We start from the raw sequence: 115,060 nt of genomic DNA, 5'->3' as shown, positions 1-115,060 counted from the left end.
ACCAGACCGGACGTTGGTTTCAAAGGTAAAGCAGTTGTAGACGCGCCATTGCACCTTGAAGACGTCCGAGTCCGGGGCTTTGGCCTTGATGTAGTGGCGCTCGCGGATGTCATCAATGGTGCCGTCGAATTCGCAGCGATCGAGCTCGGCGACGTAGTCCTCGATCGACAGGCTGTGAAAATCCGTGCCGCTGCTGCCGAAGCCGTTGTAGTGCAGCAGGCACCCCTCCTGGTAATCAACGATCTCCGGGGGCGCCATGTGGAGCTCACTGTCCCTTCCTTCACGCAATGCTCGCAATGCCGTGAATAGCTTGCGATCAAGGGCGTTCAGGGTGGCCCTATCCCGGACAACCTGCATGTTGTCGATCCACGGGAAGCGCTGCTTGTACGTGTTGGTGCGGTAGGCGCGCAGAATCTGCTCGCACTTGGTCAGCAAGTCGTCCGACGCGAGCTTGCAGGTGATGGAAAGGCTGTCTCGACCCGCAACGAATTTCGCAAAATTTGCTTCGTTAGGGGTGCCGCCGGCAACGCGCGCAAGATCCCTCAGCACGTCAACGCCGAAGTCTTGGAAATCACTGTCTTTGCTGGCCTGCACGCGCTTCTGGAACGTCACGGCGTCAGGGGTCGCCAGATCCAGCGTGCGCAACCCATCACGTGGCACCGAGTTCAGCGTGACTTTCAGGCCGAACTGGCGCTCGAACGCCTCTTCTTCCAACGCCATGTGGATGTGCCCAAAGCAGATCGCGAAAATCCGATCATCGACGGGCAGGAACAGCACGGCACCGGCGCCGCTGGCGATCAGGTTGTCAGGCTGTGCGCCCACCTGCTCCTCGACAAAGGAAATCCAGCCGGGCCTGCTGGTGAAGATCTGGCCGACCAACAAATGCGCACCTTCGACCCCTGGCCAGTCCGATCGCGTAAGTCGATTGCGACGCGCCCCCGATATGTACTCTTCCTTGAGGGCCTCGTCGGCCTCGTAGTCACTACGCAGTAACCGTACGGAAAGCGTCCTGACTTTCTCCGGATTGGGCAAGGCAGCACTCCCTAAACATGCTGATGATCTGGGCTCGGTTTTTGGCCCTGGGTGTTTGTTCGTTTGGCTTGGTTTTTTTTGGCCTGGGTTTGTTCATGGCCTGGATGGTTCTTGGCCTGGGTTGCTTACCTGGCACCGACGCGGAGACCGGTACGGCTAGCATTGGGCCAGCATGACTATGGGCTAGAAAACGTGTTTTTTCCAGGTAAGGAATTGGCTCGCGCGGACGTCGATGAGGGGGCGTTTGCAGGTACCGGCGTCAGAGCGAATGAGGGAGCGGTAGCGATAAGAGCAACAGGCTTCTGCTGGATGAGGAAGCTCGTTTGATGGCAAGAAGATCAGGGCATCCGAGCACAGGGATGTGCTTGAGTTCCACACCCGAGGCAGTGCGGCCCATGGACGTGTTCCAAGCAATGACCGAGCTCAAGCCAACCATCGTCCACTTCAGTGGTCATGGCACGAGTGCCGACACGCTGGTGCTTCAGGACGATCAGGGAAACCCGAAACATGTTCCTTTGGAAGGCATCGTAAGCGCTATGGCTATTGGCTCTGAAAACCTGAAGCTGGTCTTCTTCAATACGTGCCACTCGTTCAACCAGGCCGAAGCATGCATACGCCACATACCGGCAGCGATTGGCATGAACCGCGACGTGGGAGATCTCCCCGCTCGATTCTTTGCCGCACAGTTCTACTCAGCGATCGGTTTCGGCCATTCCGTCCAGAGAGCCTTTCACCAAGCCAAAGCCTTGGTCGCGATGGAGTTTCCAGGCGAAGAAGCCATACCTGAGGTGTATGAGCAGGATGAGGGGTCGCTGGTTTTGGTGAGGCCTTCAGAGTTTTGATTGCACTCTTGCCCTGATTTGCTTTGTTCGGGAAAGTTTCCAAGCAAATGCTGCGCTTTCCACTAGCAGGGTGGAGAACATTCCATGAAGAGCTTACTGAAAAAGTGGTTGACACTAACACTGTATGCACATACAGCTAGCTCGTCAACCCACGGTTCCCTCTTCAACTAGCGAGCAACACAGCTTTGCAATGTGCCTGGGTAGAGTTGCGCTACAAACAGGATGTTTGTGACGTATTGAGATAGCCCCTAGCGGGGCTTTTTTCGTTTTTGTGCCCGGTCGGCTGCCCAGAACTGTTCGGCTTTCACGTAACCCTCTCTGAGCTCTGCATAATCGACCGCGCAGCGAAAATCCCCTGATCAAACCTTGCGGGGGTCTCCCTCTTTTCCAACGGTTTCGACGGGACGTGTTCTTTCTGCTCCGGGTTCGGTTGTGGCTTTATCTCAGGCCGAGTCGTAGCTGGGTCGTCGACAGACGGATGCGGGGTTGCTGGAGCTTGAGGCGATGGAACGGCGAGCGTAGCCGCTGAGGGTGCAGGGGCGCTATAGGTAAAGGCGTAAATAGAAATACCCAGCGCCGCGAGCCCAAGCATCGCAGTACCACGGCAACTGACCCTGTAGAAGAGCCCCTCAGCTTGCTCAATGGGCTCCCCAACCATTTTCTTGAATTCAGCTTCAGACAGAAAGCGATACAGCTTTGGCTGCCAGTCCTTACGCAGCTTTCGCTGGATGCTGATGAACTTTCGGCCCGACATCACGTTCAGTACCGTGTAGCCAAATGCGACCGCCATTACGATCGAGATCAGGTACGGGTTGATCTGCAACGTGAGCCTCGCGGCAATCAGGCCCAGGCCAACAGTCAGCGCCGTGGAGATCGCGGCAATTGATTGGCGAGTCGCGTCTGTGGCCTTCGACGTTTCCTCCGTCACGGCCTTACGAAGATCTGTAAGGGATTTCAGTGTGTCTTTGGTGATTTCCGAGACCGCCATCTGATAAGCGATTCTCGCGCAATCCAAGGCAGCGGCCAGGTTCTCCCTGAAGTACTCCTGTACCTCCCCGTCCGCCCGACCGGAGCGCGCGATTTCGGCGGACAACAGGATGTGCTTCACCTCTGCTTCCCGCGCGTTATCGAACACCCATGCCGCTGCCTCCTGGACAACCTCGAAGTCTTTAAGCGAGATGGATGGAGTCCCCTCGACCGCCTCTGGGATTGTCAGGTTGAGCTTGGGCGGCCCTTTGAAGGTGAGCTTGCTACCACTGGTGTCGATTTCATTCGCAAAGCAACAGCTGAGGGCACCGAACGCCTGCGCTGCCCAGAGCATGTGTAAAGGATCAGCCTCATCGAGATGGTGTCCTTCTGCGAGCAACCAATGGCGCACATCCTCCGGTACTTTGCGGAGGGTCGCTGATTCTTTCACCAGGAGTCGAGGTGACTTGGTCGCCTGTGATTCGGTGTAGTCGCCCCCTTCACCCCAACCACAATATGCCCTCGCTCTGGTATTGAAAGGCTGAGTGAGGCCAAGCAGGTGCCAACGTGCAGCAGCGTGTCCATTGACCAGGAACGCCTTGAAGCCTACTTCCGTCGCCACATAGAGGGCCTGCTCCTGGACATGGTCTTCCGGAAGTGGCTTCTCCAGCTCAACGCGGAACGGCCCGAAATCTTCATCCTCGTCATCGACGTCAGTTTCGCTGCTCGCGCAGTCGTAGATCGTGAATGACCAGGCAGCAGCGACAGCGGCTTTCTTGATCGACCGAGCAGTTTCCGCTGATAGGTCGGAAACGATGAGGGTAAGGTTGCCCTCTGTGATTAGCGCCTGACGCTTGCGCGATAGCTCGTTAAGCAGGCTGGCCAGGCTTTGGTGTGACAACGCTGTCCTCCTTGACTCGATCTGTATCGACGATGATTTGTTTCTTATCTCCGTCGAGCTGTATCACCTGGACGTTGGGGTTTTCCTTCCGATCGGGGAAGAGAATGGTGACGCCCTCAGCCGTGACGATCTTGCGCATGTAGGGCTGACGGAGGATCCGGCGATCGGGCTTGAAGCTCAGCTCGTGCAGCTTGCTCTTCCTGACACGACTCCGAGTCTCACGCTCCAGGCGGTTGGCTATTTTCTCATCCTCAGGATGACCCGCTGCCAGCATCACTGCCTCAACGATCGCCTCTTCATCAATGCGCCGGCGAGTGCCTAGGTTGGCCTGGGCTCTCTGGAGCGCCTTAGCAATATCCTGGCCGGGCAGGTGCTCAATGCAGGTCTGCAGCGCAGCCTTTAGGACTTTGCGGGTTATCTCGCTCAGCTCAGTGTCCGAGACTGCTCTACTCACAGCCAAGAAATCGGCGAAGTAGTCGGCAAGATCCACCCCTTGCTTGGTGCGATCGGTAGCCGAAATGTTCTGGTCGGCAACCCCGCTGATCACCCGAATCAGTGCCGTTTTCTGAATGGCCTTCTTCTCGTCTACCAAAGCATTCACGATACGCCGCAGCTTCTTTCCTGGAGCACCGTCATTCTGCTCCAACGCAAGCTTGTAGTCGTACTTGATCAGGCTGTAGATCTTCACATCCGGGTCTGCGACAGACAGCTCGAACATCAACAGAACGCCATCAGCACTGCCGCCCACGTGCGCACGGTTGAAACTGGCGGCTAGGGCCTGAGCGCCGGCCACGAAGGACGTGTCCGCACTTGCGATCGCCTCGACCTCGTTACGGGTCACCGATACCGCTTTGAACATGAAGACCGGCGCGGTGGCCATGTCCACGATCTTGCCGATGAAGAACGCTTCCTCCTCCAGAGCCCGCTCTGGCATGGCCGCGAAGTCCTTGGTACCCACGACATGCAAGATCATCCGTGTGATCTTGAGTGAATCAATCTCTTCGTCCGAAAAAAAGCTCATGCCATCTCCATGGAATCTGCCCCCCTCCTGAGCAGGAAGAGGAACCACCCGCCTCGGCATGCGCCCAGGCGACAATTAAGCATCAATTGCAGCCTGCAGGGCCGATGGCCACTTTCGCGGAGGGCTAGGATGTAATGCTGTGGCCGGAGCATATCCGGAAAGAATGGCCAGCAGCCAGTACAACAGCGCTGTGGGTGCATTAGCCAACTTAAGCAGCGTAAGGCCATCCCACAGTCGCCACGCCGATCAGCTTTTGCTGCCAGAAATCCTCACAACCGCCTGGCTCCTCCATAAAGAGTACATTTGTACCCAAACGCTACAAGTTTCTGCGTTGGGTTTCTCAATGGACGAAACTCTGCTAATTCACATGATCCGGAATGGATGAACGAGTGAGCTATTAGAGAATGTTGCATCTCAACAGAAATTAGTTAGAGAAAGTATTAATAAATATCATTGACACCAATGACATCTAGCAAGCGAGCCAAGGCTTGGGAAAATCGACGGATAGCATGAAGAATTAGATAGTGAGTGAAGTGATCATGCTTTAACCAAGGACTAACCTCGAACGCCTAATTCGCTCTAACAATGCGCTATTTATGAATGACTATGTAGCTCAGTAGAACCACCGGCAAGGCGACCATCCAGCGGAGCGACGTTATTAAGTCAAACACTCCACCTACGCAGCCCCGTCACCCACGCCATCTAAATCTTCTGAAAACCACTTGATATCTAATAGCACAAAATATAAAGCAACGGAAACTGACTTTGACTCCATTGATTTATTGCGGACACACTAAAACCCGGAAAATTCCGAACAAAATCAAAAAAGGGAAAAATTTGGATGCTCTTTAACTCAATCGCTTCCTAATTCTATCTAGCTCTCTAAGCTCATCCAATGTCGATATTTTAGCCCAAGGCCCATAAAATCCTGGCTCTGGGAAGTTTTCGGACTCCTCCCCTTCTAGAACTGTTTTATATATATCTGCCGCTTGTTCTACCATGCCATCAATCATCTTTAAGAATGTAACCAACGCACGCCTTAAAGTCTCAGACTCATCCACCACAGCTTGATCTATCTTTCCCTGCGTTGGCAAAGCCACTAAATCAATGCTTCTAATCTTTTCTTTAAGCAATAAATTCTGCGACTCAAGGCTCGCATTGCGTATCCTCAAAGCTTCTATATCGGTTATGACACTACCTGAAACTGCCTCCACGGAAGCCTCCGCCCCCAGGAAGTCTTCAAGTAGCTTACGGTAACTTGTATTCCTGAGCAGCGTAACGTGGCTCACAGGCTTACAAAGCTCCTCACGCTCTGAACCCGTCTGAGCGAAGAACGCTTTTAACTCAAACTCCGTTACCAGCTTAGCCACATCCTTGGCTAACCTGGTAACATTATTATACTTAGCATTAGAAAGAACAATCAGTGCCTTTCTAATAAACTCTATACGCTGTTGTCTATGATTTTCCCTATACTCATCGAACGTGTCCTTTTTCGGGTTCAGCATCGTGTTTCTCCACTTGGCTGTGCCCGATCCTATTGGTTATTAGCAAATCGGGTTTCACGGGCACTGGCGGTTTGGCTGCCGCCTGACTGATCTTGAAGACGTCCATAACGTCTAGTGCCTGTGAATTTACCATACTGCCAATTTGCGAAGCTAACGCCACGCCTGGTGGATGCTCACTGATATTGAGGACGCTATCTAGATCCCCCTGCTTCATCAGCAACATTGCTCGAAGATAGGCGAATTTAGTGTCCAGATCGGCGCTAGATGCGTCCGGAAAATTCTGGACGTCGATGAGCCGCTTAACCAAATGCTCCCCCTCGGTGAGCTCCACCCGCTTGAAGTGGATCAACAGATCATCCTTCTTGGGCACGAACAGCTTATCCGCCTGCCCATTGAGTGCCATTTGGTACAGCTGCTGCTCGATAGCCTCGTACGCAAAGACCTCACGAGCATATCTATCGTGATCCTCACTCAGCGTCTCGATCACCTGCCGATCAGCTGCGGTGCGTTTCAGATTCCGATAATGTTTCAGCTTGCGAAGCACCTCTACCATTAACTCCTTGCATTTGTCCTTTTCGGCACTGATCGTCGGTAGGTGACAAACTCCGCGAATGGCGTAATGACACATATCACAGGGCCTGCCAGCCCCCAGCAGCTCCAGAATCTCTTTGGGGCACCGATTGTTGAATGGACAGATGTGGGTTGGGTTGAAGGCAAATACCGTATCCTTACGAGCCCTTAGAATCTCAATTCCGCTTTGATCTTCCTTCACTCCAATCAAGCTGATCAGCCCATGCATTTTAATAGCTTGAGCCGGATCAGTTTTGATGTCAGCAGCTAATCGTGCATTGAGCTTGATGACCGCAGCAGCCAGCTCCGGAGCCTCTGCATCGTTGAGTTTCTCTGTGTTTTTCAGCAAATAATTCGCTAGTAGTTTCTGATGATTCGGAAGGTCATCCTCTTCAAATACAGAGTAATACCACACATGCGGTTCGGACTGACCTGTCATATATTGACCGACAACCCATGCAGGGAGGAACCTGACTGCTTCCGAGACGAAGCCAGCGCGCAGCCCGTGAGGCGTATAATCACTGACCATAGAATCAACAGTGATCCCCGCAAAGAACTCGTCGGTGTAAACAATAGGGATCTCACCCCCACCATTTCTCCTTCTTACGAAGACCAGGTCAGGGACTTTCAGATCTTTGAGTTGATTATGGATAAAGCACTGCAAAATCGACAGCATCACAGGATAATATCTATAGCTCGCCCAACTATTTTGCCCTTCCAGTGGCATTCTGAACAATGGCTTGAATTTGCCAAATTTAGAGCTCTCCTTATTTCCGTACCATAAAGGCTCGCTGTAGTTTTGCGCACTGCACTGTCCGTACCATTTCCTTTGCCTATCAAGGATGGCCATCACCGGACGAGCAACAATCGCAGTCCATTCGCCATGCGACTTATCACTACTAACAAACAGCGGCGACAGCTGGCTACCACTACTGCGATCCAGCATGCAATCGTATCGATCTTTATCAAGCCAGATGAGATGCTTCTGACGAAGGCCAGTCTCACACATAAGCTGCGTCAGGCGAACGTGATTAGGCACGATCCTAGGCACAACTTCGCCCCCAATCTCATAATCGATCGTACGATAGAAACGGGGAAGAAATTCAAACTTATGGATTTTTCCATCGCAGTAGAAGATAGGACAATAGTTCAATTTACTCTGATCAATAACCGTGACCCGAGCCTCCCCCCTACCCCACATCGACTCCCATTCAGAAGATTCTTGCAGTTCGGCTAGGCTAGGTTGATACAACGCCCCCTGAATGACCCCTGGCATTTGACCGTCAGCCATCATATTCAGATGCATAACCAAGTATTCCATGGAATAAAGCATACTCACAAAGGCACCAAAGTACGCTCGGGGAATTGGCCGTTTGACTGTACCGCTCCGCCGCCTCACCGGTGGATAGCAGGCTGACGAAAAATTGTTCGTAAAACGATCAGCATTTGGGATGGTGAACCGGTGCTCTTGCACCCAATCACAAAACTCGTCTGCACAAAGGACGCGCGAATACCACGACTCATTCCCCCAATCGTTAAACCTAGCGTAGCACTCAAGAAATTTCAGAAATGTCATGGGAGGTTCTTTCTCATACACAAGAACCCCATCTACAAAGTTAGCCTCACGAGTAAAATACAACACGCAATCGTAATCATTGAAAGAAGCCGGGTAATCTCGCAGATCTCCATCGCGAGCCAGGAAGAAATTAGGCAGATAAGTCGACAAGTATGCCAACTGCAAATTCAGCAGAAAAATCTGAGTTTTTTCGCTTTGCAACCGCTTCGATTTTACAAATGATCGGAAGGTGGCATCCACTCCAGCACAGAAGACCCTGACCTTCTCAGGCAACCTAGCATAAAACTTCGCACCACCCTCTTGCATATCAAATACAGGTTTAAGCATGTACGACTTGACGCAACGAGTGAAAAGAGCATCAAGATCTACGGGCTTAACGCCATTCCCATACTCGACGCCCTCGTCAAACGCGATGTCTGCAGCCGTCTTTTTTGCAGGTTTCTTTCTATTTTCCCGAGCAATTCTATTGACGTCGTCGATTTCCCTCCTGACTTCCGCGACTACCTCTTCTACCATTCCCCGAGCTGCAACGTTATCCCCGGCCAAAAAATACAGGAACTGCAACACACGGTATTGTCCAAGAGGCTTTTTTCGCCCAATACTATCTTTATAAACCGCAACACAGTACTCCCGAGTCAAATCATCCGAACAGTAAACCTGACCACTTAGCAACAGCTTAGTCCAACGTGTATAAGCGCTCTTGTCAAAATGACGATCGTGCTTGCTGGCGTATAACTTGTCATGATTCATATTCTTTCGTATCTGTTGGAGCGCAGGCGCTCCACCCAATGCGATCACTTTTTCAAGGACGCTATCCAGATGGCTTACGGCCCTCATCGAAAGAGGCAGGATGACCTGCCTCCTCGACCACATGAGAATAAAGACTAGCTTGAAGAAATTTGCGAGGGCCTGTTCTTGCCGTGGAGTGCACGAAGTCAGCTGGGGATGAACATCCGCGAATTTCGCATCAGGATCATCAGTGCAGCAATTCACCAGCGCACGATAATGACTTTTCTCCCACAACGAGAAGTTAATCATCGCCCCCTGAAAATAACTATCAACCTGATAAGTTGCATCGGGAGTTACCCCTGAAGAGTGCTCCTGATAGAAAGCTCTGACCTCTTTGCAAGCGCCTTGAATCGCAGAGGCGATCTCCGAACCAGGAATCAACCACATCATGGAGTTTTTGTATAAAATCTTCATACCATCTTTACTCTTTAAGCAGAACGAAATAGCGAATTTTGGACAAGAGAAGCCCACAGGACGCACTTTCTAATTAAGTGCGCCCGGATACTCCGCGCGTTTTTTGACTAGACGTTATTTACAGGGGCCAAATAGCACCAAAAGGTAGATCAGGCTTCGCTGGTTACAAATTTTTCAAGATGAGCAATTTGCTGCCTCAAATGCTCAATCTGTACCTTAGCTACATTGAAGGTACCATCTCGCATTCTCATAAGGTTCATCGCAGCCATGGACGCTCGAAGCATGTGGCTATCTTTGCGCGCATATCGCTGGACTGCAGTAGCGGAGGAGTGCCCAAGTAATTTCTGGACAACGCCAAGCTCGAAGCCAAAGGCACCAGGTTTGAAAGGATTTGGGCAGTGATTGTGCAAGTAGTACGCATACATATGGCGAAGAGCATGAAACCCATAGCTCTCGCCCGTCAACGCTTTAGCGGCTGCGTTGAAGCGCTCCCATACGGCTTGATAGGAGGATGGCATGCCCTCTCCGTTGATGAGGTTCCTAAACAGAAAATGATGCGACACAGGCCTGTGGCGCTTCATTTCCAGAGCACGCTGCTCGGCGATGTAAAGATCCAGATTCACCCAAAAATGAGAAGCGAACGGCTCTATCAAGAAGGTTTCGGGGTGCAAACGCCCTTTGTGGCTCAGCTTGCTGATAGCCACATCTGTCATGAAGCGGGACAGCTCTTTGATTCGAGTGTTCGGATCGATGATCTGAACGTAGTTGTCAAATGGCTTCCCAGGATAGATACATACATCAGACGTAAACATCGTCAGCGCTTCTGAGATACGGCAACCGCAGGCCGCTAGCAGTGACCATAGCGTCTTGTCCCTGAGGCACGTCGCGCTCTCGATAAGCTTCACACACAGGTCAATCGGAAAGACTTTTTCATCGCCACCATAGCTATCAGTATGTGCCATGGTTGACGGCTTGGAGGTGGCGACCAGCCCCACCTGTCGTATCCGTTTTGCCCCACCCGCTATGCATCCTGCCAACCAGCTACTGTTGCCAATTGCAATGCTGATCTTCGTAGGTGCAGCTACGTACTGAGAGGTGATTGCCGGCAGCGCTGAAACGAGATCTTTGCCTACGTAGCCGGTCTCCTGGAGCTGAAGGATTGCCTTTCTGAAAGTCTCACTCGCATCGATGAAGTTATTGACGGCAGTAAGGTGCTTCCGGATCGAGCTACCCCCCATTTTCCGGTCACCCAAAATCCTCGCGACGGATCGGCTCAGCTCGACACTGCTGCCCGAGCCATAAGCCAGGAAATTCTCGTACCCCTCGATTGCTTCAGTCAGAAGCAAAGGCGTGAGGCCCCCATTCAGATCGGCAACCACCTGGATGTATTGGATGAACAGCAGCACTGCTGGGCCATAGGCTTTCACTGTGTTCCAGGCCTGACGCTTCGAGAGCTCGAAGATCCAGGTGTCAAAGAACTCGCTGGTCACCACGTCAGCAGAAAGCATGCGGTACGTTGGCCTTCCGGCGCGAAACGTTTCCATGATGCTGATCGACACATCTACCACTGCAGCCATTAAGCCCCCGTCTCGGATGTAGGTTTGCTGGAATGGGCAAACCCCTAAGGCGCAACTACCAGTTGCAACGGGTGGCGATACTGCAACAAGACGCAACAACACGCAACCAAAACGTTGCACGTTTTAGTTTTCTTGTCGGCCTGGTGAGGTTGGGGTTAAGAAAATCGAGACGAAAAAAAAGGGCCTAGATTGCTCTAGGCCCTTAATTCATTGATGTTTGGCGGGAAACCAGGGATTCGAACCCTGGGAACGCTCTCACGTTCGCCGGTTTTCAAGACCGGTGCATTCAACCACTCTGCCAATTTCCCGGGGTGTTCGTAGCGCCACTGGACAACAGCACTATAAGATGCAACTAGAAGGGGCTTTAGATAAGAACTCTAGGATAGTTGCCCATCGACGGTTTTCAAGACCGTTGCCTTAAACCACTCGGCCACGCTTCCTCGTATTGCGGGCGCCATAATACCGAAATGAAACAAGCTGTCAAACTCTCTAGGTGGCTGGTCTGCGCGCCTCTGTTATGATCTTTGCATCTGAACGTTTCAAACCCACAGGAGTGTCGCCATGCGCGAACAGGATTACGCCGTCAACCACGGCCTGCAGGTCGAACAGCAAGAGGTCAGCCGCGTCCTGCGCAACACCTATGGCCTGCTGGCCATCACCCTCGCTTTCAGTGGTGTCATGGCCTATGTGGCCCAACAGATGCGCGTCGGCTACCCGAACATTTTCGTGGTGCTGATCGGCTTCTACGGCCTGTTCTTCCTCACCAACAAGCTGCGTGATTCGGTATGGGGCCTGGTGTCCACCTTCGCGCTGACCGGTTTCATGGGCTTCCTGCTCGGCCCTATCCTCAACCGCTACCTGGGCATGGCCGGCGGCGCTGAAGTGGTCAGCTCGGCATTCGCCATGACCGCACTGGTGTTCGGTGGTCTGTCGGCCTACGTGCTGATCACCCGCAAGGACATGAGCTTCCTGGGCGGCTTCATCACCGCAGGCTTCTTCGTGCTGCTGGGCGCTGTGCTGGCAAGCTTCTTCTTCCAGATCAGCGGCCTGCAACTGGCGATCAGCGCAGGTTTCGTGCTGTTCTCGTCGGTGTGCATCCTGTTCCAGACCAGCGCCATCATCCACGGTGGTGAGCGTAACTACATCATGGCGACCATCAGCCTGTATGTATCGATCTACAACCTGTTCGTCAGCCTGCTGCAACTGTTCGGGCTGATGGGTCGGGACGACTGATCCGAGCTTGGTTGGTTGAGTGTTGAAAAAGCCCGCTTCGGCGGGCTTTTTTGTGGGTGGCGTTTGAGAGGCGCTGTCTTCGCGCTCGTTCGCTGGCAAGGCCGACCCCTACGCCCCGCGGGCTGTAGCGCCAGATAATGCTGGCAAACTGGGCTACCCCAATCCCCGCGCGCGCCGTAGAATGCGCTCCTTTTTTCTGCCCGGGGCAGCAACACCCATGAGCTCACTCGAACAAGCGCCCGAACAGGCCAATGAACTGGTTCTAGGCCTGGAAGACCGGCCCCGGCCGCTGATCGCCCTGCTCGCTGCCCTGCAGCACCTGCTAGCGATCATCGTGCCTATCGTTACCCCCGGCCTGCTGATCTGCCAGGCACTCGGCGTATCGGCCCGCGATACCAACCTGATCGTGTCGATGTCGCTGGTGATCTCCGGGATCGCCACCTTCGTGCAATGCCGACGCTTCGGGCCCTTCGGCGCCGGGCTGTTGATCGTGCAAGGCACCAGCTTCAACTTCGTTGGCCCGCTGATCGCCGGCGGCGCGCTGATGGTCAAGCAAGGTACGCCCGTAGAAGGCGTAATGGCGGCGATCTTTGGTGTGGTGATTGCCGGCTCGTTCGTTGAGATGGGCATTTCGCGCATTCTGCCGTTCGTGAAACGCCTGATCACCCCCCTGGTCACCGGCATAGTAGTGCTGATGATCGGCCTCACGCTGATCAAGGTGGGCCTGATCAGCATGGGCGGCGGTTTCGGCGCCATGGCCAACGGCACCTTCGCCAACGGCGAAAACCTGCTGCTGTCCGGCGTGGTGCTGGCCATCATCGTGGTACTCAACCGCATCCCGGTGGTGTGGATGCGCAGTTGCGCGATCGTGATCGCGCTGGCCGTCGGCTACGCACTGGCCGGCTACCTGGGCCGCCTGGACTTTACCGGCATGCATGAAGCCGCCGTGTTCCAGGTGCCGGTGCCATTGCACTTCGGCCTGAGTTTCTCCTGGGCGCTGTTCATTCCGATGCTGGTGATCTACCTGGTGACTTCGCTGGAAGCCATCGGCGACGTTACCGCCACCAGCAAGGTATCGCGCCAGCCGGTCGAAGGCCCGCTGTGGATGCAACGCATCAAGGGCGGCGTGCTGGTCAACGGCGCCAACTCGCTGCTGGCCGGTGTATTCAACACCTTCCCCAGCTCGGTGTTCGCGCAGAACAACGGCGTGATCCAGCTGACCGGTATTGCCAGCCGCCATATCGGTATCTGGATTGCCGCAATGCTGGTGATTCTGGGGCTGTTCCCAAGCGTGGCCGGGGTGATCCAGGCGGTGCCGGAGCCGGTGCTGGGTGGCGCTGCGATGGTGATGTTCGGTGCCGTAGCGGCCTCGGGTATCAATATTCTGGCCAGCATCAGCCTGGACCGTCGCGCCCTGCTGATCATCGCGGTGTCCCTGGCGTTGGGCCTGGGCGTGGCGCAGGTGCCGGAATTCCTGGCGCACATGCCATCGGCACTGCGCAATGTGCTGGAGTCTGGCGTGGCAACCGGTGGCATCTGTGCGCTGGTGCTGAACTGGTTCCTGCCCGAGTCCAAAGCCCAGAACTGAGGCCGCTTGCCAAGCTGCCCCAACCAGGCCCGCGCCCACAAGGCGCGGGCTTTTTGCTTTATCATGGGCGCAGTTTTGCTGACAGAGCCTGCCATGAAGTTCGCCCTCGCGGTATTTTCCCCCGGCCATGCGCCCTCCTCGCGCCGTGCACTGCTGTTCGCCCAGGCTGCCCTGGCCAGCGGGCACGAGATCGTGCGGCTGTTTTTCTATCAGGATGGCGTGCACAGCGCCTCGGCCAACGTGGTCGCGCCGCAGGATGAGCTGGACGTGCCGGCGCAATGGCGTGCCTTCGTCACCGAGCACCAGCTCGATGCAGTGGTGTGCATCGCCGCCGCCCTGCGCCGTGGCGTGTTGAACGCCGAAGAGGCCCAGCGTTATCAGCGCCCCGCGGTGAACCTGCCCGCGCCGTGGGAGCTGTCGGGCCTGGGTCAGTTGCACGAGGCTGCACAAACCGCCGACCGCCTGGTCTGCTTTGGAGGCGACTGAAATGGCCAAGTCATTGCTGATCATCAGCCGCCAGGCCCCCTGGGCCGGCCCGTCGGCCCGCGAGGCACTGGACATCGCCCTGGCCGGCGGCGCCTTCGACTTGCCGCTGGGCATGCTGTTTCTGGATGACGGCGTGTTTCAGCTGGCACCTGCACAGCAACCGGCACAGCTGCAACAGAAGAACCTGGCGGCCAATCTCCAGGCGCTGCCGATGTTCGGCGTGGAGGCCCTGTTCGCCGACGCCCGCAGCCTGCTCGAGCGCGGCCTGGACGCTGAACACCTGACACTGGACGTCGAGGTACTCGACGACGCTGCACTGGCAGCCCTGATCGACCGTTTTGACCAGGTGGTAACCCTCTGATGAGCACCCTGCACGTCATTTCCCACTCGCCGTTCGGCGATAACCGCCTGAGCAGTTGCCTGCGCCTGCTGGGCAGCAACGACGGCCTGCTGCTGTGCGGCGACGCGGTGTACGCGCTGCAGCCCGGCAGCGAGCCGCTGAAGGCGCTGGAGCACGCCAACCTGGGCGCAAGGCTGTTTGCGCTGGAAGAAGACCTGCAAGCCCGCGGCATCTCCAGCGACGCGGCCCGGGCCATCGACTACCCGGCGTTCGTGCAGCTGTCGCTGGACCACGACAAGGTCAACAGCTGGCTATGAGCACCCTGAGCCTCGACAACCGCGACATTGCCCTGGACAAGGACGGCTTCCTGGTCGACCTGAAGGACTGGTCAAAGCCCGTGGCACAAGCCCTGGCCGAGCGCGAAGGCCTGGAACTGACTCCCGAACACTGGGAGGTACTGGAGCTGCTGCGCCAGTTCTACCAGGAGTTCGAGCTGTCGCCGGCCACGCGCCCGCTGATCAAGTACACCGCCTTGAAGCTGGGCCCGGACAAAGGCAACAGCCTGCACCTGAACCGCCTGTTCAACGGCACCCCCGCCAAACTTGCCGCGAAGCTCGCGGGCCTGCCAAAGCCGACCAACTGCATATGACTGCCCCTACCCCGCTCACCCTCGAAACGCCCGCCGAACACCCCTTCGCCCAGTTCGTGCGCATTTTGGGCAAAGGCAAACGCGGCGCCCGCGGCCTGACCCGGGAAGAAGCCCGCGAGGCCATGGGCATGCTGCTGGACGGCAAGGTCGAGCAGACGCAGCTGGGCGCCTTCCTGATGCTGCTGCGTCACAAGGAGGAGAGCCCCGAGGAGCTGGCTGGCTTCACCGAAGCCGTGCGCCAGCGTGTACAGGCACCGCCCATCGCGGTCGACCTGGACTGGCCGAGCTATGCGGGCAAGAAGCGCCACCTGCCGTGGTTTCTGCTGGCGGCCAAGTGCCTTGCGAAAAACGGCGTGCGCATCCTGCTGCACGGCGGCGGCGCTCACACCGCCGGGCGCCTGTATACCGAGCAGGTGCTGGAACAGGTGCAGATCCCGCTGTGCCGCGACTGGGCCAGCGTCGCCAGTGCCCTGGACGAGCACTGCATCGCGTTCATCCCCCTGCAGGACTGGGCGCCGCGCCTGCAGCACATGATCGACCTGCGCAACACCCTGGGGCTGCGCTCGCCCATTCACTCCCTGGCACGGGTGCTCAACCCGCTGGGGGCGCGGTGCGGCCTGCAGAGTATCTTCCACCCCGGCTACCAGGCCGTACACCGCGAAGCCAGTCGGCTGCTGGGCGATACGGCGATTGTGGTCAAGGGTGACGGCGGTGAAATCGAGATCAATCCGGATGCCACCAGCCACCTGTACGGCACTGCCCATGGCCAAGACTGGGATGAAGAATGGCCGCAGCTGTCGGCCCAGCGCCATGTGAAGCCGGCCAGCCTCGACCTGCAGCACCTGCTGGCAGTATGGCGCGGCGAGGCCCGCAACAGCTACGGTGAACTGGCTCTTGTATCGAGCATGGCGCTGGCGCTACGCGGCTTGGGGCAAACCCGAGAGGACGCCTTCACGCAGGCGCAGCACTGGTGGGATCAACGCCTGAGCTAGGCGACTGATCGGGGTTTTCGATCAAACAGGCCGATGCTTTGCGCCATTGGTTCGAACTTGAACCCGTACACTGGTCTCCAAGTTGAACGAATCGCCAAGGAGACCACCATGGGCCTGTTGATCGATGGCCGCTGGCATGACCAGTGGTATGAAAGCAGCAAAGACGGCACCTTCCAGCGCGAGAACGCGCAGCGGCGCAATCAGCTGCCCGCAGCCGACGCCGGGCGCTATCACCTGTATGTGTCGCTGGCCTGCCCCTGGGCGCACCGCACGCTGATCTTTCGCACGCTCAAGGGCCTGGACAAGCTGATCGACGTGTCGGTGGTCAGCTGGCTGATGGGCGAGAACGGCTGGACCTTCGACACAGCTCTCGGTTCGACAGGCGACAAGCTCGACCAGCTTGAATTCCTGCATCAGCGCTACACCCGCGACGACCCGCATTACACCGGCCGGGTCACGGTGCCGGTGCTGTGGGACAAGCAGGAACAACGCATCGTCAACAACGAGTCTGCAGAGATCATCCGTATCTTCAACACCGCCTTCGACGGGCTGACCAGCAATCGCCTGGACCTTTACCCCGAGCCGCTGCGCGCGAGCATCGATGCACTGAACGAGCGGATCTACCCTGCCGTGAACAACGGCGTGTACCGCGCAGGCTTTGCGACTACGCAAAAAGCCTACGAGCAGGCGTTCGACGAGCTGTTTGCCGAGCTGGATGCACTGGAAAAGCTACTGAACGACCAGCGCTACCTGGCCGGCGAGTACCTGACCGAAGCTGACTGGCGGCTGTTCACCACGCTGGTTCGGTTCGATGCGGTGTATCACGGGCACTTCAAGTGCAACCTGCGGCGCATCGCCGATTATCCGAACCTGTCGAACTGGCTGAGGGAGCTGTATCAGTGGCCGGGGGTGGCCGAGACGGTGAACATGGAGCATATCCAGCATCACTATTACATGAGCCACAAGACCATCAACCCGAACGGGATCGTGCCCAAGGGGCCATTGCAGGACTTTGCGGCGCGACATGATCGGGAGCGGCTGGTGGGCCGGGGGATTTGGGACAAGACCAGTTTTTGATCAGGGGTTGAAGGGCCCCTTCGCCAGCAAGGCTGGCTCCTGCAGTGGGTCGCGTGTACCTGCAGGAGCCAGCCTTGCTGGCGAAGCTGTTGTTACTGAGCCCCTTCGAACCACGCCAGCTTCTCGCGAAGCTGCACCACCTCGCCCACGATCACCAGCGTCGGCGCATGCACTTCATGCTCCGCCACCAGTTGCGGCAGGTCGGCCAGGGTGCCGGTAAACACCCGCTGGTTGGTGGTAGTGCCCTGCTGCACCAGCGCCGCCGGCGTACTAGCCGCACGACCGTGACGAATCAGCTCGGCACAGATGGTCGGCAAGCCCACCAGCCCCATGTAGAACACCAGGGTCTGCGCAGGCGCCACCAGGTCATTCCACGGCAGGTTGCTGGTACCGTCCTTGAGGTGGCCGGTCACGAAGCGCACCGACTGGGCATAATCGCGATGGGTCAGCGGGATGCCGGCATACGCCGAGCAGCCGCTGGCCGCAGTGATGCCCGGCACCACCTGGAAGGGTATGCCATGCTCGGCCAGCTCTTCGATCTCCTCGCCACCCCGGCCGAAGATGAACGGATCGCCGCCCTTGAGGCGCAGCACGCGCTTGCCTTGCTTGGCCAGGGTCACCAGCAGCTGGTTGATCTGGTCCTGCGGCACACTGTGATCGGCGCGGCGCTTGCCCACGTAGATGCGCTCGGCGTCGCGCCGGCACAACTCGATGATGGCGGGCGCCACCAGGCGGTCGTACAGCACCACATCGGCCTGCTGCATCAGGCGCAGCGCACGGAAGGTCAGCAAGTCCGGATCACCCGGCCCCGCCCCCACCAGGTACACCTCACCCGAGGTCTGCGGCAGCGCGCCGTCCACCTTGGCCTGCAGCAGGCGTTCGGCTTCGGCGCCCTGCCCGGCCAGCTGGCGCTCGGCAATCGGGCCCTGGAACACGTCTTCCCAGAACCCACGACGCTGGTTCACGTCGGGGTACAGCTCCTTGACCCGATGGCGAAAGCGCGCGGCCAGGCCGGCCAGTTCGCCATAGGCGGCAGGAATCCAGGTTTCCAGCTTGGCGCGGATCAGGCGTGCCAGCACCGGCGCATCGCCGCCGCTGGACACCGCTACCACCAGTGGCGAACGGTCGACGATCGCCGGGAAGATCACCGTGCACAAGGCCGGCGCATCCACCACGTTGACCGGCACACAGCGCTGGCGCGCATCGGCCGATACCTGGGCGTTGAGCGCCTGGTCGTCGGTGGCGGCGATGATCAGTTGGCAACCGTCGAGGTCGCTTTCGTGATAGCCGCGGGCCAGGGTCTGGCCGCCACTGGAGCGTGCCAGTTCGGCCAGCTGCCCCTCGATTTCAGGGGCAACCACCCGCAGCACGGCACCTGCATCGGCCAGCAGGCGAGACTTGCGCAAGGCAATCTCGCCTCCACCCACGACCAGCACCTGGCTGCCCCGCAGGTTGTGGAACAGCGGCAGGAACTCCATTTAACCGATGATCTCCAGGCCACCCATGTAAGGCTTGAGCACTTCCGGTACACGGATGCTGCCATCAGCCTGCTGGTAGTTCTCCAACACTGCCACCAGGGTACGGCCTACAGCCAGGCCCGAGCCGTTGAGGGTATGCACCAGCTCCGGCTTGCCGGTTTCCGGGTTGCGCCAGCGGGCCTGCATGCGGCGCGCCTGGAAGTCGCCGCAGTTGGAGCACGAGGAAATTTCGCGGTACTTGTCCTGGCTCGGCACCCACACTTCCAGGTCGTAGGTCTTCACGGCACTGAAGCCCATGTCGCCGGTGCACAGCGACAGTACGCGGTAAGGCAGCTCCAGCAGTTGCAGCACGCGCTCGGCGTTGGCAGTCAGGCCTTCGAGGGCTTCCATCGACTTGCCCGGCTCGACCACCTGGACCATCTCGACCTTGTCGAACTGGTGCTGGCGGATCATGCCGCGGGTATCGCGACCCGACGCACCGGCTTCGCTACGAAAGCACGGGGTGTGGGCGACGAACTTGATCGGCAGTTGCTTGGCATCGACGATTTCGCCGGCCACGATGTTGGTCAGCGACACTTCGGCCGTCGGGATCAGGTAGAAGTCGGCCTCGCCTTCGCGGCTGATCTTGAACAGGTCTTCCTCGAACTTGGGCAGCTGGCCGGTACCTTGCAGCGCCGGGGCCTGTACCAGGTACGGGGTGTAGGCTTCCTCGTAGCCATGCTCGGCGGTGTGCAGGTTGATCATGAACTGCGCCAGGGCACGGTGCAGACGGGCGATCGGGCCGCGCAGCAGGGCAAACCGCGCGCCCGACAGCTTGGCTGCGGTCTCGAAGTCGAGGTAGCCGTTGCGCTCGCCCAGGGCGACGTGGTCCTGGATCGCAAAATCGAAGCTGCGCGGGGTGCCCCAGCGGCGCACTTCGACGTTGTCGTCTTCATCGGCGCCCACCGGTACGCTGGCGTCCGGCAGGTTGGGGATGGTCAGCAGGATAGCGTCCAGCTCTTCGCGGATACCTTCCAGCTCCACCTTGCCGGCAGCCAGTTCGTTGGCCATGCGCTCGACGTCGGCCATCAGCGGGGCAATGTCCTCACCCTTGGCCTTGGCCTGGCCGATGGATTTGGAACGGGCGTTACGCTCGGCCTGCAGCTGTTCGGTGCGGGTCTGCACAGACTTGCGGCGCTCTTCAAGTGCTTCGATGCGCGCGACATCCAGGCTGAAGCCACGGGAAGCCAGGCGATCCGCCACTTCCTGAAGTTGGCCGCGTAACAGTTGGGAATCGAGCATATCGTTTTCTCGCTGGTTCAGAATTTGGTCAAGGACAAACCGGCCCAGGTGGCGAGCAGGCCACCCACTACACTGAGGCTGGCATAGCCGAACGCCAGGGGCGCTTGCCCGCTTTCGAGCAGGCGTACGGTGTCCATGGAAAAGGATGAAAAGGTCGTCAGGCCGCCAAGGAAGCCGACGATCAGGCCTGCGCGCAGCTCGACCGGCACCAGCGGGCGATGCAGAAACAGCCCGTAGAGCAAGCCGATCAGCAGGCAGCCAATCAGGTTGACCGCCAGCGTACCGAGATAGAAGTGGCGTGGCCAGTGGGCATTGACCCAATTTCCCGCGGCAAAGCGCAGCAGCGTGCCGGCAATGCCCCCGGCGCTGACTGCGGCCACCAGGGCAATCATGGCTTTCTCCGCTGGCGCGGGCTCAGGCGATCGAGTTCGGCCAGGTGGCGCAGCTTCTCGCCGATCTTCAGTTCCAGGCCGCGAGGCACCGGCTGGTAGTACTGGCGCGGCGCGAGGTCATCGGGAAAGTAGTCTTCGCCCGCCGCATAGGCATCGGGCTCGTCGTGGGCATAACGGTACTCGTCGCCGTAGCCCAGTTGCTTCATCAGCTTGGTGGGTGCGTTGCGCAGGTGCAGCGGCACTTCCAGCGAACCATGCTCGGCGGCTTCGCGCAGGGCGGTCTTGAAGCCCATGTACACCGCGTTGCTCTTGGGCGCACAGGCCAGGTACGTAATGGCCTGGGCCACCGCCAGCTCGCCCTCGGGGCTGCCCAGGCGCTCCTGCACGTCCCACGCAGCCAGACACAGGCTCAGCGCACGCGGGTCGGCGTTGCCGATGTCTTCGCTGGCCATGCGCACCACGCGCCGCGCCAGGTACAACGGGTCGCAGCCGCCATCGAGCATGCGTGCGAACCAGTACAGCGCCCCATCGGGGTTGGAGCCACGCACCGACTTGTGCAATGCGGAAATCTGGTCGTAGAAGGCCTCGCCGCCCTTGTCGAAACGTCGACGGGTATCGCCAAGCAGGCTTTGCAGCAGTTCCACCCCGATCTCGCTGCCGTCTTCGGCCAGGTCCGAGGCATTCTCCAGCAGGTTGAGCAGGCGCCGGCCATCGCCATCGGCGGCAGCCAGCAGCATCTTGAAGGCTTCGTCGCCCAGGCTCAGGTTGCGCTTGCCCAGGCCCCGCTCCTCGGTCAGTGCGCGCTCCACCAGGCGGTGCAACGCGGCTTCGTCCAGGCTCTTGAGCACATATACGCGCGCCCGCGACAGCAGGGCGTTGTTGAGTTCGAACGAGGGGTTTTCGGTGGTGGCGCCGATGAAGATCAGCGTGCCGTCTTCCACATACGGCAGAAAGGCGTCCTGCTGCGACTTGTTGAAGCGGTGCACCTCGTCGACGAACAGGATGGTGCGCCGCCCGTACTGGGCGGCCTGCTGCTTGGCGATCTCCACCGCCTGGCGGATCTCCTTGACCCCGGCCAGTACGGCCGAGACGGTCTCGAAGTGCGCCTCGCAGAACTGTGCCAGCAAACGCGCCAGGGTGGTCTTGCCCACCCCGGGCGGGCCCCAGAAGATCATCGAGTGCAGCGCGCCCTGCTCCAGTGCCTCGCGCAGCGGCTTGCCGCGCGCCAGCAGGTGCTGCTGGCCGACGTATTCGTCCAGGTTGGCCGGGCGCAGGCGCGCGGCCAAGGGCTGGGCAACAGGGTCACTTCGAAACAGGTCCATGGACGCGAGCTTGACCTCTTTACTCTTGAATCACGTCGGCGCCTTCAGGCACGACGAACTTGAATTTGCTCGCCGGGATCGGCTCATTGGCCTTGACCCCGCTGAACAGGATGTTGGTGCGCTGGCCGACGCTGTCGATCAGTTGCATATCGTTCACCAGCCCCTTGCGGAAGGACAGGCGCAGCGAGTCGAACAGGGTGTCCTTGGTTTTGGGCTTGAGCGTGAAATCGATCACGTCACCCTGTTGCTTGGAGGTGATATCGAAGCTCTGGCTGATTTTCGAGATATCACCCGACAACAGCAAGGCCGGCGTTTCGGTCAGACGCTCGTCGAGCTTCTTGATGGTCGCCTGTTCCAGGTCCGGGTCCCACAGGGTCACCTTCTTGCCGTCCGACACCACCACCTGCTCGGCAGGCGCATCGGTGTGCCAGTAGAACAGACCAGGGCGCTGTACCGCCATCTGACCGGTGGTTTCCTGCAACTGGGTGCCGCTGCCATCGAGGGTCAGTTGCGAGAAACCGGCAGAAATGGTCTTGGACGTCTCCAGCAATTGGGTCAGGCTTTTGACGTCCGCCTCTGCGGCGAAAACCGAAGCGCTGGACAGGGCCATGGCGGAAACCAACAGCATGCGAATCAGGCGCATGGAAATCCTCGTTGCAGTAGGGGTGGGCCGGCGGCCGTCAATGGCCGCCGGCAGATAAGGAATCATCAGTCGCGCATCGGTCCGGGCGCAATCACTTCACGCGAACCGTTGGTGTTCATGGCAGTGACCACACCGGCCATTTCCATCGCCTCGATCATGCGGGCGGCACGGTTGTAGCCGATCTTGAGCTTGCGCTGTACCGCGGAAATGGAGGCACGACGGCTTTCGAGCACGAACTGCACGGCCTCGTCGTACAGCGCGTCGGTTTCGGCGTCATCGTCACCGCCACCACCACCGCCCCCATCGAAGCCGCTGCCGGCCTCTTCGACACCGCTGAGGATGTCGTCGTTGTAGTCCGGGGCGCCGCGCAGCTTCCAGGCCTCGACCACGCGGTGAACCTCTTCGTCGGACACGAAGGCGCCGTGCACGCGAATCGGCAGGCTGGTGCCCGGCGGCATGTACAGCATGTCACCATGGCCCAGCAGTTGTTCGGCGCCGCCCTGGTCGATGATGGTACGCGAGTCGATCTTGCTCGATACCTGGAACGCCATGCGGGTCGGGATGTTGGCCTTGATCAGGCCGGTGATCACGTCCACCGACGGACGCTGGGTGGCCAGGATCAGGTGGATACCGGCAGCCCGCGCCTTCTGCGCGATACGGGCGATCAGTTCTTCGACCTTCTTGCCGACGATCATCATCATGTCGGCGAATTCGTCCACCACCACCACGATGGTCGGCAGGGTCTTGAGCAGCGGCGGCACGTCATCCATGCTTTCGCGCTTGAACATCGGGTCGTAGATCGGCTCGCCCGCCTCTTCGGCGTCCTTGATCTTGCGGTTGAAGCCGGCCAGGTTGCGCACGCCCATGGCCGCCATCAGCTTGTAGCGGCGCTCCATCTCGGCCACGCTCCAGCGCAGGGCATTGGCGGCGTCCTTCATGTCGGTGACCACCGGGCACAGCAGGTGCGGGATGCCTTCGTAGATCGACAGTTCGAGCATCTTCGGGTCGATCATGATCAATTTGGCGTCTTCGGGGCCGGACTTGAACAGGATCGACAGGATCATCGCGTTCACGCCCACCGATTTACCGGAACCTGTGGTACCGGCCACCAGCAGGTGCGGCATCTTGGCCAGGTCGGTGATCACCGGCTTGCCGCCGATATCGTGACCCAGGGCCATGGTCACAGGCGACTTGGCCTCGTCATACTGCGGCGACGACAGCACCTCGGAGAAGCGCACGATCTGGCGGTCTTCGTTGGGGATCTCGATACCCACCGTGGTCTTGCCCGGGATCACTTCGACCACGCGCACGCTGGTTACCGCCAGCGAGCGCGCCAGGTCCTTGGCCAGGTTGGCGATGCGGCTGACCTTGACCCCGGCGGCCGGCTGGATTTCGTAGCGGGTGATCACAGGGCCGGGGTGGATCGAGTCCACCGACACTTCAACCCCGAACTCCTTGAGCTTGATTTCCAGCAGATGGCCCACGCCCGCCAGGGACTCTGGCGAATAGTTGACCTTCTTCTTCTCGGCCGGGTCGAGAATCGAAATCGGTGGCAGCGTGCCTTCGATGGCGCTGTCCACGAACAACGGCGCCTGCTTTTCCTTCTGCACGCGCTTGCTCGGCTCTGGCGCCTTGGCCGGCGCCGGCATGATCACCGGTGGCACATGCTGCTCGCGTTCGGCCACATGCTTGCTCAACGCGGTATCGCGCTCGATGATGCGTTCCTTGGCCTTGAGCTGCTCGCGGCGGTCGGGCACCACAGGCGCCACCACGTCGTGCACCTGCTCGTCGACTTCACGCAGTTGGGCAACCAGGCGCTTGCGCTCGTTGCGCCCGGTCCACCAGCGGTTGGCCGCACCCTGGAACAGTTCGAACAGGTCGAGGGTGATCTTGCCGGTGATGTCCATCACCTTGAACCACGACAGGTCGGTGAACACGGTCAGGCCGAACAGGAACAGCGCGATGAACATCAGGGTGCTGCCCTGCACGTTCAGCGCGTTCTTGGCCAGGTCACCCAGGCTTTCGCCCAGCGCGCCGCCCGCCGAGGCCGGCAGGCTCGGGGCCGAATGGAAATGGATATGCGCCAGCGCGGCGCCCGACAGCACCAGGAACACCAGGCCGATCAAACGCCAGGAGAACAGCCAGCCGCTCCACTGCCAGGGCTGATGACGTTCGCGGAAGATCTGCCAGGTCTTGATCGCCAGCAGCAACGGGAAGATATAGGCGAAATAGCCCAGCACCATGAACAACACGTCGGCAAAGAACGCCCCGGCGCGACCGGCGGCGTTCTGCACCTGCTCGACATTGCTGGTATGGCTGAAGCCCGGGTCGGCCTGGTCGTAGGTGAGCAGGGCCATCCACAGGTACAGGCACAGCGCGCCCATGGCGATCAGCGCACCTTCCTTGAGCCGGTAGTGCAGCTGCTGGCGCCAGATCGGCTCGGGGTTGGGTGTTGCGGTGGATTTCTTCAAAACGCGTCTATTCCTGCGCTCAATGCGCGTCCAACAGGGGTCGACCGGGCGACCGGGTCAACAAACCACTACTTTTAACATTACTGCCCGCCTGCCGCCATGACGGCACGCCGGAACGAGGCGTAAACGGGGGCCAATTTCCTATACGGCAATTTGAGCACGCATTCTCTTTTGTGACAAAGGCTTATGCGGGGTTTTTGCGTAGTTGGGACAGCATAGTGCAGGTTAAGTTGCGCCGCCCGCCAACGCCGGCGGCGCAACGGCAGGCGCCGGCCTTGCCGACGAAGCCTTTTGCGGCGATCCTTCCCCTCCCCTCCTCCACCGCACGGCGACCCACCTCCATGCTGACCTGGCTGAGCCGCAACAACCTGGACTTCCCGCCCCTGGAAAAGGCCCTGCACGAACCCAACGGCCTGCTCGCCGCCGGCGGCGACCTGAGTGCCGAGCGCCTGGTGCAGGCCTATCGCCATGGCTGCTTCCCCTGGTACCAGGACGGCCAGCCGATCCTGTGGTGGTCGCCCGACCCGCGCACCGTGTTGTTCCCGGACGAGCTGCACGTGTCGCGCTCGCTGCGCAAGGTCATTCGCCAGGGCCGCTATCAGGTCAGCTTCGACCAGGACTTTGCCAGCGTGATCAGTGCCTGTGCGGCGCCTCGCGACTATGCCGACGGCACCTGGATCACCGACCCCATGCAGGCTGCCTACCTCACGCTGCACCAGCAGGGCTTCGCCCACTCGGTGGAAGTGCGCGAAAACGGCGAGCTGGTGGGCGGGCTCTACGGCCTGGCCATGGGCCGCCTGTTCTTTGGCGAATCGATGTTCAGCCGCGCCGACAACGCTTCCAAGGTGGGCTTCGTGCACCTGGTCGAACACCTCAAGGCGGCCGGCTTCGTGCTCATCGACTGCCAGATGCCCACCAACCACCTGCACAGCCTCGGCGCCCGCTCCATCGCTCGCAGCGCCTTTGCCGAGTACCTGCGCAACTACCTCGACCAGCCGGCCAACGTCAGCTGGGCCTGACGTCCTGGCGTTTGCTAGGCGAGTTTTCACAGCTGGCTTACACTTAATCCAAACGCACCTCCCGAGGGGTTGATCATGACAGAGCTGGCGCGGTTGAAGTTTTATGCCACTCAACCCCATGCCTGCAGCTACCTGCCAGACGAGCAAGCCACCACGCTGTTTCTCGACCCGAGCCAGCCAATGGACGCCAACGTCTACGCAGACCTGTCGGAAATGGGCTTTCGTCGCAGCGGCGACCACCTGTACCGCCCGCATTGCCAGAACTGCAATGCGTGCGTACCTGCGCGCATCCCGGCGGCTCGCTTTACGCCCAATCGCCAGCAGAAGCGCATCATCAAGCGCAACGCCGACCTGGTGGTGACCCCCGCACGCCCTCGGTTCAACGAAGAATACTTCGAGCTGTACCGCCGCTACATCGAGCAGCGCCATGCCGACGGCGACATGTACCCGCCCAGCCGCGACCAGTTCTCCACCTTCCTGGTCCGCGACCTGCCGTTTTCACGCTTCTACGAGTTTCGCCTGGACGGCAAGCTGCTGGCGGTGGCGGTCACCGACCTGCTGCCCAACGGCGTATCGGCGGTGTACACCTTCTACGAACCCCAGGAAGAACGGCGCAGCCTGGGACGTTTCGCGATCCTCTGGCAGATCAGCGAAACCCTGCGCCTGGGGCTTGAAGCGGTCTATCTCGGGTACTGGATCAAGAACTGCAAAAAGATGAATTACAAGACCCAGTACCGCCCCATCGAGCTGCTGATCAATCAACGATGGGTCACGCTTAACTGAAACCCTTGGCTTGAACCCCATTTTTCGGGCACAATGCACGCCACTTTTTAGCCTGGCGCAGTTGCACCGGGCCGGCAACTGGACACCGAGGGCTTTACTGCATGTCGAAAGAAGACAGCTTCGAAATGGAAGGCACTGTCGTCGACACCCTGCCCAACACCATGTTCCGCGTGGAGTTGGAAAATGGGCACGTCGTTACCGCGCATATCTCCGGCAAGATGCGCAAGAACTACATCCGTATTCTCACCGGCGACAAGGTCCGCGTCGAACTGACGCCTTATGACCTGAGCAAAGGGCGCATCACCTACCGCGCCCGCTAAACGCTACACACAAGAACGCCCGGCCAGTGCCGGGCGTTTTTGCGTGCCTGCCTGAAAAGCCTCGCCGGCCAGGCCGACCCCTACCAGGGCTGCATCACCCCGCAGGAGCCGGCCGTGCCGGCGAACGCGATCAGGCCATCTCGGCCGTGGTCTCGAAGTCGAACACCAGCTCGCCATCGCGCAGGTCGATGTGCACCACGCCGCCATGCTCGGCCAGCTCGCCAAACAGGATCTCTTCGGCCAGCGGCCGCTTGATCTTGTCCTGGATAAGCCGCGCCATGGGCCGCGCACCCATCTGCGCATCGTAGCCACCGGCTGCCAGGTAGCTGCGAGCAGCATCCGACACCTCCAGCAGTACGCGCTTGTCTTCCAGCTGGGCCTGCAGTTCGGTGAGGAACTTGTCGACCACGCTCTTGATCACTTCGTGGCTCAGGCGACCAAACTGGATGATGGTGTCCAAGCGGTTGCGGAACTCCGGCGTGAAGCTCTTCTTGATCACTTCCATCGCGTCGGACGAGTGGTCCTGATGGGTAAACCCGATCGAGGCCCGTGCCGCAGTCTCGGCGCCGGCGTTGGTGGTCATGATCACGATGACGTTGCGAAAGTCCGCCTTGCGCCCGTTGTTGTCGGTCAGGGTACCGTGGTCCATCACCTGCAGCAGCAGGTTGAAGACTTCCGGGTGAGCCTTCTCGATTTCATCGAGCAGCAGCACGCAATGCGGCTGCTTGGTGATGGCTTCGGTCAACAGGCCGCCCTGGTCGAACCCGACATAGCCCGGAGGCGCACCGATCAGGCGCGACACGGTGTGACGCTCCATGTACTCGGACATGTCGAAACGCACCAGCTCGACCCCCAGCGCCTTGGCCAGCTGACGCGCCGCCTCGGTCTTGCCGACCCCGGTAGGGCCTGCAAACAGGAACGAGCCCACCGGCTTGTCCGGCGCCTTCAGGCCGGCACGCGACAGCTTGATGGCGGTGGCCAGCGAATCGATCGCGGCATCCTGGCCAAACACGGTCAGCTTCAGGTCGCGCTCCAGGTTGCGCAGCAGCTCCTTGTCGGAACTGGTGACGTGCTTTGGCGGAATGCGCGCAATCTTGGCGACGATGTCTTCCACCTGCTGCACATCGATGCGCTTGACGCGCTTCTCTACCGGCTGCAGGCGCTGGTACGCCCCCGCCTCGTCGATCACGTCGATGGCCTTGTCCGGCATGTGACGGTCATTGATGTAGCGCGCTGCAAGCTCCGCTGCGGCACGCAGCGACTCATCGCTGTACTCGATGCTGTGATGGGACTCGAAACGCCCCTTGAGGCCGCGCAGGATGCCGATGGTGTCTTCCACCGACGGCTCGCTGACATCCACCTTCTGGAAGCGCCGCGCCAGGGCCCGGTCCTTCTCGAAGATGCCGCGGAACTCCTGGAACGTAGTCGAGCCGATGCAACGGATATCACCCGAAGACAGCAGCGGCTTGAGCAGGTTGGACGCATCCATCACCCCGCCCGATGCCGCACCGGCGCCGATGATGGTGTGGATTTCGTCGATGAACAGGATCGCCTGCGGACGCTTGCGCAGTTCGCCGAGCAGCGCCTTGAAGCGCTTCTCGAAGTCGCCACGGTACTTGGTACCGGCCAGCAAGGCGCCCAGGTCCAGCGAATAGACCACGCTCTGGGCCAGCAGGTCAGGCACCTGACCGTCGACGATACGCTTGGCCAGGCCTTCGGCGATGGCGGTCTTGCCCACCCCGGCCTCGCCCACCAGCAGCGGGTTGTTCTTGCGCCGACGCGCAAGGATCTGCGCCACGCGCTCGACCTCGGTCTCGCGCCCCACCAGCGGGTCGATACGCCCCTGGCGTGCCAGTTCATTGAGGTTGCTGGCATAGGCATCCAGCGGATTGCTCGAGGACGAGGCTTCGCCGCCGTCTTCGTCCTGCATGTCCTGCTCGCCGTCCTGGTGTTCGCCATGGCCCGGCACCTTGGAGATGCCGTGGGCGATGTAGTTGACCACGTCGATTCGCGCGACACTTTGCTGTTTGAGCAGGAACACCGCCTGGCTTTCCTGCTCGCTGAAGATCGCCACCAGCACATTGGCGCCGGTGACTTCACGTTTACCCGAGCTCTGTACATGGAACACGGCACGCTGAAGCACCCGCTGGAAGCCCAGGGTTGGCTGGGTCTCGCGGTCTTCATCATGCACGGGGATCAGTGGCGTGGTGGAGTCGATGAACTCCTGCAGGTCGTGCTTGAGCTTGTCGAGGTTGGCTCCACAGGCACGCAAAACGGTTGCGGCGGCCTCATTATCCAAAAGCGCCAGCAGAAGGTGTTCGACGGTCATGAACTCATGACGCTTCGAACGGGCCTCCTTGAAGGCCAGATTGAGGGTGACTTCGAGCTCGCGGTTTAACATAGCTTCACCTCATACCCAAGTGGTCGGCGATTAACCGTCCTTCTCGATTTCACAGAGTAGCGGATGCTGGCTTTCCCGGGCGTATTGGTTGACCTGCATGGCCTTGGTCTCGGCGATGTCGCGGGTAAACAATCCGCACACTGCCCGCCCTTCTGTATGGACGGCCAGCATGACCTTGGTCGCCAGCTCGCGATTCAGGTTAAAAAACACCTCGAGCACTTCGACGACGAAATCCATCGGTGTGTAGTCATCGTTGAACAAAACCACCTTGTACATCGGTGGTGCCTGCAGCGCGGGCTTGGCTTCCTGTACCGCCAGACCAGAGCCATCGTCCTCATCCTGCTGCGGGCGATCCTGATTGAATGTTAGTCGAATCTGGCTATGTGCATGCATGGAAAGAAATTCATCATTTCGACAGGTTAAGGTTGAATGTGGACCGCCTGGCCACACGCCGGAACGGCCGTCGCCTGACCTTGACTATCGGCAAATCGGTGTTACAACCAATAAGAGCCCACCGTGGTCGATAAAGATCCGCGCAGTCAACCAGAATTTTCGCAGGTTCATAGGCGGATGGAGTGGATGATACTCCAGTGATGGAGTCCTTTGCAGAGGGATATGAGGATGGCAACCGGCAAAGTCAAGTGGTTCAACAATGCCAAGGGATTCGGATTCATCAACGAGGATGGCAAGGATGAGGACCTGTTTGCCCACTTCTCTGCCATTAACATGGAAGGTTACAAGACCCTGAAGGCCGGACAAGTCGTCACATTCGATATCATTCAGGCACCCAAGGGGTTTCATGCGCAGAACATAAGACCCGTCGTCACCAGCGCCCAGAGCGAGCCCGCCGGCAGCGCGACCACGATCGACGCCTGAACACCCCAGGAACACCAGGGCCGGCCTGCCCTCACGGACAGGCCGGCCTTTTGCTGCCCGCTTACATGTGCTTGATCAGCGCCTCACCGAAGCCCGAGCTCGACACCAGCGTCGCGCCTTCCATCAGGCGTTCGAAGTCGTAGGTCACGGTCTTGGCCTTGATAGCCCCGTTGGTGCCCTTGATGATCAGGTCCGCCGCCTCGGTCCAGCCCAGGTGACGCAGCATCATCTCGGCCGACAGGATCACCGAACCAGGGTTGACCTGATCCTTGCCGGCGTACTTGGGCGCCGTGCCGTGGGTGGCCTCGAACATGGCCACGGTGTCCGACAGGTTGGCACCCGGCGCGATACCGATACCGCCCACCTCCGCCGCCAGGGCGTCGGACAGGTAGTCACCGTTCAGGTTGAGGGTGGCGATCACGTCGTACTCGGCCGGACGCAGCAGGATCTGCTGGAGCATGGCGTCGGCAATGGCGTCCTTGACGATCACTTCACGCCCGGTCTTGGGGTTCTTGAATTTCATCCACGGGCCGCCATCGAGCAGCTCGGCGCCGAATTCGTTCTTGGCCACCTCGTAGCCCCAGTCCTTGAAGGCCCCCTCGGTGAACTTCATGATGTTGCCCTTGTGCACGATGGTCAGCGACTCGCGGTCGTTATCCACCACATACTGCAGGGCCTTGCGCACCAGGCGCTGGGTGCCTTCCTTGGAAACCGGCTTGATGCCGATGCCGCAATCCTGGTCGAAGCGGATCTTGGTGACACCCATTTCCTCCTTGAGGAACTTGATGACCTTGTTCGCCTCGGGCGAGCCGGCCTTCCACTCGATGCCGGCATAGATGTCCTCGGAGTTCTCGCGAAAGATCACCATGTCGACGTCGCCAGGTTTTTTCACCGGGCTGGGCACACCCTCGAACCACACCACCGGACGCAGGCACACGTACAGGTCCAGTTGCTGGCGCAGGGCGACGTTCAGCGAACGGATGCCACCGCCGACCGGGGTGGTCAGCGGGCCCTTGATCGATACCACGTAGTCTTTCACCGCATCCAGGGTTTCCTGGGGCAGCCAGGTGTCCTGGTCGTAGACCTGGGTGGCCTTCTCGCCGGCGTACACTTCCATCCAGGAGATCTTGCGCTTGCCGCCATAAGCCTTTTCGACTGCAGCATCGACCACCTTGATCATCACCGGGCTGACATCGACGCCAATACCGTCACCTTCAATGAAGGGGATGATCGGATTGTCGGGAACATTGAGAGAATGGTCTGCGTTGACGGTGATTTTGTCACCGACTGCCGGAACCTTGATTTTCTGGTATCCCATGCTGCACTCCGCTTTTTTCTGGTTGATAGGACTTCATGCAATCCCCAGAGCCTAACCCAGTTGAACGCAGACGCAAACCTCGCCGAAAAAACCGTCATACCAGCGTAAAACGCTCTACGTCTTTGGTCTAAAAGTGGCCATCCGACATGTTGACCTTGATGATTACGACCAAGGGTTTGATATACTCCGCCGGTGACCAAAGGGTCACTGGGGGCGACCGGTCCGAATAGAGACGTCCGGCCCCGACAAGACTGGGCTGTTACCGCAGTTCAGCCGTTTGACACTCGACTGATGCAACCCACCATCACAGCCCGGAATCCTCGACTTTCTGCTCATGGATCCGCTTGAGCGAAGCGCCTATCCTGCGCACCCCTCGAGATTCCGCGCACGCTCAGCAAAACAGAGAGTTAACCCGAATATGCCCACCCGATCCAAGATCATCTACACCTTCACCGACGAAGCCCCCGCCCTCGCCACCTACTCACTGCTGCCCATCGTCGAAGCGTTCACCGCCACTGCCGACATCGCCGTCGAAACCCGTGACATCTCGCTCGCTGGCCGTATCCTCTCTGCCTTCCCTGAACAGCTCGGCGCCGACAAGCAAGTGGCCGACCACCTGGCAGAACTGGGCCAACTGGCAACCACACCTGAAGCCAACATCATCAAGCTGCCGAACATCAGCGCCTCGGTACCGCAGCTGAAGGCCGCGATCAAGGAACTGCAAGCCAAGGGCTTCAACATCCCGGACTACCCGGACACCGTCAGCACCGACGCGGAAAAAGAAGCCCGCGCCCGCTACGACCGCATCAAGGGCAGCGCCGTGAACCCGGTACTGCGCGAAGGCAACTCCGACCGCCGCGCACCGCTGTCGGTCAAGAACTACGCCCGCAAGCACCCGCACAAGATGGGCGCCTGGGCAGCCGACTCCAAGTCGCACGTCGCGCACATGGACAACGGCGACTTCTACGGCAGCGAAAAAGCCGCGCTGATCGAAGCCGATGACAGCCTGCGCATCGAGCTGCTGGCCAAGGACGGTTCGACCACCGTCCTGAAAGAAAAGACCGCGGTCAAGGCCGGCGAAATCGTCGACTGCGCCGTGCTCAGCACCAAGGCCCTGCGCAGCTTCATCGCTGCCCAGATCGAAGAAGCCAAGGCCCAGGGCGTACTGCTGTCGGTTCACCTGAAGGCCACCATGATGAAGGTCTCCGACCCGATCATGTTCGGCCAGATCGTCGCCGAGTACTACAAGGACGCGCTGACCAAGCACGCCGCCGTACTGGAGCAGGTCGGCTTCAACCTGAACAACGGCATCGGCGACCTGTACGCCCGCATCAAGGACCTGCCAGCCGAGCAGCAGGCCCAGATCGAAGCCGACGTGCAGGCCGTGTATGCCGTGCGCCCGGCGCTGGCCATGGTCAACTCCGACAAGGGCATCACCAACCTGCACGTGCCGAGCGACGTCATCGTCGACGCCTCGATGCCGGCGATGATCCGCGACTCGGGCAAGATGTGGAACACCGAAGGCCAACTGCAGGACACCAAGGCAGTGATCCCGGATCGCTGCTACGCCACCATCTACCAGGCGGTGATCGAAGACTGCAAGCAACACGGCGCCTTCGACCCTACCACCATGGGCAGCGTGCCGAACGTCGGCCTGATGGCACAGAAGGCCGAAGAGTACGGCTCCCACGACAAGACCTTCCAGGCCAAGGCTGATGGCGTGATCCGCGTCGTCGACGGCAAGGGCAACCTGCTGCTGTCCCAGGACGTCGAGGCCGGCGACATCTTCCGCATGTGCCAGACCAAGGACGCGCCGATTCAGGACTGGGTCAAGCTGGCCGTCAACCGTGCCCGCGCCAGCGCCACCCCGGCGATCTTCTGGCTCGACCCGCAACGCGCCCACGACGGCGTGCTGATCGAGAAGGTCCAGAAGTACCTGAAAGACCACGACACCACCGGCCTGGACATCCGTGTCCTGTCGCCTGTCGAGGCCATGAAGGTTTCGCTGCAGCGCATCCGTGCCGGCGAAGACACCATCTCGGTCACCGGCAACGTGCTGCGTGACTACCTGACCGACCTGTTCCCGATCATGGAGCTGGGCACCAGCGCCAAGATGCTGTCGATCGTGCCGCTGATGAACAACGGCGGCCTGTTCGAAACCGGCGCCGGCGGTTCGGCACCCAAGCACGTGCAACAGCTGGTGGAAGAAAACTTCCTGCGCTGGGATTCGCTGGGCGAGTTCCTGGCCCTGGCAGCTTCGCTCGAGCACCTGAGCACCGCCTACGCCAACCCCAAGGCCAAGGTACTGGCTGCGACCCTGGACCAGGCCACCGGCCAGTTCCTGGACAACAACAAGTCCCCTGCGCGCAAGGTTGGCAGCATCGACAACCGTGGCAGCCACTTCTACCTGACCCTGTACTGGGCCCAGGCACTGGCTGCACAGACCGATGACGCGGCGCTGCAAGCACGCTTCGCACCGCTGGCCAAGGCACTGACCGAGAACGAAGCGACCATCGTCGCCGAGCTCAACGCAGTCCAGGGCAAGCCGGTTGAAATCGGTGGTTACTACTACCCCGATGCCGAGCTGACCGCCAAGGCAATGCGCCCGAGCCAGACCTTCAACAACGCGGTTGCCGCGCTGTAAGGTTGGCTTGAGCTGACACACAGACCCCGGCCACGCACCGGGGTTTGTGCTTTCTGGACATCGGCGGCGCCCTCTTCGCCGGCAAGGCCGGCTCCTACAGCCCTTTGTAGGAGCCGGCCTTGCCGGCGAAGAGGCACGCCACCCCACTACGAAGGCACCCGCATGACCTGGCAACCCCACATCACCGTCGCCACCATCGTCGAAGACAACGGCCGCTTCCTGCTGGTCGAGGAATTCAAGGCCGGCCGGCACGTCTTCAACCAGCCCGCCGGCCACCTCGAAGCCAACGAAACCCTGCTCGAAGCCGCCCTGCGCGAAACCCTCGAAGAAACCGCCTGGGACGTCGAGCTTACCGGCATCGTCGGCATCTACCTCTATACCGCCCCCAGCAACGGCGTGACCTACCAGCGCATCTGCTTCGCTGCCCGCCCGCTTCGCCACCACCCCGAACGCGCCCTGGACACCGACATCGTGCGCGCCACCTGGCTCACCCGCGACGAACTGCTGGCCGACCCCGAGCGCTGGCGCAGCGAGCTGGTGCCGCAATGCATCGACGACTACCTGGCCGGCCCGCTGCACAGCCTGAGCCTGATCCGCAATTGAAGCCGCGGCTTTCGCCTTGCGCGGCGCAGCCTGATAGAATCGACGTCTTTTTCCAGATACACAGCCGGTACCTATGACCAGTCCAGCACTCTACGAACCCGAAAAGACACGCGTCATCGTCGGCATGTCCGGCGGCGTGGACTCTTCCGTCTCCGCCCTCCTGCTGATCGAGCAGGGCTACCAGGTGGAAGGCCTGTTCATGAAGAACTGGGAAGAGGACGACGGCACCGAATACTGCACCGCCCGCGAAGACCTGGCCGATGCCCAGGCCGTGTGCGACCGCATCGGCATCAAGCTGCACACTGCCAACTTTGCCGCCGAGTACTGGGACCACGTGTTCGAGCACTTCCTGGAAGAGTACAAGGCCGGGCGCACGCCGAACCCGGACATCCTGTGCAACCGCGAAATCAAGTTCAAGGCGTTCCTCGACTACGCCCTGATGCTCGGTGCCGACCTGATCGCCACCGGCCACTATGTGCGCCGCCGCGACATCGACGGGCGTACCGAGCTGCTCAAGGGCCTGGACCCGAACAAGGACCAGAGCTACTTCCTGCACGCCGTCGGCGGCGAGCAGATCGCCCGCACACTGTTCCCGGTGGGCGAACTGGAAAAGCCCGAGGTGCGCGCCATCGCCGAAAAACACGGCCTGGCCACGGCCAAGAAGAAGGACTCCACCGGTATCTGCTTTATCGGCGAGCGCCGCTTCAGCGATTTTCTCAAGCAATACCTGCCGGCGCAGCCCGGTGAAATCCAGACCACCGAGGGTGAAGTCATCGGCCAGCACCACGGCCTGATGTACCACACCATCGGCCAGCGTCAGGGCCTGGGCATCGGCGGCCTCAAGGATGCCAGCGACGAGCCGTGGTACGTGCTGGAGAAAGACCTCAGCCGCAACGTGCTGGTGGTCGGCCAGGGCAACGAGCACCCGTGGCTGTTCTCCCGCGCCCTGCTCGCCTCGGAGATCTTCTGGGTCAACCCCGTCGACCTCTCCAGCCCGCGCCAGCTGACGGCCAAGGTGCGCTACCGCCAGAGCGACCAGGCGTGCACCCTGGAACGCACCGCAAGCGGCTACCGCGCCGTTTTCGACGAGCCGCAGCGCGCCGTGACGCCGGGCCAGTCGGTGGTGTTCTATGACGGTGAGGTATGCCTGGGGGGCGGTGTGATCGAAGTGGCCGAGCCCTGGAGCAGCCGCTGATGAACCAGATGCAAGAGCAACTGGTCGCCCTGGGCGGGGTATTCCAGGCCGCCGTGCTGGTCGACCGAATCGCCCGCACGGGCCAGGCCAGCGAGGCCGACCTGGGCTGCATGCTCGGCAGCCTGCTGGTACGCGACCCCAAGGACACCCTGGAGGTGTTCGGCGGTGACGACCTGAACCTCAAGGATGGCTACCGCGCCCTGGCCAGCGCGCTGGAGCGCGACCCTGCCAGCCTGCAGCGCGAGCCGCTGCGCTACGCCTTGTCGATGCTGGGCCTGGAGCGCCAGCTGGCCAAGCGTGGCGACATGCTCGACACCATCGGCAAGCGCCTGCCGCAGATCCAGTCCCAGGCCGATCATTTCGGCCTGGTGCATGAAAACGTGATCGCTTCGTGCGGCGCCCTCTACCAGGACACCCTGAGCACCCTGCGCCAGCGTATCCAGGTGCATGGCGACATGCGCAACCTGCAGCAGCCCAACAATGCCTCGAAGATCCGCGCCCTGCTGCTGGCCGGCATCCGTGCTGCGCGCCTGTGGCGCCAGCTGGGCGGGCACCGCTGGCAGCTGGTGATCAGCCGGCGCAAGCTGCTCAAGGAGCTGTACCCGATGCTGCGCGGCTGACCCTGACCGCGTCGCGGCCTTCGCTGGCTTGCCAGCGAAAAGGCCCGAAAGACCTTTTGTCACCCTCAAAACCCGGGCGCGTTTTTCATGTATGATATGCGCCCTTTTCGTTGCCCGACTGTCCGAGAACACCCCATGCAGCTTTCCTCGCTCACTGCGGTTTCCCCTGTTGACGGCCGCTACGCCGGCAAAACCCAGGCCCTGCGCCCCATCTTCAGCGAATACGGCCTGATCCGTTTCCGCGCCCTGGTTGAGGTCCGCTGGCTCCAGCGCCTGGCCGCCCACCCGCAAATCGCTGAAGTACCAGCGTTTTCCGCCGAAGCCAACGCCGTGCTCAACGCCCTGGCCGACGACTTCGCCCTCGAGCACGCCGAGCGCGTCAAAGAGATCGAGCGCACCACCAACCACGACGTCAAGGCCATCGAGTACCTGCTCAAGGAGCAGGCCGCCCAGCTGCCGGAACTGGCCAAGGTCAGCGAGTTCATCCACTTCGCCTGCACCAGCGAGGACATCAACAACCTGTCCCACGGCCTGATGCTGCGCGAAGGCCGCGACAGCGTGCTGCTGCCGCTGATGCGCCAGATCGCCGAGTCGATCCGCGAACTGGCCCACCGCTTCGCCGACGTACCGATGCTGTCGCGCACCCACGGCCAACCGGCTTCGCCGACTACCCTGGGCAAAGAGCTGGCCAACGTGGTGTACCGCCTGGAGCGCCAGATCGCCCAGGTTGCCGCCGTGCCGCTGCTGGGCAAGATCAACGGCGCCGTGGGCAACTACAACGCCCACCTGTCGGCCTACCCGCAGATCGACTGGGAAGCCAACGCCCGCGCCTTCATCGAAGACGAGCTGGGCCTGGTGTTCAACCCCTACACCACCCAGATCGAACCGCATGACTACATTGCCGAGCTGTTCGACGCGATCGCCCGCTTCAATACCATCCTGATCGACTTCGATCGCGATATCTGGGGCTACATCTCGCTGGGCTACTTCAAGCAGCGCACCATTGCCGGCGAAATCGGTTCCTCGACCATGCCGCACAAGGTCAACCCGATCGACTTCGAGAACTCCGAAGGCAACCTGGGCATCGCCAACGCGCTGTTCCAGCACCTGGCCAGCAAGCTGCCGATCTCGCGCTGGCAGCGCGACCTGACCGACTCCACCGTGCTGCGCAACCTGGGCGTCGGTTTCGCCCACAGCGTGATCGCCTACGAGGCCAGCCTCAAGGGCATCAGCAAGCTGGAAATCAACGAAGCCCGCATCGCCGAAGACCTGGACGCCTGCTGGGAAGTCCTGGCCGAGCCGATCCAGACCGTGATGCGCCGCTACGACATCGAAAACCCGTACGAGAAGCTCAAAGAGCTGACCCGCGGCAAAGGTATCAGCCCTGAAGCGCTGTTAACCTTCATCGATGGCCTGGACATGCCGGCCGAAGCCCGCGCTGAGCTGAAGAAGCTGACCCCGGCCAACTACATCGGTAATGCCGCGGCACAAGCCAAACGCATCTGATTGCCCCCGCGTTTTGACGCCCGGCTTGGCCGGGCGTTTTTATTGCTGAAAGAAAATTACTTTTTTTCAATAGGTTACACATGAATCCTGATACCCCACTTCAGCTGCTGGGCGGCCTGACTGCCCGCGAATTCCTGCGCGACTACTGGCAGAAGAAGCCCCTGCTGGTTCGCCAGGCCTTCCCTGATTTCGAAAGCCCGATCGATGCCGATGAACTGGCCGGCCTGGCACTGGAAGAGGAAGTCGAATCGCGCCTGGTCATCGAACATGGCGAGCGCCCGTGGGAACTGCGCCGCGGCCCGTTCGACGACGACACCTTCAGCACCCTGCCTGAGCGCGACTGGACCCTGCTGGTACAAGCCGTCGACCAGTTCGTGCCGGAAGTGGGCGAGCTGCTGGAGAGCTTTCGCTTTCTGCCAAGCTGGCGCATCGACGACGTGATGATCAGCTTCGCCGCCCCGGGTGGCAGCGTGGGCCCGCACTTCGACAACTACGACGTGTTCCTGCTGCAAGGCCAGGGCAAGCGCAACTGGAAGATCGGCCAGATGTGCGACAGCGACAGCCCGCTGATCGAGCACGCCGACCTGCGTATCCTGGCCGACTTCGAGCAGACCGACGAGTGGACCCTGGAACCGGGCGACATGCTCTACCTGCCACCGCGCCTGGCCCACTACGGTGTGGCCGAAGACGACTGCCTGACCTATTCGGTCGGCTTCCGCGCGCCGAGCGCCGCCGAAGTGCTGACCCACTTCACCGACTTCCTCAGCCAGTTCCTGCCTGACGAAGAGCGCTACACCGACGCCGACGCCCAGCCAGTGAGCGACCCGCACCAGATCCAGCGCGACGCCCTGGACCGTCTCAAGGGCCTGCTGGCCGAGCACATGAGCGACGAGCGCCTGCTGCTGACCTGGTTCGGCCAGTTCATGACCGAACCACGCTACCCGGAACTGGTGGCTGGCGAGGCACTGAGCGAAGAAGACCTGATCGACAGCCTGGAACAGGGTGCGATCCTGATCCGCAACCCGAGCGCGCGCCTGGCCTGGTCGGAAGTCGACGACAACGTGCTGCTGTTCGCCAGCGGCCAGAGCCGCCTGCTGCCGGGCGAACTGCGCGACCTGCTCAAGCTGATCTGCGCCGCCGACGCCCTGCACGTGGAAAACCTCGCGCCATGGCTTGGCGACGAAAATGGCCTTACCCTGATCTGCGAACTGGTCAAGCAAGGAAGCCTGGGATTTGCCAATGAATAAGATCGAAGTACGCCTGGCCGATTGGCAGAAAGACAACGCCGACATCCGCCGTATCCGCGAATCGGTGTTCATTGCCGAGCAGAACGTGCCGCCAGAGCTGGAGTGGGATGCCGACGACAACATCGCCGTGCACTTCCTGGCCTTTGAGGGTGACTACGCCATCGGCACCGCCCGCCTGTTGCAGGATGGCCAGATCGGGCGCGTGTCGGTGCTCAAGGACTGGCGCGGGCTCAAGGTGGGTGACGCACTGATGCAGGCCGCCATCGCCGAGGCGCAGAACCGCGATCTGCGCCAGCAGAAGCTCACCGCACAAGTGCATGCCACCGCGTTCTACGAGCGCCTGGGCTTCAAGGTCGTCAGCGAGGAGTTCCTCGAGGCCGGCCTGCCGCACGTGGACATGGTGCGCGACTCGCAGTAAGCGCCAGCCCTGTCGCCGGCAAGACCAGCTCCCATACCCGCGGGAGCCGGCCTTGCCGGCGAACAGGCCAGCACAACCGCTACAAATTTGCCATCATGTCCACTCCACCCGCGGAGACCATGGACATGCCGCTACGCCCCCTGCTCGCCACCCTGCTTCTGTCGTTCAGCCTCAGTGCGCTGGCCGCCACCGAAGTCCTGCCGCTGAACCACCGCACCAGCGCCGAACTGCTCCCCGCCGCGCAAGCCTTCATCGGCAAGGACGGCAGTGTCAGCACCTTCGAAAACAAGCTGATCGTCAATGCCGAGCCCGGCAAGATCGACGAACTTCGCACCCTGCTGCAACAACTGGACACCGCCCCCAAGCGCCTGCTGATCAGCGTCGACAACACCGACAGCAACGTCCAGGACAACCGCGGCAACGCCCGCGTGATCCGCTACGGCACCGCCAACCGCGAGGGTGGGCTGCAACAGGTGCAGGCCAGCGAGGGAACTCCGGCGCTGATCCAGGTTGGCCAGAGCATTCCCATCACCAGCACCCAGACCGACAGCTACGGACGCGTGCAGAGCAACACCGAGTACCGCAACGTCACCCAGGGTTTCTACGTCACCGCCAGCGTCACCGGCGAAACCGTGCACCTTGCCATCAGCACCAACAATGACCGAATGAGCCAGGAACGTCCCGATGTAGTGAAGGTGCAAAGCACCGACACGAAGGTCACCGGCAAGCTTGGCGAGTGGATCAGCCTGGCAGGTGTCAACGCTCAAAGTCAGGCCGATCGCAGCGCTTCGACCCTCAGTTACTCCACACAGCGCGGTGAGAACATGACTTTGCGGGTAAAAGTCGAGGCACTGGACTGACCCCGCGTCGTTCAAGGCCTCGACCAAAGGCCTCGAAACTGACTGACGAGTCGTATTAGACCAAAGATGTAGTGGATGAAAAAAAGCACTACAAAACATTTGACGCCCCCGAATCGCAGAGGCATGATGGCCCCGCTCCCGCTAATCAGAGGCCCTGGCAAGGGCCTTCGAGTTGCGCTCTGACCTACCCGACCTGAGCCGATTCGTGTCTGTACAGCCCACAAGGCGGTTTGACGAGATTGCGACTGGAACGAAGTTGTCCCGAGGGACGGAAGCGCATCAAACGGTAGACGGCACACCCTGATCGACGCAGCACGGCAACCACGAGCCAACCTGCCCGACAGCCACGCCAAGGACCTGCTCACTTCCCCCTTCGAGCCCCATCGTTCAACGTCGCCATTTCGCCCACACCACTGGCTGCCAGTGCTTCTGACCAGCGAGCAATCGGAGCTGCCCCTGTACGCACAGCGCAGCCGACAGAGCGAACATTTTTTACCGACCTATGCGACGAGGTTTACTTTCATGGCACTGACACGCGAACAGCAAATTGCAGCCCTCGAAAAAGATTGGGCCGAGAACCCACGCTGGAAAGGCGTGACCCGTACCTACTCTGCCGCTGATGTCGTTCGTCTGCGTGGCTCGGTTCAACCTGAGCACACCCTGGCCCGCATGGGTGCCGAGAAGCTGTGGAACCTGGTAACCAAAGGCGCCCACCCTTCGTTCCGCCCTGAAAAAGATTTCGTCAACTGCATGGGCGCCCTGACCGGCGGCCAGGCTGTTCAACAGGTCAAGGCCGGTATCCAGGCTATCTACCTGTCCGGCTGGCAAGTGGCTGCCGACAACAACTCGGCCGAGTCCATGTACCCCGACCAGTCGCTGTACCCGGTGGACTCCGTGCCAACCGTGGTCAAGCGCATCAACAACTCGTTCCGTCGCGCCGACCAGATCCAGTGGAAAGCCGGCAAGAACCCGGGCGACGACGGCTACATCGACTACTTCGCACCGATCGTGGCTGACGCTGAAGCCGGTTTCGGCGGCGTACTCAACGCCTACGAGCTGATGAAGAACATGATCGAGGCAGGCGCCGCCGGCGTTCACTTCGAAGACCAGCTGGCCTCGGTTAAAAAATGCGGCCACATGGGCGGCAAGGTACTGGTTCCGACCCAGGAAGCCGTACAGAAGCTCAGCGCTGCCCGCCTGGCGGCCGACGTTGCCGGTGTACCGACCATCATCCTGGCCCGTACCGACGCCAACGCCGCCGACCTGCTGACCAGCGACTGCGACCCGTACGACCAGCCATTCGTGGTGGGTGAGCGCACCCAGGAAGGTTTCTACAAGGTACGTGCCGGTCTGGACCAGGCGATTGCCCGCGGCCTGGCCTACGCACCGTATGCCGACCTGATCTGGTGCGAAACCGCCAAGCCGGACCTGGACGAAGCACGCCGCTTTGCCGAAGCCATCAAGAAGGAATACCCGGACCAGATCCTGTCCTACAACTGCTCGCCTTCCTTCAACTGGAAGAAGAACCTGGACGACGCGACCATCGCCAAGTTCCAGCGCGAGCTGTCGGCCATGGGCTACAAGCACCAGTTCATCACCCTGGCTGGCATCCACAACATGTGGCACGGCATGTTCAACCTGGCGCACGACTACGCCCGCAACGACATGACTGCCTACGTGAAGCTGCAGGAGCAGGAATTCGCCGACGCGTCCAAAGGCTACACCTTCGTGGCGCACCAGCAGGAAGTGGGCACTGGCTACTTCGACGACATGACCACCGTGATCCAGGGTGGCAAGTCTTCGGTTACCGCCCTGACCGGCTCGACCGAAGAAGAGCAGTTCCACTGATCGGCTGATCGATTGGTGACATTCGGGTAACACGCAAGACCCGGGGCCTGTGATGGGGCTCCGGGTCTTGTGCCATTCATACCCCGCGCAGGCGCCAGCCTTGCCGGCGAAAAGGCCAGCCGCCCGGCACAAGGCTTCCTTATTACCCCCGATTGGCTATGCTAGTGCACACCGGCGTCAGCGGACGGCCGTGGCAGCGCAGATACCGACGCGCCACCCCCGCGCACAACCCTGAGCCAGAGCCCAGCGCCAGCACGCAGACACTGCCCGAAACAGGGGCGCACAAACTTGCCGGTCACACCCTTGAACAACAACTTTTAGTTGACGCAGGAGGTAGGAATAACAGGAGTTCCTCAAATGATATTAATTATCATTTCGAAACTTGCATTTCGTTACGCCATACAAGAAACATAATTAACAAAAGCACGCGCAATCCACGGAATACGTGGCCTGCAGCGAGTTACGAAAGATTTTTGTTCTTAATGCTACGAATAAATTTGCTGCAGAAATTTTACTTGCTACGGGTTTACCCATAAAATCAGCGCGATAGATTTCGCTGCGACATATCGTCACTGCTCTACTTCTTTTCAAGCTCAGAGACCAAGCGCTCTGTTAAGGATTTTCAGCATGCCCGATTCGACAGGACTCATCGCCCACAACTGGGGCTTTGCCATCTTCCTTTTGGGTGTCGTCGGCCTGTGTGCCTTCATGCTCGGCCTGTCCGCCCTGCTGGGCAGCAAGGCCTGGGGCCGCAGCAAGAACGAACCGTTCGAGTCCGGCATGCTGCCAACAGGCGGTGCCCGCCTGCGTCTTTCCGCCAAATTCTATCTGGTCGCGATGCTGTTCGTGATCTTCGATATCGAAGCCCTCTTTCTCTTTGCATGGTCTGTGTCCGTCCGCGAAAGCGGCTGGACCGGATTCGTCGAAGCACTCGTTTTCATAGCAATTCTGTTGGCAGGTCTTGTCTACCTATGGCGCGTCGGGGCCCTCGATTGGGCTCCCGAAGGTCGTCGCAAGCGGCAAGCGAAGCTGAAACAATGAGGCTTTGGCAATGCAATACAATCTCACCAGGATCGACCCCGATGCGCCCAACGAGCAGTATCCAATCGGTGAACGGGAAACCGTCTCCGATTCGCTGCTAGAGGACCAGGTCCACAAGAACATCTTCATGGGCAAGCTCGAAGATGTGCTCAGTGGAGCCGTCAACTGGGGGCGCAAGAATTCCCTGTGGCCGTACAACTTCGGCCTCTCCTGCTGCTACGTGGAAATGACCACGGCCTTCACGGCACCCCACGACATCGCCCGCTTCGGCGCCGAGGTCATCCGGGCATCGCCGCGTCAGGCCGACTTCATGGTCATCGCCGGCACCTGCTTCATCAAGATGGCGCCGATCATCCAGCGCCTGTACGAGCAGATGCTCGAACCCAAGTGGGTCATCTCCATGGGTTCGTGCGCCAACTCCGGTGGCATGTACGACATCTACTCGGTCGTTCAGGGGGTCGACAAGTTCCTCCCCGTGGATGTCTACGTGCCTGGCTGCCCGCCTCGCCCCGAAGCGTTCCTGCAAGGCCTGATGCTGCTGCAGGAATCGATCGGCAAGGAGCGGCGCCCTCTTTCGTGGGTCGTCGGCGATCAAGGCGTGTACCGCGCCGAGATGCCGTCGCAGAAAGAGCAGCGTCGTGAACAGCGTATCCAGGTTACCCACCTGCGCAGCCCCGACGAAGTCTGATCCAGCGACCTGCCGCCTGTTCATTCGAGCAGGCGGCCTGGCTTCATTCTCTACGTTGACCGAAAGCGATCGAGACCATGACAGCGGACACCGCTATTTACATCCCGCCTTACAAGGCTGACGACCAGGATGTGGTCGTCGAATTGAACAATCGTTTTGGCCCCGAGGCGTTCACCGCCCAGGACACCCGCACCGGCATGCCGGTGCTTTGGGTTGCCCGCGCCAAACTGATCGAAGTGCTGACCTTCCTGCGCAACGTGGCCAAGCCGTACAGCATGCTGTACGACCTGCACGGCGTGGACGAGCGCCTGCGCACCCAGCGTCGCGGCCTGCCGGGCGCCGACTTCACCGTGTTCTACCACCTGCTGTCCGTCGAGCGTAACAGCGACGTGATGATCAAGGTGGCACTGAACGAAGGTGACCTGAACCTGCCCACCGTCACCGGTATCTGGCCCAACGCCAACTGGTACGAGCGCGAAGTCTGGGACATGTTCGGCATCGACTTTGCCGGCCACCCGCACCTGACCCGCATCATGATGCCGCCCACCTGGGAAGGCCATCCGCTGCGCAAGGACTTCCCGGCGCGCGCCACCGAGTTCGACCCCTACAGCCTGAACCTGGCCAAGCAGCAGCTCGAGGAAGAAGCCGCACGCTTCAACCCCGAAGCCTGGGGCATGAAGCGTTCCGGTGCCAACGAGGACTACATGTTCCTCAACCTTGGCCCCAACCACCCTTCGGCTCACGGTGCGTTCCGTATCGTGCTGCAGCTGGACGGTGAAGAGATCGTCGACTGCGTCCCGGACATCGGCTACCACCACCGTGGTGCCGAGAAGATGGCCGAGCGCCAGTCCTGGCACAGCTTCATCCCCTACACCGACCGCATCGACTACCTGGGCGGGGTGATGAACAACCTGCCCTACGTGCTCGCGGTCGAGAAGCTGGCCGGCATCAAGGTGCCGCAGAAGGTCGACACCATCCGCATCATGATGGCCGAGTTCTTCCGCATCACCAGCCACCTGCTGTTCCTGGGTACCTACATCCAGGACGTCGGCGCCATGACCCCGGTGTTCTTCACCTTCACCGACCGTCAGCGCGCCTACACCGTGATCGAAGCCATCACCGGTTTCCGTCTGCACCCGGCCTGGTACCGTATCGGTGGCGTGGCCCACGACCTGCCGCGCGGCTGGGAAAAACTGGTCAAGGACTTCGTCGACTGGCTGCCCAAGCGCCTCGACGAGTACACCAAGGCCGCCCTGCAGAACAGCATCCTCAAGGGCCGTACCATCGGCGTGGCTGCCTACAACACCAAGGAAGCCCTGGAATGGGGCGTCACCGGTGCCGGCCTGCGTTCGACCGGTTGCGACTTCGACCTGCGCAAGGCACGCCCGTACTCGGGCTACGAGAACTTCGAGTTCGAAGTGCCGCTGGCCAGCAATGGCGACGCCTATGACCGCTGCATGGTGCGCGTGGAAGAAATGCGCCAGAGCATCAAGATCATCGACCAGTGCATGCGCAACATGCCGGAAGGCCCGTACAAGGCGGATCACCCGCTGACCACGCCGCCGCCAAAAGAGCGCACCCTGCAGCACATCGAGACCCTGATCACGCACTTCCTGCAGGTTTCGTGGGGCCCGGTCATGCCGGCCAACGAGTCCTTCCAGATGATCGAAGCGACCAAGGGCATCAACAGTTACTACCTGACGAGCGACGGCGGCACCATGAGCTACCGCACCCGGATCCGCACTCCGAGCTACCCGCACCTGCAGCAGATCCCTTCGGTGATCCGCGGCAGCATGGTCGCGGACCTGATTGCGTACCTGGGCAGTATCGACTTCGTTATGGCTGACGTGGACCGCTAAGCATGAATAACACGCTTATCCAAACCGACCGTTTCGCCCTGAGCGAAACCGAGCGCTCGGCCATCGAGCACGAGATGCACCACTACGAGGACCCGCGCGCGGCGTCCATCGAAGCCCTGAAGATCGTTCAGAAGGAACGCGGCTGGGTGCCGGACGGCGCCGTGTACGCCATCGGCGAAGTGCTGGGCATCCCTGCCAGCGACGTCGAAGGCGTGGCCACCTTCTACAGCCAGATCTTCCGCCAGCCGGTCGGCCGCCACATCATCCGTGTGTGCGACAGCATGGTCTGCTACATCGGCGGCCACGAGTCGGTGGTCAGCCAGATCCAGAGCGAGCTGGGCATCGGCCTGGGCCAGACCACCGCAGACGGGCGTTTCACCCTGCTGCCGGTGTGCTGCCTGGGCAACTGCGACAAGGCCCCGGCCCTGATGATCGACGACGACACCTTTGGCGACGTGCAACCTGCCGGCGTTTCCAAACTGCTGGAGGGTTACGTATGACCATCACTTCCTTCGGCCCGGCCAACCGCATCGCGCGCGCCGCCGAAACCCATCCGCTGACCTGGCGCCTGCGCGACGACGGCGAGCCACTGTGGCTCGACGAGTACCAGGCCAAGGACGGCTACACCGCTGCCCGCAAGGCACTGGCGCAGATGTCGCAGGACGACATCGTGCAGACCGTCAAGGACTCCGGCCTCAAGGGCCGTGGCGGTGCGGGCTTTCCGACGGGCGTCAAATGGGGCCTGATGCCCAAAGACGAATCCATGAACATCCGCTACCTGCTGTGCAACGCGGACGAAATGGAGCCCAACACCTGGAAGGACCGCATGCTGATGGAGCAACAGCCCCATCTGCTGATCGAAGGCATGCTGATCAGTGCCCGCGCGCTCAAGGCCTACCGCGGCTACATCTTCCTGCGTGGCGAATACACCACCGCCGCACGCAACCTCACCCGTGCGGTCGAGGAAGCCAAGGCTGCCGGCCTGCTGGGCAAGAACATCCTGGGCAGCGGTTTCGATTTCGAGCTGTTCGTGCACACCGGCGCCGGGCGTTACATCTGCGGTGAAGAAACCGCACTGATCAACTCCCTCGAAGGCCGCCGCGCCAACCCGCGTTCCAAGCCGCCCTTCCCTGCCGCCGTGGGCGTGTGGGGCAAGCCGACCTGCGTGAACAACGTCGAGACCCTGTGCAACGTGCCGGCCATCGTCGGCAACGGCATCGACTGGTACAAGTCGCTGGCCCGCGAAGGCAGCGAAGACCACGGCACCAAGCTGATGGGCTTCTCCGGCAAGGTGAAGAACCCTGGCCTGTGGGAACTGCCCTTCGGCGTTACCGCCCGCGAGCTGTTCGAAGACTACGCCGGCGGCATGCGCGACGGCTTCAAGCTCAAGTGCTGGCAGCCAGGCGGCGCCGGTACCGGCTTTTTGCTGCCCGAGCACCTCGACGCCCAGATGTACGCCGGCGGCATCGCCAAGGTCGGTACCCGGATGGGTACGGGCCTGGCCATGGCCGTTGACGACAGCGTCAACATGGTCTCGCTGCTGCGCAACATGGAAGAGTTCTTTGCCCGCGAATCGTGCGGCTTCTGCACCCCGTGCCGCGACGGCCTGCCGTGGAGCGTCAAGCTGCTGCGCGCCATCGAGAAAGGCCAGGGTCAGCCAGGCGACATCGAGACGCTGCTGGGGCTGGTCGGTTTCCTCGGCCCAGGCAAGACCTTCTGCGCTCACGCACCCGGTGCGGTCGAGCCGCTGGGCAGTGCCATCAAATACTTCCGCCCCGAGTTCGAAGCCGGCATCGCAGCCACTGCTGCACCGCGCCCGGACTTGGCCAAACCCGTTGTGGTTGGCGCATAACGAACAAGAAGACGGGCGGTCCGTGCCGCCCGTTGCCCGCGATGCTCGCCCGGATGACGGCGAACCGCAGGCATACAGCTTTCCATTAGCCACGCCCGCAGACGCGGGCCAACGAAGAACTTTGAACCATGGCCACTATCCACGTAGACGGCAAAGAGCTCGAAGTCAACGGTGCAGACAACCTGTTACAGGCGTGTCTGTCGCTAGGCCTCGACATCCCCTATTTCTGCTGGCACCCGGCGCTCGGTAGCGTCGGTGCCTGCCGCCAGTGTGCGGTCAAGCAGTACACCGACGAGAACGACACCCGTGGTCGCATCGTCATGTCCTGCATGACCCCTGCCACCGATGGCAGCTGGATTTCCATCGAAGACGAAGAAGCCCGCGTGTTCCGCGCCAGCGTCGTCGAATGGCTGATGACCAACCACCCGCACGACTGCCCGGTGTGCGAGGAAGGCGGTCACTGCCACCTGCAAGACATGACGGTGATGACCGGCCACAACGAGCGCCGCTACCGTTTCACCAAGCGTACCCACCAGAACCAGGAGCTCGGCCCGTTCATCTCCCACGAGATGAACCGCTGCATCGCCTGCTACCGCTGCGTGCGCTACTACAAGGACTACGCCGGCGGTACCGACCTGGGCGTGTTCGGTGCGCACGACAACGTGTATTTCGGCCGCGTCGAGGACGGTGCCCTGGAGAGCGAGTTCTCCGGCAACCTGACCGAGGTCTGCCCGACCGGTGTGTTCACCGACAAGACCCACTCCGAGCGCTACAACCGCAAGTGGGACATGCAGTTCGCCCCGAGCATCTGCCATGGCTGCTCCAGCGGCTGCAACATCAGCCCGGGCGAGCGCTACGGTGAACTGCGCCGCATCGAGAACCGTTTCAACGGCTCGGTGAACCAGTACTTCCTGTGCGACCGTGGCCGCTTCGGCTACGGCTACGTCAACCGTACCGACCGCCCACGCCAGCCATTGCTCCAGGACGGCCAGAAACTGGGCCTGGACGCCGCGCTGGACAAGGCCGCCGACATGCTGCGCGGGCGCAACATCGTGGGTATCGGTTCGCCCCGTGCAAGCCTGGAGAGCAACTACGGCCTGCGCGAGCTGGTGGGTGCCGAACACTTCTATGCAGGCATGGAAGCCGGTGAGCTGGAGCGCGTGCGCCTGGCTTTGCAGGTGCTCAACGACAGCCCGCTGCCGGTGCCGACCCTGCGCGACATGGAAGACCATGACGCGGTGTTCGTGCTTGGCGAAGACCTGACCCAGACCGCTGCCCGCGTGGCCCTGGCCCTGCGTCAGTCGGTCAAGGGCAAGGCCGAGGCGATGGCCGATGCCATGCGCGTTCAGCCGTGGCTCGATGCCGCGGTGAAGAACATCGGCCAGCACGCCATGTACCCGCTGTTCATTGCCAGCCTGAGCGAGACCAAGCTCGACGACGTGGCGCAAGAGTGCGTGCACGCCGCGCCGGACGACCTGGCCCGCATCGGTTTCGCCGTGGCCCACGCCATCGACCCGAGCGCCCCAGCCGTCGAAGGCCTGGACGCCGAAGCCCTGGACCTGGCCAAGCGCATCGCCGACGCCCTGGTCGCGGCCAACCGCCCACTGGTGGTTGCCGGTACTTCGCTGGCCTCCAGGGCTCTGATCGAAGCCGCTGCCAACATCGCCAAGGCACTCAAGCTGCGCGAGAAGAACGGCTCGCTGAGCCTGGTGGTGCCCGAGGCCAACAGCCTGGGCCTGGCCATGCTCGGTGGCGAGTCGATCGATGCGGCGCTGGACGCCGTGATCGCCGGCAAGGCCGATGCCATCGTGGTGCTGGAAAACGACCTGTACAGCCGCGTACCGGCTGCCAAGGTCGACGCTGCCCTGGCCGCGGCCAAGGTGGTGATCGTTGCCGACCACCAGAAAACCCCGACCACCGACCGCGCGCACCTGGTGCTGCCGGCCGCCACCTTCGCCGAGGGCGACGGTACCCTGGTCAGCCAGGAAGGCCGCGCCCAGCGCTTCTTCCAGGTGTTCGACCCGCAGTACCTGGACAGCAGCATCCTGGTGCACGAAGGCTGGCGCTGGATGCACGCACTGCGTGCCACCCTGCTCAACAAGCCGGTCGACTGGACCCAGCTGGACCACGTGACCCACGCCGTGGCTGGCGTGGTGCCGCAACTGGCCGGCATCGTCAACGCCGCGCCATCGGCCGCGTTCCGCATCAAGGGCATGAAACTGGCCCGCGAGCCGCTGCGCTACTCGGGCCGTACCGCCATGCGCGCCAACATCAGCGTGCACGAGCCACGTACCCCGCAAGACCCGGACACCGCGTTCGCCTTCTCCATGGAAGGCTACTCGGGCTCCGCCGAACCGCGCCAGCAGGTGCCGTTCGCCTGGTCGCCGGGCTGGAACTCGCCGCAGGCCTGGAACAAGTTCCAGGACGAGGTCGGTGGTCACCTGCGTGCAGGCGACCCGGGCACCCGCCTGATCGAGACCCAGGGCGACAGGCTGAACTGGTTCGCCAGCGTTCCGGCGGCGTTCTCGCCGGCCCGTGGCACCTGGCAGGCCGTGCCGTTCTACCACCTGTTCGGCAGTGAAGAGAACTCTTCGCGCGCCGCCCCGGTGCAGGAGCGCATCCCGCAGGCCTACGTGGCACTGGCCAAGTCCGAAGCCGACCGCCTGGGCGTCAACGACGGCGCACTGCTGAGCCTGAACGTGGCCGGCCAGACCCTGCGTCTGCCGCTGCGCATCAATGAGGAACTGGGCGCAGGCCTGGTTGCATTGCCCAAAGGCCTGGCCGGCATCCCGCCTGCCATCTTCGGTGCATCCGTCGAAGGCTTGCAGGAGGCAGCACAATGACCTGGTTCACCCCTGAAGTGATCGATGTGATCCTCACTGTCATCAAGGCCATCGTGGTGTTGCTGGCGGTGGTGGTCTGCGGTGCGCTGCTCAGCTTCGTCGAGCGTCGCCTGCTGGGCTGGTGGCAGGACCGTTACGGTCCTAACCGCGTCGGCCCGTTCGGCATGTTCCAGATTGCCGCCGACATGCTGAAGATGTTCTTCAAGGAAGACTGGAACCCGCCCTTCGTCGACAAGGTGATCTTCACCCTGGCGCCGGTGGTGGCCATGAGCGCCTTGCTGATCGCCTTCGCGATCATCCCGATCACCCCGACCTGGGGTGTCGCGGACCTGAACATCGGCCTGCTGTTCTTCTTCGCCATGGCCGGCCTGTCGGTGTACGCCGTCCTGTTCGCCGGCTGGTCGTCGAACAACAAGTACGCCCTGCTCGGCAGCCTGCGGGCCTCGGCCCAGACCGTGTCGTACGAAGTGTTCATGGGCCTGGCGCTGATGGGCATCGTGGCCCAGGTCGGCTCGTTCAACATGCGCGACATCGTCGAATACCAGGCGCAGAACCTGTGGTTCATCATTCCGCAGTTCTTCGGCTTCTGTACCTTCTTCATCGCTGGCGTGGCCGTGACTCACCGTCACCCCTTCGACCAGCCGGAAGCGGAACAGGAACTGGCCGACGGCTACCACATCGAATATGCCGGCATGAAGTGGGGCATGTTCTTCGTGGGCGAGTACATCGGCATCATCCTGATCTCGGCGCTGCTGGTAACCCTGTTCTTCGGTGGCTGGCACGGGCCGTTCGGCATCCTGCCGCAACTGTCGTTCGTGTGGTTCGCCCTGAAGACCGCGTTCTTCATCATGCTGTTCATCCTGCTGCGCGCCTCGATCCCGCGCCCGCGCTATGACCAGGTGATGGACTTCAGCTGGAAGTTCTGCCTGCCGCTGACCCTGATCAATTTGCTGGTGACCGCTGCGCTCGTGTTGCTCAACACGCCAGCTGTTGCGGCCCAGTGAGGATTTGACCCATGTTCAAGTATATTGGCGACATCGTTAAGGGCACTGGCACCCAGCTGCGCAGCCTGGTGATGGTGTTCTCCCACGGGTTCCGCAAACGCGACACCCTGCAATACCCCGAAGAGCCGGTCTACCTGCCGCCGCGCTACCGCGGCCGCATCGTGCTGACCCGCGACCCCGACGGCGAGGAGCGCTGCGTGGCCTGCAACCTGTGCGCCGTGGCCTGCCCGGTGGGTTGCATCTCGCTGCAGAAGGCCGAGACCGAAGACGGTCGCTGGTACCCCGAGTTCTTCCGCATCAACTTCTCGCGCTGCATTTTCTGCGGCCTCTGCGAGGAAGCCTGCCCGACCACCGCGATCCAGCTCACCCCGGATTTCGAAATGGCCGAGTTCAAACGTCAGGACCTGGTGTACGAGAAAGAAGATCTGCTGATCTCCGGCCCCGGCAAGAACCCTGATTACAACTTCTACCGTGTTGCAGGTATGGCCGTTGCCGGCAAGCCGAAGGGCGCCGCGCAGAACGAAGCCGAGCCGATCAACGTGAAGAGCTTGCTCCCTTAAGGAAGAAAGATGGAATTCGCTTTCTATTTCGCATCCGGTGTCGCCGTGGTGTCCACCCTGCGGGTGATCACCAACACCAACCCGGTGCATGCCCTGCTCTACCTGATCATTTCGCTGATCTCCGTGGCGATGACCTTCTTCGCCCTCGGCGCGCCGTTTGCCGGCGTGCTCGAAGTGATCGCCTACGCTGGCGCCATCATGGTGCTGTTCGTGTTCGTGGTGATGATGCTCAACCTGGGGCCGGCCTCGGTCGCCCAGGAGCGCGGCTGGCTCAAGCCCGGCATCTGGGGCGGGCCGGTGTTCCTCGCCGTCCTGCTGCTGGCCGAACTGCTGTACGTGCTGTTCGTGCAGCCGAGCGGCGCCGCCATCGGTCATACCACCGTTGACGCCAAGGCCGTGGGCATCAGCCTGTTCGGCCCTTACCTGCTGGTGGTGGAACTGGCCTCGATGCTGCTGCTGGCTGCAGCAGTGACGGCGTTCCACCTCGGCCGCAACGAGGCGAAGGAGTAAATCATGTCAGCAATTCCTCTCGAACACGGCCTGGCCGTCGCCGGCATCCTGTTCTGCCTCGGCCTGGTCGGGCTGATGGTGCGCCGCAACATTCTGTTCGTACTGATGAGCCTGGAAATCATGATGAACGCCTCGGCACTGGCATTCATCGTGGCGGGCAGCCGCTGGGCGCAACCGGACGGGCAGATCATGTTCATCCTGGTGATCAGCCTGGCCGCCGCCGAGGCCAGTATCGGCCTGGCGATCCTGCTGCAGCTGTATCGCCGCTTCCACACTCTCGATATCGATGCTGCCAGTGAGATGCGCGGATGAACCTACTCTTTCTGACCTTCGTCTTCCCCCTGATCGGCTTTGTGCTGCTGTCGTTCTCGCGTGGGCGGTTCTCGGAGAACCTGTCGGCGCTGATCGGTGTCGGTTCGATCGGCCTCTCGGCCATCGTGGCCGCCTACGTGATCTGGCAGTTCAACGTCGCCCCGCCTGAAGGCGGCGCGTACAGCCAGCTGCTGTGGCAGTGGATGCAGGTGGGCGACTTCAAGCCCAACTTCACCCTGTACCTGGACGGCCTGTCGGTGACCATGCTCGGCGTGGTGGTCGGCGTGGGCTTCCTGATCCACCTGTTCGCCTCGTGGTACATGCGTGGTGAAGCCGGCTACTCGCGCTTCTTCGCCTACACCAACCTGTTCATTGCCAGCATGCTGTTCCTGATCCTGGGCGACGACCTGCTGTTCATCTACTTCGGTTGGGAAGGCGTGGGCCTGTGCTCGTACCTGTTGATCGGTTTCTACTACAGCAACCGCAACAACGGCAACGCAGCGCTCAAGGCCTTCATCGTCACCCGTATCGGCGACGTGTTCATGGCCATCGGCCTGTTCATCCTGTTCCAGCAACTGGGCACCCTGAACATCCAGCAACTGCTGGTGCTGGCGCCGCAGAAGTTCCAGGCCGGTGATTTCTGGATCGTGCTGGCAACCCTGATGCTGCTGGGCGGCGCCGTGGGCAAATCGGCCCAGCTGCCGCTGCAGACCTGGCTTGCAGACGCGATGGCCGGCCCTACCCCGGTATCGGCACTGATCCACGCCGCCACCATGGTGACCGCCGGTGTCTACCTGATCGCACGTACCCACGGCCTGTTCGCCCTGGCGCCCGACGTGCTGCACCTGGTAGGTGTGGTCGGCGGCGTGACCCTGGTGCTGGCCGGCTTTGCCGCGCTGGTACAGACCGACATCAAGCGTATCCTGGCCTACTCGACCATGAGCCAGATCGGCTACATGTTCCTGGCCCTGGGCGTGGGCGCCTTCGACGGCGCGATCTTCCACCTGATGACCCACGCCTTCTTCAAGGCCCTGCTGTTCCTTGCCTCCGGTGCAGTGATCGTTGCCTGCCACCACGAGCAGAACATCTTCAAGATGGGCGGCCTGTGGAAGAAACTGCCACTGGCCTACGCCAGCTTCATCGTCGGTGGTGCCGCCCTGGCTGCCCTGCCGCTGCTGACCGCCGGCTTCTACTCCAAGGACGAGATCCTCTGGGAAGCCTTCGCCAGCGGCAACAGCGGCTTGCTGTACGCCGGCCTGGTGGGTGCGTTCATGACCTCGCTGTACACCTTCCGCCTGATCTTCATCGCCTTCCACGGCGAAGCCAAGACCGAAGCCCACGCTGGCCACGGCATCTCGCACTGGCTGCCGCTGGGCGTGCTGATCGTGCTGTCGACCTTCGTCGGCGCTTGGATCCACCCACCGCTGGCCGGCGTGCTGCCGCAGAGCGTCGGGCATGCCGGTGGCGAAGCCAAGCACAGCCTGGAAATCGCCTCGGGTGCCATCGCCATCGCCGGTATCCTGCTGGCCGCCATGCTGTTCCTGGGCAAGCGTCGCCTGGTTACCGCGATCGCCAACAGCGGTATCGGTCGTGTGCTGTCGGCCTGGTGGTTCGCCGCCTGGGGCTTCGACTGGATCTACGACAAGCTGTTCGTCAAACCTTACCTGCTGATCAGCCACATCCTGCGCAAGGATCCGGTTGACCGCAGCATCGGCCTGATTCCGCGTTTGGCCAAGGGCGGTCATGCCGCCATGAGCAAAACCGAAACCGGTCAGCTGCGCTGGTACACCGCCTCGATCGCCATTGGTGCCGTGCTTGTGCTCGGTGCCGTTGTTGTGGCTGCGGTCTGATATGAACCTTGCGACTTTGCGAAAGGAATTGAGCCCGTCATGATTTTGCCTTGGCTGATCCTGATCCCCTTTATCGGCGGCCTGCTGTGCTGGCTGGGTGAGCGCTTCGGCGCCACCCTGCCGCGCTACATCGCGCTGCTGACCATGTCCCTGCTGCTTGGTATCGGCCTCTGGCTGTGGGCCAACGGCGACTACACCCTGGCGCCTGCGCCGGGTGCCGCGCCACAGTGGGCCTACGAGTTCAAAGTGCTGTGGATCGAGCGCTTCGGCATCAGCCTGCACCTGGCCCTGGACGGCCTGTCGCTGCTGATGATCCTGCTCACCGGCCTGCTCGGTGTGCTCTCGGTACTGTGTTCCTGGAAAGAGATCCAGCGCCACGTCGGCTTCTTCCACCTCAACCTGATGTGGATCCTGGGCGGCGTGGTCGGTGTGTTCCTGGCCCTGGACCTGTTCCTGTTCTTCTTCTTCTGGGAAATGATGCTGGTGCCGATGTATTTCCTCATCGCGCTCTGGGGTCACAGCTCCTCGGACGGCAAGAAGACCCGGATCTACGCAGCCACCAAGTTCTTCATCTTCACCCAGGCCAGCGGCCTGATCATGCTGGTGGCGATCCTGGGCCTGGTACTGGTCAACTACGGCAACACCGGTGTGATCACCTTCGACTACACCCAGTTGCTCAAGGCCGACCTGCCGGCGGGTACCGAATACCTGCTGATGCTGGGCTTCTTCATCGCCTTCGCGGTCAAGCTGCCGGTGGTACCGTTCCACTCCTGGCTGCCTGATGCCCACGCCCAGGCGCCGACTGCCGGTTCCGTCGACCTGGCCGGTATCCTGCTGAAGACCGCAGCCTACGGCCTGCTGCGTTTTGCCCTGCCGCTGTTCCCGAATGCCTCGGCCGAGTTCGCGCCGATCGCCATGACCCTGGGTCTGATCGGGATCTTCTACGGTGCATTCCTGGCCTTCGCGCAAACCGACATCAAGCGCCTGATCGCGTTCTCCAGCGTCTCGCACATGGGCTTCGTGCTGATCGGCATCTACTCCGGCAGCCAGCAGGCCCTGCAGGGCGCGGTGATCCAGATGCTGGCCCACGGCCTGTCGGCAGCGGCACTGTTCATCCTCAGCGGCCAGCTGTACGAGCGTCTGCACACCCGTGACATGCGTCAGATGGGTGGCCTGTGGTCGCGCATCGCCTACCTGCCGGCCATCAGCCTGTTCTTCGCCGCGGCCTCGCTGGGCTTGCCGGGTACCGGCAACTTCGTCGGCGAGTTCCTGATCCTGATCGGCAGCTTCGTCAGTGCCCCGTGGGTCACCGCGATTGCCACCTCCGGCCTGGTGTTCGGCTCGGTGTACTCGCTGATCATGATCCACCGCGCCTACTTCGGCCCGGCCAAGTCCGACGAAGTACTGGCCGGCATGGACAACCGCGAACTGATCATGGTGCTGGGCCTGGCGGTACTACTGATTGTGCTGGGCGTTTACCCGCAGCCGTTCCTGGATACCTCCGCCGCCACCATGAGTGGTGTGCAGCAGTGGCTCGGCTCCGCTTTCACTCAACTCGCTTCGGCCCGGTAAGAGCGCTATGGACCTGACGATTCAACACTTTATTGCGCTTGCGCCACTGCTGATCACCAGTATCACCATCGTCGTGGTGATGCTGGCCATCGCCTGGCGCCGCAATCACTCGCAAACCTTCCTGCTGTCGACCGTGGGGCTGAACCTGGCCCTGCTGTCGATCATCCCGACCCTCAAAGTGGCCCCGCTGGCGGTCACCCCATTGCTGACCGTCGACAGCTTCGCGTGCCTGTACATGGCGTTGATCCTGGTCGCCACCCTGGCCTGCGTGACCCTGGCGCATGCCTACCTGGGTGACGGCGGCAAGGGTTACCCGGGCAACCGCGAAGAGCTCTACCTGCTGATCCTGATGGCGGCCCTGGGCGGCCTGGTGCTGGTCTGCGCGCAACACCTGGCCGGCCTGTTCATCGGCCTGGAGCTGCTCTCGGTACCGGTATACGGCCTGGTGGCGTATGCGTTCTTCAACAAGCGTTCGCTGGAAGCCGGCATCAAGTACATGGTGCTGTCGGCAGCCGGTTCCGCGTTCCTGCTGTTCGGCATGGCGCTACTGTATGCCGACGCCGGCAGCCTGAGCTTCGACGGCATCGGCAAGGCCCTGGCCACCACCAGCCTGCCAAGCCTGATTGCCCAGCTGGGCCTGGGCATGATGCTGGTCGGCCTGGCGTTCAAGCTGTCGCTGGTACCGTTCCACCTGTGGACCCCGGACGTATACGAAGGTGCTCCGGCGCCGGTCGCCGCGTTCCTGGCCACCGCGAGCAAGGTGGCTGTATTCGCCGTTGTGGTACGCCTGTTCATGCTCTCCCCTGCTGCCAGCAGCGGCGTGCTGACCACCGTGCTGTCGGTGATTGCAGTGGCCTCGATTCTGGTCGGCAACCTGCTGGCGCTGACCCAGAGCAACCTCAAGCGTCTGCTGGGTTACTCCTCGATCGCCCACTTCGGTTACCTGCTGATTGCGCTGGTGGCGAGCAAGGGCATGGCGGTGGAAGCCATTGGCGTGTACCTGGTGACCTACGTGATCACCAGCCTGGGCGCGTTTGGCGTCATCACCCTGATGTCCTCGCCTTACAAGGGCCGTGATGCCGATGCCCTGTACGAGTACCGCGGCCTGTTCTGGCGTCGCCCGTACCTGACGGCGGTACTGACCGTGATGATGCTGTCGCTGGCGGGTATTCCGCTGACCGCGGGCTTCATCGGCAAGTTCTACATCATTGCTACCGGCGTCGAGTCGCAGCTGTGGTGGCTGGTGGGTGCGTTGGTGATCGGTAGTGCGATCGGGGTGTTCTACTACCTGCGCGTGATGGTCACCCTGTACCTGATCGAGCCGAACCTGCGTCGTCACGATGCGCCGTTGAACTGGGAGCAGCGTACCGGTGGTGTGATGTTGCTGGCGATTGCGATTCTGGCGTTCGTGCTGGGTGTTTATCCGCAGCCGTTGCTGGACCTGGTGCAGCATGCAGGTTTGCAGTTGCTTGGTTGAGTGCTGATGCACTGACAGGACACCCCGCTTCGGCGGGGTGTTTTGTTTTTGGCGATTGAACAACCAATCCCCAGCACCGCCGTTGATCTTGATCTTGATCTTGACCTTGATCTTGATTGTCCGGCCTGTCAGGAGGCCGAGTGGAGGTGTCGTGCAGGGGGCGGGGCGTAGCCCCTTCGGCGTTAGCCGAAGCGAGCGACTGTTAGAGTTGCGCAGCAACTCGGGTCGCGTGCCCCCTGGACGGCGCCGGAGGGAGGGAACCCGGAGCGAAGCGTAGGGCCGTATGTTTGGCCGGGGACCTTTTGGTTACTTTTGCGTCCTTGCAAAAGTGACCCGCTGTAAGAGCGGAAGGCGTCATTCGCAGCGCTATCCATGCCGGATAAACACACCAATCGGTAAAATCGACGACCGTGAACATATCCAGAGCAGATCAAAAGCATGACTGCACTACAGATCACCCACTGTGCTTCGTCTGATACTTGCAACGTCAGATACCCGCCCAACCGTTCCGGAACCCCTTCGATGCACCCCACCCTGCCCCGCTCGTCCCTCGCCGTATTGATCGCCTGCACCGCCACCGCCCAAGCCAACCCAGGCATCGAACTCGGCCAGGTACTGATCCAGGACCAGGAACACAACGAACTTCAGGACGCCCGTGAGCGCCTGCAGCAAATCCCCGGGGCCACCAACCTGATCGACATGCAACAGGTCGAACAAGGCCGCGTCGCCAGCAACCAGGACGTGCTCGCCTACCAGCCCGGCGTGTTCGCCCAATCCGCCGGCAACGACGGCATCAAACTGTCGATTCGCGGCTCGGGCCTCAACCGTGCCCCCGGCGCCCACGGCTCCGGCGTATACACCCTGTTCGACGGCCTGCCCCTGACCGGCCCCGGCGGCACGCCCTATGAACTGTTCGAGCCCCTGTGGCTAAGCCGCGCCGAGGTACTGCGCGGCGCCAACGGCTTCGCCCGCGGCGCCCTGGCCCTGGGCGGCGCCATCAATTACGTAACCCACACCGGCTACGACGCCGCGCCCCTGCAGGTACGGGTCGAGGCCGGCAGCCGTGGCTACGGCAAACGCCAGGTCAGCTCCGGCCAGGTACTGGGTGACCTGGACTACTACGTCGCCCTCACCGACTCGGAATACGACGGCTACCAGGACCACAGCAGCGGCAGCAGCAAGGGTATCGCCGCCAACGTCGGCTACCGCTTCAACCCCAACCTGGAAACCCGCTTCTACCTGCGTTACCGCGAAACCGAAAACGAACTGGCCGGGCGCCTGACCAAGGACCAGATCAAGCACCACCCGCGCGCTGCCAACCCGCTGTACCTGAGCCGCGACGCCAGCCGCCCGCAACCGGGCAGCACCTGGCTGGGCAACAAGACCACCTTCTACCTCGATGACGACTCGCAACTGGAAGCCGGCCTGGTCTACCACGACTACCCCATGGACCTGCGTGAAGGCACCAAGCGCCTCAAGGTGGCGTACACCGACGTCAGCGGCACGCTCAACTACCTGCGCCGCGACACCCTGTTCGGCCGCGAGAGCAAGACCACCCTGGGCTGGCGCACCACAAAGCACCTGCCCAACACCGGGGCCTCGGAGTTCGTGCGGGTCGAGACCGACCCCACTCAGCCCATAGGCACCAAGACCCGCGACTTCACCTACCAGGGCTCGGACAGCGTCCTCCACTTCAGCAACGAACTGGAACTGGTGCCAGACCTGTGGCTGACCAGCGGCCTGGCGATGATCTATACCCGCCGCGAAAGCGCCGTCACCTATCCGGCCAGCGGCGGCAAGGTCAGCCAGCATGACTGGGACTACGCCCCGCGCCTGGGGCTGCGCTACGACTTCAGCCCCGCGCTGCAGCTGTACGGCAACCTGAGCCGCTCGGTGGAGCCTGCGCACCCCTGGGCGCTGATCTGGAGCTCGCCAGCGATCAACGGCCTGCAGACCCAACCCATCGAGCTGCGCAACCAGACCGCCACCACCCTGGAGCTCGGCGCCCGCGGCGACTCACGGCTGGGGCGCTGGGACCTGGCCTGGTACTACTCGGCCGTGCGCCACGAACTGCTGACAGTGGAAACCGTGGCCGCCAGCAGCACCACCAACGCCATCGTCGGCGAGGTGAATGCCAGCCCTACCGTGCACCAGGGGGTGGAAGCCAGCCTCGACAGCCTGCTGTGGGAACACAGCGGAGTTGGCCGGGTGTCGCTGCGCCAGGCCTACACCTTCAGCGACTTCCACTACCGCGATGACGCGGCGTTCGGCGACAACCGCCTGCCCGGCATGCCGATGCACTACTATCAGGCGCAGGTGCGCCTGGACCATCCCAGCGGCTTCTATGCCGGGCTCAACACGCAGATGGCCTCAAAGGTGCAGGTCGACTACGCCAACTCCTACCAGGCCGATGCGTATGCCCTGCTGGGCGCAACCTTCGGCTACGCCTCCCCCCGACAGGACTGGACCACCTGGCTCGACCTGCGCAACCTCACCAACAAGCGCTATGCCGCAACCGTGACGCCCGGCTACGACGACAAGGGTCTCGATGCCGCACGCTCCACCCCCGGCGAAGGCTTCGCAGCCTACGTGGGCATGTCCTATAGCTGGAAGTGACGCTCGCCAGCGGCGCCTCAGGGCAGTTGCACCTGAGGCTTGGTCGCCACGAAAATCCCCCAGCTGGACATGAACAGCGCCGCGATCAACGGCCCGATGACGAAGCCGTTGAGGCCGAACACCGCCAGCCCGCCCAGGGTCGAGATCAGGATCAGGTAGTCGGGCATGCGGGTGTCCTTGCCCACCAGGATCGGGCGCAGCACGTTGTCCACCAGGCCGATCACGAACACCCCGAAGGCGGCAAGCACCACACCCTGCCAGATCGAACCGCTGAGCAGGAAGTACGCGGCCACCGGGCCCCACACGATGCCGGCACCCACCGCCGGCAGCAGCGACAGAAACGCCATCAGCACCGCCCACACCAGCGCACTGGGGATATCCAGCACCCAGAAGATGAACCCGCCGAGCGCGCCCTGGGTCACCGCCACCAGCAGGTTGCCCTTGACCGTGGCACGCACCACGCGATTGAACTTCAGTTGCAGGCGACGCTTCTGGTGTTCGGCCAGGGGCACCGCCGTGCGGATCTTGCGCACCAGCTCGGCGCCATCGCGCAGGAAGAAGTACAGCAGGTACAGCATGATGCCGAAGCTCACCAGAAACTCGAACGTGCCCTGCCCGAAGCTGAACGCCTGGGTGGCGAAGAACTGGCTGCCCTGCATCGCGCCCTTGGCGATCTTGTCGCGCAAGCCCTCCAGATCCCCCATGCCCAGGCGCTCCAGGCCATGCTGGGCCACAGCGGGCAGCATGTCCTTGAAGCGCTCGATGTAGCCGGCGATATCCAGTTGGCCGCTCTCGATGTTCTTGTACAGCGTGGCGCCTTCCTGAACCAGCAACGTGCTGATGACGATCACCGGCAGAATCGCGATCAGCAGGCACACCAGCAGCGTGATACCCGCCGCCAGGTTGCGCCGCCAGCCCAGGCGCAACAGCAACCGGCGCTGCAACGGCGCAAACACGATGCCCAGGATCACCGCCCAGAACACCGCGCCGTAGTAGGGCAATAGAATCCAGATGAAGGCCAGGGTCACCAGGACCAGCAACCACATCAGGGCTTTTTGCTGCAATACCGATTCGTTCATGTCCGCTCCTTTGCGCTCTGATGATTAGTGCGCGGCGCACTGCAGAAAGTGCCGTTGCCGTGGATCAATAAAATCGGTGGTGCAGGCGCGTAGCATCCGCGCTTTTGTCGCGACCTTGCCATGACCCACCTCGCCCGACCCGAACTGCTCGCCCCTGCCGGCACCCTGAAGAACATGCGCTATGCCTTCGCCTATGGCGCCGATGCGGTCTACGCCGGCCAGCCGCGCTACAGCCTGCGTGTGCGCAACAACGAATTCGACCATGCCAACCTGGCGCTGGGCATCCAGGAAGCCCAGGCCCAGGGCAAGCGGTTCTACGTGGTGGTCAACATCGCCCCGCACAATGCCAAGCTCAAGACCTTCCTCAAGGACCTGGAACCTGTGATCGCCATGGGCCCGGACGCGCTGATCATGTCCGACCCTGGGCTGATCATGCTGGTGCGCCAGCACTTCCCGGCCATGCCGATCCACCTGTCAGTACAGGCCAATACGGTGAACTGGGCCAGTGTCGCGTTCTGGCAATCCCAGGGCCTGAGCCGGGTGATCCTGTCCCGGGAGCTGTCGCTGGAAGAAATCGAAGAGATCCGCCAGCAGGTGCCGGCGATGGAGCTGGAAGTGTTCGTGCACGGCGCCCTGTGCATGGCGTATTCGGGGCGCTGCCTGCTGTCGGGCTACCTGAACCGGCGCGATGCCAACCAGGGCAGCTGCACCAACGCCTGTCGCTGGCAGTACAGCGCCACCCCGGCCCAGGAAAACGAGGTGGGTGACATCGTGCGCGAAGTCCAGCCGACCCTGGGCGTCGGCGCCCCCACCAACCAGGTGTTCGTGCTGCAGGAAGCCAACCGGCCCGGCGAAGACATGCCGGCATTCGAGGACGAGCACGGCACCTACATCATGAACGCCAAGGACCTGCGTGCCGTGCAGCACGTCGGGCGCCTGACCCGCATGGGGGTACACTCGCTGAAGATCGAGGGGCGTACCAAGTCGCACTTCTACTGTGCCCGCACCACCCAGGCGTACCGGCAGGCCATCGACGATGCGCTGGCGGGGCGTGAATTCGACCGTTCGCTGATGCTCGACCTGGAGTCATTGGCGCAACGCGGCTACACCGAAGGCTTCTTGCGCCGCCACGTGCACGACGAGTACCAGAACTACGAGCGGGGCAACTCGGTGTCCGAGCGCCAGCAATTCGTGGGCGAGCTGACCGGGGAGCGGGTCGACGGGCTGGCCGAGGTCAAGGTCAAGAACCGTTTCGGGCTGGGCGATCACCTGGAGCTGATGACGCCGCGGGGCAACTACCATTTCGACCTGCACCAGCTGCGGGATCGCGCGGGCAATCCGCTGGAGGTGGCGCCGGGGGATGGGCACACGGTGTACCTGCCGATTCCCGAACAGGTGGAGCTGGGCTTCGGGCTGTTGTTGCGGGATCTGAATACGTAGCCACGCTATCGCGGGTCAAGCCCGCTCCCACAGGTAGTGCGCAACCCTGGTGGGAGCGGGCTTGACCCGCGATGCAGCCGACGCTCAACGTGGGCTGCTGGCTACAGCTGCAGTATCCGTCTCACGTATCACCTGCACCTGGTACTGCGGGTCCGCCTTGATCTGCGCCTCGGTGAATGGAATGGTGTGCCAGTGCCCGGCCGAGAACGCACGGGTCTGGTCACTGGCATGCACCGACCCCGCCTCGCTGGACTGGGAAAACGCCAGCAGCCCCTGCGCGTGCGGCCCCTTGTCATCGAAACTGACCACCTGCAGGTAACTGGTGCCGCTGATCACGGTGCGCTTGCCCCCCTCGCCCGGCACGCTCTGCATGGCGTTGTACACCCCAAGGCTCGACGGCCCGCCATGCATCGGCGTGCCGTCGCCCGCCTGCTGGATCTGCCCCCACTGCACATTCGCACTCAGCCCGGCCTCGGCCACCTGCGCCTGCGACGCCAATGCCGCCGCACGCACGGCCCTGGCCACCTCGGCACGCTCCAGCGCAAGGCCGCGTGGGGTGTGCTGGGGGTCGGCCGGATCGAATGCCACGCGCCAGAACTCACCGTGCTCCTGCAACGCCTGCAGGATGTTCTGGAAGTGCACCAGGCCGATGCCACTGGCCAGGCCGGCCTTGCCATCCCACGCCTCCAGGCTGTCGCAAACGGCCTTGAGCTGCGGATCGGCCGTCGCGCCCTTGCACCACTGCAGCAGGTCGGGCAGCGCCAGCTCGGCCAGGTACACCTTGTCGTCCATGACCATGTGGTGCAGGTCCTGCGCGCTGATCTTGCCGGGGCGGTTCAACCGCTGCAGGGCAAAGCGGCTGCGCGGGCCCAGGGGCACGTCTTCGCGGCTGATGATCGGCGAGTAGCCGCGCAGCGGCTGCGCCGGGTTGACCATCCAGGCCGAATCGTTGGAGTGCTGTACGAAATCGCCACGCAGCAGGCTGGGCTGCAGTTGCGCGGGGAAGATACCGGGCTGCGCCGCTCGCGCATCGACCTTCCAGTTGCAGGCGCTGCGCGAACCGTCGAGCACGATCAGTTCCAGGCCCGCCGCCGGGTCGCTGCACTGCGCCAGCAGCGGCGCATCCACATAGGGCACCACCGACTGGTTCAGGTACAACGCCTGCCCGCTGGCATCCACTGCCAGGGTGTTGACCCAGGGTATGCCCTGCAGGCGCTGCACCGACTGCTGCAGGGCCTGCAGGCTGTCGGCCTGGTTCATGCTGTACCACTGCTGCAGCACGCGGGTGTTGCCCAGGTTGGCATCACGCAGGCTGAAGGCCACCTGCCCGGTCCAGTCCAGCCGCCCGGGCCACTGTACCAGCGGGCCATAGATCGTGCCGTACAGCTCGCGGGTGACCACCTGCTGCTGGCCGTCCTCAGCCTTGACCGACACGCTCACCGGCTGGCGGGTCATGGGGGTGGACACGCCGTCGAGCAGGTAGCGGGTCGAGTCTTTCGGGTCCAGTTGCAAGCGGTGCAAGGTGAAGTGCCGGGAGGTGTCGACAGTGTGCGTCCAGGCCAGATGCCGGTTGAAACCGATGTTGATCAGCGGCAGGCCGGGCAACGCGGCGCCCATCACGTTCAGCTTGCCGGGGATGCTCAACTGCATCTGGTAGAAGCGCATGCCACCCACCCACGGGAAATGCGGGTTGGCCAGCAACAGGCCACGGCCATTGGCCGAACGCTCGTGCCCTATCGCCACCGCGTTGCTGCCGCGCTCAAGCGCAAAGTTGGCCTGGCGCGCCTGGGCCACACTGAAGGCCGCAGCCGGCAACCCCGCCGCTGCACCGGGGGGCACGGCACCGGCCACGGCTTCGACGAACTGCCCGGCCCCACCCTCGACCAGCAGGCGCCGGGTCAGCTTGACCAGGTCCAGGGCGGTGATGGGGCGCAGCCACTCGGCCTGCTGGCACGGGGCAGGCAGGCCCTGGGCAGTGCGCTCGACCAGCGCGCGGTTGTAGCCCAGCGCGTAGCCTTCGAGCAATGAACGGATCGGCGCCGGTTGCGCCTGCCAGTACGCAGACACCGCCGCAGGCGTGTTCAGCCAGGTGAAAAACACGTCGCTGGCCAGGTTTTCACGCTGCTCCAGGGTCTGCGCCTGCGGCCCGAAGAACCGCGAGCGCTCACCGTTGACGGTCACCACTTCGTTGGCCAGCAGGCACAGGTTGTCCTGCGCGTAGGCATACCCGATGCCATAGCCCAGGCCACGCTCATCGCGGGCCACGATGTGCGGCACACCGAAGCTGGTGCGGCGGATCTCGGCCCGGGCCTCGCCCGGCGGCGCCTCGCGGGCGTGGGCTGAACAACTCAGAGCAACCAGCAGGGCCGTCAGGCAGAACGAGGGGATCGAGCGATTGGCAGACACGCGGACTCCGGCAGCATCAGGGTGAACGAACATCCTGACTAGACGAATTTCATCATGAAAATTTACCGCTTTTGCGCCGCTCGTTCGTCTCTCTCTACATAAAGGCAATATTTTTTGCCTTGCCGATGCAGATTTGCCGCGCTCGTTCGTCTTATAGAGTGAGAGCACCACACGCAAACTGGACAAGCTCGGGAAAGGGAGTTTTCACATGTACAACCAGCAACAGCCAATCACACCGCTGCGTTTCAGACGCAAAGCCCACGCGCCGCTGCCGGAAAAGCCCGAAGCGGCTGAACCGGACCGCGCCGGCAACGAACATATCCGCGAACTGCTCAAGGCATTCGGCCTGCGCACCAGCCTGATCCGGCTGAAGGTCATCGATGCGCTGCACGCGGCCGCCAGAGAGGGGCGCAGTATCGGGGTGCGCGGGGTGCACAGCCAGCTCGAGCAGCTGGATATTCCGCTGTCGTTCCTGAGCGTTCGCGAAGTGCTCAAGCGCCTGTGCGTCGAAGGTGTGATCAGCCTGGGCAGCGACAAGTGCTACAGCCTCAACCCCGAGGCTCGCGCGGTGCTGGAACAGCCGGTTTCACGCTAGGCCAACGGCCGGGTGACGCCGGCCGCAGCCTCGCAAGCGGTCAGAACTTGACCTTGCGCCGCATGATGCCGTTCACGATCACGGCCAATACGGCTACGCCGATGGCGATGTACTGGAACACCTTTTCGCTGATCACGCCGGCGTTCTGCAGGTACGAGCCGCCCAGCATGATTGCCAGCACCACCAGGGCAACCAGGATCGAGTATTTCAGGCGTTGAGCTTGAGTCATTGAAAAATCCTTACGACAACGGGTTTGAGGGCCCTACTGCGGCCGGCGGCCATGATACAACGCCACGTCACGCAGGAGGATGTTTCCCGGTTTTTCCCGACGCGACAACCTGAAATCATCCGCCAGGTGTGCCCGTGCCCTGCGTTCAGGGTTGAGCAACCTGAACCACAGCGCTGGAGCAGGCTCGCCGTAGACACGCGGCCACGCCCTCCCTGGCGCCGCTGGTTCCTACAACAGACCACCGACTTCCTCACGCAATGTGTACGGAAAGACTACCTCCCCTGACCCGCTTGCTGCCTAGATCTCCCCTTGGCGGTTGACCGAGAATTCCTTCAGGCCACTTGGCAGTTCAACGCTGTCGACGTGGGGCGCGCCGCACCTGGCAAGGATGCTCAGGCACGGACGGCACCCGATGAAGTGGCCCCTTCGCTCATACCGCCAACAAGGAAGTCATCATGGAACTGTGTGACCTGAACAAGATCGACATCGAACAACTGCCCCAGTCACTGCAGATGCTCATCGAATGCATCGGGCTGGAGCATGCCTACCGCCTGACCACCATCTACGGCGGCCGCCCCAAGTACATTCCCAAGCACCGCGAGCGCACCACGCTGGCCGAGATCCTGCCAACCGAAGCGCTGGATGCATTGATCAAGCGCTACGCCGGCATGGCGCTGGAGATTCCCAAGGCCGACCACTTCAATCGCCAGCTGCGCAACCAGCAGATCCAGCAGGAAAGCTCCAATGGCCAGTCACGCAGCGTGCTGGCCGACAAGTACGGGTTGAGCCTGCGCCAGATCGGCAACATCCGGCGCCAGGAAGCGCACACGCGCTAGACACACCCCGCACACAACAACGCCAGGCGCGAGCGGTCGCGCCTGGCGTTGTTGTGTGCGCAGCCCTTGACTGGCCGTATCAGAAGTCGCGCTTGTAGAAGATATCCAGCGAGCTGGCGATACCGCTGGCAGCCTCCAGGTAGACCTTCTTGCTGAGCAGGTAGCGCAAGGCGATGGTGTTGGCCGGCTCGAACACCCCTACGCCGTAGCGCAGGCTCAGGCGCTCGGTCAGCTTGCCGCTGGCCACCACGCTGGTGTTGTCACCGCTGCCCTGGGTGTCGAGCTGGAAGTCCTCGATGCCCAGGCTCGATGCCAGGCTGCCGGTAATCCCCGCGCTGCCCGCCAGGCCCAGGCCCAGGGCCGCCTCCGCCAGCATGTTGTTGTCTTCGCCGGTATTGCCCAGCGGACGCCCCAGCACCAGGTACGACAAGGCCTGCTCCTGGCTCATCGCCGGCTCGGAAAACACCTGGGTGGTGGGCTGTTCGGCGCTGCCGCTGAGGCGGATGCCGGCAATCACGTCGTCGGTCTGGCGAATGGCCTCGATGTCCAGGTAGGGCTGGTCGATCGGCCCGGCAAACAGCAGGCGCGCACGACGGATGGTCAGGCGCTGGCCATAGGCCCGGTAGCGCCCATCGGCCAGGCTGAGCTCGCCACGGGTATCGAGGTTGTCGCCAATGTGCACGCGCCCCAGCAGGTTGGCGGTCAGGCCGAAGCCGCTGAATGCCAGCTTGTCCTGCCCCACCTCCACGTCGATGTCCATGGCCACGGCCATCGGCGCCTTGCCCTGCTCGGTCTGGTGGCCGACGATGACCGTGTCATCCGACACCTTTACAGTCGAAGGCGGCAGTTCGCGCACGGTGATCTTGCCCTTGGGCACCAGCACCTTGCCGGTGACCGCGAGCTTTTCGCCGATCATCTGGATCTTCAGGTCCGGCGCCACCTCCAGGTTGGCGTAGGGTTCGACGGTGACCGGCAGGCGCTGCCCCTGCAGTTGCAACTCCACCGCCAGGCCCTGGGCCCAGCCGATCTGGCCACTCAGGCGGCCCTGGCCGACCGGGCTGCTCTTCCACTCGCCGCCCAGTTGCACCTGCTCGCCTGCGATCTGTGCCCGCAGGCTGAGGTCGCTGAGGCTGATGGGCAACTCGGCACCCGACACTTCGCCATTGCTCAGCGTCAGGTTGCCGTTGACCTGGGGCGCCAGCAGCGTACCGGTGATCTGTCCGCTGCCGTTGAGCTGGCCAGCCAGGCGCTCGACCATCGGCGCGAACGGCCGGCCCACCGACAGGTCCAGCCCGCTCAGGCGGAAGTCTCCGCTCAGCGGCTTGTTGCGCGCCAGTGGGTCGATACGCGCCGACAGGGTCAGCTCGCCCAGGCGCCCGCCCACGAACTCCAGGCGCGTGTCCACGCGGCGCGGGCCCAGGGTGCTGTTCAGGCGCAGCGCCTGGTACGGGAAGTCCAGCCATCGATCCTTTTCCCGCACCCGCAAGGTGCCGCCACTGGCGTCTACCACGATCGACCCCTTGGGCCCGCTGGCCGGCAGGTCGAGGTTGATGTCGGCATTGAGCATGCCCTGCCAGGCGAAGTCCTTGGGCAACCACTGTGCCAGGCTTTGCAGCGGGAACTGCTTGAGGTGGTAGCGCAGGCGCGGGTCGGGCATCAGGCGCTGGTCTTCACCACACAGGCTGGCCTGCCCGGAGCGCCAGCAATGGGCGCCGAAATCCACCTGCCCATTGGCCAGGCGCTGCAACCTGGCCGGTGCCTGCAGCTGCCAGTCCTGCCCGCCCGCCTGCACCTGGCCGCTGGCCAGGCGTCCGCGCCAGTTGCCCTTGTCGAGCTGACCGTCCAGGCCCAGGTCGAGCTTGAGTTGCGGCCCATCGAGGGCCAGTTGCAATTGCTGCTTGCCAATGTCGCCCTGGCCTTTGGCGGTCAGGGTGCCCAGGTTGGTTTCGCCCAGGCGGATCGACCCGGCCTGCAGGTCGATCAGGGCACGCTGGGCGCTGTCCAGCCGGGCGTCCAGCTCAAGGCGTTGCACGCGGTTTTCGGCCTGGCCCAGTTGCTGGCCCTGCAAGGTCAGTTGCCCCTGCGGCGCCTTGAGCGTACCGGCCACATCAAGCCGGCCCTTGAGCTGGCCTTGCAGTTGCGGCCACAGCTGGCCCAGGCGCGGCAGGTTGAGGTCAAGCTGACCGGCCAGGCGTTGCTGCACACTGGCGCTGCCGTTGATCTTGTTGTCCCCCAGCTGGATCAGCAAGGTGCCCAGGGTCCAGTTCTCGCCTGCACCGTCGGCCTTGGCCTGCAGCACGGCGGGCTGGCCGCGCAATCGCCCCTTGAGGTCCAGATCGGCATTCAGGCGCAGCGTGTCGCCCTTGAGTTCGCCCTTGCTGCGCAGCGGGCCCGCCAGGGTGCCCGGCAGCTCGGCCAGCCAGTACGCCGGGTTGAGCGCCGACAATTCCAGTGCCGCGTCCCACGCCACGCCCTCGGCAAACTGCACGGCGACGCTGCCGGCCACCTTGCCCTGGCCGGCTTCAAGGGCCAGCTGTGGCAGGCTGACCTGGCCCAGGTCGCCCTTGAACGGGCTGCTGACCTTGAAGGCACCTGCCGGCCCGTCCAGGTCGCCACTGAAATCGCCCTGGTAGTTGCCGTCGCGGTAGTTGACCTTGGCGTTCAGGCGCCGCAGCGTGACCTGCGGAGCCTCGTCCAGCGGGTACAGGCGCAGCCACGGGAAGTCCAGCCAGTCGATGCTGGCATCGGCAACCAGACCGCTCTGCCAGTCGGCAGTGGCGCTGAGCGTGACACGCTGCTGCGCGGCGGCGCTCAGGTCCAGGGCGGCGATCTGGGCGCCCTTGGCATCCACCCGGCCACGCAGGCTCAGGCTGATCGGCCCCTGCTCGGCCGGCAGGCGGCCGGCGCCCACCAGTTGGTAACCTTTTGCCAGGTCGCCATAGGCACTGAGTTCCAGCTGCTCGAACTGCAGGGTGTCCGGCAATCCGGCCGATGGCTTGAAGCCGGTGGCGCTCAGGCGTACCTGGGCCGGCAGGTGCTCGGCCAGGGGCCGCAATTGACCCGCCAGGCGCCCTTGCAGGTAGCCGCTGCTATCGGCCTGCAGGTCGAGGCTTTTCTGCAGGTCGCCTTTTATCTGCACCGCCAGTTGCCAGGGCTGGTCGTCGATGGCCGGCAGTTGCACCTGACCCTGCAGCTGCAACGGCCAGTCACCCACCGGTTGCAGCAGGCCGCTGAGGTTCAGGCTGAGGTCTTCGCGTTGCAGGTTCAGGCTGTCGATCTGCAGGCCCTGGGCGGTCCAGTGTGCAGCCAGTTGCAACTGGCTCAACTGCTCGCTGCCGTCCAGATGCAACTGGCCGACCTGTACTTCGCCCAGTTCGATCGCCACTGGCAACTGGAGGCTGGGCAACTGCAGCGGCCCGCTGTCGGGCGCTGCCTCGCTGGGGGCGAAGTCCAGGTTGACCTGCCCGGCGCGCAGCTGGTCGATGCACAAGGTCATGCGCAACAGGCAGCCGGGCGACCAGGCAAACACCGGTGCAAGCACTTCGACCCGGTCCTCGCCCTGCTGCCAGATCAGCCGATCGGCCTGCCATTGCCCGCCAAGGCGGCCTTGAAAATTGTCCAGCTGCAAGCCCGGCACCAGGCTCAAGGCCCAGCGGCTGCCGGCCTGGGTACCCAGCAGGATACCCACGGCCAGCACCAGCACGACCAGCAGCGCCAGCAGGGCCAGCCCGCCGCGTTTCAACACCTTGCTCACAACTCGGGCCCCATGGAAAAGTGCAAACGTATGCCGCCGTCATCGTCCAGCGCCTTGGCCAGGTCGAGCCGCAGCGGGCCGACCGGCGACACCCAGCGCACACCGAAGCCGACGCCGGTCTTGAGGCTGGGAAGCTCCAGGCTGTTGAACGAGTTGCCCTGGTCGACGAAGGTCGCCAGGCGCCACTTCTCGGCGATCGAGTACTGGTACTCGGCACTGGCGGCCACCAGGTAGCGCCCGCCGATACGGTCGCCATCGGCGTTCTTGGGTGAAAGGGTCTGGTAGTCGTAGCCACGCACGCTCTGGTCGCCACCGGCAAAGAAGCGCAGCGAGGGGGGCACCGACTTGTAGCCGTTGGTGGCGCTGCCGCCGAACTGCACCCGGCCCAGGAAGCGGTGGTTCTGCGCCACGGTGGTCAGGCCCTTGAGCAGCACGTTGCCATGCAGCAGGTTGGTGTCGGACAGCAGCCCTTCCTTGGCCACCTGCGCGTCGAACTGCAAGCGGTAGCCGTTGTGCGGGTCGATGCGGTTGTCGCTGCGCAGGTAGCTGTAGCTCACACCCGGCATCAGCAGGGTGCTCAAGCCCGAATCGTCACCCAGACGGTACTCTTCGCGCTGCCACTTGAGCGATACCACGCGCTGCCAGCCGCTGGGCAGCTTGCTGTGCCATTCCGGGCCCACGGTGAGCAGTTTGCTGAGGCTGTCGGTACCGGCGATCTCTTCGTTCTGGTAGCCGCCGGCAAAGCGCAGCTTGTCGGTCAGCGGCGGGTCGAGCGGTATGTCGTACCACAGGCCGACGTTCTGGCGCGGCGCCGAAAGCTCGGTTTCCAGGCCATAGCTGTGGCCTTGCGGGTTGACCCAGTGGCGGGTCCAGTTGGCCTTGCCGCGCGGCCCGACGTCGGTCGAAAAGCCCAGGCCCAGGCCCATTGTGCGGGGCTTGCGGGTTTGCAGTTGCACCTCTACCGGGATGCTCTGCGCCACGGCGGCAGTGGGCGCAGCGTCGACCCGCACGCCTTCGAAGTAGCCGCTCGATTGCAGCGCGTTGTTCAGTTCGGCGATCAGTTCGGAGTCGTAGGGGGTGCCTTGCTTGAAGGGCACCATGCGTTGCAGCAGGCTCTCGTCGAACGGCGCGTCGCCTTCGAAGCGGACCTTGCCCAGCTGGTAACGCGGGCCGCTGTCGTACACCAGTTCGATGTCCGCCACACCCGCCGCCGGGTCGACCGCCAGGCGCTGGCGCAGGAAATGCCCGCTGAAGAAACCATAGCGCGAGGCCTGGTTCTGGATCAGCCGCTTGGCGTCCTCGTAGTTGCCATGGTTGAGCACAGCCCCAGGCCGCAGCGCCTTGCTCGAAGGAACCCGGAAGGCCGTCATCTCGCTGGCCGGGCCCTCGACGCGCACGGTCACCTCGCGCAGGCGCACCGGCTCGCCCGGCTCGATGCTGAGCACCAGTTGCGGGCCCTTGTCGGCCTTGGGCGAAGGTTTGACCTGGCTGTCGATCTGCGCCTGGTAGTAGCCCAGCGCCTGGGCGGCTTTTCTGGCCTGCTCCACGGCGCCGCGGCTGAAGCGTAGCAGCGCTTCTTCATCGCGGGTGCCAAGGCTGCCGATATAGCCTTCGACGTTGGCCTTGAGCTCGTTGTTGGCGGGCTTGATGCGTACTACCAGCTCGCTCTGTGCGTACACCGCGCAGCTGGCAACCCATAAAATCAACCCGCAGGTGAATCGTCCTGAATACGTCATAGGCGCGGATGCTACCAGAGCTTGGCGGTTGCCCGCAGCTCGCCGACGGTCTGATACATCACCCCTTCAGGCCTGTGCCTGGCGCAAACGCTGGGGATTGGGATGAAAAAACACATGCTCGCGGATTGGTCCTACAGCAATTTCACCGATTTCCAGGTAGCCCTGTCGCTTGTAGAACTCGAGGTAGTGGTCATTGCCGGTATTCAGTACCACCCCTTCGGACTGTTCGTCCTCGGCGCACCAGTCATGCAGCGCCAGCAGCAACTGTTCGCCATAGTGATGGCCCTGGAACTGCGGGTGAATGCCCAGGAGCGGCAGCACATGCACCGCGTCGCCCGGCACACAGGCCATGACCGCGGCCTGGTAGTCCAGGTAGCGCCGGGTACAGCGCAGGCCGGCGCTCAGCAGCATGCGCAGGCGCCACGCCCAGCTCTCGGTGATGCCCAGGCGACGCTGCGGCGGGGCGATCAGGGCAATGCCGATCAGCCGGTCCTGCACCAGCAGGCCCAGCGCCGGCAGGTCCTGGAAGAAATGCTGACGCACCAGCTCGCGTACCGTGGCGCGCACGCGATGGTCGTAGCCGGGGCGATCGGCCTCGAACAGGTAGCGGAAGGTCGGCTCATGCCGGTAGGCCTGGTACAGCAGCGAGCGCGCCTCACGGCTGTAGCCGCTGTCGAGCTGACGAACTTCGGCCGGTACGGCAGGGGTATCGGACATGGTGACTCTCCTGGTGGGCTTCAATGCCTCTTTCTGAGTAGTGCGCGCTGGCCAACGTTCCCTTTGACTATAGGCCAGGACGCCACGCGTGCTGACACGCCGGGCGCCATCGGCTAGCATTCCCGATTTGCTCAGGATTGCGCCCCCCATGAAGATCGTCTCGTTCAACATCAATGGCCTGCGCGCCCGCCCCCATCAACTGGCCGCGCTGATCGAAAAGCACCAGCCGGACGTGATCGGCCTGCAGGAAACCAAGGTGTCCGACGAGCAGTTCCCGCTGGCCGAGGTGCAGGCGCTGGGCTACCACGTGCATTTTCACGGGCAGAAGGGCCACTACGGTGTCGCCCTGCTGTCGCGCCAGGCGCCGCTGAGCCTGGTCAAGGGCTTCAGCACCGATGAAGAGGACGCGCAGCGGCGTTTCATCTGGGGCACCTTCGCCGACGAGCACGGCAACCCCATCACCATCATGAATGGCTACTTCCCCCAGGGCGAAAGCCGTGACCACCCCACCAAGTTCCCGGCCAAGCAGCGCTTCTACGAAGACCTGCAGGCCCTGCTCGAATCCCGATTCCAGAACGACCAGCCACTGGTGGTGATGGGCGATGTGAACATCTCGCCCGAGGACTGCGACATCGGCATCGGCCCCGACAATGCCAAGCGCTGGCTGAAGACCGGCAAGTGCAGCTTCCTGCCCGAAGAGCGCGAGTGGATGGCGCGCCTGAAGAACTGGGGCCTGACCGACAGCTTCCGCCATCTGCACCCGGAAGTGGCCGACCGCTTCAGCTGGTTCGACTACCGCAGCCGCGGCTTCGAGGACGAGCCCAAGCGCGGGCTGCGCATCGACCTGATCCTGACCTCCCAGGCATTGCTGCCGCGCATCAAGGCCGCCGGGGTCGACTACGAGTTGCGTGCCATGGAGAAACCCTCCGACCATGCGCCGATCTGGCTGGAACTGAACTGAGTCATGCGCTCGATGGCAGTCATTGGACTGTCATCGATCTGTCTTAATCTGCGCTCACCATCTTGAGTGCAGAGCACCCCCGGCAATGTTGCGATCTTTCTGTCTGCTGCTTGGCCTGCTGCCGGCGCTGTGCTGCGCCGAGCCGGCCAGCCTGCGCCTGCAAGGCTCCAATACCGTGGGCAGCGTGCTCGGCCCCGCGCTGGTACGCGGCCTGCTGCAGGCCCAGGGCGCCCGGTCGATCCAGACCCTGCCCGGCGCACGGCCCAACGAGGTGTGGGTGCAGGGGGTTTCGCCACAGGGCCAGACACTGCGCGTGAGCATTGCCGCCCATGGCTCGAGCACCGGCTTTGCCGCGCTCAAAAGCGGCGACGCCGACCTGGCGGCCACCTCACGCCCGATCAACGACAGCGAGCAGCAGGCGCTGCACGCGCTGGGCGACCTGAAAAGTGCCGACGCCGAACAGGTCATCGCCCTCGATGGCGTGGCCGTCATCGTGCACCCGGACAACCCGCTGCCCCAGCTGAGCACCACGCAACTGGCGCAGATCTTCGCCGGCCGCATCACCACCTGGGATGAACTGGGCGCCGGCAGCGGGCCGATCCACCTCTACGCCCGCGATGACCGCTCGGGCACCTTCGACACCTTCAAGGCCCTGGTGCTGGACGCCCAGCAGTATTCGCTGGCCAGCCACGCCAGGCGTTTCGAGTCCGGCGAGCAGTTGGCCGACGAGGTCAGTGCCGACCGCCAGGCCATCGGTTTCAGCAGCCTGGCGTCGGTGCACGGGGCCAAGGTGCTGGCCATCGTCGACGGCACCTCCCAGGCCATGCTGCCGACCCCCGCCCTGGTGGCCAGCGAAGACTACCCGCTGTCGCGGCGACTGTACCTGTACCTGCCGCCCGCCCAGCGCAACCCGCTGGCCAGTGCCCTGGTGGAGTTCGCCCAGAGCGCAGCGGGCCAGGCCATCGTGGCCAGCAGCGGGTTCGTCGCACAGCAGGTGCGGCCGGTCCAGGTACAGGCCTTGCCGGGCATGCCGGCGCAGTACCGCCAGTTGATCGCCAACGCCAGGCGCCTGAATGTCAATTTCCGCTTCCAGGAAGGCAGCGCCAGCCTCGACAACAAGGCACTGCGCGATGTCCAGCGCGTGCTGGAGTACCTGCGCGAACACCAGAAGCTGCAGCACAGCGTGGTGCTGGTGGGGTTTGGTGACGCCAAGGACGACCCCGACCGCGCCGCCCTGCTCTCGCGGCTGCGGGCCATGGCGGTACGCCGCGAACTGGTGCGCGAAGGGGTGAACCTGCGCGAAGTGACGGGCCTGGGCGGTCAGATGCCAGTGGCGACCAATGCCGCCGAAGAAGGCCGAATCCGCAATCGCCGCGTGGAAGTCTGGGTCTACTGACCCACCCACCCGGGAAACCATTTGTAACAGCCTCCCCCCTCACCCTTTCCAGAGGCGAGCTAGGCTTTGGCTCAGTGACACCGGGCCCCTCTGACGGCTGATCGCCGCCATGTCGGAGTCACAGTTGTTTTCATACAACTACGACGACAAGGAGGGGCTCATGAGCGCTCTGCCGTTATTTCTCTTCGACGACTTCCTGGGCACGGCCGTGTGGCTGTGGCTGGTGTTCATCACCCTGGTGGTGGCTCTGCTGGTCCTGGACCTTGGCGTGCTCCACCGTCGCCCGCACGACATCGAAATGCGCGAAAGCCTGCTGCTGTACTCGGCCTACTTCAGCGTGGGGCTGCTGTTCGGTGGCTGGGTGTGGCTGGAGCTGGGTGCGCAGAGCGCGCTGGAGTTCTACACCGGGCTGCTGGTGGAGCAGTCGCTGTCGATGGACAACGTGTTCGTCATGGCGATGATCTTCGGCTTTTTCGGCATCCCGCGCCGCTACCAGCACCGCGTGCTGTTCTGGGGCATTCTGGGCGTGGTGGTGCTGCGCGCCCTGATGATCGGCCTGGGCAGTGCGCTGGTGCAGGAATTCGACTGGATACTGTACCTGTTCGGCGCATTCTTGCTGTTTACCGGCCTCAAGATGCTGTTCACCCGCCACGAAACGCACCCGGACCTGGCACACAACCCGGTGATCAGGTTCGTGCGCCGGCACATGCGCGTGACCGATGACCTGCATGGGGCGCGCTTCTTCGTGCGCCTCAAACCGGCTGGCCAGCCCAGGGCACTGCTGTACGCCACACCGCTGTTCCTGGCCCTGGTGCTGATCGAGCTGGCCGACCTGGTGTTCGCGGTAGACAGCGTGCCGGCCATCCTGGCGATCACCCAGGACCCCTTCATCGTGTACACCTCCAACATCTTCGCCATCCTGGGCCTGCGTGCGCTGTACTTCGCCTTGGCGGCGCTGGTGCACCGCTTCGTTTACCTCAAGTACGCCCTGGCGCTGGTGCTGATATTCATCGGCGGCAAGATCTTCGCCCACGGCCTGATCGGCAAGGTGCCGCCGCTGCTGTCGCTGTGCGTGACGTTCGGGCTGCTGGCCGGTGGCGTGCTGCTGTCGCTGTTCAAGACACGAACGACGGCCGAGGAGGTGAAACGGGTGGAGTAGCCTCGGGCAGCGTGTCGAATACCCTCGCGGATCAGGCCCGCCCCACCCGGTCAGCAGGCGATCCGCGAGGGCATCGACGCGGGCTCAGTGCCCGCTGCGCAGCATCTCCCGGGGCACGTACTTGCCGATCTCGTACTTGCCGATCGCCGCGCGGTGCACTTCATCCGGCCCGTCGGCCAGGCGCAGGGTGCGTTGCATCGCGTACATGTAGGCCAGCGGGAAGTCGGCACTGACCCCTGCCCCGCCGTGAATCTGGATGGCCCGGTCGATGACCTTCAGCGCCACGTTCGGTGCCACCACCTTGATCTGCGCGATCTCGCTGCGGGCCACCTTGTTGCCGACGGTGTCCATCATGTAGGCCGCCTTGAGGGTCAGCAGCCGGGCCATGTCGATCTCCATGCGCGAGTCGGCGATCTTGTCGATGTTGCCACCCAGGCGCGCCAGCGGCTTGCCGAATGCGGTGCGCTCGGCCGAACGCTTGCACATCAGCTCAAGGGCACGCTCGGCCATGCCGATCGAACGCATGCAGTGATGGATGCGCCCGGGCCCGAGACGGCCCTGGGCGATCTCGAAGCCGCGCCCTTCGCCCAGCAGCACGTTGTCATACGGTACGCGCACGTTCTCGAACAGCACCTCGGCGTGGCCGTGGGGCGCATCGTCGTAGCCGAACACCGGCAACGGGCGAACGATCTTCACCCCCGGTGCATCGGTAGGCACCAGGATCATCGAGTGCTGCTGGTGACGCGGCCCGTCCGGGTTGCTCAGGCCCATGAAGATCATGATCTTGCAACGCGGGTCGCAAGCGCCGGAGGTCCACCACTTGCGGCCGTTGATCACCCACTCGTCACCGTCGCGCACCGCCCGTGCGGCCATGTTGGTGGCATCGGACGAGGCCACGTCGGGCTCGGTCATGGCGAACGCCGAACGGATCTCACCGCGCAGCAGCGGCTCCAGCCACTGGCGTTTCTGCGCCTCGCTGCCGTAGCGCACCAGGACCTCCATGTTGCCGGTGTCCGGGGCCGAGCAGTTGAACGGTTCCGGCCCCAGCAGCGAGCGGCCCATGATTTCGGCCAGCGGCGCGTACTCCAGGTTGGTCAGGCCGGCGCCCAGCTGCGACTCGGGCAGGAACAGGTTCCACAGGCCCTCGGCCTTGGCCTTGTCCTTGAGTTCTTCCATGATCGCGGTCGGCTGCCAGCGATCACCTTCGGCAACCTGGCGTTCGAACACCGCCTCGGCGGGATATACATAGGCGTCCATGAACGCGGTGACGCGTTCGCGCAGTGCCTGGACCTTGGGTGAATAGGCGAAATCCATGAGCGGTACCTGCTGGGAAAGGCGAGTGATTTAAGAGATCTGGCTTGGATGCTAGATCACCGGGCAAAATCCACCTAGCCTATTCTCGGCGTGTATAAACATTCATAACCGATATATGATCGGGCCATAACTCCAACAAGAGCGGCATCCATGAACCTCAGCAAGGTCGATCTGAACCTGTTCATCGTCTTCGATGCGATCTACACCGAAGCCAACCTGACCCGTGCCGGCCAGATCGTCGGCATCACCCAGCCTGCGGTGTCCAATGCGCTGGCGCGGCTGCGCGAGACCTTCAACGACCCGCTGTTCGTGCGTACGGCCCAGGGCATGGTGCCCACGCCCATGGCCCAGAACATCATCGGCCCGGTGCGCAATGCCTTGTCGCTGCTGCGGGTGTCGGTGCAGGAGAGCCGCATCTTCAACCCCTTGCAGGCCAACAAGACCTTCCGCATCAGCATGACCGACCTTACCGAGGCGGTGGTGCTGCCATCGCTGTTCCAGCGCCTGCGCCGGCTGGCGCCGAACGTGGTGATCGAGAGCTTTCTGTGCAAGCGCCGCGAGACCACCAAGGAACTGGCCGCCGGACGCCTGGACTTTGCCGTGGATGCACCGCTGAACACCGACCCGCAGGTGCGTCACGTCAAGCTGATGCAGGACCCGTTCGTGTGCGCGATGCGCCAGGGCCACCCGCTGGCCAGGGACAGCATCAGCCTGGAGGATTACCTGAGCCTGACCCACATCCAGATCTCCAGCCGGCGCAACGGCCTGGGGTATGTGGACCTGGCGCTCGGCAAGCAGGGGCTCAAGCGCAAGATCGCGCTGCGCTCGCAGCATTACCTGATGGCTTCGCAGGTGCTGCAGCAGACCGACATGGTGATGACCGTGCCGGAGCGCTTCGCACGGCGCCACCAACTGAACTACGTGAGCCTGCCGGTGGGCGACGTGCCGCCTTTGGAAACCCACCTGTACTGGCATGAAAGCACCGACCAGGACCCGGCCAACCGCTGGATGCGCGAGCAGATGATCGAGTTGTGCCAGGCGGTGGTGGCGCAGGACGAGCGGGAGGCACGCGCATAAGGTGCGGGCTGCGTTGCAGCCATCGCGGGTCGAGCCCGCTCCCACCCGACCTGCGCTGAAGCTGTGGGAGCGGGCGTGACCCGCGACAGCCATCCCCGAATGCCTGCTTGACGTATACGTCAACCAGCCAGTAGCTTAGCCGCATGCCCCCTTCCCCGAGCCATGCAATGAGCAGCCAGACCTACAGCATCTCCGACCTTTCCCGCGAACTCGACATCACCACCCGGGCCATCCGCTTCTATGAGGAGCAGGGCTTGCTCAGCCCCGAACGTCGTGGCCTGGAGCGTGTGTATTCGGCCCGCGACAAGGTCAGCCTCAAGCTCATCCTGCGCGGCAAGCGCATCGGTTTCTCGCTGGCCGAGTGCCGCGAGCTGATCGAACTCTACGACCCCACCAGCGGCAATCAGAAACAGCTGCACAGCATGCTGGCGAAGATCGCCGAGCGCCGCGCCCAGCTCGAACAGCAACTGCTCGACATCCAGCAGATGCAGCTGGAACTCGACACCGCCGAGGAGCGCTGCCAGCAGGCGCTGGCCACCACCCTGAACAATCAGAAAAACGGCCATTGAGGCCCACAGGAACCCTAGCCATGTCATTGCCTACCCATGTGCGTCTGGTCGAAGTCGGCCCCCGCGACGGCCTGCAGAACGAAGCCCAACCCATCAGCGTGGCGGACAAGGTCCGCCTGGTGGATGACCTGACCGACGCCGGCGTGTCCTATATCGAGGTGGGCAGCTTCGTCTCGCCCAAGTGGGTACCGCAGATGGCCGGTTCGGCCGACGTGTTCGCCAGCATCCGCCAGCAGCCCGGCATCACCTATGCGGCGCTGGCCCCCAACCTGCGCGGTTTCGAAGACGCACTGGCCGCAGGCGTCAAGGAGGTGGCCGTGTTCGCCGCCGCGTCCGAGGCGTTTTCGCAGCGCAACATCAACTGCTCGATCAGCGAAAGCCTGCAGCGCTTCGCGCCCATCATGCAGGCGGCGCGCGAACACGGGGTGAAGGTACGCGGCTATATCTCGTGCGTGCTGGGCTGCCCCTATGAAGGCCAGGTAGATGCCGAGCAGGTCGCCCCCATCGCCCGCGAGCTGCGCGACATGGGCTGCTATGAGGTGTCGCTGGGCGACACCATCGGCACCGGCACCCCGGGCGCCACCCGCCGCCTGTTCGAAGTGGTCGGCGGGCAGGTGCCGCGTGCCGAGCTGGCCGGGCACTTCCACGATACCTACGGCCAGGCGCTGGCCAACGTGTACGCCAGCCTGCTGGAGGGAATCAACGTGTTCGACAGTTCGGTCGCCGGCCTGGGCGGCTGCCCGTATGCCAAGGGCGCCAGTGGCAACGTGGCCAGTGAAGACCTGGTGTACCTGCTGCAGGGCCTGGGCATCGAGACCGGCATCGACCTGGACAAGCTGATCGACGCCGGCCAGCGCATCAGTGCCGTGCTGGGCCGCGCCAGCGGTTCGCGTGTGGCCAGGGCACGCGCTGCCCGGTAACGGTGCGCAGCAACAGGGCCAATGGGGGGTGAGTGTTACCGCCCCCACACCCGACAGGGAAAATCCGGGTAACACGGAAACAAATCAGCACAATTTCCCGTGGCGATTTTTCCATCAAACCAGCAAACCATTGATTTTATTGGGTTTTAAAAAGTTGGCACGGCACCTGCTATATCTTTCGTACAACAACAATAAAAAATGCGACAACCCAATAAAAATAAGACGTACCGGCTCTGACATAACAAGAACAACACGGCAGAGGCGCAGCTAACAGATTTTTTTGAAGTGGATGGCTTTTCGGGGGCGTGCCCCGCGACCTGACAGAGAACAATAAAACTACCCCAAGGTAGCGCCCGTCTCGGTTGGATCAGCAATGATAAAGGTCGATCAGCGCTCAAAAAAATACGTTTGCTCTTGATCCCGGATGGGGATCGCAACGCAACAAGAGGCAAGGGTCGCCAAAAACAACAATAGACCACCCTCCAATAATAAAAAGAGCACACGCAACAAAATTTGAGGGGAGCCCAGGCTCCCCTCAGTGCTTGCTGCCCTACTCGTTCTGCTGGTCATCCTCTGGCTTGCGCTTCTCCAGGCGGTCGACCACCCACGGCATCACCCCCAGCACCAGCAACGCCAGCACCGTGCTCACCAGCGCAGTGGCTTCGCGCCCCATGCCTGCGGCCACGCCGATGGCGGCGGTCATCCACAGGCCCGCAGCAGTGGTCAGGCCCTTCACATGACCCGCATCGTCCTCCTTGCCCTTGAGTATGGTGCCCGCCCCCAGAAAGCCGATGCCGGCGACGATCCCCTGCACCACCCGACTCAACGCTGCGTCGTCCGCCCCGGCCATGCGCGGCACCAGCACGAACAGCGCCGCACCGATGGCCACCAGCATGTGCGTGCGCACTCCCGCCGCCTTGCCCTTGAGCTCGCGCTCGAAGCCCAGCACCGCCCCCAGCAGCGCAGCCATCAGCAGGCGCACCGTCACCTGCGTCAGTTGCTTGGCATCGGTGATATCGGCGAATTCGGCAATCAGTGTCGACCAGACTTGGTGCCACCAGGCGTCCATGAGCAGCGTCCATCAGCAAGGGGATACTGGATGGACAACAGCCTGGCGCGCGAGTGCTGTCGACCGCTGATCGGCCACGCTCAGCAACCCGGCCGGCAACGGGGTCACAGCTGTAAGCCCCCCGTTCGAGGACACCGCCATGCCCATTGAAATCAACGAAACCACCAAGCGCTGCACCCTGATAGCCGACGACTTTAACATCGAAGGTGAAGCGGCAGAGGTGCAGATCATCACCGATGCCGACCTGCGCATGTCGATCGCGACCCTGGCCGGGCAACGGGTGCCGATCACCGAGGCAGAGGCTGACGCGCTCACCGTGGCAGGTGCGGTGGATAGTCGCAGGCATTTGAAGACCTCCGAGGAGGGCTCGATCATATAAGGGCTGCAGGGTTTCAAGCGATAATCTGATACGGTTTTTATCCAGATATCTGCACCTGTTATGCAAACAGATGGGACGCCATAGTGCTCTGGCCTGATCGAGGCCTGATGAGCGACGAACCATGAGCGAACGAATTCCCGTCCAGATCGTTGAAATTGCCGAGCCCTCCACGTTCAAGAAGAAGGCCGCCAGCAGCGACAGACACATCCACACCCGTAGCTTCACCGGCTTTTTCCGAAACCTGCGCCTGGGTGGCGCGGGTTTTCTGTTTCTGCTGTTTTTCGGCACCGTCTGGTTGAACTGGGACGGGCGCCAGGCGGTCCTCTGGGACCTGGCCGACAGCAAGTTCCACATCTTCGGCGCCACCTTCTGGCCGCAGGACTTCATCCTGCTGTCGGCGCTGCTGATCATCTGCGCCTTCGGCCTGTTCGCCATCACCGTGTTCGCCGGGCGCGTCTGGTGCGGCTACACCTGCCCGCAAAGCACCTGGACCTGGGTGTTCATGTGGTGCGAAAAGGTCACCGAGGGCGAACGCAACCAGCGCATCAAGCTCGATGCGGCGCCCTGGGGCCCCAACAAGCTGGCGCGCCGCGCAGCCAAGCACACCCTGTGGCTGGGCGTCAGCCTGCTGACCGCACTGACCTTCGTCGGCTACTTCACCCCCATCCGGCCACTGACCCAGGAGCTGTTCACCCTGCAGCTGGGTGGCGTCAGCCTGTTCTGGATCCTGTTCTTCACCGGTGCCACCTACATCAACGCAGGCTGGCTGCGCGAGGCGGTGTGCATGCACATGTGCCCGTATGCCCGGTTCCAGAGCGTGATGTTCGACAGGGACACCCTCACCATCGCCTATGACCCGCAGCGCGGCGAGTCGCGCGGGCCGCGCAAGAAGGACGCCAACCACAAGGCCCAGGGCCTGGGCGACTGCATCGACTGCCACATGTGCGTGCAGGTATGCCCCACCGGCATCGACATCCGCGACGGCCTGCAGATGGAGTGCATCGGCTGCGCCGCCTGCATCGACGCCTGCGACAGCATCATGGACAAGATGAGCTACCCACGCGGGCTGATCGGCTACAAGTCCGAGCACACCCTGCAAGGCGGCACCACCCAGTGGATGCGTCCGCGCCTGCTGGGCTACGTGACCGTGCTGGTGGTGATGATCGGCGCCCTGGTGATCGCCCTGCAGCAACGCCCGATGGTGTCGATGGACGTGATCAAGGACCGCGGCCTGTTCCGCGAGAACGCCCTGGGGCAGATCGAGAACATCTACACCCTCAAGGTCATCAACAAGACCCAGCAGCCGCAGACCTACCGCCTGCGCCTGGTGGACGCCGAAGGCTTCGAACTGCATGGCAAGACCGAGTTCACCCTGGCGGCCAGCGAGATGAGCGATATACCGGTCTCGGTGGCGATGCTGGCCGACCGTGCGCCCAGCAGCTCCCAGGAGATCAGCTTCGAACTCATCGACACCGACCAGCCGAACGTGCGCAGCCTTGCGCGCAGCCGTTTTGTCGCGCCTTTGAACCGCTGATCACATACACTCCGCTGAGTCAGACCGCCCAGAGCCATGATGAAACGCTACGAGAAATTCGCCGACGACATTGCCGAACTGATTCGCTCCGGGGTACTCGGCCCCGGCCAGCGCGTGCCGTCGGTGCGTTACGCCAGCCAGACCCACGGGGTCAGCCCGTCCACGGTGTTCCAGGCCTACTACCTGCTGGAGCGTCGCGGGCTGATCCGGGCCCGGCCGCGCTCGGGCTACTTCGTCAACACCCACGCCCCGCGCCAGTTCAACGAGCCGCAGATCATCGAGCAGGCCAGCGAATCGACCGAGGTGGACGTCAGCGAGCTGGTGTTCTCGATCCTCGACTCGATCAAGGACCCGCAGACGGTGGCCTTCGGTTCGGCGTTCCCCAGCCCCAACCTGTTCCCGCTGCCGCGCCTGGCGCGCTCGCTGGCCAGCGCCAGCCGCGAGATGGACCCGCGCATGGTGGTCACCGACCTGTCGCCGGGCAACCCGCAACTGCGCCGCCAGATCGCCCTGCGCTACATGGTCGGCGGCTTGATGCTGCCGATGGAAGAACTGCTGATCACCAACGGTGCGCTGGAGGCGTTGAACCTGTGCCTGCAGGCGGTAACCGAGCCGGGTGACCTGGTGGCCATCGAGGCACCGGCGTTCTATGCCTGCCTGCAGATTCTGGAGCGGCTCAAGCTCAAGGCGGTGGAGATTCCGGTGCACCCGCGCGAAGGCATCGACCTGGGGGTGCTGGCGCAGACGCTGGAGCGGCATCCGGTCAAGGCCGTGTGGTGCATGACCAACTTCCAGAACCCGGTGGGCGCGAGCATGCCGGAAGACAAGAAGAAGCAGCTGGTCGAGCTGCTGAGCGTGCACCAGGTGCCGCTGATCGAAGACGACGTGTATGCCGAGCTGTACTACGCGCAGCAGGCGCCCAAGCCGGCCAAGGCATTCGACACCGAAGGGCTGGTGATGCATTGCGGCTCGTTCTCCAAGAGCCTGGCGCCGGGCTACCGGATCGGCTGGGTGGCGGCCGGGCGCTATGCGCAGAAGATCGAGCGGCTCAAGCTGATGACCTCGCTGTGTGCATCGATGCCGGCGCAGGCGGCGATTGCCGACTACCTGCAGCACGGTGGCTACGACCGCCACCTGCGGCGCCTGCGCTATGCGCTGGAAGAGCAGCAGAACGCCATGCTGGCGGCGATTGCCCGGCACTTCCCGGCGCAGACGCGGGTCAGCCACCCCAGCGGCGGGTACTTCCTGTGGCTGGAGCTGCCGGAGCAGATGGACTCGCTGAAGCTGTTCCAGATGGCATTGGCCCAGGGCATCAGCATTGCGCCGGGGCCGATCTTTTCGCCGACGCGCCGGTTTCGCAACTGCATCCGCCTCAATTACGGCAGCCCCTGGACCGAGCAGTCGGAGCAGGCGATGGAGACGCTGGGGCGGATCGTGCGGTCGTTCTGAGGGGCTGGCATGACGGTCAACGCCCCATCGCGGGTCAAGCCCGCTCCCACATGACTGCGGTGATCCTGTGGGAGCGGGCCTGACCCGCGATTGGGTCGGTGCAGCCCCTTGCCCACACCCGCACAATCGCGCACCATCCCCTCCCGCACTTGCCCACGGATGGCCCCGGATGAAACCGCTGTACCTGCTACTGGCCCTGCCCCTGCTGCCCGCCTGCAGCCTGATCGGTTTCGTCGCCAAGGAAAGCGTCGTGGGCGCCACCAGCCACTACGGCTTGAGCAGCACCACGCTGATCGCCGAACTCCCGCCCAACCACGGCGTCACCTACAACGCCAGCTACGCCCCGCTCGACCCGTACCGCTGCACCGTGGCCTCCCCCGCCACCGGCGGCATGCGCTCGCGCCCCAACCAGTACCGCACCGACCAGGCCGATGCGCACCCCGACGCGCGCACCGTCACGTTCAGGATCCCGCTGACCTACACCATCGGCAGTTGCACCCAGCAACTGGACAACATCACAGTGAGCATCAAGTCCCCCAGCGGGCGGTACAGCCTGGCGGGGGTCAAGGTATTGCCGGCACTGCCCGACGGCACTGGGCCGGTGCGCGACGCAGACCCCGAGCTGGTTGTGCGCCGCCTGTGCGGCACGGCCTACCACATCGTGCCCGGGCATGAGCGCCACGTGCTGGCCAGGGACATCGACTGCCTCGCCGCCGACAGCCAGTGGCAACCGCTGGAGCGGACCTCCAGGCACCCCGGCCCGGTCGCCAACGTCGCCTACACCCAGCTGAACAAGACCGACCTGCGCTTCGTGTACCGCCTCATCGACAAGGAGTGGCCGCTTTACCCCGAGAACTGGTCACCGGTCGGCGATGGCATGAAGCCCTGCGCTTCACAATGGAAGTGGGTTGGCGAAGCCTCCTGCAGTTATCGTGACCCGACATTTTCGACTTTCGAGATGGACGGTCGTGAATGCACTCTTTATCCAGGCTGTACAGAGTAAGCCCGAATGGATATTTACCGAATTGCAAGGCCATTACTAAACTTAGCCAGAACCAAGTCGTATTCAAGATCTTTCTTTTCAGATGCCTGAATGTCTAAAGCAATACCAGTTAAAGCACGTCTAAGTGCATCCTTACTGGAGGCATAGTCCATCCTTTTTCTTATGGGGGCCGAGTCATCTGCGTATAGAGTAAACAAAATTGCATTTCGTCTCCCCTCAACGGTTTCAAACTCAAAGTCGACGACAGCATATCGCACTTCATTCGGGGTCAGCGCGCTCAGAAAATCCTCGTAGGTTGCGGACCTATCGCCTGTTGATTCAACAACAACCTCCTTGTAATCATCTGAGATCTTGAAAACAATATACCTAAACGCTTTACTTAATTTGAGCGAATTGTAAGCATTTCGACACTCATCCGTCACTAACACACCAGTGCTTGACATGGCCATCATCCTCTTCCGATTCAATCGCGTACCACGCCAACTAACCGCGAAGTCAGGCATCACCATACAACAGCGCCTAATCAACCGACACTGGCAAAGTTATCAGGTTACATACTGCTGAAAACAGGCTGCGCCCTGCTTACCTGCCAATCACCGCGCCTCCCCCGCACGCGGCTTGTAGAACAGGAACCTGGGAGTTTCGGCGGTCTTCAAGTACGTCCTGGCCCACGCGGGATGCACATGGCGGTCATGAAAGTACATCGCGCCATCGGTGCTGTCGGTCAGTTGCTGATTCAGCGCCTTGCGCGCGATTTCCTTGGCCACGGTGTACTGCACCGGCTCTTCCACATCGTCCGAGCGCCCGTCGCACCACCACGAGAACTGGCATGTACGCTCCTTGATGCCCTGCTTGACCACCTCGCACACGGTGCCCGGAAACCCTTCGTGCCCCAGCCGGTTCATCACCACGCTGGCCACACCCTGCATGTCCGCCGCCTCACCGCCCTTGGCCTCCCAGTAGAGGGTGCGCGCCAGGCAGGTGATCGCGTCATCCAGCGCGGCCTCGCCCTTGGGGTCGACCGCCTGCACTTCGCTGCGGGTGATGGCCTGGTCGCTGGGTACGCTGGCCTCGCGCCCCTGTTCGGCAGCCTTCTGCTCCAGCACCTGGGCCTTGTCTTCGGCTACCGCCGCAGGCGGCGCCGCGGCGGCAGAGCCCGGCAGAACAGCGATCAACCACACGGCAAGACAGCAAACTGCAGCGAATGAGCGCATGACCGAGCCTTCTTGTGAGCCTCTGATAGATGCACAGTAGCTGCAACCGGCGATTTGCGCCGCCCTACCCCAGCAGCTCGCGCAGGCGGTACCACAACATGCCCAGCGCCAGCAGTGGCGAGCGCAGGGCCGGGCCGCCGGGGAAGGTCATGTGCGGCACCTTGCTGAAGATATCCAGGCCCTGGCTATGCCCGGCGTGGATCGCCTCGGCCAGCAACTTCGCCGTCCAGTGGGTGACGTTCACCCCGTGCCCCGAATAGCCCTGGGCGTAGAACACGTTGGGGTGCTGCTGCAGGCGTCCCACCTGCGGGAAGCGATTGGCGGTAATGCCGATCTTGCCGCCCCACTGAAAGTCGATGCGCACATCCGCCAGCTGCGGGAACACCTTGAGCAGCTTGGGCAGCATGTAGCCGGCGATATCCGCCGGGTCGCGCCCGGAATAATGGCAGGCCCCGCCGAACAGCAGGCGCCGGTCGGCAGTAAGGCGGTAGTAGTCCAGGCCGACCTTCTGGTCGCACAGCGCCAGGTTCTGCGGGATCAGCCCGGCGGCGCGCGGTGCCGACAGCGGCTCGGTGGTGATGATGTAGCTGCCGGCCGGCAGCACCTTGCCGCTCAGGCGTGGCTCCAGGTCGTCCAGGTGCGCATTGCACGCCAGCACCAGGCTGCCAGCCCGCACGCTGCCGCGCGCGCAGCGCACCTGCACGGTGGGGCCATGCACCAGTTCGAGCACCGTGCTGTGCTCGAACACCTGCACCCCCAGCGACGCCGCCAGGCGCGCCTCGCCCTGCACCAGGTCGAGCGGGTGCAGGTGGCCGGAGCCCATGTCCAGCAGCCCGCCGGCATACACCTTCGAGGCCACCACCTCGTGCATCTGCTGCGGCCCGTAGAGTCGGGTCTGGTGCCGATAGCCCAACGCCTCCAGGCTCTGCTGTTCAGCCTGGAACGCTGCGTACTGCGCCGGGGTATTGGCCAGCTCGCAGAAGCCCCAGCGCAGGTCGCAGTCGATGCCGTCCTCCTGCACCCGGCGGCCCACCACCTCCACCGACTCGATGCCGGCGCGTTGCAGGTAGGCCACCCCTTCCTGCCCCACGTAGCGGGCAAACCCCGACACCTCGTGGCCGATGCCGCGAATCAGTTGCCCGCCGTTGCGCCCGCTGGCACCCCAGCCGATGCGCCGCCCCTCCAGCAACACCACCGAAAGCCCGCGGCGAGCCAGTTCGATGGCGGTGTTGACCCCCGTGAAGCCACCGCCGATCACGCACACATCGGCGATCAGGTCCTGCTCCAGCGTCGGGTAGTCGGCCTGGCGTCTGGCCGTCGCTGCGTAGTACGAACGGGCGTGTTGCGCATTGCCATTCACGTTGTTCATTTGTTCGATTTCACTTTGCTCCACGAGCGGGTCATCAAACGCATGATGGCCGGCGTGGGGGTGCTTGAGATATACAGTTTGTCGAGCACCGCCTGGGGCGGATACACCTCGGGGTTGTCGACCAGGTCGGCGGCCATGTACTGGCGCGAAGCCGGCGTCGGGTTGGCGTAGCCCACCAGGGTGCTGACCTTGGCGATCACCTGCGGGTCCATCAGGTAGTTGATGAAGGCGTGCGCCTCCTTGGGGTTGGTGGCGTCGGCCGGGATCGCCAGCAGGTCGAACCACAGGTTGCTGCCCTCCTTGGGAATCGAATAGGCGATGTTCACGCCGTTATGGGCTTCCCTGGCGCGGTTGGCCGCCTGGAACACGTCGCCGGAGTAACCGAAGGCGATGCAGATGTCGCCGTTGGCCAGGTCCGTGACGTACTTGGAGGAATGGAAGTAGGTGATGTACGGGCGCAGCGCCAGCAGCTTGGCCTCGGCCTTCTTGTAGTCCTGCGGGTTTTCGCTGCGCGGGTCCAGGCCCATGTAGTTGAGCACTGCCGGGAACAGCTCGTCGGCAGAATCCATGAACGACACGCCGCACTGGCTGAGTTTTTTCAGGTTCTCGGGCTCGAACAGCACCGCCCACGAATCGATATGGTCGATGCCCAGCACCTGCTTGACCTTGTCGACGTTGTAACCGATGCCATTGGTGCCCCACAGGTAGGGCACCGAGTGGCGGTTGCCGGGGTCGTTGTCCTCCAGTTTCCTGAGCAGCACCGGGTCGAGGTTCTTCCAGTTGGGCAGTTGCGAGCGGTCCAGTTCCAGAAACGCCCCGGCCTTGATCTGGCGCGCCAGGAAGTGGTTGGACGGCACCACCACGTCGTAGCCGGTGCGCCCCGCCAGCAGCTTGCCCTCCAGGGTTTCGTTGGAGTCGAACACGTCGTAGATCACCTTGATCCCGGTCGCCCCCTGAAAGTCGGCCAGGGTGGTGGGGCCGATGTAATCGGTCCAGTTGTACACGCTGACGCTCGGCTGGGCCTGTGCGGCGGCCCCCCACAGCAACCCCAGGGCCACCGGCAACACGGATTTCAACAGACGCATATCGACACCTCTTCTGATTGTTTTATCGATGATCGGCAGGTCAGCGCATCACACGCTCAGCAGCAGGAACTCGCGCTCCCACGAACTGATCACGCGCTTGAAGTTCTCGTGCTCGGCGCGCTTGACCGCCACGTAGCCACGCACGAACTTGCTGCCCAGGTAGCGTTCGATGGTCGGGCAGTCTTCCATGTGCGCCAGCGCGTCCTCGATGGTGATCGGCAGGCGCAGGTTGCGCCGCTCATACGCACGCCCCTGCACCGGGGCGCTGGGCGCGATGCCCTCGACCATGCCCAGGTAGCCGCACAGCAGGCTGGCGGCAATCGCCAGGTACGGGTTGGCATCGGCGCCGGGCAGGCGGTTCTCAACGCGCATCGACTCGGGGCTGGAGGTGGGCACGCGCAGGCCCACGGTGCGGTTCTCTTCGCCCCACTCCACGTTCACCGGTGCCGAGGTGTCGGGCAGAAAGCGGCGGAACGAGTTGACGTTGGGCGCGAACATCGGCAACACCTTGGGGATGTACTTCTGCAGGCCGCCGATGTGCTGCAGGAACAGCTCGCTCATGCTGCCGTCGTCATTGACGAAGATCGGCTTGCCGGTGGCGCTGTCGACCACGCTCTGGTGCAGGTGCATGGCGCTGCCCGGCTCGTCGCCCACCGGCTTGGCCATGAAGGTGGCGGTGACGTTGTGCTTGAGTGCGGCCTCGCGCATGGTGCGTTTGAACACGGTGATCTGGTCGGCCAGGTCCAGGGCGTCGCCGTGGCGGAAGTTGATTTCCATCTGCGCCGGGCCGTCTTCGTGAATCAGCGTGTCCAGGTCCAGGCCCTGGGCCTCGCACCAGTCGTAGACGTCCTCGAACAGCGGGTCGAACTCGTTGGCGGCATCGATGGAGAACGACTGGCGGCCACTTTCGGCGCGGCCCGAACGGCCCAGTGGCGCCTGCAACGGCAGGTCCGGGTCTTCGCAGCGCTGGGTCAGGTAGAACTCCATCTCCGGTGCCACGATCGGTTGCCAGCCCTTGTCGGCGTACAGCTTGAGGACTTTCTTGAGCACGTTGCGCGGCGACAGCTCGATGGGGTTGCCCTGCTTGTCGAAGGTGTCGTGGATCACGATCGCGGTGGGCTCCAGCGCCCAGGGTACCGGGTAGATGGCCGTCGAGTCGGGGCGGCAGAGCATGTCGATGTCGGCCGGGTCGAGCAGGTCGTAGTAGATCTCGTCCTCGACGAAGTCGCCGGTCACGGTCTGCAGCAGCACACTTTCCGGCAGGCGCATGCCTCGCTCATGCAGGAACTTGTTGGTGGGGGCGATCTTGCCGCGGGCGATACCGGTCAGGTCGGTGACCACGCATTCCACTTCAGTGATCTTGTGTTCTTTCAGCCAGGTGGACAGCTGATCGAAGGGGGTATTCATGAGAACCTCGTTGTCGTGATGCAGGGCATGCGCAAGGGTGTGTGTGGCGCGGGCGGGCAAGGCCTGGCTTCCCCTGCGCCGCGTTGAGGTCTATCTTGGTGCCGCAGCTGCGGCTGCATCTATCCACTTTGAGCAGAAGAAAATGCACCAAAGCAGTGCATTCAGAGGTTCTCATGACAACCCCGTCGCCCTTGCGGGTACAGGCCTTCACCAGTGCCGATGTGGTCGAACAGGTACGCGCCACGCCAGGCTGGGCACAGCACTACCAGCAGATGTCACCCGGGCACTTTGCCGGGATGGTGCGCTGCCTCGACCTGCAGGGCGTGGAGGTGTACGAAGAGCGCATGAACACCCGGGTGGAGCAGAGCTTCAGCGCCCCCGGCGGTTCGCTGTCGTTCTGCTTCGACCGCAGTGACAACAGCCTGTACGTGCTCAATGGCGAAAGCCGCAACATCTGGATCACCCCCGAGAACTACCAGGAAGTGGCCGTCGTGTTCGGCCCTGCGTTCGTGCGTGAGCACGGCGTGGACGTTGCGGCGCTCGAAGGTCTGTTCATGGCACCGCTCAATTCCCAGCGCAATGCCTTGTTCAGCGGCTGGCTGAGCAGTACCCTGACGCGCCTCTCGCAGAGCGAGGACGCGCCGTGCCAGCAGGTGCTGGCCAGGCAGTTGCTGGACGATTGTCTGTACATTCTCGACACCGCCTCGGTGTGCCTGGACCGCGGCGAGCTGTGGCGGCGCACCGAGGAGCGCACCATCATGCGCAAGGTCAGCGAATGGGCGGCGGATTCGCCGGAGGAGTCATTGAACCTGCTGCAACTGGCGCAGGTGGCCGGCAGTTCGGTGCGTCAGTTGCAGCATGCGTTCAAGGCGTACACCGGCATCACGCCCAGCCACTGGCTGCGCCTGCGCCGCCTCAATGGCGCGCACCGCGAGCTGCTGACCGCGCGCGGCCACACCGTGGCGGAAGTGGCAATGCGCTGGTCGTTCTGGCACCTGGGGCGGTTTTCCAGCAGTTATCAGGCGCTGTTCAAGGAGTTGCCCAGTGAAACCCTCAAACGACGCAAGGAGACACGGTATGGCTTTTGACTGGCATGGCGGGGTGATTACCCGGGAGACACCGGTGGGCGAGGATTACCGCAACACGCAGAACGTGCGGCGGTTCATGCGTGAGCAGTGTGGCGAGGATTTCAGGTTCGACCGGCCGTTGATGGCGTGGATAGTCGATGGTACGGCGCGGACGATGGGGGATGTGGTGGATGAGTGGGCCAGACGTCGTAGTGCTTAGCTGAACCCGCGACATCCCTGCGCAAGTACCCACTGGCAGCCCAGGCTGGTATTGTGCCGCCCTGCAAACCCAACTGGATGACTGTGAGGAAATGACGTTGAACGCTGATGCGAACATGACCGGGGACCTGTTCGAAGTCGACAAGCGCCTGGGCCTCAAACCCGTGGTGGACTTCAACACCTACCTGCGCGCCGCATTCGCCGACGGCGCCTGCGCATGCAGCCGCTGCCTGGAAAACAAGGGCGACGAGAGCGGCTACGCCTTCGCCCATACCTTCGACTTCCAGGGCCAGGTCACCCATCGCCGCTTCGCCACCACCACCGCCAGCGATGTGCTGATGGTCCTGAAAAAAGCCTGGCTGTCCTACACCAAGGCCGAACTGGATGTCAGCGGCAACCTGGACCTGGACGCCATCAAGGCCTTCGTCGAGCCACAGCTGCACAAACGCCTGGTGCCACTGTTCGTCGCCAGCGGGCTGGTTGTCGAGGTCGACGGGCAACTGGTGCTGCAAGCCCAGGCCGCCGCCTGACGGCCATGCCTGGGGCGCGTTGCCGGCAGAGCCGGCAACGCGCCCTGGCGCAACCCGCGCGCGATTGCACCCCCGCGCAGGCTACACACAGGCATTGCGACACTGTAGTATTGAGAACTATTCACATTCACTGTCGAGTCGTTCCCGGTGCACACGCCTTCCTCCAAGCTCGGCTTCTTCTTCAGCGACCACCACCGCTGGCTGCTGCAACACATCCAGAAGCGCCTGCGCAACCGCGCCGACGCCGAAGACACGGCTGCCGAGGCGTTCTGCCAATTGCTGGTGGCGCGGGTTGATCCGGACAGCATCCAGCAACCGCGGGCCTTTCTGTCGACCATCGCGCGCCGGCTGATCTTCGACCGCCACCGCCGCCGCCAACTCGAAAATGCCTACCTGGAACGCCTGTCGAGCCTACCCGAGCAGGTAGCGCCCTCCCCGGAGGAACAACTGCTGCTGGTCGAAGCGCTGGTGGCCATCGACCGAGCGCTCACCGGCCTGCCCGCGGTGGTCAAGGCAGCCTTCCTCTACAGCCAGCTCGATGGCCTGAGCTATGTGGAGATCGGGCGCAAGCTCGCGCTGTCGGAACGCACCGTCAGCCGCTACATGAAACAGGCCCTGCGCCAGTGCTACCTGGCCGAGATGGCACCATGAGCAAGGCCCGCCTCGACCCGGCCGCGGAGCAGGCCATCGACTGGATGGTGCGCCTGAGCGCCGACCGCAACGACACCCGCCTGCACGCCCGTTTCGATACCTGGCTCAACAGCGACCCGGCCCATGCCCAGGCCTGGGGCCGGCTGCAGGAGCGCCTGGGTGGCGCGTTCGGCACCGTGCGGGCGCTGGACCAGCGCCTGCCCGGCCAGGCCGGCGAAGCCCGGCGCGTGCTGATGCAGCCCGGCACCTCCCGGCGCGATGTGCTGCGCGCCATCGGCGGGCTGGGCCTGCTGGGCGGCGGGTTGTGGCTGGCGGCGCGCAGCGAGGTCGGCACCACGCTGATGGCCGACCTGCACACCGGTACCGGCGAGCGGCGCACCCTGGAACTGGAAGACGGCAGCCAGCTGAGCCTGAACGCTAGCACTGCCGTCGACCTTCAATTCGATGCCCACCAGCGCCTGGTGCTGCTGCGCCAGGGCGAACTGGTGATTGAAGTGGCACCCGACCCGCAGCGCCCCCTGCGCGTGCGCACCGCCCAGGGCGAAATCCGCGCGCTGGGCACGCGCTTTCTGGTCAGCCAGCAGCCCGACGCCACCCGCGTGGTGGTGCTGCAGCATGCGGTGCGCGCACGCCTGCACGATGGCAGCGAACTGGACCTGCAGGAAGGCCAGGCCGCCCTGCTGCACGCCCAGCGCATCGAGCGTCTGGGCCGTGACGAGCGTCACCGCGCCGACTGGCTGAACGGGCACCTGAATGTACTGGATGACCCGCTGGATGCAGTGGTCGACGCGCTGCGCCCCTACACCCGCGGCTTCGTGCGGGTCGCGCCGCAGGTGCGCAACCTGCGCGTGCAAGGGGTGTTCCCGCTCAACGATCCGCAGCGCAGCTTCGGTGCGCTGGCCGAAACACTGCCGATCGAGGTACGACACTACGGCCCGTGGTTGACCCTGATCGGCCCGAAAAGCTGAGCCCGAGAACCCTCTGAAAAGTTTTTATGAAAAACAATCGCATTTGTGTCCGGTTTTCATTTCTTATCCCACCTATCTCCTGACTGCACACACAATCAGGAGAATTCCGTGCTCAACCCTTGGTCCCGCGCCCTCCCCGTCGCCGTTGCCCTGGCCACCCTGAGCTGCGCCGTGTCTGCCCAGCAGCAGGCACTTGCGTTCAACCTGCCGGCCGGCCCGCTCGCCGCCACGCTCAATGCCATCGCCAGCCAGAGCGGCCAGATCATCTCCCTCGACCCGGCCCTGGTGCAGGGCAGACAGGCCCCGGCCGTCCGTGGGCAGATGAGCGCCGAGCAGGCCCTGCAGGCCGCACTGGCCGGCAGCGGGCTGCAACTGCTGGTGACCGGCAGCGGCCACTTCAGCGTGGTGCCGGGGGTAGACACCGCAGGCGCACTGGAGCTGGGCGCCACCAGCATCACCGAGGTGCGCAACCTGGCCACCACTGAAGGCTCGAACTCCTACGCAGCGCGGGTCACCACCATCGGCAAGGGCGAACACACGCTCAAGGAAATCCCCCAGTCGGTCAGCGTCATGACCCGCAAGCAGATGGACGACCAGGGCCTGACCAACCTCAAGGACGCCGCCAACCAGACCACCGGCCTGGTCGGCCAGCAAGGCGTGGGCAAGGGCATGATCCTGATGTCGCGCGGTTTTCAGATCGACGACTGGCAGTACGACGGCGTGCCGATTCCGCGCAACACCTACTCGCTGGGCAACTGGGCGACCCAGGACCTGATCTTCTTCGACCGCATCGAGTTCCTGCGCGGTGCCTCGGGCCTGCTGCAGGGCACCGGCAGCCCGGGCGGCGCGATCAATCTGGTGCGCAAGCGCGGGCAGGACAAACCCACCGTGACCGTCACCGGCAAGGCCGGCTCCTGGGACCACTACGGCCTGCAACTGGACGCTGGCGGCCCGCTGAACCAGCAGGGCACGATCCGCGGGCGCTTCGTCGCCGACGAAGACCAGAGCCAGTCGTTCATCGACTACGAGTGGAGCAAGACCCACTCGCTGTACGGCGCGCTGGATTTCGACCTGAGCCCGGACACCACCGTGGGTGTGGGCGTGAGCTACGCGGACAACACCTCACGGCCCATGCTGCGTGGCCTGCCGCGCTATGCCGACGGACGCCCTGTGGACGTGCCGCGCTCGACCTATACCGGCGCGCGCTGGAACCACTCGGAAATCGACGTGACCACGGTGTTTGCCGACCTCGACCACCGCTTCAACGACGACTGGAAGGTGCATGCCGCCGCCGTGCACATGAGCGAGAGCAACGACTCGCTGCACCAGCGGGTGCAAACCACCGGCCAAGGGCTGAATCCTGACGGCAGCGGTGTCCAGTATGCCAACTGGTACACCGACTTCGACTCGACCAAGGTGGGTCTGGACGCCTACGTCAACGGCCATTTCGAGACGCTGGGGCTGCAACAGGAACTCATCCTGGGTGGCAACTATTCCCAGCTCAAGACCGACGATGTGTTCGCGCGCACCTTCATCAACGGCGGCAATATCTTCGATATCGACCACGACCGCCCCAAACCCAGCTACGACAGCCTGATGCGTGACGGCGGCCGAGCCACCGCAAGCGAATATGACGTGCGCCAGAAAGGCCTGTACGGCAGTTGGCGGGTCAAGCTGGCCGAGCCGTTGACCGTAGTGCTTGGCTCGCGCGTGAGCTGGTACGACTTCCGCTACTCCTCAGTCATCACACAGGGCAACACGGTGACGGTCGCTGACCCAAGCGTCATGACCGAAACCGGTGTGGTTACCCCCTATGCCGGCATCATCTATGACCTGACCCAGGAATGGGCGGCCTACGCCAGCTACACCGACGTGTTCCAGCCGCAGAGCGAACTCGATGCCGCACAATCGGTGCTGAAGCCGATTGTCGGCAGCAACTACGAAGTGGGCCTCAAGGGCGAACTGATGGATGGCCGGGTCAACACCTCGTTCGCCGTGTTCCGCTACGACCAGAACAACCGAGCGATCACCGACGCTTCTGCGCAATGTGGCTCCGGCGATTGCTCGAAAGCGTCCGGCAAGGTGCGCAGCCAGGGTTTCGAAGCCGAAATCAGTGGCGAAGTGATGCCCGACCTGCAGCTGTTCGCCGGGTACACCTACACCACCACCACGTACATCAAGGACCCGGAGAACGAAGGCAAGATCTTCAACCAGTGGACCCCCAAGCACATGCTGCGGGTATGGAGCGACTACCGTTTGCCGGGCGACTGGAGCCGCGTAAGCGCGGGCCTGGGCTTCAGCAGCCAGAGCCACACACTGGGTTACGAGAGTACGTTTGATGTGCCCGGTTACACGGTGTGGAATGCACGCCTGGCCTATCAGCTGACGCCTGAGGTGAGTGTGGCAGTCAACGCCAACAACCTGTTCGACAAACACTACATTGCCTCGGGCTACAACCAGCTCGGCGGCAACAACAACTACGGCGAGCCGCGCAACATGATGTTCAGCGTCAAGTACACGCCGCAGTTCTGACGCGCCTGCTTCGCCGGCAAGGCCGGCTCCTGCACGGCCTGTAGGAGCCGGCCTTGCCGGCGAATGCCCCGACGCGGTGTCACCTGCCCAGCGCCCTGGCCATCACGATGGTGCGCTCTTCCCCCTCCACCACCTCGCGTACCACCGCATACCCCAACCGCGCATAGAACGCCTGCGCCGTCAGCGAGGACGGTACCCGCAGCGCCTGCACCCCCGACGCACCGGCCAGCTCTTCAACATGCAGCATCAAGGCCCGACCGATGCCCAGCCCCTGCCGGTCCGGCGCCACGAACACCGTGCGCACCACGTCCCCCTCCAGGCTCGCGGTACCCACCACCTGCCCGCCCAACTGCGCCACCACCACCTGCCGGCGCGCCATCAACCCCAGCAGCGCCTCGGGGGAAAAACTCTGCTCCACCCGCGCAATCACCGCCGGCGAATAATCCTGGCTGTTGCTCGTGCGCAAGGCCTGGACAATCACCCGGCTGATCGCCGGCGCATCCGTTTCCAGTGCTTGGCGCACCTGACATGTTTCGCTCATCACCGCCCCACTCCAGCCACCCTGCATTTGAGAATGAATGCTATTATCGCCTTCCTTTTTTCGACACCCGAGCCCTGTCTTGTCCGCGCCCACCCGCTACCTGCTGAGCGACTTCCATGCCCTGGGCCAGCGCTACGACGTGCACTATAGCCTGCCCGAAGGCGACGGCGGCGAGGACGATCCGTGCCTGATGCAGGGCCATATCAGCGAACATCGCCTGGCCCCCGGCTTCAGCCTGGTGAACTCCGACGTGCAGGCCTTCCACACCTACCGCGCCGATTCGCTGGACATGCCCGACCTGACCCTCGCGCTGGTACTTCAGGGTCAGGCCTCGATCACCTACACCCGCACCCAGCCCCTGCAACCAGGCGCCTGCATCACCGCGCTGTGCGGCGATGGCCGGCCGATGTCGGCACTGCACCGCGGTGGCGCGCACCTGCGCGGGCTCAACCTGTCGCTGCGCCGCCCGCAGGATGTGGGCGAAGAGGCCTTGGCCGAGCTGATCGAGGCCCGCCTGCGCGGCCACGGCTCGGCCCTGAGTTGCTGGGCCCTGCCGGCGCACCTGCTGGCGGGCATCGAAGACATGTTGTCCGGTCGCTGGCAAGGCACCCTGCAGCACCTGTTGTGCCAGGGCCTGAGCCTGCAACTGCTCAGCCACGGCCTGGCCAGTTTCGACAGCCTGCCGGCCCCTTCGCCGGGCCTGTGCCCACGCGACCGGCTGATGCTCGAACGGGTGCGCGAGCACCTGCACCAACAGCCCGGCGACGAGCACGACCTCAACGAACTGGCGCGCCTGGCCTGCATGAGCAGCAGCTCACTGCGCAGCAAGTTCCGCGCGCTGTACGGCGAAACGGTGTTCGGCTACCTGCGCAACCGGCGCCTCGACCAGGCCCGCCAGTTGCTCGAACAGGGCTGGCAGATCCAGCAGGCCGCCCACCATGTCGGCTACCGCCACGCCAGCAATTTCGCCACCGCGTTTCGCCAGCGCTTTGGCCACGCCCCCCGCGAAACCGCCTGAAGTTCCCCACCCGACGCACGCTTTGGCAGCGCCCATAAGCAGTCTGGCATCTGCCAAACGTGGCCCCGCAAGCAACTGTGAATAATACGCAGACGATAACGATACTCTGCGGAGAACGATTCCCATGCAGCGCCGCCTTGCCCCCTCTACCCGACCGATCAGCAGCGTGCGTATCGCCCTGCTGGGCGGGGCCTTTGTCTCCCTGATGGCCAGTGCCGAGGAGTCCGCCGAAAAGCCGGTGCTGACACTGCAGGCCACCGACGTACAGGGCGAGGCGTACCGGCCGCAGACCACCGAAGGCAGCGCCAGCTACACCACCGGCGCGATGTCCACCGCCATCGGCTTGCCGATGTCGATCCGCGAAACCCCGCAGTCGGTCAGCGTGGTGACCCGCCAGCAGATCGAGGACGAGGGCCTGAGCAACACCGCGCAGATTCTCGACAGCGCGCCGGGCATTTCCCATGTGCGCAACGACAGCAATCGCCTGTCGTTCTCGGCACGTGGTTTCACCATCGACAACTTCCAGTTCGACGGCCTGGCCTCGCCGATCAACGGCTTCTGGAACTTCGGCGCCACCGAGATGGACTCGGCCATCTATGATCGCGTCGAGATCGTGCGCGGTTCCACCGGCCTGCTGACCGGCGCCGGCAGCCCGTCGGCGGCGGTCAACTTCGTGCGCAAGCGCCCGCTGCCCGAGTTCGCCGCCAGCGGCTCGGCGGGCATCGGGCGCTGGGACGAGCGACGGGGTGATGTGGACGTGTCGGCCCCGCTGACCGAGGACGGGCGCATCGCCGCGCGGGTGGTGGCCGCCTATTCGCAGAAGGACAGCCACGTCAGCTACCTGGACTACGGCTCGCGCACCTTGTACGGCGTGGTCAGCAGCGAACTGGGCCCGCGCACCCGGCTGACCACCAGCCTGGAGTACCAGAAGAACGAAACCGACGGCATGGGCAGCGGCTTTCCGCTGTTCTACAAGGACGGCGGGCGTACCGATTTCGGCCGATCGGCGGCCAACAACACCAAGTGGGGCTACTTCGGCACCGAGTCCACCACCGCCTTCGTCGACCTCGAGCACCAGTTGGAAAACGACTGGAAGCTGCGCGCCGCCTACAGCCGCTTCGAAGGCAACTACCGCATGCGCTACCTGTACCGCGGCGGCTACCCGGACCGCGAAACCGGGCGCGGCATGTCGGCCAGCTTCCTCAAGTACGAGGGCGAACGCACCCGTGACGACTGGCACCTGACCGCCAGCGGGCCGTTCCAGCTGCTGGGCCGCAGCCACGAACTGGCGTTCGGTGCGATGAGCATCGACGACGACCTGACCATCGACCAGTTCAGGCCGCTGGGCACGGTGCCGGATACCGGCAACTTCATGGACTGGAACAGCAACCACATTGCCGAGCCCGCCTGGTCCAACGTGCGTGCCTCGGGCGATGCCACCCACACCCGGCAGAACGGCGGCTACGCGGTAACGCGCCTGTCGCTGGCCGACCCGCTGCACCTGATACTCGGCGCACGGGTCAGCAACTGGGAAATCGACCAGGACTACTACGGCAGCCTGCGCCAGTACCGCTACCGCAACGAAGTGACGCCCTACGCGGGGCTGGTGTATGACCTGAACTCGACCTACAGCCTGTACACCAGCTACACCAGCATCTTCAACCAGCAGAACGCGCGCGGGCCGGACGGCAGCATCCTCGACCCGGTGACCGGCGACAGCTACGAGGCCGGCATCAAGGCCGGCTACCTGGACGGTCGCCTGAACGCAGCGCTGGCGGTGTACCGCACCCAGCAGGAGGGCCTGGCCGAAGCGATCCCGGGGGTGAACGTGGAGGGGCGCCCCAATGAGCAGGCGTACAAGGCCGGCACCGGGGCGCGGGTCGACGGCTTCGACCTGGAACTGGCCGGACAGCTCACCGAGCAGTGGAACCTGTCGGCCAGCTACACCCACTTCATTGCCCGCAATGCCGACGACAAGGCGATCAACACCAACCACCCGCGCACCCAGGCCAAGCTGTTCAGCACCTACCGTCTGGGCGGTGTGCTGGACAAGCTGACCGTGGGCGGTGGCGCGACGTGGCGCAGTGGCGTGTCACGCAGCGACGTGGCGATGCCGGGCGGTTTCACCGACCTGGAGCAAGGCGGCTACACGCTGGTCAGCCTGATGAGCCGTTACGCCCTCAACGACCACCTGAGTGTGAGTGCGCATGTCGACAACCTGTTCGACAAGCGTTACTACGAGCAGATCGGCTTCTACAGCCAGGGCTGGTACGGCGAGCCGCGCAACCTGCGCCTGAGCGTGCGCGCCACCTTCTGACCGCATCGCGGGTCAAGCCCGCTCCCACAAGTACTGCGCCGGCCCCAGGAACATCGCAGTACCTGTGGGAGCGGGCTTGATCCGCGATGGGCTGCAAGGCAGCCCCGCCTCAATCATCCCTCAACCCTGCGCTCGAATATCCAGGTGTCATGCACCCCATGCCACGGTGTATCGCGCACACCCTCCACCACCCGCACCACCTCGAACCCAAGCGCCCTGGCCAGCCCATGGCTGGCGCCGTTCACCGACGCCGCGGTCAGGCGCAGGGTGCCGAAATCCTGCGCCGCCAGCAGCGCGCCGATGCCTTCGCTCATCAACCCCTGCCCGCTGTACCCGACGTTGGCCCAGTACCCCAGCACATGCGCATGCTCGCCCGCAGGGTCCGGATACAGGCCGGCACAGCCAATCACCGCGGTCTGATCGGCCGTGAGAATGAAGTAACGTTTCTCGGCCGCCACCCGCGCGTGGTCCAGCAACGCCTGGCGCAGGTTGTTGCGCGTGTCCTGCAACGCCGGTGCGGCCTTGGCCCACGGCAAAAACGGCTGGTGCAGCACAAAGCTGTCGATCAACGCCTGGTTCACCCACGGCGCCAACACCGCATCCGGCATCACCACCACCGTCCTGGGCGTACTCGCCACCACCTGCAACACCATGCCTGCACTCCCCTTGCTGTTCATCCTGATCCCGAGGATTGTCACAAAAAATTTCACCGGTGCGACATTTTGTCTTTCATTGCCGCCTGAACAGGTTCAAAATAAAACTGTACCGTACAGTACTAAACATGAATCCACGCCCCCATGCCCGCGCAGCTGGGGTCGTGTCATGGACAAACAGGAATGAAAAACACAGATAACCCGGGGGCCCCTGCCCCTGCTTCAACTCGCCTTGCCTTTTATATCTTCGGTACCCTGCTCGGCCTCAGTGGCCTGGCCCTGGCAGTCGGCGGTGTGCGCCTGGCCACCCTCGGCGGCTCGTGGTACTACCTGCTGGCCGGCCTGGGCATGCTGCTGGCCGGTGTGCTCTATGCCCGGCGTAAGCCGCTGGGCGCCGGCCTGATGGCGCTGGTGTTCGGCGCCACCGTCATCTGGTCGCTGTGGGAAGTCGGCCTGCGCTTCTGGCCACTGGTGCCGCGCCTGGCGCCGTTCCTGGTGATCGGCCTGGTGGCGGCGGTGTTGCACCCGTACCTGGCCGGCGGCCGTCAGCGTGGCCTCAGCCATGCCTGCGCCGCCCTGTTCGGGCTGGCCCTGGTGGCCGGCGGCGCCTCGACCTTCGTGCCGCACGGGGTCATGCACGCCACCACCGAACCGGTGCTCGACACCCCGGCCACCACGGCCGGCACCCCACAGGACTGGCAGCACTACAGCAACGGCCCGCAGGGCACGCGCTTCACGCCGCTGGACCAGATCAACAAGGGCAACATCGACAAGCTCCAGGTGGCCTGGACCTACCGCACCGGCGAGATCGCCGAAGGCGCCTCCGAGTCGCAGAACACGCCGATCCAGATCGCCGACACGGTGTACACCTGCACCCCGTTGAGCAAGGTCATCGCGCTGGATGCCGACACCGGCAAGGAGCGCTGGACCTTCGACTCCAAGCCCGCCAACGACAAGACCTGGAACCGCTGCCGCGGCCTTGGCTACTACGAGCCGGCCAAGGTCCAGGAGCCGTTCCAGTTCGCTGACCTGGCACCCGCCCCACGCGCCACGGGTGGTGTGTGCGCCAAGCGCATCGTGCAGGTCACCATGGATGCACGGCTGATCGAGATCGACGCCGACACCGGCAAGCCGTGCGAAGACTTCGGCGACAAGGGCTCGGTCGACCTGACCCAGGGCCTGGGCCTGGTGGATGAAGGCGTGCCGTACTACGCCTACACCTCCGCGCCCACCGTTGCACGCAACCTGATCATCCTCGGCGGCTGGGTCTTCGATGGCCGCTCCACCGACGAACCGTCAGGCGTGGTGCGTGCCTTCAGCGCCGATACCGGCGAACTGGTATGGGCGTGGGACCTGGGCAACCCGGCCATCACCAAGCTGCCACCGGAGGGCGAAACCTATACCCGCAGCACGCCGAACATGTGGTCTACCCCGGCGTTCGATGACGAACTGGGCCTGGTCTACCTGCCTACCGGCAACCAGCAGCCCGATTTCTGGGGTGGCGATCGCCCGGCGCTGACCGAGAAATACTCGTCTGCCGTGGTTGCCCTGGACATGGCCACCGGCCGCGAGCGCTGGACCTTCCAGACCGTGCACCACGATATCTGGGACTACGACGTGGCTGCCCAGCCGGCGCTGTACGACGTGCCGGACGGCAAGGGCGGCAAGATCCCCGCGCTGATCCAGCTGACCAAGCGCGGGCAGATCTTCCTGCTCGACCGTCGCACCGGCAAGCCGATTGCCGACGTGGTCGAAAAACCCGTGCCCCAGGCCCATGCCGAAGGCGACTGGGTAGCCAAGACCCAACCCTACTCGGTAGGCATGCCGGCGCTGGGCGCCGAACCGCTGACCGAACAGGACATGTGGGGCGCGACCTTCTTCGACCAGCTGATGTGCCGTATTAACTTCCGCGAGCTCAACTACGAGGGTGAGTTCACCGCACCGAGCACCCGCGACACCCTGATCTACCCGGGCTACTACGGTGGCTTCAACTGGGGCGGCGCGGCCATCGACGAGCGCAACGGCTACCTGTTCCTCAACGACATCCGCATCCCGCAGGTGGTCAAGCTGGTCAAGCGTGAAAACGTCGACCTGTCGCACCTCAAGTCCGGGCACGGCGTGGGCAGTACCTACCCGATGGACGGCACGCCGTTCGTGATCGACCACAAGGCCTTCAACTCGCCACTGGGCATCCCCTGCCAGAGCCCACCATGGGGCGTATTCGCCGCCATCGACCTGAAAACCCGCAAGCAGGTCTGGGAACGTCCGGCCGGTACGGTGCAGGACGCGGTGATCAATGGCGTGCGTGCCAACCTGCCGATCCCGCTGGGCATGCCCACCCTGGGCGGCGGCGTGAGCACCGGTGCCGGGCTGGTGTTCTATGCCGGTACCCAGGACTACTACCTGCGGGCACTGGACATCGCCACGGGCGAGGAAGTGTGGAAGGGTCGCCTGCCGGTCGGCGGCCAGGCCACACCGATGAGCTACGTGTCGCCGCGCTCGGGCCGTCAGTACGTGGTGGTGGTGGCCGGCGGTGCGCGCCAGTCTCCAGATCGCGGGGATTACGTGATAGCGTACGCGCTCCCTGACAAAGAGTAGCGCCCATGACCCCGTTGCACCGTGCCCCGACTTCCCCTACGAGCCGAAGTGTGGAGCGCAGGCGCAACCTGCTGGTGACCGCCAGCGAGCTGTTTCTGGAGCACGGCTACGATGGCGTCAGCATGGACGCCATCGTCGCCGCGGCAGGCGGTTCCAAAGCCACCATCTACCGCTACTTCGGCAGCAAGAACGAGCTGCTGGTGGCGGTGGTGGAGTACCTGTGCGACGACTTCATCATCGACCTGCGCCAGCTGGACACCAGCACCGTGGGGCTGGCCGAGGGGCTGCGGCTGATCCTCGACCAGTTGGTGGCAGTGGTCACCAGCCCGCGGCACGTGGCGTTCTACCGCCTGGTGGTCAATGGCACGGCGCATGTGCCCGAAGTGGGCCAGACCTGGTACGAGCATGGCCCGCAGGTGTGGCATTCGCTGATTCTGCGCTTGCTCGAGGGCCAGCGCGGGCAAGGGGCAGTGGCCGCGGATGCATCGCTGTCGGAACTGCCGCACGTGCTGTTCGATGCGCTGTTCTCGCACCTCACCACACGCACCGTGATGCTCGGGCAGCACTGCACGGCCGAAGCGTTCCGGCCGATGATCGATGAGCTGACCGGGTTGGTGCTCAGGCGTTTGCAGCAGGGCTGATCGTTTTGGCCCATTCGCCGGCAAGGCCGGCTCCTACAGGTCGTGCACCGTCTGTAGGAGCCGGCCTTGCCGGCGAAGCTTCAACTCACCACGCGGTAGCACGGCTCATACGCCGCCCCACCCGGCAGCTTCATCCGATGCTGCTCCACGAACGCCTGCAACAGCTTGTCCAGTGGCTGCATGATCGCGGTATCGCCATGGATCTCGTACGGCCCATGCTCCTCGATCAGGCGAATGCCCTTGTCCTTCACGTTGCCCGCCACGATCCCGGAGAACGCCCGGCGCAGGTTCGCCGCCAGCTCGTGTGCCGGCAAGTCGCGGCTCAGCTGCAGGCTGGCCATGTTGGCGTGGGTCGGGTCGAACGGGCGCTGGAAGCCCTCTTCGATCTTCAGCATCCAGTTGAAGTGGAACGCATCGTTGCGCTCGCGGCGGAACTGCTTGACCTGCCTGAGCCCCTCGGTCATCTGCCGCGCCACCTGGGCCGGGTCGTCGATGATGATCTCGTACAGCGCATGGGCCGCCTCGCCCAGGGTGGCGCCGACAAAATCATGCAACTGCTGCAGGTACGCCTCGGCGCTGCGCGGGCCGGTGAGGATCACCGGGAACGGCAGGTCGCGGTTTTCCGGGTGCATCAGGATGCCCAGCAGGTACAGGAACTCCTCGGCCGTGCCTGCGCCACCGGGGAAGATGATGATGCCGTGGCCCACGCGCACGAAGGCTTCCAGGCGCTTTTCGATGTCCGGCAGAATCACCAGCTCGTTGACGATCGGGTTCGGCGCCTCGGCGGCGATGATGCCCGGCTCGGTCAGGCCCAGGTAGCGACCGATGCTCATGCGCTGCTTGGCGTGGGCGATGGTGGCGCCCTTCATCGGCCCCTTCATCACGCCCGGGCCGCAGCCGGTGCAGATGTCCAGCTTGCGCAGGCCCAGCTCGTGGCCGACCTTCTTGGTGTACTGGTATTCCTCGGTGCTGATCGAGTGGCCGCCCCAGCACACCACCATCTTCGGCTCCACGCCCGGGCGCAGGGTGCGCGCGTTGCGCAGCAGCTGGAAGACGTAGTCGGTGATGCCCTGGGAGCTTTCCAGGTCGATGCCCATGCGGTCCAGTTCGCTTTCGGTGTAGACGATGTCGCGCAGGGCGCTGAACAGCATTTCGCGGGTGCTGGCGATCATTTCGCCATCGACGAAGGCGTCGGCCGGCGCGTTCAGCAGCTCAAGGCGCACGCCGCGGTCCTGCTGGTGGATACGGACTTCGAAGTCCTTGTAGGCGTCGAGAATGGTCTTGGCGTTGTCGACGTGGGCGCCGGTATTGAGGATGGCCAGGGCGCACTGGCGGAACAGGGTGTAGATGCTGCCGGAACCGGCTTCGCTCAGTTGCTGCACTTCACGTTGGGAGAGTGTCTCCAGGCTGCCTTTGGGGCTGACAGATGCGTTGATTACGTGTCTTGGGGTCATTCTGGATTCCATATGTACGACGCCAGCGAACGGCTGTGGCATCGGGGTATTAACGCCTGACGCAATGCTGCATACAGGTTTTATCAGGTGGCCGGTCGCAATGGCAAACGGTCTGCCTGAAAGAGTAGGCGCGATCCCCCGGCGATGCCTCAGATTCCGTGCGCCGCCCAGCACTGTGCCACCTGCTCGGGCCGCTGCGCCTCGACCCCGCGCAGATCCCTCGGGTAGGTGACCCCCGTCTGCTCCTCGAAGCGCGTGGCCACGAACTGCCCGTTGCTGGCGCGCAGCACCTGCCCCGTCACCTGGCATGCGTCCGACACCAGGTACACCACCCCCGGCACCACCCACTCGGGCTTGAGGTCATCCGGCTCGCCCTCCTCGCCCCACATGCGCGTGCGCGCCACCGGCGAAACCGCGTTGACCAGAATGCCGTGTGCGGCGCCCTCTTCGCTCAAGGCATTCATGATGCCCAGCTGCGCCATCTTGCCGGCGGCATAGGCCGCCAGCCCGGTCTGCGCGTAGCACGCATACATGGCCCGGTCGGAGCTCGTCAGTACCACCCGCGGCGCGGCGCTGGCCTTCAGGTGCGGCCAGGCGTGCTTGCACAGCCACAAGGGCGCCTGCACGTTGATCGCCAGGGCGCGCTCGACAAAGCCTGCATCCACCTGCTCGATCGGCTGGTACCCCACCCAGCCGGCGTTGTGGATCACCCCGTCGAGGCCGCCGAACTGCTCCACAGTGCGTGCCACCAGCGCCTCACAGGCCGATTCATCGGCCAGCTCGGCGCAGCGCCCGAGTACCTGGTGCCCCGCCGCCCGCAGGGCCTGGGCCGCCTGTTCGACCGGGCCGGGGTCGGTGCCACAGCCGGCGCGGTCGGCGCCGCGGTCGGTAATGACCACCCGCGCGCCGCGTTCGGCCAGGGCCCTGGCGTAGGCAAGCCCCAGGCCGCGGGCGGCGCCGGTGACGAGAAAGGTGCGATGGGTGAAGTTCATGGGCGCTCTCCTGTAAAGTCGTCGAGCCTATCGAGCGCGCCGCGCAAAGTTGAATACTATCGAAGGCCGGTTCCGATACCCGTCAGATATCGCACCGCGCCAGGGACGCCGCCATGATCGAGACCCGCCTGTTACGCCAGTTCATCGTCGTTGCCGAAGAACTGCACATCCACCGCGCCGCCGAACGCCTGCACATGGCCCAGCCACCGCTGAGCCAGGCGATTGCGCGGCTGGAACAGAAGCTCGGTTGCACGCTGCTGGTCCGTCACTCGCGCGGGGTGTGCCTGACCGGCGCCGGCCAGGCCTTCGTCGAGACCGCGCGCGCCACCCTGAGCCTGCTGGACCAGGGCGCCGAACACGCCCGCGAGGTGGCCGACGGGGTCAGCGGGCACCTGCGCATCGGCAGCCTGGCACTGGCCGGCTACCCGCCGCTGCTCGAGGCCCTGCGCCGGTTTCGCGCGCAGTGGCCCAAGGTGCGCCTGAGCCTGCAGCAGCAACCCTCGGCGCAACTGGCCGAGGGCGTGCTGGGTGGTGAACTGGACGTGGCCTTCATGCGCCAGTTGCCGGGGCTGAGCGAGCGCCTGCACAGCCGGCTGATCCTCGACGAGCCGCTGCTGCTGGCGGTGCCTGCCGGGCACCGACTGGCCCACGGTGGCCCGGTGCACCTGGGCGAGGCCGCAGACGAAGATTTCGTGTTCACCCCGCCGGCCCTGGGCAGCGGCTTTCACCAGCAGATGCTGAGCCTGTGCGAACGCGCCGGCTTCACCCCGCGCATCAGCCAGCAGGCGGCGCAGATGCAGACACTGGTCAGCCTGGTGGGCTGCGGGTTCGGCGTGGCCCTGGTGCCGCAGGCGGCGGCGCGGGCCAACCGCCAGGACGGCGTGCACTTCTGTGCCCTGCACGACACCCCGCCGCTGGGCCTGTACATGGTGTGCCCGGGGGTGCAGAGCACCCCGCAGGCACGCCACTTCATGGACCTGTTCGCACCGGCTACAGGGCAATCCCCAGTGCCTGGCGCAACTGCGCGGCACGCGGCTCTGCTGCCGGGCTGACCAGCGCGTAGTTGTAGGCGCCCTGCGACCAGTAGCGGGCCTGCAACTCGCCGTCCACCCGCTCGCCACTGGGCATGCGCGCATAGTGCTCGCCGGGCGAGCGCAGGAACAGGCTGACCCGCTCGCCGCTGGCATCCTGAAACAGCAGCAGCGCCGCCGGCCCCTGCTCGTTGCTGAGCAACCGCGCGCCCACCGGCGTGAAGCCATAGGCCGAGAGGTCCGGCAACTGCCCTGCCTGGGCAAAGTGCTCGCCCAGCCAGGCCTGCAATTGCCCCGGCCGCTGCACGTTCAGGTCCAATGTGCCCGACTGGGCAAACAGGCGGTGCGCCTGCACGGCATCGGCCATCGGTGCAAGGCCCGCCTGCAGGCTCGACTCGCGCGCCTGCCAGCCGCCCAGGCCACCGATGCCCAGTGCCACCAGCAGCATCGCCGCGCTGGCCCATTGGCGGCGATGGCGCTGGCGCACGGCGCGGCGCACGGCTGCCGGGTCGAGCCGCGGGTTCGCGGGCTGCTCGGCCAGCCCGGCCAGGGCGGTGCGCAGCAGGCGTGCATCGGCGCGCCAGCCCTCGACCCGCGCCGCCTGCTCGGGGTGGGCTGCCAGGTACAGTTCCACCTCGCGGCGGCGCGCCGTCTCGAGGCGTTCGTCGACATAGGCGTGCAACTCGTCTTCGGACGGGATCAGCCGGCTCATTTCAACCTCCGCAATGCCGGGGGCGGCGTATTGCCCTCGGCCAGTTCTCGCATTGCCGCACGCGCCCGCGACAGGCGCGACATCACCGTGCCGATGGGCACGTCCAGGGCCTGGGCGGCCTCCTTGTAGCTCAGGCCCTCGACACTCACCAGCAGCAACAGCGCCCGTTGCTCGGTGGGCAGGCGCGCGAATGCGGCCAGGCCCGACTCGGCGAGCACGATATCCTCGGTGCTGCTGCCCACCGCCTCGTCGCGCCCGAACCACGCCAGCCAGCGTGCATGCCGGCGCTCGCGGCGCTTGGCGTCGATGAACAGCCGGTACAGGATCGCGAACAGCCAGGCGCGCAGGCTGTCATCGCCACGCTGCTGGCCGCGCCGGCTCAGGGCGCGCTCCACCGTGGCCTGCACCAGGTCGTCGGCGCTGCTGGCCTCGCGGGTCAGCCACAAGGCAAAGCGGCGCAGGCGCTGGAGCATGTCGCGCAACTGGTCGTCATCAAGATCGTTCATGGTCGGGGTTCTGGGCGGCTGGCAGTCAGTGTACGAGGCAGACGCTCGCCGCCGAAATTTATTCCCGCCGGCGTGGAATAAAACCTGGTGCGGTGCGTCGTACCGGCTCATTCACTGACCGGATCGCCGCCATGAGCACTCCGTTAAACGGTCGCGCCCGCACCCTGCGCCTGGCCGTCATCGGCCTGGGTATCGCCGCCCTGGGCGCAAGCTTTGCCTACGCTGCCGGCTGGATCGGCCCGCAGCGCCTGACCCCGCAACGTATCATCGACACCTTCGAGGCCCAGGCCGGGCACTACCCCGGCTATCGAAAGAACCACGCCAAGGGCCTGTGCGTGAGCGGCTATTTCGACAGCAGCGGCCAGGCTGCCAGTTGGTCGCGGGCCCGGGTGTTCAGCCAATCCAGAGTGCCGGTGATCGGACGTTTCGCCATCGGCGGCGCCAACCCGTTCAGCGCCGACGCCAGTGTCGCCACCCGCAGCCTCGCGCTGCAGTTCAGCAGCGACGACGGTCAGCGCTGGCGTACCGGCATGAACACCCCGCCAGTGCTGGCCGTCAGCGATGCCGCAGGGTTCTACGAACAGGTGCTGGCCTCGACGCCCGACCCGGCCACCGGCAAGCCGGACCCGGCGGCCCTGCAGGCGTTTTTCGCCAGGCATCCCGAAAGCGCCGCCTTCCGCCAGTGGGCCAGGGACTACAAGCCTTCTGACAGCTTTGCCAGCTCGGCCTTCAACAGCATCAACGCGTTTCGCCTGGTGGATGCGGCGGGCAAGGTGCAGTACGTGCGCTGGAGCCTGCAGCCGCACAGCGACTTCGCCCCGTTGCCAGCCCAGGTCGACGACAGGAACTTCCTTCAGCACGACCTGCAGCAACGCCTGGCCAAGGGCCCGCTGCGCTGGACCCTGCGCCTGACCCTGGCCGGCGCCGACGACCCGGTGGACGACCCCGCGCGCCCCTGGCCCGTCACCCGCCAGCAGGTCGATGCCGGCACCCTGGTGATCGATCACGTCGATGCGCCCGAGCAGGGCGAATGCCGTGACCTGAACTTCGACCCGCTGATACTGCCCGACGGCATCCAGGCCTCGGCCGACCCGATCCTGGCCGCCCGCTCGGCCGCCTATGCCGAATCCTTCAACCGGCGCAGCCGCGAAACCGCCCTGGGGGCCCACCCATGAACCTGCACCCGTCCACCCGCTTCCACCCGTTGGCGCGCCTGCTGCACTGGCTGATGGCCGTGTTGATCCTGACGATGCTGTTTGTCGGCGTGAGCATGGTCGCCGACCTCTCGCCCCGCCACCCCTGGCTGGTCAGCCTGCACAAGGCCATCGGCCTGGCCCTGCTGGTGCTGGTGGTGCTGCGCATCGCCACACGCCTGCGTTACGCCACCCCGCCCCTGCCCAGCGACCTGCCACGCCTGCAGCAGTGGGCCGCCAAGGCTTCGCACCTGCTGCTGTACGGGTTGATGCTGGGCATGCCGCTGATCGGCTGGGGCATGCAATCGGCCGGTGGCTACCCGCTGCCGTGGCAACTGCCGGCCATCGCGCCCCACGACCTGCGCCTGTACGCCCTGCTGCGCGCCCTGCACGGCTGGCTGGCGTACCTGCTGTTTGCCACCGTGCTGGTGCATATCGCCGCCGCACTGGTGCACGGTTTTGTCCGCCGCGATGGCGTGTTGCGCAGCATGTGGCCGGGGCGCTGAGCGCGCCGGCGCAGCAACAGGCAACCTACCTGGCAACGGGCATAACGTTAACACGTTAACTTTTTTCGCTCGCAAGCCTGCAAAGGCTTTCGGGGCAAAAAGATAATATGTTAATTATATGCCCGCACCGCAGCAGCGGCTGCCGCCAGAACAACAACAAAAGGTAGATTGCATGTCGTTTTCCCGCCGTCCCCTGACGGCCAGCGCCGGCCTGTGCGCCGCGCTTGCGCCGTTACTTGTGCAGGCCGATTTCATCCAGGACAGCAAGGCCAGCCTGGAGGCCCGCAACTTCTATTTCAGCCGCGACTTTCGCCAGCACGCCGCGCCCCAGAGCCAGGCGCGGGAGTGGGCCCAGGGCTTCATCCTGCGCATGGAATCGGGTTACACCGAAGGCACCCTGGGCGTTGGCCTGGATGCGCTGGGCGAGCTGGGCCTGAAGCTCGACTCCAGCAAGGCGCACCGGGGCACCGGCCTGCTGCCGTTCGGCGCCAGCCAGGAGCCGGCGCACGACTACAGCGAACTGGGCCTGACCGCCAAGCTGCGCCTGGGCAAGAGCGTGCTCAAGCTCGGCACCTTGCAGCCCACCTTGCCGGTTGCCTCGATCAACGACGTGCGCCTGCTGCCCTCGACCTACAACGGCAGCCTGCTGACCTCGCAGGACATCGACGGCCTGACCCTGAACGTGGGCCGCCTGGAAAAACAGAACCTGCGCGACTCCTCGAGCAACGACCAGATGAGCTATGCCGGTGTCCAGAGCAGCCACCTGGACCTGGCAGGCGGCACCTACGCACTGCGCCCCAACCTGGCGCTGAGCTACTACTACGCACAGATGCACGACCTCTACCGCCAGCACTACGCCGGGCTGGTGCATGACCTGCCGCTGGCCGAAGGCGTGAGCCTGCGCAGCGACCTGCGCTACTTCGACACCCGCGAACAAGGCAGCGCCAACCTGCGTTCCGCTGCGCGGGTGGACGGCGGGCGCATCGACAACCGCTTCTTCAACGGCATGCTGACCCTGGGCGTGGGCGCGCACAAATTCGGCCTGGGCTACCAGAACCTCTCGGGGGACGGCGACTTCGCCTACCCGGGGCTGGACCCGTACTCGGTCAACCTGGTGACGGTGAATGTCTTCACCAAGGCCGAAACCGATGCGTGGCAGGCGCGCTACGACTACAACTTCGCCGCGCTGGGGCTGTCGGGGCTGAGCTTCATGACCCGTTATGTGAATGGCAGCCATATCCAGACCGCGACGGTGAGCGGCGGCAAGGAATGGGAGCGCGACACCGACATTGCCTATGTGGTGCAGAGCGGGCCGCTGAAGAACGTGAGCGTGCGATTGCGCAATGCGACGTTCCGTTCCAGTGGCGGGTTGACCAGCGATATCGACGAGAACCGCTTGATCGTGGGGTATACGCTGGCGTTGTGGTAATCGTCGAGGGGCCGCGTGGCGGCCCTTTCGCGGGGCAAGCCCGCTCCCACAGCCAAACCGCTGCCTTGCAGGACGGTGCAGACCCCGTGGGAGCGGGCTTGACCCGCGATGCGCCCAGCGCTATTTCACCTGCCCTCTTCCTAACATTCTTGGGAATGCTTATCATCTGCATCCTTTTTCTCGGAAGTCGCCAGGATGAGCGCCCCCACCTCACCCGCCAACGCCGAAGTCGGCCAGCTCTACCAGCACCATCACCTGTGGTTGCAGCACTGGCTGCGCAGGCGCCTGAGCTGCCCGCAGCGCGCCGCCGACCTGATGCAGGACACCTTCGTGCGCATCCTCGCCTCGTCCGAGTCGCTGGAGCTGGTGCGCCTGCTGCGCGAGCCGCGCAGCTACCTGGCGACCGTGGCGCGGCGGGTGATGATCGACCACTTCCGGCGCCAGAAGCTTGAACAGGCCTACCTCGAGGCCCTGGCCGCCCAGCCGGTGTACGAGGAGATCTCGCTGGAAGAGCGCCTGCTGATTCTCGAGACCCTGCGCGAAGTCGACCGCCTGCTGGCCGGGTGCGGCGCCAAGGCGCGCCAGGCGTTCCTGATGGCCAACTGGCTGGGCATGACCTATGGCGAAATCGCCACGGCGCTGGGCGTTTCGCTCAGTTCGGTGAAGAAGTACATGTACAAGACCACCGAGCGCTGCCTGCTGCTCGCCTTCGACGAGCAGCCATGAGCAACGACCGCGAAGCGCAGCGCCAGGCGCTCAAGGAAGCCGCCCGCTGGCATGTGCAGCGCATGGCCGGCGATGCCAGCCCCGGCCTGGAACGGGCCTGGCGGGCATGGTTGGACAGTGCCCCGCAGAACGGCTGGGCCTGGGCCCGGGTCGAGCAGTTGCATGGGCAACTGGCCAGTGTGCCGGGTGGGCTGGCGTTCGATGCCTTCAAGCGTGCCGAAGCCCAGGGCCTGACCCGCCGCGGCGTGGTCAAGGGGCTGCTGCTGGCGACCGGGCTGGGGCTGGGTGGCTGGGCCAGCTACCGCAGTACTCCGGCGCAGGCGTTGCTGGCGGACGTGCACAGTGGCACGGGTGAAATTCGCAGCGTCACCCTGGCCGACGGTAGCCAGCTGGTGCTCGATACGACGTCGGCGGTGAACATTCGCTTCGACAGCCGGCAACGGCTGATTCAGCTGGTGCGCGGGCGCATCCTGCTTACCAGTGGCAAGGATGTGCAGCAGCGGCCGTTGCGGGTGCAGACCGCGCAGGGCGTGGTGCAGGCGTTGGGCACGCGCTTCAGCGTGGCGCAGCAGGCCGGGCGCAGCGAGGTCGAGGTGTTCGAGCATGCGGTGCGGGTCAGCCCCTTGCTGGGGGAGGCGCAGCGCCTGGAGAGCGGGCAGGCGTGCGGGTTCAGTGATCAGCGGGTGGATAGCCCGCAGCTGGCGTCGGCGGCCCAGGCGGCGTGGAGCCTGGGGCAACTGGTGGTGGAGAACTGGCGGCTGGGTGATCTGCTCGACGAGCTGGGGCGGTACCGGCCGGGGTTGCTGACCTATGCGCCGCAGCTGGCAGAGCAGCGTGTGTCGGGCAACTTCTCGTTGACCGACAGTGATGCAGCGCTGTCGGCGCTGGCGCGCTCGTTCGATTTGCGAATCGAGCGGCATGGTCGGTACTGGGTGCGGGTGATGTAGGCGCCGGCCTTGTCTGGCCGGCTCTTGACCTGCACAGCGCAGTGTTTGATGCAGCAAAAAAAATTCCTCATCCCGCGGTACTTTTTCTCATTCTCATCCGCCTTGTCTGAAACACCCCCTTTCGTGCATCCCTTCTGCATCCGAC

Annotated in this window: 99 protein-coding genes and 2 tRNA genes (1 of these 101 cut by a window edge); 65 read left to right on the top strand and 36 right to left on the bottom strand. The window is 63.3% G+C overall.

Annotated elements, in window-relative coordinates:
• On the bottom strand, positions 1-1,032 hold the 5' portion of the coding sequence (locus JZZ72_RS01910; RefSeq protein WP_210013951.1) for a DUF6119 family protein. Its footprint begins 690 nt before the window's first position; only the first 1,032 of its 1,722 coding nucleotides appear in the window; the start codon lies at positions 1,030-1,032; the stop codon falls past the left edge of the window.
• Positions 1,033-1,427: 395 nt separating this feature from the next.
• On the opposite strand from JZZ72_RS01910, the gene JZZ72_RS01905 reads away from it, so the two are divergent.
• Positions 1,428-1,874, top strand: coding sequence for a hypothetical protein (locus tag JZZ72_RS01905; protein ID WP_210013950.1), 447 nt, complete (start codon positions 1,428-1,430; stop codon positions 1,872-1,874).
• A gap of 304 nt (positions 1,875-2,178) precedes the next feature.
• Here the strand turns inward: JZZ72_RS01905 and JZZ72_RS01900 are convergent, their stop codons facing one another.
• The 7 genes from JZZ72_RS01900 to JZZ72_RS01870 all read right to left on the bottom strand — a co-directional run bounded on the left by JZZ72_RS01900 (position 2,179) and on the right by JZZ72_RS01870 (position 11,633).
• The gene (locus JZZ72_RS01900; protein ID WP_210013949.1) at positions 2,179-3,741 is read right to left on the bottom strand and encodes a hypothetical protein; all 1,563 of its coding nucleotides are present in this window, start codon (positions 3,739-3,741) and stop codon (positions 2,179-2,181) included.
• Positions 3,710-4,762 (bottom strand): nucleoid-associated protein, encoded by a 1,053-nt coding sequence (locus JZZ72_RS01895; RefSeq protein WP_210013948.1) that lies wholly within the window; start codon positions 4,760-4,762, stop codon positions 3,710-3,712. The genes JZZ72_RS01900 and JZZ72_RS01895 overlap by 32 nt, the downstream gene beginning before the upstream one ends.
• 848 nt (positions 4,763-5,610) lie before the next feature.
• Entirely contained in the window at positions 5,611-6,267 is a 657-nt protein-coding gene (locus tag JZZ72_RS01890) for a hypothetical protein (RefSeq protein WP_210013947.1), read from the bottom strand.
• Positions 6,236-9,616: a hypothetical protein gene (locus JZZ72_RS01885; protein WP_210013946.1), complete on the bottom strand. Its 3,381-nt coding sequence runs from the start codon at positions 9,614-9,616 to the stop codon at positions 6,236-6,238. The genes JZZ72_RS01890 and JZZ72_RS01885 overlap by 32 nt, the downstream gene beginning before the upstream one ends.
• A gap of 149 nt (positions 9,617-9,765) precedes the next feature.
• Entirely contained in the window at positions 9,766-11,193 is a 1,428-nt protein-coding gene (locus JZZ72_RS01880) for a tyrosine-type recombinase/integrase (RefSeq protein ID WP_210013945.1), read from the bottom strand.
• 218 nt (positions 11,194-11,411) lie between these two features.
• Positions 11,412-11,501 (bottom strand) — tRNA-Ser (locus tag JZZ72_RS01875).
• Positions 11,502-11,546: 45 nt separating this feature from the next.
• Positions 11,547-11,633, bottom strand: a tRNA-Ser gene (locus JZZ72_RS01870).
• A 121-nt stretch (positions 11,634-11,754) separates the two neighbouring features.
• Between JZZ72_RS01870 and JZZ72_RS01865 the strand changes: the two genes are divergently transcribed.
• From JZZ72_RS01865 to JZZ72_RS01830, 8 genes are all read left to right on the top strand, one after another.
• On the top strand, positions 11,755-12,426 hold the full coding sequence (locus tag JZZ72_RS01865; protein ID WP_043860836.1) for a Bax inhibitor-1/YccA family protein: 672 nt from the start codon (positions 11,755-11,757) through the stop codon (positions 12,424-12,426).
• A 217-nt stretch (positions 12,427-12,643) separates the two neighbouring features.
• A complete protein-coding gene (locus JZZ72_RS01860; RefSeq protein ID WP_043860837.1) occupies positions 12,644-14,014 on the top strand; it encodes a nucleobase:cation symporter-2 family protein in 1,371 nt (456 codons plus the stop codon).
• A 93-nt stretch (positions 14,015-14,107) separates the two neighbouring features.
• Positions 14,108-14,500, top strand: a complete 393-nt coding sequence (gene tusD, locus JZZ72_RS01855) for a sulfurtransferase complex subunit TusD (RefSeq protein ID WP_043860838.1) — start codon at positions 14,108-14,110, stop codon at positions 14,498-14,500.
• Between the two features lies 1 nt (position 14,501).
• On the top strand, positions 14,502-14,861 hold the full coding sequence (tusC, locus tag JZZ72_RS01850) for a sulfurtransferase complex subunit TusC (RefSeq protein ID WP_043860839.1): 360 nt from the start codon (positions 14,502-14,504) through the stop codon (positions 14,859-14,861).
• Positions 14,861-15,157, top strand: coding sequence for a sulfurtransferase complex subunit TusB (tusB, locus tag JZZ72_RS01845; protein ID WP_058541209.1), 297 nt, complete (start codon positions 14,861-14,863; stop codon positions 15,155-15,157). Before tusC ends, tusB begins: the two co-directional genes overlap by 1 nt.
• Entirely contained in the window at positions 15,154-15,489 is a 336-nt protein-coding gene (locus JZZ72_RS01840) for a TusE/DsrC/DsvC family sulfur relay protein (protein ID WP_043860841.1), read from the top strand. Before tusB ends, JZZ72_RS01840 begins: the two co-directional genes overlap by 4 nt.
• The gene (locus JZZ72_RS01835; RefSeq protein WP_078480769.1) at positions 15,486-16,481 is read left to right on the top strand and encodes a glycosyl transferase family protein; all 996 of its coding nucleotides are present in this window, start codon (positions 15,486-15,488) and stop codon (positions 16,479-16,481) included. The genes JZZ72_RS01840 and JZZ72_RS01835 overlap by 4 nt, the downstream gene beginning before the upstream one ends.
• Before the next feature lie 108 nt (positions 16,482-16,589).
• Positions 16,590-17,558 carry a glutathione S-transferase family protein gene (locus JZZ72_RS01830; RefSeq protein WP_088515151.1) on the top strand — a complete coding sequence of 323 codons (969 nt, stop codon included), beginning with the start codon at positions 16,590-16,592 and terminating at the stop codon, positions 17,556-17,558.
• A gap of 92 nt (positions 17,559-17,650) precedes the next feature.
• Here JZZ72_RS01830 and cysG read toward each other — a convergent pair whose 3' ends face one another.
• From cysG to ftsK, 6 genes are all read right to left on the bottom strand, one after another.
• A complete protein-coding gene (gene cysG, locus JZZ72_RS01825; RefSeq protein WP_043860844.1) occupies positions 17,651-19,036 on the bottom strand; it encodes a siroheme synthase CysG in 1,386 nt (461 codons plus the stop codon).
• Positions 19,037-20,317: a serine--tRNA ligase gene (gene serS / locus JZZ72_RS01820; protein ID WP_054915099.1), complete on the bottom strand. Its 1,281-nt coding sequence runs from the start codon at positions 20,315-20,317 to the stop codon at positions 19,037-19,039.
• A gap of 17 nt (positions 20,318-20,334) precedes the next feature.
• Positions 20,335-20,709 carry a fluoride efflux transporter CrcB gene (gene crcB, locus JZZ72_RS01815; RefSeq protein WP_043860846.1) on the bottom strand — a complete coding sequence of 125 codons (375 nt, stop codon included), beginning with the start codon at positions 20,707-20,709 and terminating at the stop codon, positions 20,335-20,337.
• Positions 20,706-22,031, bottom strand: coding sequence for a replication-associated recombination protein A (locus tag JZZ72_RS01810; protein ID WP_043860847.1), 1,326 nt, complete (start codon positions 22,029-22,031; stop codon positions 20,706-20,708). The genes crcB and JZZ72_RS01810 overlap by 4 nt, the downstream gene beginning before the upstream one ends.
• 19 nt (positions 22,032-22,050) lie before the next feature.
• Entirely contained in the window at positions 22,051-22,674 is a 624-nt protein-coding gene (gene lolA / locus JZZ72_RS01805; protein ID WP_043860848.1) for an outer membrane lipoprotein chaperone LolA, read from the bottom strand.
• Between the two features lie 65 nt (positions 22,675-22,739).
• A complete protein-coding gene (gene ftsK / locus JZZ72_RS01800; protein ID WP_058541214.1) occupies positions 22,740-25,145 on the bottom strand; it encodes a DNA translocase FtsK in 2,406 nt (801 codons plus the stop codon).
• 341 nt (positions 25,146-25,486) lie between these two features.
• Between ftsK and aat the strand changes: the two genes are divergently transcribed.
• The 3 genes from aat (at position 25,487) to infA (ending at position 27,267) form a co-directional block, all read left to right on the top strand.
• Positions 25,487-26,164 (top strand): leucyl/phenylalanyl-tRNA--protein transferase, encoded by a 678-nt coding sequence (gene aat, locus JZZ72_RS01795; RefSeq protein WP_088515153.1) that lies wholly within the window; start codon positions 25,487-25,489, stop codon positions 26,162-26,164.
• Between the two features lie 75 nt (positions 26,165-26,239).
• Complete coding sequence (locus JZZ72_RS01790; protein ID WP_043860851.1) at positions 26,240-26,947, top strand: arginyltransferase; 708 nt, start codon at positions 26,240-26,242, stop codon at positions 26,945-26,947.
• 101 nt (positions 26,948-27,048) lie between these two features.
• The gene (infA, locus tag JZZ72_RS01785) at positions 27,049-27,267 is read left to right on the top strand and encodes a translation initiation factor IF-1 (protein ID WP_002553999.1); all 219 of its coding nucleotides are present in this window, start codon (positions 27,049-27,051) and stop codon (positions 27,265-27,267) included.
• A gap of 130 nt (positions 27,268-27,397) precedes the next feature.
• On the opposite strand, the gene clpA is transcribed toward infA, so the two are convergent.
• Both clpA and clpS read right to left on the bottom strand, forming a co-directional pair.
• A complete protein-coding gene (gene clpA / locus JZZ72_RS01780; protein ID WP_043860852.1) occupies positions 27,398-29,668 on the bottom strand; it encodes an ATP-dependent Clp protease ATP-binding subunit ClpA in 2,271 nt (756 codons plus the stop codon).
• 30 nt (positions 29,669-29,698) lie between these two features.
• Positions 29,699-30,061: an ATP-dependent Clp protease adapter ClpS gene (gene clpS / locus JZZ72_RS01775; RefSeq protein WP_043860853.1), complete on the bottom strand. Its 363-nt coding sequence runs from the start codon at positions 30,059-30,061 to the stop codon at positions 29,699-29,701.
• A gap of 228 nt (positions 30,062-30,289) precedes the next feature.
• Between clpS and cspD the strand changes: the two genes are divergently transcribed.
• Positions 30,290-30,544 carry a cold shock domain-containing protein CspD gene (cspD, locus tag JZZ72_RS01770; RefSeq protein WP_058541364.1) on the top strand — a complete coding sequence of 85 codons (255 nt, stop codon included), beginning with the start codon at positions 30,290-30,292 and terminating at the stop codon, positions 30,542-30,544.
• Between the two features lie 61 nt (positions 30,545-30,605).
• On the opposite strand, the gene icd is transcribed toward cspD, so the two are convergent.
• Positions 30,606-31,862 (bottom strand): NADP-dependent isocitrate dehydrogenase, encoded by a 1,257-nt coding sequence (gene icd / locus JZZ72_RS01765; RefSeq protein WP_043860855.1) that lies wholly within the window; start codon positions 31,860-31,862, stop codon positions 30,606-30,608.
• Between the two features lie 418 nt (positions 31,863-32,280).
• Here icd and JZZ72_RS01760 point away from each other — a divergent pair, with 418 nt between their 5' ends.
• From JZZ72_RS01760 to JZZ72_RS01650, 23 genes are all read left to right on the top strand, one after another.
• Complete coding sequence (locus JZZ72_RS01760; protein WP_054915101.1) at positions 32,281-34,506, top strand: NADP-dependent isocitrate dehydrogenase; 2,226 nt, start codon at positions 32,281-32,283, stop codon at positions 34,504-34,506.
• A 162-nt stretch (positions 34,507-34,668) separates the two neighbouring features.
• Positions 34,669-35,109: an NUDIX hydrolase gene (locus JZZ72_RS01755; protein WP_054915102.1), complete on the top strand. Its 441-nt coding sequence runs from the start codon at positions 34,669-34,671 to the stop codon at positions 35,107-35,109.
• A 73-nt stretch (positions 35,110-35,182) separates the two neighbouring features.
• Positions 35,183-36,304 carry a tRNA 2-thiouridine(34) synthase MnmA gene (gene mnmA / locus JZZ72_RS01750; protein WP_058541215.1) on the top strand — a complete coding sequence of 374 codons (1,122 nt, stop codon included), beginning with the start codon at positions 35,183-35,185 and terminating at the stop codon, positions 36,302-36,304.
• Positions 36,304-36,924, top strand: coding sequence for a high frequency lysogenization protein HflD (gene hflD, locus JZZ72_RS01745; protein ID WP_043860859.1), 621 nt, complete (start codon positions 36,304-36,306; stop codon positions 36,922-36,924). Before mnmA ends, hflD begins: the two co-directional genes overlap by 1 nt.
• A 135-nt stretch (positions 36,925-37,059) precedes the next feature.
• Positions 37,060-38,430 (top strand): adenylosuccinate lyase, encoded by a 1,371-nt coding sequence (purB, locus tag JZZ72_RS01740; RefSeq protein ID WP_043860860.1) that lies wholly within the window; start codon positions 37,060-37,062, stop codon positions 38,428-38,430.
• Positions 38,431-38,510: 80 nt separating this feature from the next.
• Positions 38,511-39,677 (top strand): ribosomal protein uL16 3-hydroxylase, encoded by a 1,167-nt coding sequence (locus tag JZZ72_RS01735; protein WP_043860861.1) that lies wholly within the window; start codon positions 38,511-38,513, stop codon positions 39,675-39,677.
• On the top strand, positions 39,670-40,095 hold the full coding sequence (locus tag JZZ72_RS01730; RefSeq protein ID WP_043860862.1) for a GNAT family N-acetyltransferase: 426 nt from the start codon (positions 39,670-39,672) through the stop codon (positions 40,093-40,095). Before JZZ72_RS01735 ends, JZZ72_RS01730 begins: the two co-directional genes overlap by 8 nt.
• Positions 40,096-40,220: 125 nt before the next feature.
• On the top strand, positions 40,221-40,955 hold the full coding sequence (locus JZZ72_RS01725; protein WP_231390883.1) for a secretin N-terminal domain-containing protein: 735 nt from the start codon (positions 40,221-40,223) through the stop codon (positions 40,953-40,955).
• Positions 40,956-41,477: 522 nt separating this feature from the next.
• Entirely contained in the window at positions 41,478-42,803 is a 1,326-nt protein-coding gene (gene aceA, locus JZZ72_RS01720) for an isocitrate lyase (protein ID WP_043860864.1), read from the top strand.
• Positions 42,804-43,430: 627 nt separating this feature from the next.
• Entirely contained in the window at positions 43,431-43,844 is a 414-nt protein-coding gene (locus JZZ72_RS01715; RefSeq protein WP_010220397.1) for an NADH-quinone oxidoreductase subunit A, read from the top strand.
• 10 nt (positions 43,845-43,854) lie between these two features.
• Positions 43,855-44,532, top strand: a complete 678-nt coding sequence (locus tag JZZ72_RS01710) for an NADH-quinone oxidoreductase subunit B (protein WP_043860865.1) — start codon at positions 43,855-43,857, stop codon at positions 44,530-44,532.
• 77 nt (positions 44,533-44,609) lie between these two features.
• Positions 44,610-46,391, top strand: a complete 1,782-nt coding sequence (gene nuoC, locus JZZ72_RS01705) for an NADH-quinone oxidoreductase subunit C/D (protein WP_043860866.1) — start codon at positions 44,610-44,612, stop codon at positions 46,389-46,391.
• Between the two features lie 2 nt (positions 46,392-46,393).
• Complete coding sequence (gene nuoE, locus JZZ72_RS01700) at positions 46,394-46,891, top strand: NADH-quinone oxidoreductase subunit NuoE (protein ID WP_043860867.1); 498 nt, start codon at positions 46,394-46,396, stop codon at positions 46,889-46,891.
• On the top strand, positions 46,888-48,243 hold the full coding sequence (gene nuoF / locus JZZ72_RS01695) for an NADH-quinone oxidoreductase subunit NuoF (protein WP_043860868.1): 1,356 nt from the start codon (positions 46,888-46,890) through the stop codon (positions 48,241-48,243). The genes nuoE and nuoF overlap by 4 nt, the downstream gene beginning before the upstream one ends.
• A 128-nt stretch (positions 48,244-48,371) precedes the next feature.
• The gene (gene nuoG / locus JZZ72_RS01690) at positions 48,372-51,086 is read left to right on the top strand and encodes an NADH-quinone oxidoreductase subunit NuoG (RefSeq protein ID WP_043860869.1); all 2,715 of its coding nucleotides are present in this window, start codon (positions 48,372-48,374) and stop codon (positions 51,084-51,086) included.
• Positions 51,083-52,090: an NADH-quinone oxidoreductase subunit NuoH gene (gene nuoH, locus JZZ72_RS01685; RefSeq protein WP_054915105.1), complete on the top strand. Its 1,008-nt coding sequence runs from the start codon at positions 51,083-51,085 to the stop codon at positions 52,088-52,090. The genes nuoG and nuoH overlap by 4 nt, the downstream gene beginning before the upstream one ends.
• Positions 52,091-52,101: 11 nt before the next feature.
• The gene (nuoI, locus tag JZZ72_RS01680; protein WP_009400993.1) at positions 52,102-52,650 is read left to right on the top strand and encodes an NADH-quinone oxidoreductase subunit NuoI; all 549 of its coding nucleotides are present in this window, start codon (positions 52,102-52,104) and stop codon (positions 52,648-52,650) included.
• Between the two features lie 9 nt (positions 52,651-52,659).
• Positions 52,660-53,160, top strand: coding sequence for an NADH-quinone oxidoreductase subunit J (gene nuoJ, locus JZZ72_RS01675; RefSeq protein WP_043860871.1), 501 nt, complete (start codon positions 52,660-52,662; stop codon positions 53,158-53,160).
• Between the two features lie 3 nt (positions 53,161-53,163).
• Positions 53,164-53,472 carry an NADH-quinone oxidoreductase subunit NuoK gene (gene nuoK / locus JZZ72_RS01670; RefSeq protein WP_010220409.1) on the top strand — a complete coding sequence of 103 codons (309 nt, stop codon included), beginning with the start codon at positions 53,164-53,166 and terminating at the stop codon, positions 53,470-53,472.
• Positions 53,469-55,322: an NADH-quinone oxidoreductase subunit L gene (gene nuoL, locus JZZ72_RS01665; protein WP_043860872.1), complete on the top strand. Its 1,854-nt coding sequence runs from the start codon at positions 53,469-53,471 to the stop codon at positions 55,320-55,322. The genes nuoK and nuoL overlap by 4 nt, the downstream gene beginning before the upstream one ends.
• Before the next feature lie 39 nt (positions 55,323-55,361).
• Entirely contained in the window at positions 55,362-56,894 is a 1,533-nt protein-coding gene (nuoM, locus tag JZZ72_RS01660; protein WP_043860873.1) for an NADH-quinone oxidoreductase subunit M, read from the top strand.
• 7 nt (positions 56,895-56,901) lie between these two features.
• Positions 56,902-58,371, top strand: coding sequence for an NADH-quinone oxidoreductase subunit NuoN (gene nuoN, locus JZZ72_RS01655; protein ID WP_043860874.1), 1,470 nt, complete (start codon positions 56,902-56,904; stop codon positions 58,369-58,371).
• 522 nt (positions 58,372-58,893) lie between these two features.
• Entirely contained in the window at positions 58,894-60,987 is a 2,094-nt protein-coding gene (locus JZZ72_RS01650; protein WP_210013944.1) for a TonB-dependent receptor family protein, read from the top strand.
• A 17-nt stretch (positions 60,988-61,004) separates the two neighbouring features.
• On the opposite strand, the gene JZZ72_RS01645 is transcribed toward JZZ72_RS01650, so the two are convergent.
• Positions 61,005-62,066 (bottom strand): AI-2E family transporter, encoded by a 1,062-nt coding sequence (locus tag JZZ72_RS01645; RefSeq protein ID WP_043860876.1) that lies wholly within the window; start codon positions 62,064-62,066, stop codon positions 61,005-61,007.
• A gap of 120 nt (positions 62,067-62,186) precedes the next feature.
• Between JZZ72_RS01645 and trhP the strand changes: the two genes are divergently transcribed.
• A complete protein-coding gene (gene trhP / locus JZZ72_RS01640) occupies positions 62,187-63,506 on the top strand; it encodes a prephenate-dependent tRNA uridine(34) hydroxylase TrhP (RefSeq protein WP_043860877.1) in 1,320 nt (439 codons plus the stop codon).
• Positions 63,507-63,590: 84 nt separating this feature from the next.
• Here the strand turns inward: trhP and pvdQ are convergent, their stop codons facing one another.
• Positions 63,591-65,912, bottom strand: coding sequence for a bifunctional acylase PvdQ (gene pvdQ, locus JZZ72_RS01635; protein ID WP_058541222.1), 2,322 nt, complete (start codon positions 65,910-65,912; stop codon positions 63,591-63,593).
• A 208-nt stretch (positions 65,913-66,120) separates the two neighbouring features.
• Between pvdQ and JZZ72_RS01630 the strand changes: the two genes are divergently transcribed.
• Positions 66,121-66,507 (top strand): fe2+ zn2+ uptake regulation protein, encoded by a 387-nt coding sequence (locus JZZ72_RS01630; protein WP_088515161.1) that lies wholly within the window; start codon positions 66,121-66,123, stop codon positions 66,505-66,507.
• A 40-nt stretch (positions 66,508-66,547) separates the two neighbouring features.
• Here JZZ72_RS01630 and JZZ72_RS01625 read toward each other — a convergent pair whose 3' ends face one another.
• A complete protein-coding gene (locus tag JZZ72_RS01625; protein WP_043860879.1) occupies positions 66,548-66,736 on the bottom strand; it encodes a hypothetical protein in 189 nt (62 codons plus the stop codon).
• Positions 66,737-67,191: 455 nt separating this feature from the next.
• Here JZZ72_RS01625 and JZZ72_RS01620 point away from each other — a divergent pair, with 455 nt between their 5' ends.
• On the top strand, positions 67,192-67,572 hold the full coding sequence (locus JZZ72_RS01620) for a Mor transcription activator family protein (protein WP_043860880.1): 381 nt from the start codon (positions 67,192-67,194) through the stop codon (positions 67,570-67,572).
• Between the two features lie 79 nt (positions 67,573-67,651).
• On the opposite strand, the gene JZZ72_RS01615 is transcribed toward JZZ72_RS01620, so the two are convergent.
• From JZZ72_RS01615 to JZZ72_RS01605, 3 genes are all read right to left on the bottom strand, one after another.
• Positions 67,652-71,326: a translocation/assembly module TamB domain-containing protein gene (locus JZZ72_RS01615; protein ID WP_058541223.1), complete on the bottom strand. Its 3,675-nt coding sequence runs from the start codon at positions 71,324-71,326 to the stop codon at positions 67,652-67,654.
• Positions 71,323-73,062 (bottom strand): autotransporter assembly complex protein TamA, encoded by a 1,740-nt coding sequence (locus tag JZZ72_RS01610; RefSeq protein ID WP_043860882.1) that lies wholly within the window; start codon positions 73,060-73,062, stop codon positions 71,323-71,325. Before JZZ72_RS01610 ends, JZZ72_RS01615 begins: the two co-directional genes overlap by 4 nt.
• Before the next feature lie 66 nt (positions 73,063-73,128).
• The gene (locus tag JZZ72_RS01605; protein WP_043860883.1) at positions 73,129-73,779 is read right to left on the bottom strand and encodes a GNAT family N-acetyltransferase; all 651 of its coding nucleotides are present in this window, start codon (positions 73,777-73,779) and stop codon (positions 73,129-73,131) included.
• A gap of 148 nt (positions 73,780-73,927) precedes the next feature.
• Between JZZ72_RS01605 and xthA the strand changes: the two genes are divergently transcribed.
• From xthA to JZZ72_RS01590, 3 genes are all read left to right on the top strand, one after another.
• The gene (gene xthA, locus JZZ72_RS01600) at positions 73,928-74,740 is read left to right on the top strand and encodes an exodeoxyribonuclease III (RefSeq protein WP_043860884.1); all 813 of its coding nucleotides are present in this window, start codon (positions 73,928-73,930) and stop codon (positions 74,738-74,740) included.
• An 85-nt stretch (positions 74,741-74,825) separates the two neighbouring features.
• Positions 74,826-76,136: a substrate-binding domain-containing protein gene (locus JZZ72_RS01595; RefSeq protein ID WP_104572630.1), complete on the top strand. Its 1,311-nt coding sequence runs from the start codon at positions 74,826-74,828 to the stop codon at positions 76,134-76,136.
• A 160-nt stretch (positions 76,137-76,296) separates the two neighbouring features.
• A complete protein-coding gene (locus tag JZZ72_RS01590) occupies positions 76,297-77,295 on the top strand; it encodes a TerC family protein (protein ID WP_210013943.1) in 999 nt (332 codons plus the stop codon).
• An 84-nt stretch (positions 77,296-77,379) separates the two neighbouring features.
• Here the strand turns inward: JZZ72_RS01590 and JZZ72_RS01585 are convergent, their stop codons facing one another.
• Positions 77,380-78,609: an acyl-CoA dehydrogenase gene (locus tag JZZ72_RS01585; RefSeq protein ID WP_043860887.1), complete on the bottom strand. Its 1,230-nt coding sequence runs from the start codon at positions 78,607-78,609 to the stop codon at positions 77,380-77,382.
• 150 nt (positions 78,610-78,759) lie between these two features.
• Here JZZ72_RS01585 and JZZ72_RS01580 point away from each other — a divergent pair, with 150 nt between their 5' ends.
• From JZZ72_RS01580 to JZZ72_RS01570, 3 genes are all read left to right on the top strand, one after another.
• Positions 78,760-79,686, top strand: coding sequence for a LysR family transcriptional regulator (locus JZZ72_RS01580; RefSeq protein WP_043860888.1), 927 nt, complete (start codon positions 78,760-78,762; stop codon positions 79,684-79,686).
• 167 nt (positions 79,687-79,853) lie between these two features.
• The gene (locus tag JZZ72_RS01575; RefSeq protein WP_043860889.1) at positions 79,854-80,255 is read left to right on the top strand and encodes a MerR family transcriptional regulator; all 402 of its coding nucleotides are present in this window, start codon (positions 79,854-79,856) and stop codon (positions 80,253-80,255) included.
• 20 nt (positions 80,256-80,275) lie between these two features.
• A complete protein-coding gene (locus tag JZZ72_RS01570; RefSeq protein ID WP_210013942.1) occupies positions 80,276-81,175 on the top strand; it encodes a hydroxymethylglutaryl-CoA lyase in 900 nt (299 codons plus the stop codon).
• A 550-nt stretch (positions 81,176-81,725) separates the two neighbouring features.
• Here the strand turns inward: JZZ72_RS01570 and JZZ72_RS01565 are convergent.
• The gene (locus JZZ72_RS01565; RefSeq protein ID WP_043860891.1) at positions 81,726-82,244 is read right to left on the bottom strand and encodes an MgtC/SapB family protein; all 519 of its coding nucleotides are present in this window, start codon (positions 82,242-82,244) and stop codon (positions 81,726-81,728) included.
• A gap of 139 nt (positions 82,245-82,383) precedes the next feature.
• Here JZZ72_RS01565 and JZZ72_RS01560 point away from each other — a divergent pair, with 139 nt between their 5' ends.
• From JZZ72_RS01560 to JZZ72_RS01545, 4 genes are all read left to right on the top strand, one after another.
• A complete protein-coding gene (locus JZZ72_RS01560) occupies positions 82,384-82,623 on the top strand; it encodes a DUF3203 family protein (RefSeq protein WP_210013941.1) in 240 nt (79 codons plus the stop codon).
• Between the two features lie 121 nt (positions 82,624-82,744).
• Positions 82,745-84,157: a cytochrome c oxidase accessory protein CcoG gene (ccoG, locus tag JZZ72_RS01555; RefSeq protein ID WP_043860893.1), complete on the top strand. Its 1,413-nt coding sequence runs from the start codon at positions 82,745-82,747 to the stop codon at positions 84,155-84,157.
• Positions 84,158-84,196: 39 nt separating this feature from the next.
• Positions 84,197-85,606, top strand: coding sequence for a GntR family transcriptional regulator MpaR (gene mapR / locus JZZ72_RS01550; RefSeq protein ID WP_043860894.1), 1,410 nt, complete (start codon positions 84,197-84,199; stop codon positions 85,604-85,606).
• Between the two features lie 169 nt (positions 85,607-85,775).
• Entirely contained in the window at positions 85,776-86,609 is an 834-nt protein-coding gene (locus tag JZZ72_RS01545; RefSeq protein ID WP_210013940.1) for a hypothetical protein, read from the top strand.
• 14 nt (positions 86,610-86,623) lie between these two features.
• Here JZZ72_RS01545 and JZZ72_RS01540 read toward each other — a convergent pair whose 3' ends face one another.
• The 5 genes from JZZ72_RS01540 to JZZ72_RS01520 all read right to left on the bottom strand — a co-directional run bounded on the left by JZZ72_RS01540 (position 86,624) and on the right by JZZ72_RS01520 (position 91,684).
• Positions 86,624-87,052 carry an actin-binding ADF family protein gene (locus JZZ72_RS01540; protein ID WP_210013939.1) on the bottom strand — a complete coding sequence of 143 codons (429 nt, stop codon included), beginning with the start codon at positions 87,050-87,052 and terminating at the stop codon, positions 86,624-86,626.
• A 150-nt stretch (positions 87,053-87,202) separates the two neighbouring features.
• Positions 87,203-87,823 carry a cell wall hydrolase gene (locus tag JZZ72_RS01535; protein WP_058541232.1) on the bottom strand — a complete coding sequence of 207 codons (621 nt, stop codon included), beginning with the start codon at positions 87,821-87,823 and terminating at the stop codon, positions 87,203-87,205.
• Positions 87,824-87,887: 64 nt separating this feature from the next.
• Positions 87,888-89,192, bottom strand: a complete 1,305-nt coding sequence (locus JZZ72_RS01530) for an NAD(P)/FAD-dependent oxidoreductase (RefSeq protein WP_078480749.1) — start codon at positions 89,190-89,192, stop codon at positions 87,888-87,890.
• The gene (locus JZZ72_RS01525) at positions 89,189-90,277 is read right to left on the bottom strand and encodes a polyamine ABC transporter substrate-binding protein (protein WP_043860898.1); all 1,089 of its coding nucleotides are present in this window, start codon (positions 90,275-90,277) and stop codon (positions 89,189-89,191) included. Before JZZ72_RS01525 ends, JZZ72_RS01530 begins: the two co-directional genes overlap by 4 nt.
• Before the next feature lie 48 nt (positions 90,278-90,325).
• Positions 90,326-91,684, bottom strand: a complete 1,359-nt coding sequence (locus JZZ72_RS01520) for a glutamine synthetase family protein (RefSeq protein WP_043860899.1) — start codon at positions 91,682-91,684, stop codon at positions 90,326-90,328.
• A gap of 173 nt (positions 91,685-91,857) precedes the next feature.
• Between JZZ72_RS01520 and JZZ72_RS01515 the strand changes: the two genes are divergently transcribed.
• From JZZ72_RS01515 to JZZ72_RS01490, 6 genes are all read left to right on the top strand, one after another.
• The gene (locus JZZ72_RS01515) at positions 91,858-92,772 is read left to right on the top strand and encodes a helix-turn-helix domain-containing protein (protein ID WP_210013938.1); all 915 of its coding nucleotides are present in this window, start codon (positions 91,858-91,860) and stop codon (positions 92,770-92,772) included.
• The gene (locus JZZ72_RS01510) at positions 92,762-92,971 is read left to right on the top strand and encodes a DUF6434 domain-containing protein (protein WP_116054828.1); all 210 of its coding nucleotides are present in this window, start codon (positions 92,762-92,764) and stop codon (positions 92,969-92,971) included. The genes JZZ72_RS01515 and JZZ72_RS01510 overlap by 11 nt, the downstream gene beginning before the upstream one ends.
• Before the next feature lie 91 nt (positions 92,972-93,062).
• A complete protein-coding gene (locus JZZ72_RS01505; RefSeq protein WP_054915124.1) occupies positions 93,063-93,500 on the top strand; it encodes a hypothetical protein in 438 nt (145 codons plus the stop codon).
• Between the two features lie 147 nt (positions 93,501-93,647).
• The gene (locus tag JZZ72_RS01500) at positions 93,648-94,151 is read left to right on the top strand and encodes a sigma-70 family RNA polymerase sigma factor (protein ID WP_043860903.1); all 504 of its coding nucleotides are present in this window, start codon (positions 93,648-93,650) and stop codon (positions 94,149-94,151) included.
• The gene (locus JZZ72_RS01495) at positions 94,148-95,119 is read left to right on the top strand and encodes a FecR domain-containing protein (RefSeq protein ID WP_054915125.1); all 972 of its coding nucleotides are present in this window, start codon (positions 94,148-94,150) and stop codon (positions 95,117-95,119) included. The genes JZZ72_RS01500 and JZZ72_RS01495 overlap by 4 nt, the downstream gene beginning before the upstream one ends.
• 108 nt (positions 95,120-95,227) lie before the next feature.
• Complete coding sequence (locus JZZ72_RS01490) at positions 95,228-97,651, top strand: TonB-dependent siderophore receptor (RefSeq protein ID WP_210013937.1); 2,424 nt, start codon at positions 95,228-95,230, stop codon at positions 97,649-97,651.
• A 79-nt stretch (positions 97,652-97,730) separates the two neighbouring features.
• Here JZZ72_RS01490 and JZZ72_RS01485 read toward each other — a convergent pair whose 3' ends face one another.
• Positions 97,731-98,192, bottom strand: a complete 462-nt coding sequence (locus JZZ72_RS01485) for a GNAT family N-acetyltransferase (protein ID WP_058541365.1) — start codon at positions 98,190-98,192, stop codon at positions 97,731-97,733.
• A gap of 79 nt (positions 98,193-98,271) precedes the next feature.
• On the opposite strand from JZZ72_RS01485, the gene JZZ72_RS01480 reads away from it, so the two are divergent.
• Together JZZ72_RS01480 and fauA are read left to right on the top strand one after the other, a co-directional pair.
• The gene (locus JZZ72_RS01480) at positions 98,272-99,210 is read left to right on the top strand and encodes a helix-turn-helix transcriptional regulator (protein WP_052504229.1); all 939 of its coding nucleotides are present in this window, start codon (positions 98,272-98,274) and stop codon (positions 99,208-99,210) included.
• 124 nt (positions 99,211-99,334) lie between these two features.
• A complete protein-coding gene (gene fauA / locus JZZ72_RS01475) occupies positions 99,335-101,527 on the top strand; it encodes a TonB-dependent alcaligin siderophore receptor FauA (protein ID WP_058541236.1) in 2,193 nt (730 codons plus the stop codon).
• 113 nt (positions 101,528-101,640) lie between these two features.
• Here fauA and JZZ72_RS01470 read toward each other — a convergent pair whose 3' ends face one another.
• Positions 101,641-102,204, bottom strand: a complete 564-nt coding sequence (locus JZZ72_RS01470; RefSeq protein WP_052504230.1) for a GNAT family N-acetyltransferase — start codon at positions 102,202-102,204, stop codon at positions 101,641-101,643.
• A gap of 159 nt (positions 102,205-102,363) precedes the next feature.
• Between JZZ72_RS01470 and JZZ72_RS01465 the strand changes: the two genes are divergently transcribed.
• Together JZZ72_RS01465 and JZZ72_RS27700 are read left to right on the top strand one after the other, a co-directional pair.
• Positions 102,364-104,778, top strand: coding sequence for a membrane-bound PQQ-dependent dehydrogenase, glucose/quinate/shikimate family (locus JZZ72_RS01465; RefSeq protein ID WP_210013936.1), 2,415 nt, complete (start codon positions 102,364-102,366; stop codon positions 104,776-104,778).
• Positions 104,779-104,783: 5 nt separating this feature from the next.
• Positions 104,784-105,419, top strand: coding sequence for a TetR/AcrR family transcriptional regulator (locus JZZ72_RS27700; protein ID WP_081315165.1), 636 nt, complete (start codon positions 104,784-104,786; stop codon positions 105,417-105,419).
• Positions 105,420-105,499: 80 nt separating this feature from the next.
• Here the strand turns inward: JZZ72_RS27700 and ppnN are convergent, their stop codons facing one another.
• Both ppnN and JZZ72_RS01450 read right to left on the bottom strand, forming a co-directional pair.
• Positions 105,500-106,873, bottom strand: a complete 1,374-nt coding sequence (gene ppnN / locus JZZ72_RS01455) for a nucleotide 5'-monophosphate nucleosidase PpnN (protein WP_043860910.1) — start codon at positions 106,871-106,873, stop codon at positions 105,500-105,502.
• Between the two features lie 149 nt (positions 106,874-107,022).
• Entirely contained in the window at positions 107,023-107,865 is an 843-nt protein-coding gene (locus JZZ72_RS01450; RefSeq protein WP_210013935.1) for an SDR family NAD(P)-dependent oxidoreductase, read from the bottom strand.
• A gap of 113 nt (positions 107,866-107,978) precedes the next feature.
• On the opposite strand from JZZ72_RS01450, the gene JZZ72_RS01445 reads away from it, so the two are divergent.
• Positions 107,979-108,917: a LysR substrate-binding domain-containing protein gene (locus JZZ72_RS01445; RefSeq protein WP_210013934.1), complete on the top strand. Its 939-nt coding sequence runs from the start codon at positions 107,979-107,981 to the stop codon at positions 108,915-108,917.
• Here JZZ72_RS01445 and JZZ72_RS01440 read toward each other — a convergent pair.
• Together JZZ72_RS01440 and JZZ72_RS01435 are read right to left on the bottom strand one after the other, a co-directional pair.
• The gene (locus JZZ72_RS01440) at positions 108,856-109,608 is read right to left on the bottom strand and encodes an anti-sigma factor family protein (protein WP_088515176.1); all 753 of its coding nucleotides are present in this window, start codon (positions 109,606-109,608) and stop codon (positions 108,856-108,858) included. The genes JZZ72_RS01445 and JZZ72_RS01440 overlap by 62 nt on opposite strands.
• Positions 109,605-110,114 carry a sigma-70 family RNA polymerase sigma factor gene (locus JZZ72_RS01435; RefSeq protein ID WP_043860914.1) on the bottom strand — a complete coding sequence of 170 codons (510 nt, stop codon included), beginning with the start codon at positions 110,112-110,114 and terminating at the stop codon, positions 109,605-109,607. The genes JZZ72_RS01440 and JZZ72_RS01435 overlap by 4 nt, the downstream gene beginning before the upstream one ends.
• Before the next feature lie 131 nt (positions 110,115-110,245).
• Here JZZ72_RS01435 and JZZ72_RS01430 point away from each other — a divergent pair, with 131 nt between their 5' ends.
• The 5 genes from JZZ72_RS01430 (at position 110,246) to JZZ72_RS01410 (ending at position 114,915) form a co-directional block, all read left to right on the top strand.
• Complete coding sequence (locus tag JZZ72_RS01430) at positions 110,246-111,289, top strand: catalase family peroxidase (protein ID WP_054915135.1); 1,044 nt, start codon at positions 110,246-110,248, stop codon at positions 111,287-111,289.
• Positions 111,286-111,813, top strand: a complete 528-nt coding sequence (locus JZZ72_RS01425; protein WP_058541244.1) for a cytochrome b — start codon at positions 111,286-111,288, stop codon at positions 111,811-111,813. The genes JZZ72_RS01430 and JZZ72_RS01425 overlap by 4 nt, the downstream gene beginning before the upstream one ends.
• 172 nt (positions 111,814-111,985) lie before the next feature.
• Positions 111,986-113,242, top strand: a complete 1,257-nt coding sequence (locus JZZ72_RS01420) for an OprD family porin (protein ID WP_210013933.1) — start codon at positions 111,986-111,988, stop codon at positions 113,240-113,242.
• Between the two features lie 195 nt (positions 113,243-113,437).
• Entirely contained in the window at positions 113,438-113,968 is a 531-nt protein-coding gene (locus JZZ72_RS01415) for a sigma-70 family RNA polymerase sigma factor (protein WP_054915138.1), read from the top strand.
• Positions 113,965-114,915: a FecR domain-containing protein gene (locus JZZ72_RS01410; protein WP_088515181.1), complete on the top strand. Its 951-nt coding sequence runs from the start codon at positions 113,965-113,967 to the stop codon at positions 114,913-114,915. Before JZZ72_RS01415 ends, JZZ72_RS01410 begins: the two co-directional genes overlap by 4 nt.
• The last annotated feature ends 145 nt before the right edge of the window (positions 114,916-115,060 follow it).

The organism is Pseudomonas palmensis (assembly GCF_017848315.1).
GTDB classification, from domain to species: Bacteria; Pseudomonadota; Gammaproteobacteria; order Pseudomonadales; family Pseudomonadaceae; genus Aquipseudomonas; species Aquipseudomonas palmensis.
Note: the sequence above shows the minus strand (reverse complement) of the source record. Positions and strands in the feature narration are given on the sequence as shown.

Excerpts from the sequence above, each read along its gene's own strand:
- JZZ72_RS01905 (WP_210013950.1), top strand. The coding sequence starts at position 1,428 with ATGGACGTGTTCCAAGCAATGACCGAGCTCAAGCCAACCATCGTCCAC.
- JZZ72_RS01895 (WP_210013948.1), bottom strand. The coding sequence starts at position 4,762 with ATGAGCTTTTTTTCGGACGAAGAGATTGATTCACTCAAGATCACACGG.
- JZZ72_RS01890 (WP_210013947.1), bottom strand. The coding sequence starts at position 6,267 with ATGCTGAACCCGAAAAAGGACACGTTCGATGAGTATAGGGAAAATCAT.
- JZZ72_RS01885 (WP_210013946.1), bottom strand. The coding sequence starts at position 9,616 with ATGAAGATTTTATACAAAAACTCCATGATGTGGTTGATTCCTGGTTCG.
- JZZ72_RS01880 (WP_210013945.1), bottom strand. The coding sequence starts at position 11,193 with ATGGCTGCAGTGGTAGATGTGTCGATCAGCATCATGGAAACGTTTCGC.
- JZZ72_RS01865 (WP_043860836.1), top strand. The coding sequence starts at position 11,755 with ATGCGCGAACAGGATTACGCCGTCAACCACGGCCTGCAGGTCGAACAG.
- JZZ72_RS01860 (WP_043860837.1), top strand. The coding sequence starts at position 12,644 with ATGAGCTCACTCGAACAAGCGCCCGAACAGGCCAATGAACTGGTTCTA.
- tusD (WP_043860838.1), top strand. The coding sequence starts at position 14,108 with ATGAAGTTCGCCCTCGCGGTATTTTCCCCCGGCCATGCGCCCTCCTCG.
- tusC (WP_043860839.1), top strand. The coding sequence starts at position 14,502 with ATGGCCAAGTCATTGCTGATCATCAGCCGCCAGGCCCCCTGGGCCGGC.
- tusB (WP_058541209.1), top strand. The coding sequence starts at position 14,861 with ATGAGCACCCTGCACGTCATTTCCCACTCGCCGTTCGGCGATAACCGC.
- JZZ72_RS01840 (WP_043860841.1), top strand. The coding sequence starts at position 15,154 with ATGAGCACCCTGAGCCTCGACAACCGCGACATTGCCCTGGACAAGGAC.
- JZZ72_RS01835 (WP_078480769.1), top strand. The coding sequence starts at position 15,486 with ATGACTGCCCCTACCCCGCTCACCCTCGAAACGCCCGCCGAACACCCC.
- JZZ72_RS01830 (WP_088515151.1), top strand. The coding sequence starts at position 16,590 with ATGGGCCTGTTGATCGATGGCCGCTGGCATGACCAGTGGTATGAAAGC.
- cysG (WP_043860844.1), bottom strand. The coding sequence starts at position 19,036 with ATGGAGTTCCTGCCGCTGTTCCACAACCTGCGGGGCAGCCAGGTGCTG.
- serS (WP_054915099.1), bottom strand. The coding sequence starts at position 20,317 with ATGCTCGATTCCCAACTGTTACGCGGCCAACTTCAGGAAGTGGCGGAT.
- crcB (WP_043860846.1), bottom strand. The coding sequence starts at position 20,709 with ATGATTGCCCTGGTGGCCGCAGTCAGCGCCGGGGGCATTGCCGGCACG.
- JZZ72_RS01810 (WP_043860847.1), bottom strand. The coding sequence starts at position 22,031 with ATGGACCTGTTTCGAAGTGACCCTGTTGCCCAGCCCTTGGCCGCGCGC.
- lolA (WP_043860848.1), bottom strand. The coding sequence starts at position 22,674 with ATGCGCCTGATTCGCATGCTGTTGGTTTCCGCCATGGCCCTGTCCAGC.
- aat (WP_088515153.1), top strand. The coding sequence starts at position 25,487 with ATGCTGACCTGGCTGAGCCGCAACAACCTGGACTTCCCGCCCCTGGAA.
- JZZ72_RS01790 (WP_043860851.1), top strand. The coding sequence starts at position 26,240 with ATGACAGAGCTGGCGCGGTTGAAGTTTTATGCCACTCAACCCCATGCC.
- infA (WP_002553999.1), top strand. The coding sequence starts at position 27,049 with ATGTCGAAAGAAGACAGCTTCGAAATGGAAGGCACTGTCGTCGACACC.
- clpA (WP_043860852.1), bottom strand. The coding sequence starts at position 29,668 with ATGTTAAACCGCGAGCTCGAAGTCACCCTCAATCTGGCCTTCAAGGAG.
- clpS (WP_043860853.1), bottom strand. The coding sequence starts at position 30,061 with ATGCATGCACATAGCCAGATTCGACTAACATTCAATCAGGATCGCCCG.
- cspD (WP_058541364.1), top strand. The coding sequence starts at position 30,290 with ATGGCAACCGGCAAAGTCAAGTGGTTCAACAATGCCAAGGGATTCGGA.
- icd (WP_043860855.1), bottom strand. The coding sequence starts at position 31,862 with ATGGGATACCAGAAAATCAAGGTTCCGGCAGTCGGTGACAAAATCACC.
- JZZ72_RS01760 (WP_054915101.1), top strand. The coding sequence starts at position 32,281 with ATGCCCACCCGATCCAAGATCATCTACACCTTCACCGACGAAGCCCCC.
- JZZ72_RS01755 (WP_054915102.1), top strand. The coding sequence starts at position 34,669 with ATGACCTGGCAACCCCACATCACCGTCGCCACCATCGTCGAAGACAAC.
- mnmA (WP_058541215.1), top strand. The coding sequence starts at position 35,183 with ATGACCAGTCCAGCACTCTACGAACCCGAAAAGACACGCGTCATCGTC.
- hflD (WP_043860859.1), top strand. The coding sequence starts at position 36,304 with ATGAACCAGATGCAAGAGCAACTGGTCGCCCTGGGCGGGGTATTCCAG.
- purB (WP_043860860.1), top strand. The coding sequence starts at position 37,060 with ATGCAGCTTTCCTCGCTCACTGCGGTTTCCCCTGTTGACGGCCGCTAC.
- JZZ72_RS01735 (WP_043860861.1), top strand. The coding sequence starts at position 38,511 with ATGAATCCTGATACCCCACTTCAGCTGCTGGGCGGCCTGACTGCCCGC.
- JZZ72_RS01730 (WP_043860862.1), top strand. The coding sequence starts at position 39,670 with ATGAATAAGATCGAAGTACGCCTGGCCGATTGGCAGAAAGACAACGCC.
- JZZ72_RS01725 (WP_231390883.1), top strand. The coding sequence starts at position 40,221 with ATGCCGCTACGCCCCCTGCTCGCCACCCTGCTTCTGTCGTTCAGCCTC.
- aceA (WP_043860864.1), top strand. The coding sequence starts at position 41,478 with ATGGCACTGACACGCGAACAGCAAATTGCAGCCCTCGAAAAAGATTGG.
- JZZ72_RS01715 (WP_010220397.1), top strand. The coding sequence starts at position 43,431 with ATGCCCGATTCGACAGGACTCATCGCCCACAACTGGGGCTTTGCCATC.
- JZZ72_RS01710 (WP_043860865.1), top strand. The coding sequence starts at position 43,855 with ATGCAATACAATCTCACCAGGATCGACCCCGATGCGCCCAACGAGCAG.
- nuoC (WP_043860866.1), top strand. The coding sequence starts at position 44,610 with ATGACAGCGGACACCGCTATTTACATCCCGCCTTACAAGGCTGACGAC.
- nuoE (WP_043860867.1), top strand. The coding sequence starts at position 46,394 with ATGAATAACACGCTTATCCAAACCGACCGTTTCGCCCTGAGCGAAACC.
- nuoF (WP_043860868.1), top strand. The coding sequence starts at position 46,888 with ATGACCATCACTTCCTTCGGCCCGGCCAACCGCATCGCGCGCGCCGCC.
- nuoG (WP_043860869.1), top strand. The coding sequence starts at position 48,372 with ATGGCCACTATCCACGTAGACGGCAAAGAGCTCGAAGTCAACGGTGCA.
- nuoH (WP_054915105.1), top strand. The coding sequence starts at position 51,083 with ATGACCTGGTTCACCCCTGAAGTGATCGATGTGATCCTCACTGTCATC.
- nuoI (WP_009400993.1), top strand. The coding sequence starts at position 52,102 with ATGTTCAAGTATATTGGCGACATCGTTAAGGGCACTGGCACCCAGCTG.
- nuoJ (WP_043860871.1), top strand. The coding sequence starts at position 52,660 with ATGGAATTCGCTTTCTATTTCGCATCCGGTGTCGCCGTGGTGTCCACC.
- nuoK (WP_010220409.1), top strand. The coding sequence starts at position 53,164 with ATGTCAGCAATTCCTCTCGAACACGGCCTGGCCGTCGCCGGCATCCTG.
- nuoL (WP_043860872.1), top strand. The coding sequence starts at position 53,469 with ATGAACCTACTCTTTCTGACCTTCGTCTTCCCCCTGATCGGCTTTGTG.
- nuoM (WP_043860873.1), top strand. The coding sequence starts at position 55,362 with ATGATTTTGCCTTGGCTGATCCTGATCCCCTTTATCGGCGGCCTGCTG.
- nuoN (WP_043860874.1), top strand. The coding sequence starts at position 56,902 with ATGGACCTGACGATTCAACACTTTATTGCGCTTGCGCCACTGCTGATC.
- JZZ72_RS01650 (WP_210013944.1), top strand. The coding sequence starts at position 58,894 with ATGCACCCCACCCTGCCCCGCTCGTCCCTCGCCGTATTGATCGCCTGC.
- JZZ72_RS01645 (WP_043860876.1), bottom strand. The coding sequence starts at position 62,066 with ATGAACGAATCGGTATTGCAGCAAAAAGCCCTGATGTGGTTGCTGGTC.
- trhP (WP_043860877.1), top strand. The coding sequence starts at position 62,187 with ATGACCCACCTCGCCCGACCCGAACTGCTCGCCCCTGCCGGCACCCTG.
- JZZ72_RS01630 (WP_088515161.1), top strand. The coding sequence starts at position 66,121 with ATGTACAACCAGCAACAGCCAATCACACCGCTGCGTTTCAGACGCAAA.
- JZZ72_RS01625 (WP_043860879.1), bottom strand. The coding sequence starts at position 66,736 with ATGACTCAAGCTCAACGCCTGAAATACTCGATCCTGGTTGCCCTGGTG.
- JZZ72_RS01620 (WP_043860880.1), top strand. The coding sequence starts at position 67,192 with ATGGAACTGTGTGACCTGAACAAGATCGACATCGAACAACTGCCCCAG.
- JZZ72_RS01610 (WP_043860882.1), bottom strand. The coding sequence starts at position 73,062 with ATGACGTATTCAGGACGATTCACCTGCGGGTTGATTTTATGGGTTGCC.
- JZZ72_RS01605 (WP_043860883.1), bottom strand. The coding sequence starts at position 73,779 with ATGTCCGATACCCCTGCCGTACCGGCCGAAGTTCGTCAGCTCGACAGC.
- xthA (WP_043860884.1), top strand. The coding sequence starts at position 73,928 with ATGAAGATCGTCTCGTTCAACATCAATGGCCTGCGCGCCCGCCCCCAT.
- JZZ72_RS01595 (WP_104572630.1), top strand. The coding sequence starts at position 74,826 with ATGTTGCGATCTTTCTGTCTGCTGCTTGGCCTGCTGCCGGCGCTGTGC.
- JZZ72_RS01590 (WP_210013943.1), top strand. The coding sequence starts at position 76,297 with ATGAGCGCTCTGCCGTTATTTCTCTTCGACGACTTCCTGGGCACGGCC.
- JZZ72_RS01585 (WP_043860887.1), bottom strand. The coding sequence starts at position 78,609 with ATGGATTTCGCCTATTCACCCAAGGTCCAGGCACTGCGCGAACGCGTC.
- JZZ72_RS01580 (WP_043860888.1), top strand. The coding sequence starts at position 78,760 with ATGAACCTCAGCAAGGTCGATCTGAACCTGTTCATCGTCTTCGATGCG.
- JZZ72_RS01575 (WP_043860889.1), top strand. The coding sequence starts at position 79,854 with ATGAGCAGCCAGACCTACAGCATCTCCGACCTTTCCCGCGAACTCGAC.
- JZZ72_RS01570 (WP_210013942.1), top strand. The coding sequence starts at position 80,276 with ATGTCATTGCCTACCCATGTGCGTCTGGTCGAAGTCGGCCCCCGCGAC.
- JZZ72_RS01565 (WP_043860891.1), bottom strand. The coding sequence starts at position 82,244 with ATGGACGCCTGGTGGCACCAAGTCTGGTCGACACTGATTGCCGAATTC.
- JZZ72_RS01560 (WP_210013941.1), top strand. The coding sequence starts at position 82,384 with ATGCCCATTGAAATCAACGAAACCACCAAGCGCTGCACCCTGATAGCC.
- ccoG (WP_043860893.1), top strand. The coding sequence starts at position 82,745 with ATGAGCGAACGAATTCCCGTCCAGATCGTTGAAATTGCCGAGCCCTCC.
- mapR (WP_043860894.1), top strand. The coding sequence starts at position 84,197 with ATGAAACGCTACGAGAAATTCGCCGACGACATTGCCGAACTGATTCGC.
- JZZ72_RS01545 (WP_210013940.1), top strand. The coding sequence starts at position 85,776 with ATGAAACCGCTGTACCTGCTACTGGCCCTGCCCCTGCTGCCCGCCTGC.
- JZZ72_RS01540 (WP_210013939.1), bottom strand. The coding sequence starts at position 87,052 with ATGTCAAGCACTGGTGTGTTAGTGACGGATGAGTGTCGAAATGCTTAC.
- JZZ72_RS01535 (WP_058541232.1), bottom strand. The coding sequence starts at position 87,823 with ATGCGCTCATTCGCTGCAGTTTGCTGTCTTGCCGTGTGGTTGATCGCT.
- JZZ72_RS01530 (WP_078480749.1), bottom strand. The coding sequence starts at position 89,192 with ATGAACAACGTGAATGGCAATGCGCAACACGCCCGTTCGTACTACGCA.
- JZZ72_RS01525 (WP_043860898.1), bottom strand. The coding sequence starts at position 90,277 with ATGCGTCTGTTGAAATCCGTGTTGCCGGTGGCCCTGGGGTTGCTGTGG.
- JZZ72_RS01520 (WP_043860899.1), bottom strand. The coding sequence starts at position 91,684 with ATGAATACCCCCTTCGATCAGCTGTCCACCTGGCTGAAAGAACACAAG.
- JZZ72_RS01515 (WP_210013938.1), top strand. The coding sequence starts at position 91,858 with ATGACAACCCCGTCGCCCTTGCGGGTACAGGCCTTCACCAGTGCCGAT.
- JZZ72_RS01510 (WP_116054828.1), top strand. The coding sequence starts at position 92,762 with ATGGCTTTTGACTGGCATGGCGGGGTGATTACCCGGGAGACACCGGTG.
- JZZ72_RS01505 (WP_054915124.1), top strand. The coding sequence starts at position 93,063 with ATGACGTTGAACGCTGATGCGAACATGACCGGGGACCTGTTCGAAGTC.
- JZZ72_RS01495 (WP_054915125.1), top strand. The coding sequence starts at position 94,148 with ATGAGCAAGGCCCGCCTCGACCCGGCCGCGGAGCAGGCCATCGACTGG.
- JZZ72_RS01485 (WP_058541365.1), bottom strand. The coding sequence starts at position 98,192 with ATGAGCGAAACATGTCAGGTGCGCCAAGCACTGGAAACGGATGCGCCG.
- fauA (WP_058541236.1), top strand. The coding sequence starts at position 99,335 with ATGCAGCGCCGCCTTGCCCCCTCTACCCGACCGATCAGCAGCGTGCGT.
- JZZ72_RS01470 (WP_052504230.1), bottom strand. The coding sequence starts at position 102,204 with ATGAACAGCAAGGGGAGTGCAGGCATGGTGTTGCAGGTGGTGGCGAGT.
- JZZ72_RS01465 (WP_210013936.1), top strand. The coding sequence starts at position 102,364 with ATGAAAAACACAGATAACCCGGGGGCCCCTGCCCCTGCTTCAACTCGC.
- JZZ72_RS27700 (WP_081315165.1), top strand. The coding sequence starts at position 104,784 with ATGACCCCGTTGCACCGTGCCCCGACTTCCCCTACGAGCCGAAGTGTG.
- ppnN (WP_043860910.1), bottom strand. The coding sequence starts at position 106,873 with ATGACCCCAAGACACGTAATCAACGCATCTGTCAGCCCCAAAGGCAGC.
- JZZ72_RS01450 (WP_210013935.1), bottom strand. The coding sequence starts at position 107,865 with ATGAACTTCACCCATCGCACCTTTCTCGTCACCGGCGCCGCCCGCGGC.
- JZZ72_RS01445 (WP_210013934.1), top strand. The coding sequence starts at position 107,979 with ATGATCGAGACCCGCCTGTTACGCCAGTTCATCGTCGTTGCCGAAGAA.
- JZZ72_RS01440 (WP_088515176.1), bottom strand. The coding sequence starts at position 109,608 with ATGAGCCGGCTGATCCCGTCCGAAGACGAGTTGCACGCCTATGTCGAC.
- JZZ72_RS01435 (WP_043860914.1), bottom strand. The coding sequence starts at position 110,114 with ATGAACGATCTTGATGACGACCAGTTGCGCGACATGCTCCAGCGCCTG.
- JZZ72_RS01430 (WP_054915135.1), top strand. The coding sequence starts at position 110,246 with ATGAGCACTCCGTTAAACGGTCGCGCCCGCACCCTGCGCCTGGCCGTC.
- JZZ72_RS01425 (WP_058541244.1), top strand. The coding sequence starts at position 111,286 with ATGAACCTGCACCCGTCCACCCGCTTCCACCCGTTGGCGCGCCTGCTG.
- JZZ72_RS01420 (WP_210013933.1), top strand. The coding sequence starts at position 111,986 with ATGTCGTTTTCCCGCCGTCCCCTGACGGCCAGCGCCGGCCTGTGCGCC.
- JZZ72_RS01415 (WP_054915138.1), top strand. The coding sequence starts at position 113,438 with ATGAGCGCCCCCACCTCACCCGCCAACGCCGAAGTCGGCCAGCTCTAC.
- JZZ72_RS01410 (WP_088515181.1), top strand. The coding sequence starts at position 113,965 with ATGAGCAACGACCGCGAAGCGCAGCGCCAGGCGCTCAAGGAAGCCGCC.